This is a genomic window from Inquilinus sp. Marseille-Q2685 (assembly GCF_916619195.1).
Taxonomy (GTDB): domain Bacteria; phylum Pseudomonadota; class Alphaproteobacteria; order DSM-16000; family Inquilinaceae; genus Inquilinus.
In genome coordinates this window covers 112,499-223,236 of record NZ_CAKAKL010000003.1, presented here as the reverse complement: position 1 = coordinate 223,236, position 110,738 = coordinate 112,499, and the positions used below count along the sequence as shown (strand labels likewise).

At 68.5% G+C, this 110,738-nt stretch carries 111 protein-coding genes, 3 tRNA genes and 1 pseudogene (2 of these 115 running past the window's edge); 54 read left to right on the top strand and 61 right to left on the bottom strand.

Annotation, left to right across the window (positions count from 1 at the left end; all coding sequences use genetic code 11):
* The 13 genes from pstA to LG391_RS18785 all read left to right on the top strand — a co-directional run.
* A protein-coding gene (pstA, locus tag LG391_RS18845; RefSeq protein WP_225769573.1) for a phosphate ABC transporter permease PstA crosses the window boundary here: on the top strand, window positions 1-747 show its 3' portion. It extends 186 nt beyond the left edge of the window; the window shows 747 of its 933 coding nt (coding positions 187-933); the start codon falls outside the window, past its left edge; the stop codon is at window positions 745-747.
* 8 nt (window positions 748-755) lie between these two features.
* On the top strand, window positions 756-1,583 hold the full coding sequence (gene pstB / locus LG391_RS18840; RefSeq protein ID WP_374200754.1) for a phosphate ABC transporter ATP-binding protein PstB: 828 nt from the start codon (window positions 756-758) through the stop codon (window positions 1,581-1,583).
* Between the two features lie 32 nt (window positions 1,584-1,615).
* The gene (gene phoU, locus LG391_RS18835; protein ID WP_225769572.1) at window positions 1,616-2,347 is read left to right on the top strand and encodes a phosphate signaling complex protein PhoU; all 732 of its coding nucleotides are present in this window, start codon (window positions 1,616-1,618) and stop codon (window positions 2,345-2,347) included.
* Window positions 2,344-3,078 carry a phosphate regulon transcriptional regulator PhoB gene (phoB, locus tag LG391_RS18830; RefSeq protein WP_225769571.1) on the top strand — a complete coding sequence of 245 codons (735 nt, stop codon included), beginning with the start codon at window positions 2,344-2,346 and terminating at the stop codon, window positions 3,076-3,078. Before phoU ends, phoB begins: the two co-directional genes overlap by 4 nt.
* A 98-nt stretch (window positions 3,079-3,176) precedes the next feature.
* Complete coding sequence (locus LG391_RS18825; RefSeq protein ID WP_225769570.1) at window positions 3,177-4,007, top strand: winged helix-turn-helix domain-containing protein; 831 nt, start codon at window positions 3,177-3,179, stop codon at window positions 4,005-4,007.
* Window positions 4,008-4,272: 265 nt separating this feature from the next.
* A complete protein-coding gene (locus LG391_RS18820; protein ID WP_225769569.1) occupies window positions 4,273-5,175 on the top strand; it encodes an ArdC family protein in 903 nt (300 codons plus the stop codon).
* A complete protein-coding gene (locus tag LG391_RS18815) occupies window positions 5,166-5,561 on the top strand; it encodes a DUF2958 domain-containing protein (protein ID WP_225769568.1) in 396 nt (131 codons plus the stop codon). The genes LG391_RS18820 and LG391_RS18815 overlap by 10 nt, the downstream gene beginning before the upstream one ends.
* Before the next feature lie 98 nt (window positions 5,562-5,659).
* Window positions 5,660-6,907: a ParB/RepB/Spo0J family partition protein gene (locus LG391_RS18810; RefSeq protein WP_225769567.1), complete on the top strand. Its 1,248-nt coding sequence runs from the start codon at window positions 5,660-5,662 to the stop codon at window positions 6,905-6,907.
* Window positions 6,908-6,997: 90 nt separating this feature from the next.
* A complete protein-coding gene (gene istA / locus LG391_RS18805; RefSeq protein ID WP_308013056.1) occupies window positions 6,998-8,293 on the top strand; it encodes an IS21 family transposase in 1,296 nt (431 codons plus the stop codon).
* Window positions 8,290-9,099 (top strand): IS21-like element helper ATPase IstB, encoded by an 810-nt coding sequence (gene istB, locus LG391_RS18800; protein WP_225769566.1) that lies wholly within the window; start codon window positions 8,290-8,292, stop codon window positions 9,097-9,099. Before istA ends, istB begins: the two co-directional genes overlap by 4 nt.
* A gap of 98 nt (window positions 9,100-9,197) precedes the next feature.
* A complete protein-coding gene (locus tag LG391_RS18795) occupies window positions 9,198-9,653 on the top strand; it encodes a hypothetical protein (protein WP_225769565.1) in 456 nt (151 codons plus the stop codon).
* 395 nt (window positions 9,654-10,048) lie between these two features.
* Entirely contained in the window at window positions 10,049-10,372 is a 324-nt protein-coding gene (locus LG391_RS18790; RefSeq protein WP_225769564.1) for a DUF736 family protein, read from the top strand.
* 300 nt (window positions 10,373-10,672) lie between these two features.
* The gene (locus tag LG391_RS18785) at window positions 10,673-11,032 is read left to right on the top strand and encodes a hypothetical protein (RefSeq protein WP_225769563.1); all 360 of its coding nucleotides are present in this window, start codon (window positions 10,673-10,675) and stop codon (window positions 11,030-11,032) included.
* A gap of 272 nt (window positions 11,033-11,304) precedes the next feature.
* Here LG391_RS18785 and LG391_RS18780 read toward each other — a convergent pair whose 3' ends face one another.
* Entirely contained in the window at window positions 11,305-12,999 is a 1,695-nt protein-coding gene (locus LG391_RS18780) for a Na/Pi cotransporter family protein (RefSeq protein WP_225769562.1), read from the bottom strand.
* A gap of 738 nt (window positions 13,000-13,737) precedes the next feature.
* Here LG391_RS18780 and LG391_RS18775 point away from each other — a divergent pair.
* On the top strand, window positions 13,738-15,585 hold the full coding sequence (locus tag LG391_RS18775) for an ATP-dependent endonuclease (protein WP_225769561.1): 1,848 nt from the start codon (window positions 13,738-13,740) through the stop codon (window positions 15,583-15,585).
* The gene (locus LG391_RS18770) at window positions 15,582-17,288 is read left to right on the top strand and encodes an ATP-dependent helicase (protein ID WP_225769560.1); all 1,707 of its coding nucleotides are present in this window, start codon (window positions 15,582-15,584) and stop codon (window positions 17,286-17,288) included. Before LG391_RS18775 ends, LG391_RS18770 begins: the two co-directional genes overlap by 4 nt.
* Window positions 17,289-17,385: 97 nt before the next feature.
* Here the strand turns inward: LG391_RS18770 and LG391_RS18765 are convergent, their stop codons facing one another.
* Window positions 17,386-18,438, bottom strand: coding sequence for a nucleotidyl transferase AbiEii/AbiGii toxin family protein (locus LG391_RS18765; RefSeq protein WP_225769559.1), 1,053 nt, complete (start codon window positions 18,436-18,438; stop codon window positions 17,386-17,388).
* Window positions 18,435-19,223, bottom strand: coding sequence for a DUF6088 family protein (locus LG391_RS18760; protein ID WP_225769558.1), 789 nt, complete (start codon window positions 19,221-19,223; stop codon window positions 18,435-18,437). The genes LG391_RS18765 and LG391_RS18760 overlap by 4 nt, the downstream gene beginning before the upstream one ends.
* A 231-nt stretch (window positions 19,224-19,454) precedes the next feature.
* Between LG391_RS18760 and LG391_RS18755 the strand changes: the two genes are divergently transcribed.
* Window positions 19,455-20,909 carry a cyclic GMP-AMP synthase DncV-like nucleotidyltransferase gene (locus LG391_RS18755; protein ID WP_225769557.1) on the top strand — a complete coding sequence of 485 codons (1,455 nt, stop codon included), beginning with the start codon at window positions 19,455-19,457 and terminating at the stop codon, window positions 20,907-20,909.
* A 10-nt stretch (window positions 20,910-20,919) separates the two neighbouring features.
* Entirely contained in the window at window positions 20,920-21,849 is a 930-nt protein-coding gene (locus tag LG391_RS18750; protein ID WP_225769556.1) for an S-4TM family putative pore-forming effector, read from the top strand.
* A gap of 139 nt (window positions 21,850-21,988) precedes the next feature.
* On the opposite strand, the gene LG391_RS18745 is transcribed toward LG391_RS18750, so the two are convergent.
* The gene (locus LG391_RS18745) at window positions 21,989-22,486 is read right to left on the bottom strand and encodes a MucR family transcriptional regulator (protein WP_225769555.1); all 498 of its coding nucleotides are present in this window, start codon (window positions 22,484-22,486) and stop codon (window positions 21,989-21,991) included.
* Between the two features lie 137 nt (window positions 22,487-22,623).
* On the bottom strand, window positions 22,624-23,268 hold the full coding sequence (locus LG391_RS18740; RefSeq protein ID WP_225769554.1) for a hypothetical protein: 645 nt from the start codon (window positions 23,266-23,268) through the stop codon (window positions 22,624-22,626).
* 143 nt (window positions 23,269-23,411) lie between these two features.
* Here LG391_RS18740 and LG391_RS18735 point away from each other — a divergent pair, with 143 nt between their 5' ends.
* The 3 genes and pseudogenes from LG391_RS18735 to LG391_RS35045 all read left to right on the top strand — a co-directional run.
* Window positions 23,412-23,669 (top strand): helix-turn-helix domain-containing protein, encoded by a 258-nt coding sequence (locus LG391_RS18735; RefSeq protein ID WP_225769553.1) that lies wholly within the window; start codon window positions 23,412-23,414, stop codon window positions 23,667-23,669.
* A 192-nt stretch (window positions 23,670-23,861) separates the two neighbouring features.
* Complete coding sequence (locus tag LG391_RS18730; RefSeq protein WP_225769552.1) at window positions 23,862-24,113, top strand: AlpA family transcriptional regulator; 252 nt, start codon at window positions 23,862-23,864, stop codon at window positions 24,111-24,113.
* Window positions 24,110-25,093 (top strand): annotated as a pseudogene (locus LG391_RS35045) (tyrosine-type recombinase/integrase); the annotation flags it as partial. The gene LG391_RS18730 and the pseudogene LG391_RS35045, both read left to right, overlap by 4 nt.
* A gap of 134 nt (window positions 25,094-25,227) precedes the next feature.
* Here the strand turns inward: LG391_RS35045 and LG391_RS18720 are convergent.
* From LG391_RS18720 to LG391_RS18705, 4 genes are all read right to left on the bottom strand, one after another.
* A tRNA-Lys gene (locus LG391_RS18720) sits at window positions 25,228-25,303 on the bottom strand.
* A gap of 92 nt (window positions 25,304-25,395) precedes the next feature.
* Complete coding sequence (coaD, locus tag LG391_RS18715; RefSeq protein WP_225769551.1) at window positions 25,396-25,914, bottom strand: pantetheine-phosphate adenylyltransferase; 519 nt, start codon at window positions 25,912-25,914, stop codon at window positions 25,396-25,398.
* Between the two features lie 14 nt (window positions 25,915-25,928).
* Window positions 25,929-28,724 carry a DNA gyrase subunit A gene (gene gyrA, locus LG391_RS18710; RefSeq protein ID WP_225769550.1) on the bottom strand — a complete coding sequence of 932 codons (2,796 nt, stop codon included), beginning with the start codon at window positions 28,722-28,724 and terminating at the stop codon, window positions 25,929-25,931.
* A gap of 84 nt (window positions 28,725-28,808) precedes the next feature.
* A complete protein-coding gene (locus LG391_RS18705) occupies window positions 28,809-30,203 on the bottom strand; it encodes an MATE family efflux transporter (protein WP_225769549.1) in 1,395 nt (464 codons plus the stop codon).
* A gap of 161 nt (window positions 30,204-30,364) precedes the next feature.
* Between LG391_RS18705 and LG391_RS18700 the strand changes: the two genes are divergently transcribed.
* Window positions 30,365-30,970 (top strand): LysE family translocator, encoded by a 606-nt coding sequence (locus LG391_RS18700; protein ID WP_225769548.1) that lies wholly within the window; start codon window positions 30,365-30,367, stop codon window positions 30,968-30,970.
* Window positions 30,971-30,972: 2 nt separating this feature from the next.
* Here the strand turns inward: LG391_RS18700 and LG391_RS18695 are convergent, their stop codons facing one another.
* A complete protein-coding gene (locus LG391_RS18695) occupies window positions 30,973-31,917 on the bottom strand; it encodes a LysR family transcriptional regulator (protein ID WP_225769547.1) in 945 nt (314 codons plus the stop codon).
* Between the two features lie 219 nt (window positions 31,918-32,136).
* Between LG391_RS18695 and LG391_RS18690 the strand changes: the two genes are divergently transcribed.
* Window positions 32,137-32,322, top strand: a complete 186-nt coding sequence (locus tag LG391_RS18690; protein ID WP_225769546.1) for a hypothetical protein — start codon at window positions 32,137-32,139, stop codon at window positions 32,320-32,322.
* Window positions 32,319-32,555: a hypothetical protein gene (locus LG391_RS18685; RefSeq protein WP_225769545.1), complete on the top strand. Its 237-nt coding sequence runs from the start codon at window positions 32,319-32,321 to the stop codon at window positions 32,553-32,555. Before LG391_RS18690 ends, LG391_RS18685 begins: the two co-directional genes overlap by 4 nt.
* Before the next feature lie 12 nt (window positions 32,556-32,567).
* Here LG391_RS18685 and LG391_RS18680 read toward each other — a convergent pair whose 3' ends face one another.
* From LG391_RS18680 to cpaB, 13 genes are all read right to left on the bottom strand, one after another.
* Window positions 32,568-33,590, bottom strand: coding sequence for an NADP-dependent oxidoreductase (locus LG391_RS18680; RefSeq protein WP_225769544.1), 1,023 nt, complete (start codon window positions 33,588-33,590; stop codon window positions 32,568-32,570).
* 104 nt (window positions 33,591-33,694) lie between these two features.
* Complete coding sequence (locus LG391_RS18675) at window positions 33,695-34,168, bottom strand: A24 family peptidase (protein ID WP_051248762.1); 474 nt, start codon at window positions 34,166-34,168, stop codon at window positions 33,695-33,697.
* Window positions 34,168-34,656, bottom strand: coding sequence for a TadE/TadG family type IV pilus assembly protein (locus LG391_RS18670; RefSeq protein WP_225769543.1), 489 nt, complete (start codon window positions 34,654-34,656; stop codon window positions 34,168-34,170). Before LG391_RS18670 ends, LG391_RS18675 begins: the two co-directional genes overlap by 1 nt.
* A gap of 50 nt (window positions 34,657-34,706) precedes the next feature.
* Window positions 34,707-34,892 (bottom strand): Flp family type IVb pilin, encoded by a 186-nt coding sequence (locus tag LG391_RS18665; protein WP_225769542.1) that lies wholly within the window; start codon window positions 34,890-34,892, stop codon window positions 34,707-34,709.
* A gap of 72 nt (window positions 34,893-34,964) precedes the next feature.
* Window positions 34,965-36,809: a pilus assembly protein TadG-related protein gene (locus tag LG391_RS18660; RefSeq protein ID WP_225769541.1), complete on the bottom strand. Its 1,845-nt coding sequence runs from the start codon at window positions 36,807-36,809 to the stop codon at window positions 34,965-34,967.
* Window positions 36,806-37,156, bottom strand: a complete 351-nt coding sequence (locus LG391_RS18655) for a hypothetical protein (RefSeq protein WP_225769540.1) — start codon at window positions 37,154-37,156, stop codon at window positions 36,806-36,808. The genes LG391_RS18660 and LG391_RS18655 overlap by 4 nt, the downstream gene beginning before the upstream one ends.
* Window positions 37,153-37,920: a lipopolysaccharide assembly protein LapB gene (locus LG391_RS18650; RefSeq protein ID WP_225769539.1), complete on the bottom strand. Its 768-nt coding sequence runs from the start codon at window positions 37,918-37,920 to the stop codon at window positions 37,153-37,155. The genes LG391_RS18655 and LG391_RS18650 overlap by 4 nt, the downstream gene beginning before the upstream one ends.
* A 5-nt stretch (window positions 37,921-37,925) precedes the next feature.
* Window positions 37,926-38,837, bottom strand: coding sequence for a type II secretion system F family protein (locus LG391_RS18645; RefSeq protein WP_225769538.1), 912 nt, complete (start codon window positions 38,835-38,837; stop codon window positions 37,926-37,928).
* 3 nt (window positions 38,838-38,840) lie between these two features.
* The gene (locus LG391_RS18640) at window positions 38,841-39,767 is read right to left on the bottom strand and encodes a type II secretion system F family protein (protein ID WP_225769537.1); all 927 of its coding nucleotides are present in this window, start codon (window positions 39,765-39,767) and stop codon (window positions 38,841-38,843) included.
* Window positions 39,764-41,095, bottom strand: coding sequence for a CpaF family protein (locus LG391_RS18635; RefSeq protein WP_225769536.1), 1,332 nt, complete (start codon window positions 41,093-41,095; stop codon window positions 39,764-39,766). The genes LG391_RS18640 and LG391_RS18635 overlap by 4 nt, the downstream gene beginning before the upstream one ends.
* A gap of 11 nt (window positions 41,096-41,106) precedes the next feature.
* Window positions 41,107-42,288: a CpaE family protein gene (locus LG391_RS18630; protein ID WP_225769535.1), complete on the bottom strand. Its 1,182-nt coding sequence runs from the start codon at window positions 42,286-42,288 to the stop codon at window positions 41,107-41,109.
* A 9-nt stretch (window positions 42,289-42,297) separates the two neighbouring features.
* Window positions 42,298-43,659, bottom strand: a complete 1,362-nt coding sequence (locus LG391_RS18625) for a type II and III secretion system protein family protein (protein ID WP_225769534.1) — start codon at window positions 43,657-43,659, stop codon at window positions 42,298-42,300.
* A complete protein-coding gene (gene cpaB, locus LG391_RS18620; protein ID WP_225769533.1) occupies window positions 43,656-44,573 on the bottom strand; it encodes a Flp pilus assembly protein CpaB in 918 nt (305 codons plus the stop codon). Before cpaB ends, LG391_RS18625 begins: the two co-directional genes overlap by 4 nt.
* A 675-nt stretch (window positions 44,574-45,248) precedes the next feature.
* Between cpaB and LG391_RS18615 the strand changes: the two genes are divergently transcribed.
* From LG391_RS18615 to LG391_RS18580, 8 genes are all read left to right on the top strand, one after another.
* Window positions 45,249-46,526 carry an ABC transporter substrate-binding protein gene (locus tag LG391_RS18615; RefSeq protein WP_225769532.1) on the top strand — a complete coding sequence of 426 codons (1,278 nt, stop codon included), beginning with the start codon at window positions 45,249-45,251 and terminating at the stop codon, window positions 46,524-46,526.
* Window positions 46,527-46,559: 33 nt separating this feature from the next.
* Complete coding sequence (locus tag LG391_RS18610) at window positions 46,560-47,594, top strand: Gfo/Idh/MocA family protein (protein ID WP_225769531.1); 1,035 nt, start codon at window positions 46,560-46,562, stop codon at window positions 47,592-47,594.
* Between the two features lie 25 nt (window positions 47,595-47,619).
* The gene (locus LG391_RS18605) at window positions 47,620-48,369 is read left to right on the top strand and encodes a ThuA domain-containing protein (RefSeq protein WP_225769530.1); all 750 of its coding nucleotides are present in this window, start codon (window positions 47,620-47,622) and stop codon (window positions 48,367-48,369) included.
* A 139-nt stretch (window positions 48,370-48,508) separates the two neighbouring features.
* A complete protein-coding gene (locus LG391_RS18600) occupies window positions 48,509-50,116 on the top strand; it encodes an ABC transporter substrate-binding protein (protein WP_225769529.1) in 1,608 nt (535 codons plus the stop codon).
* A gap of 19 nt (window positions 50,117-50,135) precedes the next feature.
* Window positions 50,136-51,089, top strand: a complete 954-nt coding sequence (locus LG391_RS18595) for an ABC transporter permease (protein ID WP_225769528.1) — start codon at window positions 50,136-50,138, stop codon at window positions 51,087-51,089.
* 24 nt (window positions 51,090-51,113) lie between these two features.
* On the top strand, window positions 51,114-51,971 hold the full coding sequence (locus LG391_RS18590) for an ABC transporter permease (RefSeq protein WP_225769527.1): 858 nt from the start codon (window positions 51,114-51,116) through the stop codon (window positions 51,969-51,971).
* Window positions 51,968-52,999, top strand: a complete 1,032-nt coding sequence (locus LG391_RS18585) for an ABC transporter ATP-binding protein (protein ID WP_225769526.1) — start codon at window positions 51,968-51,970, stop codon at window positions 52,997-52,999. The genes LG391_RS18590 and LG391_RS18585 overlap by 4 nt, the downstream gene beginning before the upstream one ends.
* Window positions 52,996-53,967: an ABC transporter ATP-binding protein gene (locus LG391_RS18580; protein ID WP_225769525.1), complete on the top strand. Its 972-nt coding sequence runs from the start codon at window positions 52,996-52,998 to the stop codon at window positions 53,965-53,967. The genes LG391_RS18585 and LG391_RS18580 overlap by 4 nt, the downstream gene beginning before the upstream one ends.
* A 9-nt stretch (window positions 53,968-53,976) precedes the next feature.
* On the opposite strand, the gene LG391_RS18575 is transcribed toward LG391_RS18580, so the two are convergent.
* From LG391_RS18575 to LG391_RS18555, 5 genes are all read right to left on the bottom strand, one after another.
* The gene (locus LG391_RS18575) at window positions 53,977-54,636 is read right to left on the bottom strand and encodes an aspartate/glutamate racemase family protein (protein WP_225769524.1); all 660 of its coding nucleotides are present in this window, start codon (window positions 54,634-54,636) and stop codon (window positions 53,977-53,979) included.
* 133 nt (window positions 54,637-54,769) lie between these two features.
* On the bottom strand, window positions 54,770-56,008 hold the full coding sequence (gene ltrA, locus LG391_RS18570) for a group II intron reverse transcriptase/maturase (protein ID WP_225769523.1): 1,239 nt from the start codon (window positions 56,006-56,008) through the stop codon (window positions 54,770-54,772).
* A gap of 688 nt (window positions 56,009-56,696) precedes the next feature.
* Window positions 56,697-57,248 (bottom strand): single-stranded DNA-binding protein, encoded by a 552-nt coding sequence (gene ssb / locus LG391_RS18565; RefSeq protein WP_304608514.1) that lies wholly within the window; start codon window positions 57,246-57,248, stop codon window positions 56,697-56,699.
* Window positions 57,249-57,336: 88 nt separating this feature from the next.
* Window positions 57,337-57,696 (bottom strand): hypothetical protein, encoded by a 360-nt coding sequence (locus tag LG391_RS18560; protein WP_225769522.1) that lies wholly within the window; start codon window positions 57,694-57,696, stop codon window positions 57,337-57,339.
* A 9-nt stretch (window positions 57,697-57,705) separates the two neighbouring features.
* Complete coding sequence (locus tag LG391_RS18555; protein WP_225769521.1) at window positions 57,706-58,242, bottom strand: EndoU domain-containing protein; 537 nt, start codon at window positions 58,240-58,242, stop codon at window positions 57,706-57,708.
* A gap of 308 nt (window positions 58,243-58,550) precedes the next feature.
* Here LG391_RS18555 and uvrA point away from each other — a divergent pair, with 308 nt between their 5' ends.
* The 3 genes from uvrA to LG391_RS18540 all read left to right on the top strand — a co-directional run bounded on the left by uvrA (window position 58,551) and on the right by LG391_RS18540 (window position 63,443).
* A complete protein-coding gene (gene uvrA / locus LG391_RS18550; RefSeq protein ID WP_225769520.1) occupies window positions 58,551-61,400 on the top strand; it encodes an excinuclease ABC subunit UvrA in 2,850 nt (949 codons plus the stop codon).
* Between the two features lie 358 nt (window positions 61,401-61,758).
* Window positions 61,759-61,917, top strand: a complete 159-nt coding sequence (locus LG391_RS18545) for a hypothetical protein (protein ID WP_225769519.1) — start codon at window positions 61,759-61,761, stop codon at window positions 61,915-61,917.
* Between the two features lie 488 nt (window positions 61,918-62,405).
* Window positions 62,406-63,443 (top strand): linear amide C-N hydrolase, encoded by a 1,038-nt coding sequence (locus tag LG391_RS18540; RefSeq protein WP_225769518.1) that lies wholly within the window; start codon window positions 62,406-62,408, stop codon window positions 63,441-63,443.
* A gap of 29 nt (window positions 63,444-63,472) precedes the next feature.
* Here LG391_RS18540 and LG391_RS18535 read toward each other — a convergent pair whose 3' ends face one another.
* On the bottom strand, window positions 63,473-64,213 hold the full coding sequence (locus LG391_RS18535) for a substrate-binding domain-containing protein (RefSeq protein WP_225769517.1): 741 nt from the start codon (window positions 64,211-64,213) through the stop codon (window positions 63,473-63,475).
* 102 nt (window positions 64,214-64,315) lie between these two features.
* Between LG391_RS18535 and LG391_RS18530 the strand changes: the two genes are divergently transcribed.
* Window positions 64,316-65,542, top strand: coding sequence for an MFS transporter (locus LG391_RS18530; protein ID WP_225769516.1), 1,227 nt, complete (start codon window positions 64,316-64,318; stop codon window positions 65,540-65,542).
* Between the two features lie 5 nt (window positions 65,543-65,547).
* On the opposite strand, the gene LG391_RS18525 is transcribed toward LG391_RS18530, so the two are convergent.
* The gene (locus LG391_RS18525) at window positions 65,548-66,768 is read right to left on the bottom strand and encodes an MFS transporter (RefSeq protein WP_225769515.1); all 1,221 of its coding nucleotides are present in this window, start codon (window positions 66,766-66,768) and stop codon (window positions 65,548-65,550) included.
* A 230-nt stretch (window positions 66,769-66,998) separates the two neighbouring features.
* Between LG391_RS18525 and ada the strand changes: the two genes are divergently transcribed.
* Both ada and LG391_RS18515 read left to right on the top strand, forming a co-directional pair.
* A complete protein-coding gene (ada, locus tag LG391_RS18520) occupies window positions 66,999-68,093 on the top strand; it encodes a bifunctional DNA-binding transcriptional regulator/O6-methylguanine-DNA methyltransferase Ada (RefSeq protein WP_225769514.1) in 1,095 nt (364 codons plus the stop codon).
* An 86-nt stretch (window positions 68,094-68,179) separates the two neighbouring features.
* Window positions 68,180-68,644, top strand: a complete 465-nt coding sequence (locus tag LG391_RS18515) for a YbhB/YbcL family Raf kinase inhibitor-like protein (protein WP_225769513.1) — start codon at window positions 68,180-68,182, stop codon at window positions 68,642-68,644.
* Between the two features lie 84 nt (window positions 68,645-68,728).
* On the opposite strand, the gene LG391_RS18510 is transcribed toward LG391_RS18515, so the two are convergent.
* Complete coding sequence (locus LG391_RS18510) at window positions 68,729-69,121, bottom strand: helix-turn-helix domain-containing protein (RefSeq protein ID WP_225769512.1); 393 nt, start codon at window positions 69,119-69,121, stop codon at window positions 68,729-68,731.
* A 91-nt stretch (window positions 69,122-69,212) separates the two neighbouring features.
* Here LG391_RS18510 and LG391_RS18505 point away from each other — a divergent pair, with 91 nt between their 5' ends.
* A complete protein-coding gene (locus tag LG391_RS18505; protein WP_225769511.1) occupies window positions 69,213-69,935 on the top strand; it encodes an SDR family NAD(P)-dependent oxidoreductase in 723 nt (240 codons plus the stop codon).
* Between the two features lie 24 nt (window positions 69,936-69,959).
* On the opposite strand, the gene LG391_RS18500 is transcribed toward LG391_RS18505, so the two are convergent.
* The 10 genes from LG391_RS18500 to LG391_RS18455 all read right to left on the bottom strand — a co-directional run bounded on the left by LG391_RS18500 (window position 69,960) and on the right by LG391_RS18455 (window position 79,133).
* A complete protein-coding gene (locus tag LG391_RS18500) occupies window positions 69,960-70,778 on the bottom strand; it encodes an SRPBCC domain-containing protein (protein ID WP_225769510.1) in 819 nt (272 codons plus the stop codon).
* Between the two features lie 2 nt (window positions 70,779-70,780).
* Entirely contained in the window at window positions 70,781-71,590 is an 810-nt protein-coding gene (locus LG391_RS18495; RefSeq protein ID WP_225769509.1) for an SRPBCC domain-containing protein, read from the bottom strand.
* A complete protein-coding gene (locus LG391_RS18490; protein ID WP_225769508.1) occupies window positions 71,581-72,189 on the bottom strand; it encodes a helix-turn-helix domain-containing protein in 609 nt (202 codons plus the stop codon). Before LG391_RS18490 ends, LG391_RS18495 begins: the two co-directional genes overlap by 10 nt.
* Window positions 72,190-72,250: 61 nt before the next feature.
* Window positions 72,251-72,688 carry a DUF2267 domain-containing protein gene (locus tag LG391_RS18485; RefSeq protein ID WP_225769507.1) on the bottom strand — a complete coding sequence of 146 codons (438 nt, stop codon included), beginning with the start codon at window positions 72,686-72,688 and terminating at the stop codon, window positions 72,251-72,253.
* On the bottom strand, window positions 72,685-73,125 hold the full coding sequence (locus LG391_RS18480) for a CBS domain-containing protein (RefSeq protein WP_225769506.1): 441 nt from the start codon (window positions 73,123-73,125) through the stop codon (window positions 72,685-72,687). Before LG391_RS18480 ends, LG391_RS18485 begins: the two co-directional genes overlap by 4 nt.
* A gap of 215 nt (window positions 73,126-73,340) precedes the next feature.
* On the bottom strand, window positions 73,341-75,986 hold the full coding sequence (locus LG391_RS18475; protein ID WP_225769505.1) for a valine--tRNA ligase: 2,646 nt from the start codon (window positions 75,984-75,986) through the stop codon (window positions 73,341-73,343).
* A gap of 59 nt (window positions 75,987-76,045) precedes the next feature.
* Complete coding sequence (locus LG391_RS18470; protein WP_225769504.1) at window positions 76,046-76,516, bottom strand: DUF2497 domain-containing protein; 471 nt, start codon at window positions 76,514-76,516, stop codon at window positions 76,046-76,048.
* 144 nt (window positions 76,517-76,660) lie between these two features.
* Window positions 76,661-78,130, bottom strand: coding sequence for a TolC family outer membrane protein (locus LG391_RS18465; protein WP_225769503.1), 1,470 nt, complete (start codon window positions 78,128-78,130; stop codon window positions 76,661-76,663).
* 2 nt (window positions 78,131-78,132) lie between these two features.
* Window positions 78,133-78,456: a rhodanese-like domain-containing protein gene (locus LG391_RS18460; protein WP_225769502.1), complete on the bottom strand. Its 324-nt coding sequence runs from the start codon at window positions 78,454-78,456 to the stop codon at window positions 78,133-78,135.
* 20 nt (window positions 78,457-78,476) lie between these two features.
* Complete coding sequence (locus LG391_RS18455; protein WP_225769501.1) at window positions 78,477-79,133, bottom strand: protein-L-isoaspartate O-methyltransferase; 657 nt, start codon at window positions 79,131-79,133, stop codon at window positions 78,477-78,479.
* A 205-nt stretch (window positions 79,134-79,338) separates the two neighbouring features.
* Here LG391_RS18455 and LG391_RS18450 point away from each other — a divergent pair.
* The 3 genes from LG391_RS18450 to LG391_RS18440 all read left to right on the top strand — a co-directional run bounded on the left by LG391_RS18450 (window position 79,339) and on the right by LG391_RS18440 (window position 80,559).
* Window positions 79,339-79,412 (top strand) — tRNA-Cys (locus LG391_RS18450).
* A 135-nt stretch (window positions 79,413-79,547) separates the two neighbouring features.
* A tRNA-Asn gene (locus LG391_RS18445) sits at window positions 79,548-79,623 on the top strand.
* A 126-nt stretch (window positions 79,624-79,749) separates the two neighbouring features.
* Complete coding sequence (locus tag LG391_RS18440; protein ID WP_225769500.1) at window positions 79,750-80,559, top strand: endonuclease/exonuclease/phosphatase family protein; 810 nt, start codon at window positions 79,750-79,752, stop codon at window positions 80,557-80,559.
* A gap of 12 nt (window positions 80,560-80,571) precedes the next feature.
* On the opposite strand, the gene LG391_RS18435 is transcribed toward LG391_RS18440, so the two are convergent.
* Window positions 80,572-80,895 (bottom strand): hypothetical protein, encoded by a 324-nt coding sequence (locus LG391_RS18435; RefSeq protein ID WP_225769499.1) that lies wholly within the window; start codon window positions 80,893-80,895, stop codon window positions 80,572-80,574.
* Window positions 80,896-81,152: 257 nt separating this feature from the next.
* On the opposite strand from LG391_RS18435, the gene LG391_RS18430 reads away from it, so the two are divergent.
* A complete protein-coding gene (locus tag LG391_RS18430; RefSeq protein ID WP_225769498.1) occupies window positions 81,153-82,004 on the top strand; it encodes a universal stress protein in 852 nt (283 codons plus the stop codon).
* Window positions 82,005-82,008: 4 nt separating this feature from the next.
* Here the strand turns inward: LG391_RS18430 and LG391_RS18425 are convergent, their stop codons facing one another.
* Window positions 82,009-83,295 (bottom strand): MFS transporter, encoded by a 1,287-nt coding sequence (locus LG391_RS18425; protein WP_225769497.1) that lies wholly within the window; start codon window positions 83,293-83,295, stop codon window positions 82,009-82,011.
* Between the two features lie 17 nt (window positions 83,296-83,312).
* Here LG391_RS18425 and LG391_RS18420 point away from each other — a divergent pair, with 17 nt between their 5' ends.
* On the top strand, window positions 83,313-83,666 hold the full coding sequence (locus LG391_RS18420) for a thiamine pyrophosphate-binding protein (RefSeq protein WP_225769496.1): 354 nt from the start codon (window positions 83,313-83,315) through the stop codon (window positions 83,664-83,666).
* A gap of 46 nt (window positions 83,667-83,712) precedes the next feature.
* On the opposite strand, the gene LG391_RS18415 is transcribed toward LG391_RS18420, so the two are convergent.
* The 9 genes from LG391_RS18415 to phnG all read right to left on the bottom strand — a co-directional run bounded on the left by LG391_RS18415 (window position 83,713) and on the right by phnG (window position 90,793).
* A complete protein-coding gene (locus LG391_RS18415; RefSeq protein WP_225769495.1) occupies window positions 83,713-84,255 on the bottom strand; it encodes an MOSC domain-containing protein in 543 nt (180 codons plus the stop codon).
* A complete protein-coding gene (locus LG391_RS18410) occupies window positions 84,252-84,956 on the bottom strand; it encodes a DUF1045 domain-containing protein (protein ID WP_225769494.1) in 705 nt (234 codons plus the stop codon). The genes LG391_RS18415 and LG391_RS18410 overlap by 4 nt, the downstream gene beginning before the upstream one ends.
* 92 nt (window positions 84,957-85,048) lie before the next feature.
* Complete coding sequence (locus LG391_RS18405) at window positions 85,049-86,182, bottom strand: alpha-D-ribose 1-methylphosphonate 5-triphosphate diphosphatase (RefSeq protein ID WP_225769493.1); 1,134 nt, start codon at window positions 86,180-86,182, stop codon at window positions 85,049-85,051.
* Window positions 86,179-86,886 carry a phosphonate C-P lyase system protein PhnL gene (phnL, locus tag LG391_RS18400; RefSeq protein WP_225769492.1) on the bottom strand — a complete coding sequence of 236 codons (708 nt, stop codon included), beginning with the start codon at window positions 86,884-86,886 and terminating at the stop codon, window positions 86,179-86,181. Before phnL ends, LG391_RS18405 begins: the two co-directional genes overlap by 4 nt.
* A 3-nt stretch (window positions 86,887-86,889) precedes the next feature.
* Entirely contained in the window at window positions 86,890-87,669 is a 780-nt protein-coding gene (phnK, locus tag LG391_RS18395; protein WP_225769491.1) for a phosphonate C-P lyase system protein PhnK, read from the bottom strand.
* Window positions 87,666-88,616 carry an alpha-D-ribose 1-methylphosphonate 5-phosphate C-P-lyase PhnJ gene (locus LG391_RS18390; protein WP_225769490.1) on the bottom strand — a complete coding sequence of 317 codons (951 nt, stop codon included), beginning with the start codon at window positions 88,614-88,616 and terminating at the stop codon, window positions 87,666-87,668. The genes phnK and LG391_RS18390 overlap by 4 nt, the downstream gene beginning before the upstream one ends.
* Window positions 88,613-89,731 carry a carbon-phosphorus lyase complex subunit PhnI gene (locus tag LG391_RS18385; RefSeq protein WP_225769489.1) on the bottom strand — a complete coding sequence of 373 codons (1,119 nt, stop codon included), beginning with the start codon at window positions 89,729-89,731 and terminating at the stop codon, window positions 88,613-88,615. Before LG391_RS18385 ends, LG391_RS18390 begins: the two co-directional genes overlap by 4 nt.
* A gap of 4 nt (window positions 89,732-89,735) precedes the next feature.
* Window positions 89,736-90,341 (bottom strand): phosphonate C-P lyase system protein PhnH, encoded by a 606-nt coding sequence (gene phnH / locus LG391_RS18380; protein WP_225769488.1) that lies wholly within the window; start codon window positions 90,339-90,341, stop codon window positions 89,736-89,738.
* Window positions 90,338-90,793 (bottom strand): phosphonate C-P lyase system protein PhnG, encoded by a 456-nt coding sequence (gene phnG / locus LG391_RS18375; protein WP_225769487.1) that lies wholly within the window; start codon window positions 90,791-90,793, stop codon window positions 90,338-90,340. The genes phnH and phnG overlap by 4 nt, the downstream gene beginning before the upstream one ends.
* A gap of 112 nt (window positions 90,794-90,905) precedes the next feature.
* Between phnG and phnF the strand changes: the two genes are divergently transcribed.
* The gene (gene phnF, locus LG391_RS18370; RefSeq protein WP_225769486.1) at window positions 90,906-91,640 is read left to right on the top strand and encodes a phosphonate metabolism transcriptional regulator PhnF; all 735 of its coding nucleotides are present in this window, start codon (window positions 90,906-90,908) and stop codon (window positions 91,638-91,640) included.
* A 154-nt stretch (window positions 91,641-91,794) separates the two neighbouring features.
* On the opposite strand, the gene oxlT is transcribed toward phnF, so the two are convergent.
* From oxlT to LG391_RS18355, 3 genes are all read right to left on the bottom strand, one after another.
* Window positions 91,795-93,129 (bottom strand): oxalate/formate MFS antiporter, encoded by a 1,335-nt coding sequence (gene oxlT / locus LG391_RS18365; protein ID WP_225769485.1) that lies wholly within the window; start codon window positions 93,127-93,129, stop codon window positions 91,795-91,797.
* A 425-nt stretch (window positions 93,130-93,554) separates the two neighbouring features.
* Entirely contained in the window at window positions 93,555-95,336 is a 1,782-nt protein-coding gene (locus LG391_RS18360; protein ID WP_225769484.1) for a cation:proton antiporter, read from the bottom strand.
* Window positions 95,337-95,494: 158 nt separating this feature from the next.
* Entirely contained in the window at window positions 95,495-96,877 is a 1,383-nt protein-coding gene (locus LG391_RS18355; protein ID WP_225769483.1) for a dipeptidase, read from the bottom strand.
* Window positions 96,878-97,081: 204 nt separating this feature from the next.
* Here LG391_RS18355 and LG391_RS18350 point away from each other — a divergent pair, with 204 nt between their 5' ends.
* Window positions 97,082-97,501, top strand: a complete 420-nt coding sequence (locus tag LG391_RS18350; RefSeq protein WP_225769482.1) for a VOC family protein — start codon at window positions 97,082-97,084, stop codon at window positions 97,499-97,501.
* Window positions 97,502-97,518: 17 nt separating this feature from the next.
* On the top strand, window positions 97,519-98,265 hold the full coding sequence (locus LG391_RS18345) for a C13 family peptidase (protein WP_225769481.1): 747 nt from the start codon (window positions 97,519-97,521) through the stop codon (window positions 98,263-98,265).
* Between the two features lie 2 nt (window positions 98,266-98,267).
* Here the strand turns inward: LG391_RS18345 and LG391_RS18340 are convergent, their stop codons facing one another.
* Both LG391_RS18340 and LG391_RS18335 read right to left on the bottom strand, forming a co-directional pair.
* Window positions 98,268-98,798, bottom strand: a complete 531-nt coding sequence (locus LG391_RS18340) for a GNAT family N-acetyltransferase (RefSeq protein WP_225769480.1) — start codon at window positions 98,796-98,798, stop codon at window positions 98,268-98,270.
* Window positions 98,795-99,733 (bottom strand): GntR family transcriptional regulator, encoded by a 939-nt coding sequence (locus LG391_RS18335; RefSeq protein WP_225769479.1) that lies wholly within the window; start codon window positions 99,731-99,733, stop codon window positions 98,795-98,797. Before LG391_RS18335 ends, LG391_RS18340 begins: the two co-directional genes overlap by 4 nt.
* 174 nt (window positions 99,734-99,907) lie before the next feature.
* On the opposite strand from LG391_RS18335, the gene LG391_RS18330 reads away from it, so the two are divergent.
* From LG391_RS18330 to LG391_RS18310, 5 genes are read left to right on the top strand one after another with little or no spacing between them, the layout of a single operon-like run.
* Window positions 99,908-101,032, top strand: a complete 1,125-nt coding sequence (locus LG391_RS18330) for a C45 family peptidase (RefSeq protein WP_225769478.1) — start codon at window positions 99,908-99,910, stop codon at window positions 101,030-101,032.
* Between the two features lie 43 nt (window positions 101,033-101,075).
* A complete protein-coding gene (locus LG391_RS18325; protein WP_225769477.1) occupies window positions 101,076-102,632 on the top strand; it encodes an ABC transporter substrate-binding protein in 1,557 nt (518 codons plus the stop codon).
* 25 nt (window positions 102,633-102,657) lie between these two features.
* Entirely contained in the window at window positions 102,658-103,599 is a 942-nt protein-coding gene (locus LG391_RS18320; protein ID WP_225769476.1) for an ABC transporter permease, read from the top strand.
* Window positions 103,596-104,450, top strand: a complete 855-nt coding sequence (locus LG391_RS18315; protein ID WP_225769475.1) for an ABC transporter permease — start codon at window positions 103,596-103,598, stop codon at window positions 104,448-104,450. Before LG391_RS18320 ends, LG391_RS18315 begins: the two co-directional genes overlap by 4 nt.
* Window positions 104,447-106,090 carry an ABC transporter ATP-binding protein gene (locus LG391_RS18310; protein WP_225769474.1) on the top strand — a complete coding sequence of 548 codons (1,644 nt, stop codon included), beginning with the start codon at window positions 104,447-104,449 and terminating at the stop codon, window positions 106,088-106,090. Before LG391_RS18315 ends, LG391_RS18310 begins: the two co-directional genes overlap by 4 nt.
* Window positions 106,091-106,357: 267 nt before the next feature.
* Here LG391_RS18310 and LG391_RS18305 read toward each other — a convergent pair whose 3' ends face one another.
* On the bottom strand, window positions 106,358-106,993 hold the full coding sequence (locus tag LG391_RS18305) for a hypothetical protein (RefSeq protein WP_225769473.1): 636 nt from the start codon (window positions 106,991-106,993) through the stop codon (window positions 106,358-106,360).
* A 187-nt stretch (window positions 106,994-107,180) separates the two neighbouring features.
* Here LG391_RS18305 and LG391_RS18300 point away from each other — a divergent pair, with 187 nt between their 5' ends.
* Together LG391_RS18300 and LG391_RS18295 are read left to right on the top strand one after the other, a co-directional pair.
* The gene (locus LG391_RS18300) at window positions 107,181-107,645 is read left to right on the top strand and encodes an Rrf2 family transcriptional regulator (protein WP_225769472.1); all 465 of its coding nucleotides are present in this window, start codon (window positions 107,181-107,183) and stop codon (window positions 107,643-107,645) included.
* On the top strand, window positions 107,635-108,528 hold the full coding sequence (locus LG391_RS18295; RefSeq protein WP_225769471.1) for an NAD(P)/FAD-dependent oxidoreductase: 894 nt from the start codon (window positions 107,635-107,637) through the stop codon (window positions 108,526-108,528). The genes LG391_RS18300 and LG391_RS18295 overlap by 11 nt, the downstream gene beginning before the upstream one ends.
* Before the next feature lie 42 nt (window positions 108,529-108,570).
* Here the strand turns inward: LG391_RS18295 and LG391_RS18290 are convergent, their stop codons facing one another.
* Together LG391_RS18290 and LG391_RS18285 are read right to left on the bottom strand one after the other, a co-directional pair.
* Window positions 108,571-108,981, bottom strand: coding sequence for a hypothetical protein (locus tag LG391_RS18290; RefSeq protein ID WP_225769470.1), 411 nt, complete (start codon window positions 108,979-108,981; stop codon window positions 108,571-108,573).
* Window positions 108,982-109,089: 108 nt separating this feature from the next.
* Window positions 109,090-109,755 (bottom strand): O-methyltransferase, encoded by a 666-nt coding sequence (locus LG391_RS18285; protein WP_225769469.1) that lies wholly within the window; start codon window positions 109,753-109,755, stop codon window positions 109,090-109,092.
* Between the two features lie 93 nt (window positions 109,756-109,848).
* Here LG391_RS18285 and LG391_RS18280 point away from each other — a divergent pair, with 93 nt between their 5' ends.
* Window positions 109,849-110,481 (top strand): TetR family transcriptional regulator, encoded by a 633-nt coding sequence (locus LG391_RS18280; protein ID WP_225769468.1) that lies wholly within the window; start codon window positions 109,849-109,851, stop codon window positions 110,479-110,481.
* An 80-nt stretch (window positions 110,482-110,561) separates the two neighbouring features.
* On the opposite strand, the gene LG391_RS18275 is transcribed toward LG391_RS18280, so the two are convergent.
* Window positions 110,562-110,738, bottom strand: partial view of a L,D-transpeptidase family protein gene (locus LG391_RS18275; RefSeq protein WP_225769467.1) — the end only. 1,020 nt of this gene lie beyond the right edge of the window; only the last 177 of its 1,197 coding nucleotides appear in the window; its start codon lies off the right edge, out of view; its stop codon occupies window positions 110,562-110,564.

Below are 110,738 nucleotides of genomic sequence, written 5' to 3'. Positions count from 1 at the left end.
AGCTTCCCGTCCCGGCGAGCCAGCAGCGCCGGCATCCTGTCGGCCTGGGTCGGCACGATCCTGATCATGCTGGTCACGGCGGTCATCGGCGTGATCGTCGGCGTCGCAGCCGGCGTCTACCTCGAGGAGTACGCCCCGAAGCGCTGGTGGACCGATATCATCGAGATCAACGTCACCAATCTCGCCGGCGTCCCGTCGATCGTATATGGCCTGCTCGCTCTCGGGCTGTTCGTCTATCAGCTCGGATTGGGGCGCAGCATCCTGACAGCCGGCCTGACGCTCGCCCTTTTGATCCTGCCGATCATCATCGTCGCGACGCGGGAGTCGATCCGCGCGATCCCGAATTCGGTGCGGGAAGCTGCGTATGCCTGCGGCGCAACGCGGTGGCGGGTCACGGCGGATCACGTCGTTCCCTATGCGACGCCGGGCATCATGACGGGCGTGATCATCGGGCTGGCCCGGGCGATCGGCGAGACCGCGCCACTGATCACCATCGGCGCCCTGACCTTCATCGCATTCCTGCCGCCGCCGCCGATCACGGCCGAGTTCCCGTTCATCTCGTTCGAGTGGCTGAGCGCCGGCTTCACGGTGATGCCGATCCAGATGTTCAACTGGGTCTCGCGTCCCGGCGCCGCCTTCCAGGAAAACGCCGCGGCCGCCGGCCTGGTCCTGCTGGTCATGACACTGCTCATGAACGCGGGCGCCATCTACCTGCGCTTCCGCATCCGGAGAAACATCAAATGGTGACCATGGATATGACGGCCGGGTCCACGGTGCTGGCGGCGGCGAACGCCGATGCCTCGCAGGCCGAAGCCGCCCGAGGCGAGATCAAGGCCAGCGTCCGAAACGTCGATTTCTACTACGGGCAGTCACACGCGCTGAAGGGTGTCACGATGGACATCCGGGCGAACTCCGTGACTGCCCTGATCGGCCCGTCGGGCTGCGGCAAGTCGACCCTGCTGCGCTGCTTCAATCGCATGCACGATCTGACGGTCGGCACGCGCTACAGCGGCGAGATCGTCCTCCATCCCGACCGGATCAACATCATCGGCCGCGACGTCGACGCGATCGAGATGCGGATGCGGATCGGCATGGTCTTCCAGAAGCCGAACCCGTTCCCAAAGTCGATCTACGAGAACGTCGCCTACGGCCTGCGCGTCCGGGGCATCAGGTCGCGCAGCTTCATTGACGACAAGGTCGAGGCGGCCCTTCGCGGCGCGGCCCTCTGGACCGAGGTGAAGGACCGGCTGTCGAGCCCGGGCAGTGCCCTTTCGGGCGGGCAGCAGCAGCGGCTCTGCATCGCCCGAGCGCTGGCGACGGATCCGGAGATCATCCTGTTCGACGAGCCGACCTCCGCGCTCGATCCGATCGCGACCGCCAGCATCGAGGAGCTGATCGGGGAGCTCGATGGCAAGGTCACGATCCTGATCGTGACTCACAACATGCAGCAGGCCAGCCGTGTCTCCAAATTCACGGCTTTCATGTATCTCGGATCGCTGATCGAGTTCGCTCCGACATCGGATCTGTTCCTGGCCCCGAAGGAAAAGCGTACCCAGGACTACATCACCGGCCGCTACGGCTGATACCCAAGCTTCCTCTCGCCAGGATGATGCCCATGTCCAGCGAACACATCGTCAAGTCCTTCGACCAGGAGCTCGAATTCCTGCGTCGAACGGTCGTCCAGATGGGCGGCCTAGCCGAGAGCCAGCTCGAGCTCGCCATCCAGGCGGTGGTGCGGCGCGACGCCGACCTCGCCGGCCGGGTCATGCGCAGCGACGAGCAGATGGACGCCTATGAGCAATCCGTCGATGCCGCCGTCGTCCAGGTGCTGGCCCTGCGCCAGCCTCTCGCGGCCGATCTCCGCGAGACAATCTCGGCGCTCCGCATCGCCGCGGACCTGGAGCGGATCGGCGACTACGCCGCCAACATCGCCAAGCGGTCGCTGGCCCTGGCCCAGGTGCCGGTGGTCCGCCCGGTGGCGACGCTGCCGCGCATGGGCCGGATGGTGCAGCAGATCATCAAGGACGTGCTCGACGCCTACACCGAGCGCGACCTGGACAAGGCGCTGTCGGCCTGGCGCCAGGACGAATCGGTCGACGACCTCTACACCAGCCTGTTCCGCGAGACCCTCACCTACATGATGGAGGATCCGCGCAACATCACCCCCTGCACCCATCTCCTGTTCATCGCCAAGAACATCGAGCGGATCGGCGACCACGCGACCAACATCGCCGAGCTGATCCACTTCCTGCTGACGGGCAAGCCCGTGACGGCTGCGCGGCCCAAGGGCGACGAGTCTCCCTATGCCGTGGTCACCCCATCAACAGCAACGGAGACCCATCAGTGAGAGACAACGACCAACCGCTGGTTCTTGTCGTCGACGATGAGGTCGATCTCGTCACTCTCCTGACCTACAACCTGGAACGCGAAGGATATCGCGTCCTCGCTGCCTATGACGGCGAGGAGGCCTTGCTGCTGGCCAGCGAGCAGCGTCCGGATCTCGTGCTGCTGGACTGGATGCTGCCGCACGTCTCGGGGCTCGACGTGTGCCGGCAGCTGCGCCGGGGTTCCCGAAAGATCCACGATATCCCGGTGATCATGCTGACCGCGCGGGGTGAGGAGGGGGACCGGATCCGCGGCCTCAATTCCGGTGCCGACGACTATGTCGCCAAGCCGTTCTCAACGCCGGAGCTGATGGCCCGGATCAAGGCGGTGCTGCGCCGGGCGCTGCCGCCGCACGCCGACGAGATCCTGATGTATTCGGACCTGATCATGGATCTCAGCGCGCACAAGGTTCGCCGCGGCAACCGCGATGTGCATCTCGGCCCGACCGAGTTCCGCCTGCTGCGCCACTTCATGCAGCATCCCGGCCGGGTGTTCAGCCGCGAGCAGCTGCTCGACATCGTCTGGGGCCACGACGTCTATGTCGAGCTGAGAACGGTCGACGTCCATATCCGCCGGCTGCGCAAGGCGCTCAACGAGCACGTCGTCGGCGACAGCAAACTGGTCGAGCCGGTCGATCTGATCCGCACGATCCGATCGGCGGGATATGCCTTGGACCGGGAGGCTCAGGCCTGACGCGCCGCGGCGCCGAGCGCTGGCTTCGGGGAGGAGTGAATGCACTGGAGCGGCCGGCGGGTCTCGTTGTCCTGGTCCCGATCGCGCGGAGGCGTCGGATGAGCCTGTCGGAGACGGTTGGAAGCCCGCTTGGCCTTCGAAGGGTCGATCGCCGTCAAGCCTCACCGGTCGGCGTGGAAGCGATCAGCCGTCGGCTCATGACGCGCGAATATGCGGCCTGCTGTGTCGATGGACGCAAGAGCGCACTGCTCATTGGCGCCCCGCAAGCGGTCGCCGACCGGGTCGGGGCGCTGCTCCGGCTCTGCCTCGGCGAGATGGCGGCGATCCCGGATGAGAGAGCGTCTGAAGTCACTGCGTGTGACTCCGCATTCCTGTTCATCGACAGCCTGGCCGATGCGCAACGGCTGACCCGAACCGACATCGACCGGATCCGTGTGCGGTACGGCGTCCGGCACGTCTGCGGCACCATTCTGCAGGCGGAGAACCGCGGCAAGACCAGGGTACGGCTGTTCGGGGCCGACAGCTACGTCGTCGCGCCGGTCACGGCGGCCGACATCGCCTGGACCTTCCTGTCGTCCCTAGGTTGCGAGCGCCTGACCCTGCGCATCACGGGCTGCGACGTGCCCGTCGAGATCGACCTCGCCGCCATGTCGGTGCGCGTCGGCGAGCGGCCCGTACATCTGCCGATCGCCGAGTTCAAGCTGCTGCTCGTGCTGACGGTGCTCGAGAAGGCGGTCCTCTCCAGGGAGGAGCTGCGCGACTTTCTCTGGCCCGCCGACACGTCGATCGACGTCCGTTCCGTCGATGTGCTGGTCACCCGGCTGCGGCACAACCTGCAGTCGGCCCGCGTCCCCCTCACCGTGATGTCCGTGCGAAGCGCGGGCTATCGGATGGGCCGGGTGCGTGACGGAGACTGCTGCGTCGGTTGACCGCCGAGCGAAGTCTCCTCTCGCAGACCGGCGACCCGTCCAAGACCACTGAGCCCCCATGACCTGACCGTCCCCGGCCGCGGGGTGGGCGCCGCGCCCTTGTAGGCCCGCCCGGGCCGGGCGCAACCCTCCGCTTCGCTGCGGGCCCTCCACTGCGTTCCGGCCTTCGGTGCGCCCGGCCCTTGCCGCGGGCCTCCCGGCCGCTCTTCGCCGCCCACCCCGCTTGGCCGGGGACGGGCGAGGTGGAGAGCCAAGGGAGAGGCCCATGCCCGCTGTCAACCGCCGCCCTGAACCCGACCGGCCGTCCCTCTATGCCGAGATCACCGGCCGCATCATTGCCGAGCTGGAGCAAGGCCGGGTGCCCTGGGTCCAGCCCTGGGGCCGGAGCCCCTGCCCCCTCGGCCTGCCCCGCAACGCTGCCACCGGACGCCGCTACTCCGGCATCAACATCCTGATCCTGTGGGACGCCGCCATTGCGGCCGGCTTCCCCTCGCAGGACTGGCTGACCTACCGGCAGGCGCTGGAATTGGGCGGCCATATCCGCAAGGGCGAGCGCGGAACCACGGTCGTCTATGCCGACCGCTTCGTGCCGCGGGCCGAACGCGAACGCGCCGATGCCGAGGACGACGAGCCCGCGGGCGTGCCGTTCCTCAAGCGCTTCACCGTCTTCAACGCCACCCAGTGCGAGGGCCTGCCGGAGCGGGTCGGCGGCGCCGTGCCGATGGTGCCGGACGACGCCATCGTGCCCGAAGCCGATGCCGTGATCGAGGCCACCGGCGCCGACATCCGCATCGGCGGCGACCGCGCCCTCTATGTGCCGAGCCTGGATTTCCTGCAGGTGCCGTCGCGCGCGTCCTTCTTCGTGCCGATCAACTGGTATCGCACCTGTTTCCACGAGCTCGGCCACTGGACCGGCCATCCCTCGCGGCTGGCGCGGGACTTCTCCGGCGTCTACGGCTCGGTCGCCTATGGCCGCGAGGAACTCGTCGCCGAGATGGCGAGCGCCTTCGTCTGCGCCTCGCTCGGCATCGTCCCGACCGTCCGCCATGCCGACTATCTCGGCGCTTGGCTCGCGCTCATGCGCGAGGACACGCGCGCGATCTTCCGCGCCGGCAGCCACGCCAGCCGGGCCGCCGACCTGCTCTTGGAGGCCGCGCCATGCTCCTGATCCCCGATCCCCTGCGCGAGCGTCTGGTCGCCAATTTCCGGGCCGGTCCCGAACACGATCCCGTGCCGGTGGTGAAGCTCTATGCCCCTTGGGGCGTTGCCGTCTGGCTCCTGACCGAGCTGATGGAGGACGGCGACACCCTCTTCGGACTCTGCGATCTCGGCTTCGGCTGTCCCGAGCTGGGCTATGTCAGCTGGGCCGAGCTGGAGGCGCTGCGCGGCCCCTTGGGCCTCGGCATCCGGCGCGACGAGCGCTTCGCGCCGACCCGGCCGCTGTCGGTCTATGCCGGGGCGGCCCGGCTCTGGGGCCGCATCGTCGAGGACGAGGCGATGCTCGCCGACGCCGCCCGCCATCTCTCCCCGCTTCCGCCCGATCCGGGCGGTTGAGCCTGCGCCATCCGGCGCAGCCCGGCCCCGCCCGCGATCGTGCCTGATGGACGGACGGGGCCGGTTCACCCCTCGTGTGATGAGAAGGATGAGCCATCATGGAACTCCTCCATATCCCCCTCGACAAGCTCTATCCCTCGCCGCTGAACATGCGGCACGGCAAGGCCGAGCCCGACGTCTCCGACCTGCTGCCCTCGGTCCGGGCACGCGGCATCCTGATCCCGCTCCTGGTCCGGCCGGACGGCGAGCGCTACGAGGTCATTGCCGGAAAGCGGCGCTACTTCGCGGCCCGGACGGTCGAAGAGGAGGCCGGCGAGATCGAGCCCCCGCCCTGCGGCGTGCTGGCGCCGGGCGACGACGCCGCGGCCATCGAGGCCTCGATGATCGAGAACATGGCGCGCCTTGATCCCGACGAAATGTCCCAGCACGAGGCCATGGTCCGGCTGATCCGGGCGGGCCGCAGCGTCGCCCAGATCGCCGCCACCTTCGGCCTCACCGAGGCGATGGTGAAGCGGCGGCTCGCGCTCGGCAACCTGCTGCCGCGGCTGCGCGATCTCACCCGCCGCCAGGAGGTCGACGCCGAGACCATCCGCCACCTGACCATGGCGTCGAAGGGCAAGCAACGCGAGTGGCTGGCCCTCTACGACGACCCGAAGCAGTGGGCGCCGACCGGCATCCAGGCCAAGCGCTGGATCCTCGGCGGGCAGGCGATCCCGGTCTCGGCGGCGCTGTTCCCGCTCGACGAGTACCCGGGCCGGGTCGTCTCCGACCTCTTCCGGGAGGAGCGCTACTTCGCCGATCCGGAAGCCTTCTGGCCGCTCCAGAATGCGGCCGTCGCCGCCAAGCGCAACGCGCTCCTCGCCGCGGGCTGGGCCGGGGTCGAGGTGCTGGAGGCGGGCAAGCATTTCGCCGAATGGGAGCATGAGCGCGTGCCGAAGGCGAAGGGCGGCAAGGTCTTCGTCACCGTCTCGCACCAGGGTGAGGTCGAGCTGCACGAGGGCTGGCTCACCCGCAAGGAAGCCCGCAAGCTCCGGCCGAAGGAGGACAAGGACAAGCCCGAGCCTGCCGCGCGGCCGGAGGTGAGCCGGGCGCTCCGGCGCTATCTCGACCTGCACCGGCATGCCGCCGTCCGCGCGGCGCTGCTCGGCCATCCGCGCACGGCGCTGCGGCTGCTGCTGGCCCATGTGATCGCGCCCTCGGGCCACTGGCAGGTGGAATGGGAGGCCCAGGAGGCGCCGAACGAGGCGGTGGCGAAGAGCCTTGCCGGCAGCGTCTCGGAAGCCGCGTTCGACGCCGAGCGCTGCATGCTGCTCGACCGCCTCGGCCGTTGTCGGAGGACGGTCTAAACCGGGCGTTAGGGGACACGAAGATTCCCGCAGGCGGGATGATGCGAGAGCCTGTCGAGCTTCGGAGGGAAGCCGACAGGAGGGACGGCCGTGGGGAGGCTGGGACCGGAGGCGATCGTGTGCGCACGGGTTCTGCAGGAGCGCGGGAGGAGCGTGCGGAGCATCGCCGCGGATCTCGGCGTGGACGAGAGCACGGTGCGCTATCGGCTGCTGCGGCTTCGTGCCCAGAGCCCGGATGGCCGGCGAGGCAAAGCCGAGGCGTGCCACGCTCACGACGCCGTGATCGAGCTGTGGATGCGGCAGCAGGCGGCAGCGCCTGGCCGGCCGGAAGGTGTACGGGTCCTGTATGACCTGCTGGTCTGCGAGCACGGCTTCACGGGGACCTACAAGTCGGTGCTGCGCTACGTCCGGCGCCGGATGCCGGCGCCGCCAATGCGCCCGGTTCGCCGCGTGGAGACCCGTCCCGGCGTGCAGGCGCAGGTCGATTGGGTGCAGAGCCGGCCGCTGATCATCGAGGAGCTGAGCGACCGTCCGATGCGGCTGCAGGCGTTCGTGATGACGCTGAGCCATAGCCGGATGTGGGCGGTGGTCTGGAGCATCCGGCAGGACCTGCTGGCTTGGCTGGAGTGTCACAACCGGGCGCTGACATGGCTCGGCGGCGTGCCGGCCTCGATCCGGATCGACAACCTGAAGACGGGCGTGGCGCAGGGCGCGGGCGCCTGGGCGGTGCTGCATCCCGGGTACGCGTCCTATGCCCGGCAGCTCGGCTTCATCATCGATCCGTGCCGGGTTCGGATGCCGCAGGACAAGGGCAAAGTCGAGCGCCGCGGACACGATGTGAAGCATCTGCTGGTGCGGGAAGGCGAGCGCTTTGCCAGCGTCGCGGCGCTGCAGACCGCGAGCGGTCAGCGGATCGACGAGCACGCCCATCGGCTGATCTGCCCGGTCACGGGCAGCACGATCCATGCGGCTTGGCAGGCGGAGCAAGCGGTGCTGGCGCCGTTGCCGATGACCTTGCCGCAGCCCTTCGACGTGCAGGTCCATCGCCGCGTCGGACGCGACAGCCTGGTCGCCTTCGAGGGGCGTCAATACAGCGTCCCCTATGGCCATGCCGGCGGCTTCGTCGAGGTGCGAGGCTGCGCCGGGACGGTCGAGATCTACCGCCGCGGAGACCGGATCGCGTGCTTCCCACGGCACACGGCCTGCCGGCTGCTGGTCGACCAGAGCCACTATGACGGCGTGTCCGACGGACCCGTCATTGCGCCGGCACCGCTCGGCCGGCTGGCGCGCCGGCTCGTGTTGCCGCGCAGCTGGGAGCTGCCGCAGATCACGGCTCCGGCCGTGGGCCTGGAGCGCTATCAGCGCGCCGTGGAGGCTCTGTCATGAGCCGGCCGCGGGCCGCGACGGGGCTGGACCGCAGCCGCGCTCTGCTTGAGCGGCTGGGCTGGGGCTTCACGTCCGAACGCCTCGCCGAGCTTGTCGAACAGGGTGTCCGAGAGGAGCTGACGCTCGCCGCCTTCCTCGAGCTCCTGGCGGAATCGGAGACCGCGTTCCGCGAGGAGAAGCGGATCCGGAGCTGGCTCAAGCAGAGCCGCTTGCCGGTCGGCCGGACGGTGGAGAGCTTCGACTTCCTGTTCAACCACAGCATCGAGCGATCGAAGATCGAGATGCTGGCGACCTGTGAGTTCGTCCGCCGCAAGGAGACGGTGCTGCTGCTTGGGCCGCCGGGGACCGGCAAGACCCATCTGGCCGCGGCGCTCGGCGTCAAGGCGGTGCAGAACGGCTTCTCGACGCTGTTCATCGAGGCTGATGACCTGATCGAGGACATGCGCCGGGTCAAGGAGCCGATCGCCAGCAGCGCGCGCCGTCCACGCTATCTGGGCGTGCAGGTCCTGGTCATCGACGAGCTCGGATTCCAGGCACTCGACCGGCGCGATGCCCACCGGCTGTTCCAGGTCGTGAACCACCGCTACGAGCGGTCGAGCACGATCATCACCTCGAACAAGAGCATCACCGACTGGCCGGCCATGCTAGCGGGCGACGAGGCCCTGGCCGCGGCCATCCTGGACCGGCTGCTGCATCATTGCCATGTGGTCCAGACCGACGGCGCCAGCTACCGGCTGCGCCACATCGAGCAGCAGCTCAAGCTCACCACGCCCTCCGCCAGGCCCAACGGGGCCACCGCGGATTAGGCCATTCCGCTCCCGGCTACGCCGCGAGCGGAATGGCCTAATCCAGCATCAGCGACCCAGTGCGGGAAGGTTCGTGTCCCCTAACTGCGGGAAAGTTCGTGTCCATTGACAGCCGTTCCGGCCACGCCGGGATCGTCGCCGGCCGGTTCGCCGGTGAGGACGCCACCGCCGCCGCCTTCGAGGCCCTGATGGCGCTCCCGGACGAGGAGGTGATGCGCGTCCTCGCCGTCGCCATGGGCGAGACGCTGATGGCGGGCGCTCCCGTCGTCGAGGCGGTCGGGACGGAACTCGGCGTGCGCATGGCGGAGGTCTGGCAGGCGGATGACGCCTTCTTCGATCTCGTCCGCGACCGCGCGGTGGTGGACGCGATGCTGGCCGAGGTCGCCGGCCGGGCCATCGCCGATGCGAATGTCTCGGCGACGCTCAAGGCTCGCCGCGGCATCGTCCGCGACTGCCTCGCCGGCGCCAACGGACGGGCCAGGGTCGAGGGCTGGACCCCGGCCTGGATGGCCTTCCCGGCCCGGTCCTACACCGATCGCGGCGCCCTGGCCTGAGGGCGCGGCAGCAGGGGCGGCACGCCGTCCCTGCCCTTCCTGGAGCCGCTCCCGCCCCGCGCGGGAGCGGTCTTTTTTTGCTGGCCGCCGCCATCTCGGCGAGGCTGCCGTGGCCGCGCCGGCATGGTGTCTCTCCGGTGTCCGGCCGGGGCCTGTCCCGCCGCGCGTGGCTTGAGACCTGCGGGCGGCGCCGGCCGGCCCGAAACCCGCCCGGACCGGTTTTCTCCCCGCCGCCTCCGGCGGCTCCTCGCGCCCGCTGCGCTCCAGAAAACCGGTCCGTCCGGGTCCTCCGCTGCCGCTTCGGCCCTGACGGGTTCGGGGCCGCCCGGTCTCGCCCGCAACGGTCCGCCATCGCGGCGGGACAGGCCCCCGCGACATTCAGAAGGAGACACGCCATGTCTGCGATCGGTCACGTCACCAAGCTCGCCACCGGCGGCTACAAGGGCCAGGTCAAGACCCTCTCCATCCGCGCCGAGATCGACATCGTCCCCAACACCGGCAAGTCCGGCGACACCCAGCCCGACTTCCGCGTCCTGACCCAGGGCGTCGAGATCGGCGCCGGCTGGATCCGCACCGGCGAGACCTCCGGCAAGCCCTATGTCAGCCTGTCGCTGGCCGCGCCCGAGTTCGGCCCCCGCAAGCTCTACGCCAATCTCGGCCGCGCCGCCGGACAGGACGATCCCGATGTCTTCGCCTTGATCTGGAACCCGGCCGACTGATCCTCGGCCAGCCGCCCTCGCCACGCGTGGGGGCGGCTCCCCCTCGGCCGCAGTGGCTCCGGCCGAGAGAGCCGCGGCCCCACCGGCAGATCCTGTGACAGGGCTTCGTCTCGGCCTTCTCATCCTACCAGCCGGAGGCGAAGGCCCCGTCAAGGATGCGCGGTCCCCCCGAATTGCTGGCGCAATCCGGCTCCCCCGCGCCCCGCTCCGCGGCGCCTTCGGCGTCCCTGACGGAGCCTCCGCCGGCTGCTCCCGAGAGATGTCCTCGACGAGGAGGACGGCTCAACGATGGAGAATCCGATGCTCCCCTTCGACCATCCGCACGCGTCGTTCGACCGCTTCCCGCAGCTCGTCCGCGACCTCGAAATCGAGTTCGGACCCGATGGACTCGACGCCGTGGTCGAGCGGTTCGTCGAGGCCGAGCTGGGCGAGTTCGTCTGGGACGGCCGCATCGCCGAGAGGCATCTTGGGGTCTATGAAGACGTTGGTGACGACGACTTCGAAGGCTCGGATCGGGTGCGCATCCTGAGCATTTTCCGCGGCCGATATCGGGTCGCGACCTGCGTTGTCGATCGCTCGCGGCGGCTTCAGATGATGCTCGTCATGGTTCACTTCGACGACCTGCCGAGCGCCGAAAGCGCGTTCCTGAACGGCGTCTGAGAGGCTGGTTCTGGGCCTCGGAGAGCGGTCGATCGGCCCGGCCGCTCTCCATTCTCGGGAGCCTGGAGATCGATAGATTGGATTTGAGGGATCGCAGACGGGCGGGCTCGGGGTGGCGGCGGACGGGAGAGGTCGCGGTAGGGCAAGATGAAAGCTCCGGCACACGCCGGCGCCTAAGTCTTTGTCTGCACATCCTTTCCCGTGTCCCACGGCCGTTCGGCCGTGGGACATTCTGGCGCCATGCGCTCCGCGGCCTGCCGGCGGCCGGCGCACTACCCGCCGGTGTCGAGCGCTGGCTCGACCCAGCCGGACGCCCCCTCTCGCAGCAGCCTGGGGCGGGCGGCGTTGGCGGCATCGAGTGCCGGGTATCCGGCGGCAGCGATGTGGGAGTTGATGCGCCTGGTGTCGCGCAGGATGTCGAGATGCAGCGCGCTGGTCTCGATGCTTTCGAGGCGGCCCTCGCGCAGCCGGCCGAAATGCGTCTCGGTGGCATGGCGCTCGAGCTCGCGGAACACCTCCTTCTCGGCGATCAGCCTGGCAGCCGCGTGGGCATCGCCGGTCATGAACACGGCGATGGCAAGCTTCAGGTTTGCCAGCAGGCGCTCGCACATGGCGCGGATCTCTTCCATGCCCTCGTCCGAGAAGGCCAAGCGGAAGCGAACCCTCTTGGCCGCCAGTTCCATCACGTTCTTGTCGATGATGTCGCCGATGTGCTCGAGGTTGATGGCGAAGCTGAGCACGTCCGAATAGCGGCGGCCGGCCTCGTCATCGAAGCCGTCGCGGCTGATCCTCGTCAGGTGCAGCTTGATCGCGCGGTGCAGGCTGTCGACGCCGTCGTCCATGCGACTGATCTCGGCGACGCGCCTGCGGTCGTCGGCCTGGAAGGCCTCGATCACGCCGCGCAGCATGGCCTCGACGATGTCGGCCATGCGCAGGGTCTCCCGGGCAGCGTTGGCCAAGGCGAGATGCGGATCGGACAGAGCACTGTCGTCGAGGTGCAGCGGAGTGCCTGGATCCTGAAGGTTCTCCGACCGGTCGGGCAGCAGCCATTCCAGCAGCCTTGCTGTCGCCGGCAGGATGATGAAGAAGGGGATGGCGAGCACGAGATTGAAGGCGGTGTGGAAATTCGCGGCCAGACGCACCGGGTCAGGGTCGAGCGGGAGCAGCAGGTCGACGATCGGGGCGGCGAGCGGCAGGGCGACGGCGACGCCGACGGTGCGGGTCAGCAGGTTGCCGATCGGCAGCCGGCGATGCGCAGGGTTGCCACTGCCGGCACCCTCCAGCACCGGGTTGATCCCGCTGCCGAGATTGGCGCCGGTGACGAGCGCGACCACTGCCGCCGGCTGGATCACGCCGGCTCCGGCGAGCGACATGATCAGGAGCACGACGGCAACGGAGGAATGGGCCGCCCATGCGAACACGGCCGCAATCAGCACACCAAGCGCCGGGGCCGAGGCGACGAGGCCGAACACCGCGCGCAACGCCGGCACCTGGGCCGCCGGTTCGATCGCCACAACCAGCAGGTGCAGAGCCAGAAGAATCAGCCCAAGACCGATCCAGACCCGGCCAAGGTCGCGGGTCCGGGTGCGGCCGCCGCGCTTGAAGGCGATGACGCCGACCAGGATCAGGATCGGCGCGACCAGCGAGACGTCGAAGGACAGGACCTGCACGATCAGGGTGGTGCCGACATTGGCGCCGAGTATCACCGCGAGCGCCGGGGCAAGACCGATCACGCCGGAGGCGACGAAGGAGGTCGCCATCAGCCCGGTGGCGGTGCTGCTCTGCAGTGCAGCGGTGACACCGAGCCCGATCAGGAAGGCGTTGAGGCGGTGGCGCAAGCTCCGACCCAGCACCCGGCGCAGGTCCGAGCCGAAGGCCCGCATCACTCCGGTCGAGACCATGTGCACGCCCCACAGCAGGAGCGCGACATAACCGGCTAGGTTCAGCAGTGTCAGCGTGCCGGTCATATCGCTGTCCGGGCCAAGACGGATCTCCAATGAACTGAGGTTTCGAAGACCGGACTTTAGGTATCGAAGGTCACCGGCATCCGCTCGCTGCCGTCATGTCGATGGCGAATTTGAGACAACTCACTTGCGCACCTACACGCGGCAGCTGCCACCTTTAGCCGTCTCCTTCGTTGACAGGGCAAGCTTGCTGCTTCGATTGGAGTCTCTGCTCGCGACCCTTGTCTGATCGCCCCGCTCCGCCAGCCTCGCCTGGACAAAGGCCGAGGTGGCGTGCTCGGACAGTGACAGCTCCGTGTTGGCATAAAGATGGCCTCACCGAAGGTGCATGACGCCGCGGTGGCCGCCCGCATAGCGGCACGCCGGAGATGGCCCGGCGCGGCATGACCACCATGACCGGGAGTCGCGATTCGGCGTGCCTCCCGGTCAAGGCGATTGCATGTCAGCCGGAGTGCGGTGCCGTCTCCAACCAGGAATGCCGGTCGCCAGACTGGACCGCGCCATACCGGCCGTCGCAGTCGGCTGCCGGAAGCGGACCTAACCGCATCCGGCCCATCTCGGCCAATCTGGCCGTGCTGGACCGCACAATTGGTGGCCGTCCGCGGCCACAGCCTTTCGGGGACCATTACATGCGCTCAGACGAGCACGGATGCAGTTTCCTCGCGCACGATCACAAAAATCTGGCAGAATTGCCCGATATTCCAGCTTGTCAAATTCAGTGGGAAAATTGGGTGGATTGCAATGCGCGTCCGGAGATTGCGAATCTCGAATTTTCGAGGTGTGTCACACGGAAAGGTAGATTTCGTCGGACATACCCTGCTGGTCGGCGGTAATAATATAGGCAAATCGACTGTCTGCGAGGCGCTCGACCTCGTGCTCGGCCCAGAACGTCTCTATCGCCGACCCGTCGTCGATGAACATGACTTCCATTGTGGACGGTATCTGAGCGACGAGGGAGCCCCAATCGAAATTCGCATTGAAGCGATTTTGGTCGATTTGTCGGACGAGGCGAGAAGGCGATTTGGCGGTCATCTGCGGCGTTGGGACGACCAGGCCGGCGTGTTTCTGGATGACGTGCAAGACGGCCTCGATCAGGCGGATGGCCCCACGGCGGTCTGGGTTCTGCCCCTGGTGTTTGTCGGTCGGTATGATCGCGAGGAAGACGATTTCATTGGCAACACCTTCTTCGATCATCCCACCAAGGAGGTGGGCGCGCTGGACGAGGACACCGAGATCAAGCTGGGCCAAGGTCGTGTCCCCTTTACGCGTGCGCATAAACGGCTTTGCGGCTTTGTGTTTCTGCGGACGCTGCGGACGGGCTCGCGCGCACTCAGCCTGCAGCGCGGCTCGCTCCTGGACTCGGTGCTCAAACTAGGCGGCGCCGGCGCGGTGGAGATGTGGCAGGACACCCTCGGACGATTGCAGGCGCTCGACCCCGCCATCGGCGAAATCGAGCAGTTGAAGCACATCCGATCCGAGGTTCGTTCGCGCATGGGCCGCTTCGTCAATCTGGCGCTCGGCGATGACTCGACAGCCTTCTTCGCCTCGGATCTGACGCGTGAGCATCTGCGCGAGGTCGTGCGTCTGTTCATCGCCGCCCAACCGGGCCAACACCTCGTACCCTTCGGCCGGCTCGGCACCGGCTCGATCAATCTGCTGGTGTTCGCACTGCTAACGTTCATCGCGGAGTTGAAGGACAAGCAGTCTGTGATCTTCGCGATGGAAGAGCCGGAGATCGCCCTGCCTCCGCACACGCAGCGGCGGGTGACAAAGTTCGTGCTCGGCGAAATGGGACAGTCGATCGTCACATCCCACTCGCCCTATGTGATTGAGCAGTTCGACCCGGAGCAGATCGTTATCCTGAATCGCGACGACGCAGGCGCGCTGACGGGGCAACCGATCAGTGCCGAGGCGGTGAAGCCAAAAATGTTCCGCACCGACCGGCGACAGTTCGCCGAAGCCATCCTGAGCCGTGCTGTGTTGGTCGTGGAGGGTTCGACCGAGGCGTCGTTGTTTCCCGTCGCCTCGTCGATCATGGAGGCGAGCCTAGGGGCCGACGCTTACACGCACTTAGATCTCGCCGGTGTCAGCATTTTCAATGCCGACGGTGAAGGGGCCGTGCCGCGGCATGGGCCGGTATTCTCGGCACTCGGCAAACTGTCGTTCGGCTTTCACGACAAACCCAACGCCGCCCTGACCCAAGAAGCGCTCGCCAAGCTGAAGGGCTATACGCATGTCTGGGAGTCGCCCGAAAAGGGCATCGAGAATCTCCTGATCAAGCAGGTGCCTATCGCCGTCGTGCATCGCTTTCTCAACGAAGTGAAGGATCGGTCGGATTATCCGGCGGTCGGCGCCTACGATCCGGCCGCTAAAGACCCCGATGTCGCCGCATTGGCCGCTAAGGTGCTGAAAGCCCGCAAGGGGGACGCACACGGTTATGCGGCGATGCTGGTCTCACACTGCGAAAGTGCGGCAGATCTGCCGGCCACCATTCGGGAGATATTGGAGACAATCCACAAGGCGCTCAGCGCGCTGCCCGAGGACATCGCGACGCCGCCGGTGGATGATCTTGCGGACCTGCTGGGATGAAGCTGGAGCTGTGCGACAAACGCAAGGCGATCATCGCACGAGACGGGCACCTGCTTGTGCTCGGGGGACCAGGCTCGGGCAAAACCACGATCGCGCTGCTCAAAGCGCAGCAGCGGTGCTCCACTTTGAAACCGGGGCAGGAAGTACTCTTCCTGAGCTTTTCGCGAGCCGCGATCCGACAAGTCTTGCTGCGCTGCAAGGAAATCCTGACGCCGGGCGAACGGCGGGCAGTGACCGTCCAGACATATCACGCCTTCTGTATGGAGATGCTGGAGGCGCACGGCCGACTGCTGCATGGGCGGCCGATCCGCTTCCTCTATCCCAGCGAGGAACGCTTGCGGAAAGCGTCGTTCGACGGCGACTGGGATGCCGAACGCCAACGCCAGGCCGTCGAACAGGGGCTCTATTGCTTCGATCAGTTCGCGGCCGGCACCGCTGAGTTGCTCGAGCGCTGCGGGGCCCTGCGTGCGCTGGTGGCCGATCACTTTCCGATGATCATCGTCGATGAGTTTCAGGACACCGATAATGACCAGTGGCGGATAGTGCGGACACTGGCCGAGATGACGGACATGTTCTGCCTTGCCGATCCCGAGCAGCGCATCTTCGACTATCGGGAGGACATCGATCCGCGGCGTCTCGATATCCTCCGCGAGACGATGAAGATCGCCGAATTCGATTTGGGCGGCGAGAACCACAGGAGCCCAAATGCAGGAATCCTGAAGTTCGCGGATGCCGTACTGCGCAACCAAGGTCCGCTGCCTGTGACGTCCGACGTGAAACAGGCGAGCTATTGGCCCAACGCCTTCGCGGCAACGGTCCATGCGGGTGTTATCTGGACGTTCAGCGCGCTGCGCAAGAAGGGGGTCGAGCACCCGAGCGTCGCGGTGCTCTCGCGGAGCAATTCGCTGATTTCCGACCTATCGGCGATTCTCTCGGAACCACATAGCTACAATAACCAGGCGCTGGCGATCGTCGAACATGACGTGGTCTGGGACGCGGAGCTTTCAGCGGCGGCCGCTATTGTCGTCGCCTCGATTCTAGAATGGCCGACAGGTCTCGCGGAGGAGACACTTGCACGTACGCTGCGGCTGCTGGCGGGGTTCTACAAGCTGAAGAATGCAGAGGAGCCGACTAAGAAGGCGGCGGACAACGCGCGCAAGTATGACGAAGCGGCCGTCAAGGTGTCCAAGGGTGAAGGACCGCGCATCGATGCGGCGAAGGCGCTTGTAGTGGCGCACGCGGCGGGCATCACGATGACCGGGGATCCAGTTCCGGATTGGAAGGCCGCGCGCCGGCTGCTCCAGGATATTCCCGCTCTCAACGAACTGTTTCGCGAGGTCCGGCTCGTCCGACTGTTTCGGGCGACCGACGCGTTGGCCGCCGGACTCGGCGACCGCTGGCTGGCCTCCGGCAGCTACGTGGGGGCGAGCGAACTCGTGAAGCGTATCCTCGAGCAGGAACGTCTCATCGCGGCCGAACGCGACCCGCAGGGCTGCGTCCTGATGAACATCCACAAATCGAAGGGCAAGGAGTTCGACGGCGTCGTGCTTGTGGAAGGCGCTTATAAATCGAGCTTCTTCGACGAGCGGACCGAAAGCGCGCCGTTCGAGCGCAGCCGTCGCCTGCTTCGGGTCGGCCTGACGAGGGCGCGTGCCCTTGTAACGATCGTCAGGCCACAGGGAGCGATGCCCCTCGTGGACTAAGATTGATCAGTTTGAAGCACGTAGTGCCGAACGCGCAGTAAATCCTTCGGATCGAAGGCGCCGCTATCCCAGCAGGCCCTCTCGAGCAGCCCCACGGTCAACGCTCATTCACCGTTCGCTCCAGATCGGCGACACTCGCCATCACCTCGTCGAAGGCCGGGATGTCGCCGAAGATCATCGTCGCCATCGCAGCATAGTCACGCCGCAACTCCGCCACCATGCCATCGTGCGGCGCCAGCGCGAACGTCCCGCGTGCCGCAGAGGCCAGATCGAGACCCGGCCGATTGAAGAACATGCGCGCGTGGCTCACGCAGTCCCCGGCCATGTCGAGATCGGTGACGGCGGCGAGCCCGACTTCGGACCGGAGGAGACGGTAGACGTCGTAGTAGTGCCGCGACACGCGCTGTCCGCCGCCGCGCAACTCGCCGCGACGCTCGTACCAGCGACGCAGCCCGTGGAGGATGACGACCTTGTCCCAGAAGGTGCGCGCGGGATCCACCGTTGTCACTGCCCTAACAGTCAACGCGCCCGGTGTTCTTAGGTCATCATCGACGTATGGTCTGATATCGACCGGTCGGTGCGGGTCGAGGGCCGACTTCGCTCCGGACTCGATCTTCACCGCTGGCCGCACATAGCTCCCGGGCGACGTCGCGACGCTCGGATACCAGAGCAGCAGGCTCTGCCCGTCCGGATCGCTCTCGTCCAGCGTTACGCGAAGGCCGACGCTGCCGGTCTCGCGCATCGTCCGGCCCACGATCGCCGTCAATGCCACCAGAAGCGTTTCCCGAATATAGGTCTGGCACGCCGTCTTGATCGCCTCGAGCCGGGCCGCGCGCTTCTTGCCGCTCAGGGCTTCCAGCTCTGCCATGGTGGCGGGCTCGCCAATGTCCTCCCGAAACACTGTTATGTCGATGTCCTCGGAAAACCGATCGATCAGGCCATAACCCTTCGATAGCGAGGTACCGCCCTTGAACAATAGGCGAGGTCCATTTAGCGCCAACCCGTTGAACAACGCGTCGAGCGTCCAGCAGACCCAGAAGTCCTTCTCGACGTTCTGCACGGTCGTGCCGAGCCGGTTGGCGGCAGAGAGATAGAGCCCTTCCCTAGCCTGGCTGCTGGCCCCAATGACATCGAAGAACCCCGGCGTCATCGATCGGCCTCCCGGCGGGGCCGGACTGAACGAATGAAGGTGTCGGAATCGCCACGATGCGGCTCGTGATCCAAGCGGAGATCCGCTTCAGGGCGATCCTGCAGTTCTCCGGCCGACCGCTTCAACAGGTCACGAAGGAAGGCCTGCATCCAGGCCGGAAGCGTCGGCAAACCATCCTCCAGATCCGCGCGAAGGCCAGGACCATGGGCCGGATCCGAGAGGATCGCGAGGAGACGCGCTGTGATCCGATCCCGGTCGTCCGGCTTTGCCAGTGCCTCGCGTAGCCAATGCAGCGCTTGGACGACGCGCATCGCCGGACGCCCAGCCCAGAACAGCTTGCTCGGTGCTGTCGGCCGGAATGTGATCGTCAGATTGTCCAACCGGATGGGACGGAGCCGTGCATCCGTATGGACCACAACCCGGCCCGGAACGGCATCCGAAAGACCGAGATCGTTGGCAGCCGTCATGCCGTCGACCAGCATCCGCGTCTGGTCGCGCCGGGAGATTGCCTCGATGACCGCGCGATAATCTGGCGCGGCTGGCTTGCCGGTCAGTGGATTGAGCCGTGGTTGGTCGTAGAGTCCGCGATCGATGCGGCGCAGGCTTCCGCTGTGCGCCAGACGCTGCAGCGCCTTGTCCACTGCATCGCGCGGGCCGATATTGAGAAAGTCGGTCGGCGTCCACACGCGGGCAGGAGAATGCATCGCCACCTGGCCGGCGATTTGGGACTTGAGATCGAGACTGGAGCCACGCATGTCCGGAGAGTGTATACGTGTTTCGGACAAAGGCAATCTCGATTTGTCCGAAATTTGTATTTACATTTCGGACATCCATTGACACACTAAGTGCCTCACGCTGAGCCATCGAAAACCGCCGATACCCGCCGGAGCTTGCAAAAGCTTCTTTACACGTCCTCGGCCCAGCATTTAATTTGTAATTAATGACCAGGGGTTATAATTAATCCAACATCGTCAGACCTGATATGATTGAACATTTGAACCGAAGAAAGATGAAAAATGAAACTAACAGATCACTTCAACACTTTCATGTCCGATATAGTGAACTTAAATGCCACACGAGTCACACTGCTTGAGGACAGCGTCGAAACCCTGAAGAGTGTGGTGCGCGAATCCGATTGGATGCCAAAAGTCAAGTCCTTCATTCCACAAGGATCGTGGGCACACAAAACCATTATCAAGCCTGTCGAGGACAAGGCCTTCGACGCAGATCTTCTCGTATTTGCTGAGCCAGTTAATGGCTGGACGGCCAAGGACTATCTCTCAACACTCCGTGCTGTTTTTTCCAATCACCCCACCTACAAAGATAAGGTCCGACGTTATTCACACTGCGTCACGATCGAATACGTCGGCGACCGCAAGATCGACATCGCGCCATGCATCGTCGACAGAGGTGGCGTAACGCGACTGGAGGTCTGTAACTTCAACACCGATGCATTCGAACTTTCTGAGCCTAAGAGATATACGGAGTGGCTGATTGAACGAAACGGGTGGACTGGCAACAATGGCTTTCGGAAGGTGACAAGACTTCTGAAATATCTTCGCGATATTAAGGGCACCTTTTCCTGCCCCTCGGTCCTGTTCACGACGCTGCTCGGCAATCGAATCATCTGGACGGACAGCCTCAATTCGAACGACTTTGCAGACCTACCCACAGCGCTGAAGACTATTGTCGGACGCTTGGATGATTGGCTGCAGTCAAATCCCTATAGACCGATCGTTGCCAATCCGGTTCTTTCGTCTGAGGTATTAAGCGATCTATGGAACGATGACCGCTACACCAATTTTCGAGAGAAAATTCACACTTATCGAACCTGGATCGATGACGCCTACGCAGAAAGCGATCGAGACGAGAGCATCGGTAAATGGCGCCGAGTATTTGGCGACGATTTCGCAAGAAGCGCAGTCATCGAGAAAGCGGCGCACGTATCGGATGAGGCGCGTGCGCTGGCTGAGGCCGCATCATTCGGGGTGCGCGGGGTTGTTGGTGACTTGGTGGAACTGTTCATCCGATTCGGGCGCCGGGCGTTGCCAGCCAATTTCGACCGTTTGCCCCACAAGCGACGCCCGAGGTGGACGCGTCTCTCATCGCCCCTATTCCAAGTCAGCATCATCGCAACCCGCCATCCGAGCCGCAACGGACCGATGATCGATACACACGTACCCGGCTCCGCCCCACTGCCAAAGCACAACTGGCTCAAGTTCCAGATCCGCACCGGGGTTGGGACCCCGGTCAGCAGCGACTATGAAGTTCATTGGCGGGTTACCAATACCGACCAGGAGGCAATGCGTGCGAACTCACTGCGGGGTGACTTCGTGCCTTCCGACGAAGGCACATCCCGCTGGGAACAACTCGCGTATCGTGGAGTCCATTCCGTCGAGGCCTTTGTCATTCGAAAACGGGATCAGAAGCTCGTTTCACAAAGCGATCCCTTCTATGTGGTGATCGAATAAGGAGGGGGACGTGAATGAGATTCCCGTCATCCAAAATGATGAGCGGCAACTCAAGCTTCTGCGAGCACGAAAGCAAACATATGCGAACGCGACTCTCCTCATGGTCGTGCAGCTCGGACTTGCACTTGGCATCCCGATCATTGGCGGTATTCTGGCGACGCTTCGACCAGAGCTCAAGGCCTATGTCGCAGCGGCATCGCTTGCAGTTGTCGCACTAGACGTCCTCATCTTGGATCGATCCCAGAAGAAGCTGATCAGACAAGCCGCAAGGATCGGAGAGCAGTTCGACTGCGCCGTCTTTGACCTGCCATGGGACCAGTTTAGCATCGGAGAAAGGGTTGAAGCAGAAGATATACATGCGGCCGCAAAGGCCTTTGCGAGGCGCGCGGATGACGCCAAGTTGAGGAATTGGTATCCAGAGGCTGTAGGCAACTTGCCCCTGCATCTTGCGAGGATCATCTGTCAGCGGACAAATCTTCACTACGACGCTCGACTTCGTCGCAGCTACAGCTCGATTCTGAAGGCGATCTCGATCTGTCTGATCGGTGCTCTCGCCATCTCGGGTCTGATACAGAACGTGTCAATGACGGCTTGGGTGCTTACAATGGCTCCGGCAATGCCTTTCCTTTCCTGGGCCGCCCGCGAGTATTACCGGCAAGTCGATACAGCTGACTCTCTGGAAATGCTTATGAAGGAAGCTCGAAACTTCTGGAAGAGCGCGGTCGACGGTGAATGTGGAGTTGACGTCTGCCGTGCTAGATCGCGCGAATTTCAGAACGCAATCTACAGCCGTCGGGCAACCAGCCCATTGGTTCTGCCATTCCTTTATAAATTCAAACGTCTTGCTCTTGAGGATGAGATGAATGAAGGCGCCGCGGATCTCGTTCACGAGTACGAGAGATCGCTCTCCAGGAATCAGCGAGGCGGGGCGGCGCCGTAGACATAGAAGATAAAGAGGGGCCCTCGCCAAAATCGGCAAGGCCTTCGCCCCATCTCTGGCATGAGACGTCTGATCCAAGGATTTGGACGCAAGCGCCAGCGCTCACCCAGTGATGTGGGCGAGCGCTGGATCCGGTTTATCAGCCCGCTTTGCGGCTGCGGCGAGCCTTCGGAACAGCGAATTCGGACTGCGGCACCGGAGCCGGCGGAGTGGCAGCACGACGCGTCCCGAGCCCGATCGTCTTCGCCAGAGCGCTGCGCTGGTTGGCGTAGTTCGGCGCGACCATCGGGTAGTCGGCCGGCAGGCCCCAGCGCTCGCGGTACTCGTCCGGCGTCATGTTGTAGGCGGTCTTCAGATGCCGTTTCAGCATCTTCAGCTTCCTGCCGTCCTCGAGGCAGACGATGTAGTCGGGCATGACCGACCTCTTGATCGGCACCGCCGGCTGGGGCCGCTCCTTCACCGGTTCGACAGGCTTCCCGAGGCCATTGAGGGCTGCGTAGACCTGATCGATCAGCGCCGGCAGGTCATTCGTCGCAACATTATTGTGAGCCACATGCGCGGCAACGATCTGCACGGTCAGCTTTCGTGTCTCGTCCGCCACCCCCTGTTGCAATCCGACGGTTGCGTCTCCCGCCATTTCTATTCTCCTTTGGGAATCGATGAGCGACTGTTGTCGCAGCCGCTCAGCAAGTCCAGAATTTTCAGAAGCTCTTACGGGTTATTCACACCTGGGCAGATTCTCTCGCGAACAACGGCTTCGATAACGTGGATCTTTTATCGAGAGGTCGACACCGCACTGTCAGGCAGCTTCCCGAGGCGCTGGAGGTCGGCCAGGACGGAGCGCAACGGCGGCCACGGGAACTCCTCGTCGTCACAGCGGGACTGGCCGGCGGAGAGCACCATGGCGAGCTTGGCGGCGATGCCGGCCAAACTGCCGGCGGGCGTTTGCCAGATGGTCTCGGTGAGGGCATCCCACCGATCCCAGGCGTGATTGACGTGCTCCTCCACTGGCCCGAGACCGATCGCGGCCGCGGCGATCTCCCAGCGCCGCCGGTGCGCCTCGAACTCGTGGTGCAGCCTTTGGCGAAGTTCGTCCGTCCCTGGCACGTCTTCGAGCAGCTCATCGATTTCGGCAAGCTCACAGGCGGAAACGGGCTCAGCCTCGCCCGGCACCGGCACGAGCACGCGCGGGATGCCGACCGTGCGGAGCAGGACGCCCTCCTTCTTCTGCCAATCGTCCTGCCAGGCATCCAGCTCGGCATCGAGAACCCGCCATTCCTGGAAGAGGTCAAGGACGGGATCGGAGCTGGCGCCGCGGCGCCGGGCATCGGCCGCGCCGATCGGCAGGACGGTGGCGCCGCCGAGCAGGTCCCGGCGGCTGAGCGCGGGCAAAGTCGTGATATGGTCCGAATCAGCCATAGTCCGGCTCCCCAGTAGTCGGATTGTGGTCAGGTCGGGCGAGGTGTGCCACCACCTCGTCCGGCCGCTCTGCGGTCAACGATGCTACAGTATTGATGATCTTAGCCGATCATAATGCCTAACATCAATCAAAAAGACGTGCTATGATTCCCGACGACGAGATATCTGTTGAGCAGTGCCGGGGCGCTCGCGCCATGCTCGGATGGAGCCAGACCAAACTCGCTGAAGAAGCACGCGTTGCTCGCCAGACGATCGTCGACTTCGAGCGGGGTGCACGCACTCCGTTCCCCAACAACAAGGCCGCAATCCGATCAGCCCTGGAGGCAGCGGGCATCGAGTTCATCCCGGAGAACGGAGGCGGCCCAGGTGTCCGGCTGAAGAAGCCGAGATCCCGGGGCTAGGGACGTTTCCACCGCCGGAGGCTAGCCCATCCCACCCCAGCCGGCGTCGGCGGATTGATTCGCCCGCCTTCCGGGCGCAGCTCTGTTGCCGAGGACTCACTGGCATGGGTAGAGCGATGCCGGAGGTGATGAATCGCCGTCGAGATGATGTTGTGACGGTCACTGACCGCCGCGGACCGTCGCGAGGGCCGCATGAGTGAACGTCGTATCGAGATAGCAGCAAGGTTGCCCCTGGTATTCGGGTTGCCGGGTCCAGAGGCGGCGGCCGCGGTCGGCATCAGCGCGTCGAAATTCAAGGAGATGGTTCTCGACAAGCGCATGCCGCGCCCGCGCAGGATCGACGGCAGGCTCGTTTGGGACGTCGATGAGCTGCGCGACGCGTTCAAGGCCCTGCCGCATGACGGCGGCGACGATGAAGAGGACACCTGGGCCGACTTCCGATGACCACGGTGCGGTTGCGCTACATCAACCGGTTCAAGGACCGGCACGGCAAGGAGCGGCACTACTTCCGGCCGCCCGGCGGCGTCGCGGTTCCGCTGCCCGGGAGGCCCGGATCGCCGGAATATATTGCCGCCTACTACGAGGCGGCCAAGCACTTCGCTCCCAGGGAACCGGGCAAGAAGACGCGGGGCAAACCAGGCACGTTCGAGCGGCTGGCATTCGAGTACTACAACACGACCGCGTTCAAGATGCAGAAGCCCGATACCCGGCGCGCCGTTCGTGGGATCATCGAGGCTTTCGTCAAGGAGCATGGCCACCGGCTCGTGGCGCAGATGCGCTACGAAGACGCCGAGAAGATCATCTCGGGGAAATCCGAAACGCCGGCCGCCGCGAACAATCTGCTGAAGCGTCTCCGCGCCCTGATGAAGCTGGCGATCCGATTGAAGTGGCGGACAGACGATCCGACGCGGGAGATCGCGTTCTTCCCGTCCGGCACCTTCCACACCTGGACCGAGGAGGAGCTGGCGGTCTATGAACGGCGGTGGCCGGTCGGGACGATGGAGCGGACCGCCTTCGCCCTCGCGCTCTACACCGGCCAGCGCAAGAGCGACATCGTGAAGATGCGCTGGAGCGACTACAACGAAGCGGCCGGCACGATCACTCTTGCACAGAAGAAGACGGACCAGGAGGCCAAGGACGAGAGCATCGTCATCCCGGTCCATCCCCATCTCCGGGAAGCGCTTCGGTCCACACCGCGCCGCCACGCAGTGATTCTCACGACGCAGTACGGACAGCCGTTCACATCAAACGGGTTCGGCAACTGGATGGCCGACAAGATCGGCGCCTCCGGCGTGCCGGATCGCTGCGTCCTGCACGGCCTCCGGAAGGCGGCCGCGCGCCGGCTCGCCGAAGCCGGATGCAGCACGATTGAGATCATGTCGATCACCGGACACAAGTCGATCAAGGAGGTCGAGCGCTACGTGGCCGCAGCCCGGCAGAAGCTCCTCGCGAAGGCCGCCGTGATCAAAATGACCGAGCATCTGGCGGGCAAGGAGTTACAAACCTCATTGGCCAAATCTACAAACCCTCTTTTAAATCAATCGCTTAGCACGGGGAATGGTGAGCCGGGTGGGACTCGAACCCACGACCAGGGGCTTAAAAGGCCTCTGCTCTACCGACTGAGCTACCGGCTCACACTGCCGGCCCGAAGCGTGTCCGGGCGGGCGCGGCGCACATTAGGGAGGCACCGTCCGACGGTCAACACTCGCGAGGCACGAGAACCACCCTAATCCGACACCAGACCTTTGCGGGCGAACTGCTCGTTCAGGCGCTTGGCCACCAGCGGGCTGACGAAAGGAGCGATGTCGCCGCCGAGCCGGCCGATCTCCTTGACGAAGCGGGAGGAGATGAACTGGTAGCGGTCCGACGCCATCAGGAACACCGTCTCGATCACCGGATTGATCTTGGCGTTCATGCCGGCCATCTGGAACTCGTATTCGAAGTCCGAGACGGCACGCAGGCCGCGCACCACCGTGGTGGCACCGACCGAGGCGGCGAAGTGCATCAGCAGAACGTCGAAGGAGCGGACCTCGATCGAGATCCCCTGGGCCACCAGGGGCGCGACGTCGGCCCGCACCAGCTCCACCCGCTCGTCGGTCGAGAACAGCGGGCCCTTGCCGTCGTTGCGGGCCACGGCGACGACCAGATGGTCGACGATCCGCGTCGCCCGCTGGATGATGTCCATATGCCCTTTGGTGATCGGATCGAAGGTGCCGGGATAGACCCCGATGCGCGGCTTGGACATCCGTGCGGCCTTCCTTATGCGCCGTCGCCGCCCGACGCGGCGCCGTCCTGTTGCCCCTCAGCATCGTCCCCGGGCGCGGCCTCGCCGGACGTCTCGTCCTCCGCCGCCTCGTCGCCCTCGCCATTGGTGCCGTTCTCCTCCGGCACCGCGGCGACGGAGACGACATGCTCGCCCTCGGCGACGTTGAACAGCCGCACGCCCATGGTCTTGCGGGCGGCGATCCGGACGTCCGAGACCGGGCAGCGGATCAACTGACCGCCGTCGGTGACCAGGATGATCTCCTGGCTCGGCAGGATCGGGAAGCTGGCGGCCACGGCGGTGTTCTTCTCGCCCATCGCCATGGTCCAGATGCCCTTCCCGCCCCGGCCGGTGATCCGGTACCCATAGGCGGAGCTGAGCTTGCCGAAGCCTTCCTCGCTGACCGTCAGGATGAACTCCTCGCCGGCCTCGAGCTCGGCGAAGCGGGCCGGGTCGAGGTCATGCTCCTCCACCGCCTGGCTGTCCTCGCCGTCGGTCTCCTCGCCCTCGGCCCGGCGCAGCGCATTGGCCATGCGCAGGTAATTGGCGCGCTCGTCCGGCGTCGCGTCGAGATGGTGCAGGATCGAGATCGAGATCACGGTATCGCCGTCGGCCAGCCGGATACCGCGCACGCCGGTCGAATCGCGGCCCTTGAAGACGCGGACGTCGGTAACCGGGAAGCGGATGCACATGCCGATGTGGGTGGCCAGCAGCACGTCCTGGTCGTCGCGGCAGACCTTGACGCCGATCAGGCTGTCGCCCTCGTCCAGCTTCATCGCGATCTTGCCGTTGCGATTGATGCTGGTGAAATCGGCCAGGCTGTTGCGGCGGACATTGCCGCTGGCCGTGGCGAACATGACGTAGAGCTGGTCCCAGGTGCTCTCGTCCTCCGGCAGCGGCATGACGGTGGAGATGGTCTCGCCCTGCTGCAGCGGCAGCATGTTGACCATCGCCTTGCCGCGCGACTGCGGCGTGCCGATCGGCAGGCGGTAGACCTTCAGCTTGTAGACGATGCCGCGGCTGGAGAAGAACAGCATCGGCGTGTGGGTGTTGGCGACGAACAGGTCGGAGACGAAATCCTCCTCCTTCGTCGCCATGCCGCTGCGGCCCTTGCCGCCGCGGCGCTGCGCCCGGTAGGTCGACAGCGGCACGCGCTTGATGTAGCCGCCGTTGGAGACGGTGACCACCATGTCCTCGCGCTGGATCAGGTCCTCGATGTCGGCCTCGAATTCGAGGTCGAGAATCTCGGTCTTGCGCGGGGTGGCGAACTGCTCCTTCATCTCGGCCAGCTCGCCGCGCATGATCTCCAGCAGCTTCTCGCGGCTCGACAGGATCGCGAGGTATTCCTGGATCTCGGCGACGATGGCGCGCAGGTCGTCGCCGATCTTGTCGCGCTCGAGGCCGGTCAGGCGGTGCAGGCGCAGGTCGAGGATGGCGCGGGCCTGGACCTCGGACAGGCGGTAGGTGCCGTCCTCGGCCAGCGGATGGCCGGGCTCGTCGACCAGCGCGATCAGCGGCGCGATCTCGCCGGCCGGCCAGGCCCTGGCCATCAGCTCCTCGCGCGCGGTCTGCGGGTCCGGCGCGCGGCGGATCAGCTCGATCACCTCGTCGATATTGACGACGGCGGTGGCCAGGCCGACCAGGACATGGGCCCGTTCGCGGGCGCGGCCCAGCAGGTAGCGGGTGCGCCGGGTGATCACCTCCTCGCGGAAGGCGACGAAGGCGTCGATGATCTGCTTCAGGTTCAGCAGCTCGGGCCGGCCGCCGTGCAGCGCCAGCATGTTGACGCCGAAGGAGGTCTGCAGCGGAGTCGAGCGGTACAGCTGGTTCAGCACCACATCGGCGCTGGCGTCACGCTTCAGCTCGACGACGATGCGCACGCCGTCGCGGTCGCTCTCGTCACGCAGCTCGGCGATGCCCTCGACCGTCTTGTCGTTGACGACCTCGGCGATGCGCTCCATCAGCCGCGACTTGTTCACCTGATACGGGATCTCGGTGAAGATGATCGCTTCGCGGTCCTTGCGGATCTCCTCGATGTTCGACCGGGCCCGCATCACCACGCTGCCGCGGCCGGTGGCGACGGCCGAGCGGATGCCGGAGCGGCCGAGGATCAGGGCGCCGGTCGGGAAGTCCGGCCCCGGCACGATCTGGTTCAGCTCCTCGATCGTGATCCCGGGGTTCTCGATGGTGGCGAGGCAGGCGTCGATCACCTCGCCCAGATTGTGCGGCGGGATGTTGGTGGCCATGCCGACGGCGATGCCGCCGGCGCCGTTGACCAGGAGATTCGGGAAGCGCGACGGCAGCACCGTCGGCTCGGACTGGGTCTCGTCGTAGTTGGGCTGGAACTCGACCGTGTCCTTGTCGATGTCGTCCAGCATCGCCTCGGCGGCCTTGGCCAGGCGCGCCTCGGTGTAGCGCATCGCCGCGGGCGGGTCGCCGTCCATCGAGCCGAAATTGCCCTGCCCCTGGATCAGCGGCAGCCGCATCGAGAAGTCCTGCGCCATGCGCACCATGGCGTCGTAGATCGCGGTGTCGCCATGGGGGTGGTACTTACCCATGACGTCGCCGACGACGCGGGCCGACTTCTTGAACGGCTTGGTCGAATCGTAGCCGCCCTCCTTCATCGCGAAGAGGATGCGGCGGTGCACCGGCTTGAGGCCGTCGCGCACATCCGGCAGGGCGCGGGAGACGATCACGCTCATGGCGTAATCGAGGTAAGAGCGCCGCATCTCCTCCTCGATCGTCACCGGGGTGATGTCGAAGTGGGGCGGCGTGGGCGAACGTTCGGTCAAAGCGCTGTCCGGGCTGGCAAAAGGACGTGCCCGGGCAGCCTGCCGGGCGCGGCGACGCTAGCACGTTTCCGCACCTGCGAACAATCAGGCGGCGGCACCCGCCGTCGCGGCGCGGGCGTCGCTGCGCGCCAGCAGGTGGAAACGGCCGGCCAGGAGGCCGACCGAGACCACGCTGGCGATCAGGATCGCCTCGAACAGCCCGACCGCGCCGCGGCCGAGATGGACGCCGAGGAGCCAGCCCAGCGGCGTCATCACCAGGACGTAGGAGATGGTGTGCAGCAGCGTCGGCACCACCACGTCGCCGCGGCCGCGCAGCGCGTTGGCCACCACCACCTGGCCGCCATCGACCAGCAGGATGAAGGTCGAGACCAGGACCACCGGCACCACCAGCGGGATCAGCGCCGGATCGCTGGTGTAGGCCTCGGCGATCGGCCGGGCGAACAGCCACAGCACGGCCCCGAGCAGCACCATGACCACGCTGTTGACGCCGAGCCCGACCCAGCCGGCCAGCACCATGTCCTTGAGGTCGTGCCGGCCATGGGCGATGCCAACCCGGACCGCCGTGGCGGAGGCGAGGCCGAGCGCCACCATGAAGATCAGGGCGATCAGGTTGAGGCCGATCGAATAGGCGGCGAGCGGCAGGGTGCCGAGCAGCCCGGCGAAGAAGGTCAGCGCGGTGAAGGCGCCCGATTCGATGAAGATGCTGAGGCCGCCGCCGTAGCCGAGCTGGCGCTGCTTCGACCAGTCGCGCCAGCGCCAGCCCCGCCAGCGGCGGATGCCGTAGGCGTCGCGGTCGCGCATCCACCAGACATAGGCGACCAGGCTGGCCGCCAGGAACACGCGCGAGGCGGTGCTGGCCCAGGCCGCGCCCAGCGCCCCGAGCTCCGGCAGACCGGCGACGCCGAACACCAGGAGCCAGTTGACCAGCGCGTTCAGGATGTTGGCGGCGATCATCGCGATCATGCCCGGCACCGGCCGCTTCAGCCCTTCCAGGAAGAAGGCGGTGACGGTGTAGACCACCGCCGCCGGCATGCCCCAGCCCAGCACGATGGCGATGTCCGCGCCGGCCTTCGACAGCTCCGGCGTCTGGCCGGACAGGATCAGCAGCGGTTCGATGAAATGGCACAGCACGGCCAGCACCAGGCCGATGGCGCCGCCATAGATCAGCGCCCGATGCCAGACCGCGCCGCATTCGCCGGGCCGGCCGCGGCCGAGGGCGTTGGCGGTCATCACCAGCGTGCCGATGACGAGGCCGGTGGAGGTGCCGATCATGGCGCCGATCGGCGCGTTGGCGATCGACAGATGGGCCAGGTCGGCGCTGCCGTAGCGGCCGACGAACAGGGTGTCGACCAGCGCCATCAGGATCAGCCCGGCGCGGGCGACGATCACCGGCAGCGCCAGCCGCAGCAGCTCATGGACATGTCGCCGGACCCGGGCGCGCATCCAGCTTTCGCCCGGCCGGATCGGAACCTGGTACATCGCGGCGCCTCTCCTCCCTCGGAGCGGCAGCCTAGCAGAGCGCGACGGCGGAAGCGGGCCGTGCGAACGCCGGCCAGCCATGCAGCCGGGCGATGCCGCGCTCCCCCGGCGGTGCCGGCCGCGCTATGTTGAATCGTCCACTCCATCGGCAGGCCGCCACCATGATCACCCCCGCAGCGCTCGCCCTCTTCGCCGTGCCCGTCGCCCTCGCCGCCCTGGTCCCCGGGCCGGCCCAGACGGCGCTGGTGGCCCGGGTGCTGTCGCGCGGCGCCGGCGAGGCCCTGCCCTTCGTCCTCGGCATGGTCGCGGGCAACGCGCTGTGGCTTGCCGCCGCGGTGTTCGGCCTGTCGGCGCTGGCCCTGGCCTATGAACCGGTCTTCGTCGCCGTGAAATGGGCCGGCATCGCCTATCTGATCGTCCTGGCATGGAAGCTGTGGCGCGCGCCGGCGGTCGAGCCCGACGCGGCGCCGCGCCGGGCGGGCGGGATCCTGGGCGGGGCGGCGCTGACCCTCGGCAACCCCAAGGCGGTGGTGTTCTTTGGCGCGGTGCTGCCGCAGGTGCTGGACCTGACGACGCTGGACGCGGCCGGCATCGCCGCGGTGTTCGCGGTGCAGGTCGGCATCGACATGCTGGTGCAGTCGGCCTATGTGCTGGGCGCCGCGCGCGCCCGCCGCTTCTTCCGCTCGCCGCGCCGGCTGCGCCTGGCCAACCGCTCCGCCGCCGCGATGATGGCGGGGTCGGCCGCGCTGATCGCCAGCCGCGGCTGAGATCAGGCCGGGACCGGCGCGCCGGTCCGGTCCGCCGCCCCCGCCTCGCCTTCCAGCAGCCGGCGCTCGGCCGCGAACAGGGCGGCGATCGCCTCCTTGGCCCGGGCGATTCGGGGCGAGCGGCCGACATCCTGGTGCACGATCAGGCGGTAGCGGTGCTCCATCGCCGGCACCGGCGGCGACACCCGCACCAGGTCCGGATGCGCGTCGCCGACGAAGCAGGGGATCAGCGCCAGCCCGGCGCCGGACAGCAGCGCCGACAGCATCAGGTCGGTGGTGGTCAGGCGCAGGATCCCGGTGTTTCCGGCCGATGCGAGCTGCCGGTCGAGCGGATAGCCGTCGACGTCGCTGCCGACCCGCACCCGCTCGTTGTCGTAGATCACCCAGTCGCAGGCGGCGAAGCGCGCCTCGGACCAGGCCTCCGGATGCCGGTCGACATAGGCCCGCGCGCCGTAGATGGCGTAGGCGGACCGGGCGACCAGACGGGACCGCAGGCCCGGCAGCTCCGGCACGGAGGCATAGACGCCGAGATGCACCGAATCATCACCCAGATTCGGCAGCTGCCGTTCGAAATCCACGGCGAGGTCGATGCCGGGCAGCGCCTCGCGCAGCCGGGACAGCCTTTCGGCCAGGAAGCGGCTGGCCCAGCCGCCGGCGGCGACCCGCACCAGCCCGGTGCCGGGATCGGCCTGGATCCGCGCCTCGCGCTCCAGCGCCGCCGCCGATTCCGCCATGGCCCGCAGATACGGCAGCAGCGCCTCCCCCGCCGCGGTCGGGCGGTAGCCATCGGCGCTGCGCTCGAACAGGATCAATCCCAGCCGCTCCTCCAGCGCCTGGACCCGGCGGCCGATGGTCGGCTGGCTGAGGCCGAGGCGCCGCGCCGCCGCCGACAGGCTGCCGGTCTCGGCCACCGCGTGGATCACCCGCAGATCGTCCCAGTCGGTCATAGCCGGCCTTCCTGCATCCTGAACGGAAACGTACAGCCCCTCCTCGATATTGTCGAATGGTGTACGCCGGCGTTCAGCCTCATCTTCCACTTCGCGACCGCCTCGCGATCACCCGGAATGCATCGGTCCGCGCATCTCTCCTGACAGGATGATGTCAGGAGGGGTGGCGTAGTCTTCCACCATCGCCTCGGACCGCCGAGGCCGGAGATGGAGGATCCGATGGCCGTGCTGACGGAGGTGGTGATGTACCGGGCCCGGCCCGGCGCCGCGGCCGAGACCGTGGTCACGGTGTCCGACGCCACCGGCCCGGTGATCATCGGCCGCTACGGCATCGACACGGCCCCGCCGCCGGTGCCGAAGGCGGCCGCCTGTCCGATTGCGATGGCTTCAAGGAGATCGTCATGAGCACCCATGCCCTGCGCCTGCCGCTGCGTCAGCGCCCCGCCAGCCTCCTGGAGCGGATCTGGCGCCGCGTCGCCGGCGGACCGGCACGACCGGCCGCGCGGCAGACCCGGCTGCGGATGGAGACGCTGAGCGACTCCGCCCGCAGCGACCTCGGCCTGCCGCTGGAGACGGATTTCGAGGCCGCCACCACGCGCATCGGCCTCATGGCCATGGCCGGGCGGATGCTCCTGTGACCCCGCCGGCGGCTACTCCGCCACCTTGACCAGGAGCTTGCCGAAATTCTCGCCCCGGAACAGCCGCAGGAAGGTCCGGGGCGCGTTCTCCAGCCCCTCCGCCACATCCTCGCGGTAGCGGAGCTTCCCCTCGCGGATCCAGCCGGAGACGTCGCGCAGGAAGGCGGCGTGCTGGTCGGCGAAGTCGCTGACGATGAAGCCGCGCAGGGTCAGCCGCTTCGACAGCACGTCGCGCATCACCGCCGGCACCAGGTTCGGCCCCGGCGGCAGGCCGGTGGCGTTGTACTGGGCGATCAGGCCGCAGACCGGAACCCGGGCGAAGGGATTCAGCAGCGGCCACACCGTTTCCCACACCGCTCCGCCGACATTCTCGAAATAGACGTCGATCCCGTCCGGCACGGCCGCGCGCAGCTGCTCGGCAAAATCCGGCGCCCGGTGGTCGACCGCGGCGTCGAAGCCGAGCTCGCCGGTCAGATAGGCGCCCTTCTCCGCCCCGCCGGCGATGCCCACGACGCGGGCGCCCTTGATCTTCGCGATCTGCCCGACCACCGCGCCGACCGCCCCCGAGGCGGCCGAGACCACGACGGTCTCGCCCGGCTTCGGCTGCCCGATGGTGAGGAGGCCGGTATAGGCCGTCATCCCGGGCATGCCGAGCACGCCGACCGCGGTCGAGATCGGCCCCAGCGACGGATCGACCTTGCGCAGGCCGGTGCCGTCGGACAGCGCGTAATCTTGCCAGCCGGTGCGGCCTTCGACGATGTCGCCCGGGACGAAGCCGGGGTGGTTCGAGGCGACGATCCGGCCGACCGCGCCGCCGACCATGACCTGGCCGATCTCGACCGGCGCCGCATAGGACTTCGCGTCGCTCATCCGGCCGCGCATATAGGGGTCGAGCGACAGCCACAGCGTGCGGATCAGAAGCTGGCCCGGGCCGGGCGCCGGCACCGCCTCCTCGACCAGGCGGAAGTCGCTGTCCTTCGGCTCCCCCACCGGCCGCGCGGCCAGCAGGATGCGGCGATTCACATCGGTGCTCATGATGGACTCCCATCTACGGATGGCAGCAGCTAAGCACCATTGTCGCGTAAGATGAAGGGGTTCGGTTTAATTAACAAAATTCTTCTGCTAAAATCAACAAAGACTCACGCCCCGCGGATGAAGACCGTGACAGTGACGGCGAGCAGGCCGACCGCGAGCGCCGGGCCGAAGGGCCGCATCTCGCGCCAGCGGACGCCGCGCCAGGGGGCCATGGCCAGGGTGGCCAGCAGCGCCACCAGGCTGGCGACGATCAGCACGATCAGGCTGCCCTGCAGCCCGACCCAGAGGCTGGCGGCGGTCAGGAACTTCAGGTCGCCCCAGCCGATGCGGGCATGCCGGTCGATTTTCTGCATCAGCCAGGCGGTGCCGGCGAGGAGCAGGAAGGTGAGCACGGCGACGCCGAGCGACAGGCCGAGCGTCTGCAGCGTCGGGCTGCGGACCAGGGCCTGGGCCAACCCGCCCGCGGCCAGCGCCAGGTTGCAGACATTGGGGATCCGGCTCTCGCGCAGATCGATCAGCACGATCGGCAGCAGCAGCAGGACCAGAAGGCCGAGGAAGATGAAATCGAGACCGGCCATCAATATCCGCCATTGGCGACGGTCGCGGTGGCCGTCGGATTGGAGAGCGGCAGCACGATCAAGGAGTCATCGTCCCCGCTGTCGCCCTGAAGGCCAGAGGCCGCGTTGCGCGCAGCCTGGTCGTAAGTCACCGTCACCTCGAACAGGCGCGGGTCGGAGTCCGAGGCCTTGGCATCGACCGTCCAGCCGGTGTCGCCCAGGATCGGCCCATAGGCGGCGAGAACGGCCTCGGCGGTGCTGGTCGCGAGCTCCCGGCGCTCATCCAGATCCATGCCGGCGACGGAGGCGCGGGCGCCCTCTGCTGCGGCCTGATTGACGGCGAGCCAGGTGCCGAAATGGATGCCGAAGATGACGATGCCGAAGAGCAGCATGATGAAGACCGGGGCGACCAGGGCGAATTCGACCGCGGCCAGCCCGCTCTCGTCGGAGAAGGCGACGGGCCGTTGCCGGCCCGCCACTCGAGTTGCACGTCGTGCAGAAAAGATCATGGCTATATCCATGAACTCGTTGGAAAATTCGCTTCGCGATGCGATGCCCGTCAAGGGGTACCACTAATGGCAGAGGCGATTCTGGCGAATGCCGCAGTAAACGCGGCGAGCAGACTGGGAACAGCGGCAACCAGCCCGACGGCAACCAGAGCGCCAAGGACGGCGTACTCGACGGCCGTAATGCCCTGATCGTCCTGAGCGACCTTGCGAGCCTTGTTGAAAAACTTCCGCAACATGATGTGACCTCCTGAAATAGCCGGGATCAACTCCACCCCATCGACGGCCCCGGCGCCGCCGGCGGTGTCCCGTCATCGGATCAGCACGGGCACGCCGCAGCGCACGCCGGTGACGACGACATCCATGACGCCCAGGCGGATGCCCAGGGCGGCGAGCAGGTTGTCGACCAACGGATCGAGGAGCCCATTGATCACAGGATTGAGAAGCTGATGCAGTGCGCCGACCGTCTTGCCGAGCGCCTCGGGGGCGACCGGGATCAGGCAGAGGCCGCCGAGGCTGACGACGCAGGCGCTCAGCTGCAGGTTGGCCTTTCCGGTGGACGGATCGACGCCGCCCAGGCTGGCGAGAAGATTGTCGACCATGCCGGCGCTGGCGACCGACTGCGCCACGTGGTTGTCGATGTCCTCCCGGTCGAAGACAAGATCCTGATATGAACCGCTCCCGAGCTCGACCTTCGCCCGGCCGTTGATCCGCACAAGACCGATGATTCCCAGCACGCTGACATCGACCAGCGGCGCTGGCTGGATGTCGTTGACCGAGACCTCATGGTCGAAATTCTTCATCAGACCGGGCGGCAGCGTGCCGATATAGGCCTTGGCCACGCCGCTCTTGGCGGCGACGGTGACGGTGGCGTCCTTGGCCGGTTCGATCCCGCAGGAGATGTCCTTCAGCACGGCATCGCCTTCGCCGGCTTCGACGTAGAGCGGCAGTTGGACGCCCTGGCCGAGAAGGCCGAACAGGTCCAGCAGTTGCAGCTTGAGCTGCAGCCGTACCTGTGCTGTGTGGACCCGCATGCCTTCCGGCCCGAAAGCGAAGGGCGGCGACTGCGGCGGCTCGATCACCGTCGCCGTGATCTGCAGCGAGGCAATCCCAGGCAGCCCTACATTGATCGCCGGGATGTAGACGGCGTTGTGCTTGTTGGCCACCTGGACGGCCAACGTGACGAGCTGGAAGACGTTCAGGTCGGCGGCCAGCGCCGTCGGTGTCGTCGATCCGCCGATCGGGAGGTTCTTCCAGACTCCGAGATCGATCAGGTCGCCGATCTTGAGGTCGGGGTTGCCGACGAGCTGCCCCTGCAGCACCACCAAGCCTTCAATGGCTTGAAGGCCGATGCCGGCGATGTTGCCGGCCTTGTTCAAGGCATCGATCGCCGCCTGCAGCAGCACGCCGACGCCGACATCCGTGTCCAGCAGCCCGTCATAGGTGCCTGCTGAGATATCGGCGCGGACCGCGAGCGCATCGAGGAAGGTCAGCGCGTCGATATTGGTGTTCAGGAGTCCCTGGTAGTGGACTGCCGTAAGCTGGATCTGAGTGCCGAGTACATTGCCCAGCACTGCGTTGAGCAGCGCGCTTCTCTGCGTATCGACCTCGACCAAGCCGGTCCCGGCCTGGAATCCGGCTTCGTCGATGCGCGCGGCGGTGGCCTGGACGCTGACCCGGTGGAGATTCGGATCATCCGAGCCCGGCGTGCCGCCGATCTGCCCACCGCCGTCGTCCTGCAGCAGGGCGCGGGACAGAAAGCCCGGCACGGTCGTCTTGGCCGATACCATGACCGCGTTCGCCGCCGGCGGGTTGGTCCCGTCCGGACAGGTAGCGAGGCCCGGCACAAATCGGACGGAGGGAGCAATGGCGACGTCCGGGCAGTAGGTGCCGAGAGTTGTGGACTCCAGCGCCTCAGTGTCGAAACCGTTGCGCTGCAGCAGGTCGCCAGCGATGGCCGAGGCCTCGGCCGGGTTCTGCACGGCCGACAGCGCCGCCATGTCGGCGGCCGCCTGCAAGTGCCGGCGCTGGGCGTACCAGAGGCCGACATCCGTCGCCAGAGCTGTCGCGCCGATCAGCGGCATCAGCATGAGGGCGGCGAACGGCGCGATCGCGCCCCGGTCGCCGAGGGACGATCGCAGGACGCTGGGCCTCATGGCCTTCCCCCGGATGACTCGTTCATGCCCGATCCGAAGCCGAGATCAGACCCGCCATAAGATCGACCGGTCCCGCTCGGAAGCGGCTTGCCGATCTGCTGCATGTAGTTGTGATAGATCTGCTCCGCCTCGCCGGCCGCAAGGCCGCCCTGGCCGGCCGGGCGAAGCCCCTGCTGCTGCTGCGCCCGGAGAACCTGAAGGGTGCGGTTGGATTCGAACCAGTCGGGCTGCGCAGCCGGCCGGGCCGGCACCAGCGCCTGCTGCGCCCCCGCCGTGGCAGCCGGAAGCAGCAGGAGGGCAGCGCACAGCGCCGACAGGCGGGCTCTCGTCGGGGCCGATCGGATCATGGCTGGGTCTCCGAAGCCTGCGCCAGGCGCCGCGGCGCGGCCGCGGGGTTGGTGCCGGCGGTGGTCGGCGCCCGGATCTGGGCGCGGGCGGCCTTGACCATCTGCTCGACCGCACGCCGTTCCTTGGCGTCGGCGATCCTGGCGATCATGGATTTCGCGGTATCGCCCTGGCCGGCGACATCGAGGCAGAGGATCAGGTTGTTGCGGACCTGGGCGTTGTCTGGCGCCAGCTCATTGGCCTGGCGCAGCGTGAACAGCGCCTCGTTGTAGGAAGCAACGCGCATCTCGGCAAAGCCGAGATCGTTCAGGTATTTGACATTGATGGGTTCGCGCCGCACCGCCTCGTGGAACTGCGCCCTGGCCTTGGCCCAGTCGCCGCGCCCGGCGGCGACACGGCCGAGGCCGTCATAGGCCGCCGCCGCCTGGTCGCCGGTCAACAGTTCGCGATAGATCGCCTCGGCCCGGTCAAAGTCCTGGATGTCGAGAAAGGCGTCGGCTCGCAGCACCTGCGCCCGGAGGTCACCCGGATGTCGGTTGTCGTAATCGTCGAGATAGGCCAGCGCGGCGCGCGACTTGCCCCCCTGCCGCAGCTTGTCGACGATGCCGAGATAGAGGTCGCGCGAATTCTCGGCGTTCAGCGGTTGCGCCTGCGGCAACTGGTCGGCCGGCGACGGTTCGCGGCGCTGCGCGCTGTCGCTGCCGAACAGGCCGGAGCAGGCCGACAGCCACGGCAGCATCGCCAGCATCGAGAGACGAAGTGCCATCCGCGTCATCGGCCCACCTCGGTCAAGGTCTTGATGAAAGAAACGACCGCCGGCGCCGTCAGCACGATGAACAGGGCCGGCATCAAGAACACGATCATGACCATCGTCATTTGCGTGGTCTTGCGGCCGATGCTCTCGCGGGCGGTGGAGACCCGCCGGTCGGAGAATTCGCGCACGAAGTCCTTGAGCGCCGGCCCGAGCTCGGTGCCGTAAAGCAGGGTCTGCTTGAACAGCGAAGCCATCTCGCGGATGCCAGTCACGGCCAACCGGTCGGCCCAGCGGTCCAGCGCTTGGTCGTAGCTCATGCCGCGCTGCAGGTCGTCGACCAGGATCCGTACCGACCGGTGAATGTGCGGCATGGCGCCCCCGTCCGACTGGGCCAGGGACCGGAAGCACTGGTCGAGGCTGACGCCGCTCTCCAACATCAACAGCAGGACGTCGAAGACGAAAGGAAGCTCGGCGCCGACCCGGCGCTGTCTTCTGGAGGCCAGTGATCGCAGCACGAATTTGGCGCCGACATAAACGACGCCGCCGGCGGCCAACGGATAGAACTGCGCCACGCCGGACCAGCGGCCCGTCAGCCATACTGCTAGTGCGACGGCAATGATGGTGGCGATTGCCGCCGCGAAGCGCAATGCGGCGAAGACGATCAGGCTGCGTAGGTCGTAGTAACCAGCGGCTCGCAGGAACTGCAGGATCTCCTCACGATCCTTGCCGCCGCCGACCAGGATACGTTCGAACGGCTTCAACCAGCCGACGGCACCGCCATCGTCGCTGCCAGACTGGCTGGAGATCCCGGTCAGCCGGCGCCGCAGTTTCGCCTCGCCCACCGTACCGCGCAGGCCGAGCCCAAGCAGAAGCAGGGTCGAGGCTGCAGTAAGGACGAGAATGGCGGGTTCGAGGCTGGAGATCGGCATGGCCTAGAACTCCAGCCGCATGATGCGACGCATGATCAGCATGCCGATCAGTTGCAGGCCAACCGCGATCGCTGCCAGCCGGGGGCCCTGCTCGGCCTCGACGAAGAACAACATGTAGCTTGGCTTCACCAGCCAGATCATCACCCCGGCGATGATCGGCATCAGGCCGAGGACGATCGCACTGAAACGGATCTCCGCCGTCGCCGCCTTGAGCTCGCGTCCCACCCGCGCCCGGTCGCGCAGAATCTGCACCAGATTGGCCAGCACCGCCGACAGCCGGCCGCCGAAGCGGAAATTGGTCTCGATCGCCGTCGCCAGCATGTACAGCTCGGGCACCCCCAGCCGGGCCGCGAGCCAGGACACCGCCTCCGGGATCGGCGCGCCGTTGTTGATGCGGCGGATCATCGGCTGCAGGTAGCGCTGCAGCGCCGGTGACGCGTTCTCTGCCGCCTTCAGCAGTGCCTGTTGCGTCGAGTTGCCGACCATCAGCAGCTGGCGCGTGGCATCCAGGAACAGCGGCAAGGCGGTGATGAAGGCGTTGAGGCGCCGGCTGGCGAGAAACCAGAGGGCATAGAGAGCTCCCGCCGGAACCGCTACCGCGACGGCGGCGGCCGGAATCGGGCCGAACAGCCACGCCAACCCGGCGGCGCCGCCCGCCGTCAGCAGGCCCGCAGTGACGATCAGGCGGGGCGACGGGGTCACATCGGCTCGATCCAGCCAAAGCCGCAGCACACGAGGCATTCGGGCCGGATCAGCAATGGTGCGGTGGGCCACCGTCGTTCCGCCGTCCGGCAACACGCTGCGAAGCGACTGCAGCCGCTCCTGCACCTGCTGCTGCCGGCGGCGTTGCGCCCGCCCGGCCAGAAGGCTGACTCCGGCCATCACCAGCAGAGCAAGGACGCCGAGCAGGAGAAAGCCGAAGCCGGTCATGGCGATGCCCCCACGGCAGCCCGCAGGTCGGGCGCCCCGACCAGGCGATGAGCGTAGAACGGGCGCGCCGAATGGACCCGGAACTCGCCCAGCCCGCTCAGCGGCGGCTGCTCCTCGAAAGTGAAGAGCTGATTCAGGCTGTAGCTCTCCCCCTCCAGCCCCGTCAGCTCGGACACCGAGGTGATCCGGCGCTTGCCGTTCGCCATGCGGTTGACCTGGACGATGATCTGGATGCTGTTGGCGATGTAGCGCCGCAGGGTCTTCGGATCGCCGCTCAGCCCGCCGAAGCCGAGCAGCATCTCCAGCCGGCCGAAGGCGTCGCGGCTGGAATTGGCGTGCATCGTCGCCATCGACCCGTCATGGCCGGTGCTCATCGCCTGCAGCATCTCGACCGCCTCGGCACCGCGCACCTCGCCCAGGATGATGCGGTCGGGCCGCATCCGCAGCGCGTTCCGCACCAGGTCCCGGGCGGTGACCTCCCGGCTGCCATCAAGGTTCGGCGGCCGCGTCTCCAGCCGCACCACATGGCTCTGCCGCAGCTGCAGCTCCGCCGCGTCCTCGATCGTGATCAGCCGCTCCTTCTCGTCGATATAGCCGCTGAGCATGTTCAGCAGCGTGGTCTTGCCCGAGCCGGTGCCGCCGCAGATCAGGATGTTGAGGCGCGAGCGCACGGCCGCGGCCAGGAAGCCCATCATCTCCTGGCTTATCGAGCCGAGCCGGACATAGTCCTGCGCGCCCATGGCCTGGACCCGGAACTTGCGGATCGACACCATCGGCCCGTCCAGCGCGATCGGCGGGATCACGATGTTGACCCGCGACCCGTCCGGCAGCCGGGCGTCGACATAGGGCGTCGCCTCGTCCACCCGGCGGCCGATCGGGCTGACGATGCGCTGGATGATGTTCATCAGATGCGCATTGTCGCGGAACCGGACCGGCACCGCCGAAAGCTGGCCGCCGCGCTCGACATAGATCCTGTAGGGGCCGTTGACGATCACGTCGTCGATCGACGGGTCCTTCAGCAGCGGCTCGAGCGGGCCGAGGCCGACCACCTCGTTCTGCACCTCGGCGGCCAGCAGCGCCCGTTCGGCCGCGTTCAAGGCCAGTCCTTCCTTGGCGGCGAAGCGGGTGATGGCCTGCTCGATGCCGTCGCGGACCATCGCCGGGCTGGCGGTCTCAGCGGTGATGCCGAGCGCCTCGAGCTGCTCCAACACCAGGTTGAAGATGGCGAATTTGGTGCGCTGATAGCCATCGGTTACGCGCAGCTGGGCGGCGGCCGATTCCGGATCCGCCGCAACCTTCACGCCGACACCGTTGATCAGCCCCGCCATCGCCTGTCCCCTCACGACGTCCGCAGCCGGCCGAACAGGCCGATGCCGCGCGGCGCCGGCCGCGGGGCGGCCGCGACCGGCGCCGCCACGCCTTCGGCCAGCTTCGCCATCGCCTTGCTGTAGGGCGCCCGCGGCTGCTCCAGCACCAGCGGGTGGCCGGCATTGAGCGCATTAACCAGCTCGACCCTGGCAGCCGGCAGGCGCACCGAGCGCTTTAGGCCGAGCGCCTCGCGCATCTGCTCCTCGGTCAGGCCGATCCCCGGCATGTGGTCCTCGACCACCAGGGTGACGCGGTCGAGCACTTGGGGGCTCGAGCCGATCCGGACCAGGAGGTCGCGGCAGGCCTTGACCGCGGTGAACTTCTGCGGCGCGACCAGGTAGATGCGGCTGGCCGCGCGCACGAATTCGTCGAGCAGGCCGGGATGGCGGATGCCGCCGGCATTCAGCACGACCTCGCCGAACAGCGCCCGCAGCACCAGCAGCATCGAGACGATGGCGTCGGGCGCGATGTCGTGCACCTCCTCCCCCGCCACAGCCAGGGGCAGGACATGCAGCCCAGACGCGACGTGATGGCCGAGCGCCGAGGACAGCAGCGTCCGGTCCAGCCGCGACAGGTCCTGGACCGCGTCGCGGATGGTGTAGTTGAGCGGCACGTTGAGCGCGGCGCCGGCCTCGCTCGACGGCAGCGCCCCGTCGACCAGCAGCGCCCCGCCCGCCGCCTTGGCCCGCAGCACCGCGAGATTGACCGCGAACAGGCCTTCGCCACCCGGCTGGCCGCTGAGCACCAGGGTCAGAGCGCCGCTGCCGCCGGCATCGCCGCGCGGCGTGCCGGCGAGATGCCGGCCGAGCTGCCCGCGCAGCGCCTCGCCGTCGCCGGCCCGGTCCACCACATCCGCGGCCCCGGCGCGGATCACCCGCAGCACGGACCGCGCGTCGGCCTCGTCCCCGAGCACGATGACGGGCGCTTCCGGATCGGCGCCGGCCACCGTCCGTACCGCCTCGGTGAGAACGGTGCCGAAGCCGTCGACCGGATCGGCATCGAGCAGGATCAGATCCGGCTTCGCTTTGCCGCACAACTCCGCCAGCGATGCCGTGTCCGGGGCCGAGCGGATGATGGCGGCCGTCCCTTCCAGGGCGGCGATCAGGCCGGCGGCGAGGGTGGTGTCGGCGGTGGCGGCGACGATCCGGAACATCGGCGGGCCTCAGCGCATCAGCCCGTAGGGGGCGAGATGATCCTGCACCTGGTCCACGTTCAGGATCATGTCGCCGACCGTCGGGTTGTATTTGCGGGTGTCCACCCCGGGCAGCGGCGGGATCTGCCCGGGCGACAGCGGCGTGACCAGCCGCGGCGTTGCGACGATGATCAGTTCCTGCCGCTCCTGCTGGTTGTTGGTGCTCTTGAACAGGGCGCCGAGGATCGGGATGTCGCCGAGCCAGGGGAACTTGCTCTCGTTGATCTGGCTGTTGCTGTACATCAGCCCGGCCAGGACGAAGCTCTGGCCGTTGCCCAGCTCGACCGTGGTCGAGGTCGACCGGCGGCGGAAGGCCGGCACGCTGAAGCCCTGGAACTCGAGCGCGTTGGCGAAGTCCAGCTCGCTGACCTCCGGCGCGACCTTGAGCACGATGCGCTTGTCCGACATCACCACCGGCGCGATCTCCAGCTTCACGCCGTATTCGTGGTATTCGATCGTCACCGTGCCGATCGAGGCGCCGCCCTGGGGCACCGGGATCGGCACCTCGCCGCCAGCCAGGAACTCGGCCTGGTCGCCGGAGCGCACCAGCAGCGTCGGCTGGGCCAGGAGTTGGGTCAGCCCGGCCTGAGACAGGGCGCTGAGGATGCCGAGAATGCCGTTGCGCGGATCGCCGAGGAAGAGATTGAAGGCGCTGGCCAGCGGCGCCGAGGCCTCGAGCGACAGCCCGGCGCCGTTGAACTCGAAGCTCTGCAGCGAGTTCGGCCCGACGATCGCGCCCTGGAAATCGCTGCCGCCGAGTGCCGCGAAGTTGAAGCCGAGGGCGCGCAACGTGGTCGCCGACACCGCCGCGAACTGGATGTCGACGGCCACCATCTGGTTGCCGGTGACCCGGGTCAGGTCGACGACGTTGCCACCGCCATAGGCGCGGGCGATGCTCGACGCCCGGGCATGGGCGTCGAGATCCGGCACGGTGCCGGACATCACCAGCGTGTCGCCGTCGCGGCTCACCCGCACCCCCTGCAGCCCGGGCTGGCCGCGGATCTGCCGCGCCGGATCGCCGCGGTCGGGGATGGTCGGCAGGGCGACCGCCGCGCCGCCGACCGTGACGTCGTAGGAGACCCCCTGGTCCGACTGGGCGGTGAAGATGCTGAGGGTGGTCTTGCCGGATTGCAGCCCGGTGATCTGCAGCTGGTCCTCGTTCAGCGCGGTCGCGTCGATGATGCCGCCCTGGCCGACGACGATGCGGGTGATCGGCGCCGGCAGGTTGAGCACGCGCTGGGCCCCGACGCCGAGCCGCAGCTCCTCCGCCCCGGCGATCTGGGCGACCAGGACGAGAACTGCGACGCACAGCATACGGACCACAAACCTCATCGCGGCTCTCCGGACGTCTTGGGATAGATCAGCTGGGTCTTGTCGCCGACGATCAGCTCGATCGGCTTCTTCTGCGGCGGCGCCGGGGCGGCCGGTGGCGGGGCTGGGCCGCGGATGTCGGAGAGTTTGGCGGTGTTGTCCCCGATCAGCTGCAGGTCTTCGGGGCTGCGCAGGGACAGGTAGAAGGAGCCCAGGCTGCGGGCCAGGGCGAACTGAGCGATCTGGTTCGGGGTCATGGCCAGGCTGATGGTCCGCGACGGCTCGCTCCGGCGCCCGGCCGTGTTCGCCGCCTGCTCGGCGGCGGCCTGGGCCAGGCTCGGATCGCCCAGGGTTGAGCCGACGGTGAGCACGAGCACGTCCTGCAGCACCGTGCGCGCCTCGCTCAGATCGCTGTCCGGCCGCTCCAGCCCGTTCTGCTTGTTCAGGACGCCGTCGGGCAGCACCAGCTGGATGTCGACCTTGTCCCCGGGCCGGACGAACTGGCTGACCGCGATCTCGTCATTGGTCAGGATGCTGATCGCGCGGTAGCCGGCCGGAACCAGCGCGGCGAGGCCCGCCCGGGCCGGATCCGCGGAGATCGTGGAATCGAGCAGCAGCTGCTGCGGCATGATGTCAGCCGTCGCCACCTTGCCGACCACGTCGCCGATCGCCGTCCGGGCCCCCGACGGCACCGCCCCGGCGATCGAGGTGGTGGCCACATCCTCCCGGGCGATCACCTGCCCCCGGGCGATGAACCGGGCGGCCGTCATGACGCCGAAGACCTTCATGTCGACAGGTGCAGGCTGCACGACCGGCGCCGATGCGGGCACCGTGTTCGCCGGCACCGAACTCTTATAGACGCCATAAGCAATCAGCGACACCGCCCCCAGCCCGCCGAGGACCAGATAAGCTCGTGTCAGCGCATTCGTGTTCATCGGCGATAGGGCTTCAATGGAGATATCAAAACTACGGCCCATCCGGACGAGGACGGCATTTTTCGAACCTACCCGCCTACCGCCTCAGAACTCCAGAATATTTGTTCATTTCCTCCATTCCTTAAAAGATTAGCTAAACTAGCTTTAATAGCCTATTATGTAACACAGATCGAGCCATGACACAAGCTTTATTTGGTTTTAACAAAATAACGACGAATCTTACTAGAAATCAGGAAACAGAGAAACCTGCATAATATATTATGCATGGGAAAGGATCTTCGATATCTCGGAGTGAATTCCTAGACGGCCGACCATGAGTTGCAAACTATATCGAAATATATGGAATGTTTATTTATGTCCATTTTTTTATCTAACCTCACTTCAAGAAAACCTCTGGCCGTGTCATGTCGGCCACGACCATTGGTTGCAGACCTCGGGCGATCCCTGCCTTCATGCGAGTCCTTAAATACTCCTTAGACCCCTCCGCTCCAGCCCTGCCGTCCCTTTTCGTCCCTCATCAGCCACCGGCCCGCCTTCGCGTGCCCAGCCGGCGACGGTCCCGGCGAATGCCGGCCGGCGACGTCGATTGCCGGTTGCCAAACGCCCTCGCGCCACTAATCTGCAAACGATTGCAGCGGACAACAGAAGCCGTTCGTCGAGACCACAGGAGGAACCATGTCCGGGAGACACCTGACCGCTCTCGCCGCCCTTGCCCTCACCGCGGCGGCATCTTCGGCCGCCTTCGGCGCCGAGATCACCTTCGCCTGCGGCTCCACCGGCATCCAGTCCAGGCTGTGCGACGAGGCCGCCAAGGCCTGGTCGGCCAAGACCGGCAACATGGTCAAGGTCGTCGCCGCCCCGCAATCGACATCGGAGCAGCTGGCACTCTACCAGCAGTTCCTCACCGGCAAGTCGAGCGACATCGACGTGTTCCAGGTCGACGTGATCTGGCCCGGCATCCTGGGCAGCCACTTCGTCGACCTGAAGCAGTATGTCGACCAGGCCACCATCGACCAGCACTTCCCGAACATCGTCCAGGGCCTGACCCGCAACGGCCAGCTGCTGGCCCTGCCCTGGTATACGGATGCCGGGCTGCTGTACTACCGCCAGGACCTGCTGGACAAATACAAGCTCGAGGTGCCCGAAACCTGGGGTCAGCTGACCGAAGCGGCCAAGACCATCCAGGAGGGCGAACGCAAGGCCGGCAACGACCGCTTCTTCGGCTTCGTGTTCCAGGGGCGCGCCTATGAGGGGCTGACCTGCGACGCGCTGGAATGGATCGTCAGCTTCGGCGGCGGCACCGTCGTCGGCCCTGACGGCAAGATCACCGTCGACAACCCCCAGGCGGCCAAGGCGCTGGACCTCGCCGCCTCCTGGGTCGGCACCATCGCCCCCGACGGCGTGCTGAACTATATCGAGGAGGACGCCCGCGGCGTGTTCCAGTCCGGCAACGCCGCTTTCATGCGCAACTGGCCCTATGCCGCCAGCCTGGCGGAATCGGCCGACAGCCCGGTCAAGGGCAAGGTCGGCTATGCGCCGCTGCCGAAGGGCGACGGCGAGGGCGCGCGCCACGCGGCGACGCTCGGCGGCTGGCAGATCGCGGTTTCGAAATACTCCGAGAACCCCAAGGAGGCGGCAGCCTTCGCCCTCTACCTGACCTCCAGGGACGAGCAGAAGCGCCGGGCGATGGAAGGCGGCTACCAGCCGACCATTCCGGCGCTGTACGAGGATGCCGAGCTGCTGGAGAAGCGGCCCTTCTTCAAGACGACGCGGCAGATCCTGGAAAGCGCCGTGGCCCGGCCGTCCGCAGTGACGGGCGAGCGCTACAGCGAAGTCTCGTCGCTGTTCTGGAACGCCGTGCACAACACCCTGTCGAAGCAGGGCGACGGCGCCGCCAACCTGGCCCAGCTGCAGAAGGACCTGAACCGGCTCAGCCGCGGCGGCCGCTGGTAAGCATCACCCGATACGAGAAGGACGAGGAACGGAATGTCGGTCAAGGTCATCCAGGTCGGCCTCGGCGGCTGGGGCATGAACTGGGCCCACACCATCCTGCCGCAGGTCAAGGCGGTCGATGTGGTCGGCTTCGTTGACGCCAGCCCGGAGGCGCTGAAACGGGCCGAGGAGACGCTCGGCCTGGCCGAGGACAGGTGCTTCCCCAGCCTCGACGCCGCCATCGCCGCGGTCGAGGCCGAGGCGGTGCTGGCGGTGCTGCCGACCGCGGGGCACAAGAGCGTCAGCGAGGCCGCGCTGAAGGCCGGCAAGCATGTGCTGGTCGAGAAGCCCTTCACCTCGACGCTGGAGGAGGCGCAGGAGCTGATCGACCTGGCCAGGCGGGTCGACCGGATCCTGATGGTCAGCCAGAACTACCGCTACATGTCGGCGGTGCAGACCGTGGCCGACCTGGTCCGCGACGGCACCTATGGCCGGCCGCTGTCGGCGCTGATCGATTTCCGGCAGAACTGGAAGGTGACCGGGCATCGCTACCACGACATCCCCGGCCCGCTGCTGCTGGACATGGCGATCCACCATTTCGACCTGATGCGCATGATCTTCGGGGAGAACGTGCAGCGGGTCGCCTGCCGCAGCTGGAACACGCCGGACAGCCCGTTCAAGGACCATGCGGCGGCGCATGCGCTGCTGGCGCTCGAGAGCGGGCTGATGGTGTCCTACAACGGCTCCTGGGTGTCGCGCGGCACGCCGACCACCTGGACCGGCGAATGGGCGATCGAGTGCGAGGACGGGCAGCTGGTGTGGCAGGCCCGCGGCATGGGCGGCGAGATCGCCGACAAGCTGGCGCTGCGCAAGCCGGACGGTTCGGTCCGGGACCTGCCGATGAAACCGCTGGCGCTGATCGACCGGGCCGGCACACTGAACGCCTTCGCCGCGGCTGTCCGCGGCAAGCCGCCGCGCTACTTCACCTCGGGCGAGGACAACATCCATTCCCTCGCCACCAGCTTCGCCTGCATGCGGTCGGGCGCCCAGGACGGCACATGGGTGTCGCTGTCCGAGATCCTGCCCTGACCGCGCAATCCCGGAGACAAGCGACATGGCCCTTCCCCGCCTGCTGGTCTGGAACGAGTACCGGCACGAGCTGCAGAATCCCGAGGTCTCGGCCATCTACCCCGACGGCATCCACGAGGCGATCGCCGACCCGCTGCGCCAGCGCGGCTTCCCGGTCGCCACCGCGACGCTGGACCAGCCCGAGCACGGGCTGACCGACGAGGTGCTGAACGGCGCCGACGTACTGCTGTGGTGGGGCCACAAGGCGCATGAGGAGGTGTCGGACGCCGTGGTCGAGCGGGTGCGCCGCCACGTCATGGGCGGGCTCGGCCTGATCGTGCTGCATTCCGGCCACTACTCGAAGATCTTCCGCCGGCTGATGGGCACCAGTTGCAGCGTCAACTGGCGGGTGCACGGCAAGGATGGCGAGACCGAGCGGATCTGGGTCACCGCCCCCGCCCATCCGATCGCCGCCGGGCTCGACCGCTACATCGAGATCCCGCAGGAGGAGATGTATGGCGAGTTCTTCGACGTGCCGGAGCCGGACGAGCTGGTCTTCGTCAGCTGGTTCAAGGGCGGCGAGGTGTTCCGCAGCGGCCTGACCTATCGCCGCGGCTACGGCCGGATCTTCTATTTCCGCCCGGGACACGAGACCTTCCCGAGCTACCACAACGCCGAGGTGCAGACGGTGATCGCCAACGCCGCGTCATGGGCGGCCCAGCCCGGGGTCCGCCGCACGCCGCCGGACAACGCCCGGCGGGACCCGATCGAGGCGATCGGGTCGCCGGCCGCATAAAATGTATCCAATCCGACCCGGAAATTGCATCCAATCCGGGCAGACCGGACCGGGATCGCCGGTACCGGCAGCCCGCTGCTGATCCTGGCCCGCCGCTTGCTTGTGCGCTGCCCGACGACAACCGGGAGCCGGCAGCGACATGCGACACTTCATCCTCAAGGCGGCCGTGGCGGCCATGCTCGCCGTCACGGCCTGCGGCGGCGCCCAGGCGCAGGGCACCCTGCGCATCGGCATGACCGCGTCCGACATCCCGCTGACCACCGGGCAGACGGACAATGGCGGCGAGGGCATGCGCTTCATGGGCTATACGGTCTATGACGCGCTGATCAACTGGGACCTGTCGAGCGCGACCGGACCGTCGGAGCTGATCCCCGGCCTCGCCACCTCCTGGGGCCTGGAGCCCGGCGATCCGACCAGGACCAAGTGGCTGTTCAAGCTGCGCCAGGGCGTCAAGTTCCATGACGGCTCTGACTTCACCGCCGAAGCGGTGGTGTGGAACCTCGACAAGCTGCTGAAGACCGACAGCCCGCAATACGACCAGCGCCAGGCGGCGCAGGGCAAGTCGCGCATCCCGTCGGTCGCGTCGTACCGAGCGGTCGATCCCCTGACGGTCGAGATCGTCACCAAGGCGCCGGACGCCACCCTGCCCTATCAGCTGGCCTGGATCATGATGTCCTCGCCCGCCCAGTGGGAGAAGGTCGGGCGCAGCTGGGAAGCCTTCGCCAAGACCCCGTCCGGCACCGGCCCGTGGAAGCTCACCGCCTTCATGCCGCGCGAGCGGGCCGAGCTGGTGCCAAATCCGGACTATTGGGACGAGGCCCGGGTGCCGAAGCTCGACAAGCTGGTGCTGCTGCCCCTGCCCGAGGCCAATGCCCGGGTCGCCGCCCTGCGCTCCGGCCAGGTCGACTGGATCGAGGCGCCGGCGCCGGACGCGGTCGGCTCGCTGAAGGCCGCAGGCTTCCAGATCGTCACCAACGCCTATCCGCACAACTGGACCTGGCATCTGTCGCGGGTCGAGGGCTCGCCCTGGAACGACATCCGCATCCGCAAGGCGGCCAATCTGGCGATCGACCGGAACGGGATGGCGGAGATGCTGTCCGGCCTGATGATCCCGGCCCAGGGCTTCCTGCCGCCGGGCCATCCCTGGTTCGGCCATCCCGGCTTCGAGCTGAAATACGACCCCGAGGCGGCCAAGGCGCTGATGGCCGAGGCCGGCTACGGCCCGGACCATCCGCTCAAGACCAAGATCCTGATCTCCTCCTCCGGCTCCGGCCAGATGCAGCCGCTGCCGATGAACGAGTTCATCCAGCAGAACCTCGCGGAGATCGGCATCCAGGTCGAGTTCGAGGTGGTGGAGTGGAACCAGCTGATCAACATCTGGCGGGCGGGCGCCAAGGACACCAGCGCCCGCGGCGCCACCGGCATGAACTACTCCTACTTCATCCAGGATCCGTTCACCGGCTTCATCCGGCACCTGCAGTGCAACCTGGCGGCGCCGGCCGGCACCAACTGGGGCGCCTATTGCGATCCGGAGATGGACACGCTGTTCGACCAGGTGCGCCAGACCTTCGACCCGGCGGAGCAGGCCAAGGTGCTGCAGAAGATTCACGAGAAATACGTGAACGACGCCCTGTTCCTGATGGTGGCGCATGACGTCAACGCCCGGGCCATGAGCGGCAAGGTGAAGGGTTTCGTCCAGGCGCAGAACTGGTTCCAGGACTTCTCGCCGATCACCGTGGAACCCTGACGCCAGCGGGAACCGAGCGATGCTCCTCACCATCCTGCGACGGCTGCTGTACGTCCTGCCGGTGGCGCTCGGCGTCAGCCTGGTCTGCTTCCTGCTGGTCCATCTGGCGCCGGGCGATCCCCTGACCGCGGTGATGCCGATCGACGCGACGGCCGAGCAGCAGGCCGAGATGCGGGCCGCCTACGGCTTCGACCGGCCGCTGCCGGTGCAGTTCGGGCTGTGGCTGTGGAAGGTGGCGCAGGGCGATCTCGGCCGGTCGATCGCGACCGGCCGCCCGGTCGCGTCGGAGGTCGGGCGGGCGGTGGGGAACTCCCTGATCCTCGCCGCCGCCGCTACCCTGATCGGCTTCACCTTCGGCACCTTCTTCGGCTTCGTCGCCGGCACTTTCCGCGGCAGCCCGCTGGACAAGGCGGCCTCCGCCCTCTCCGTCTTCGGGGTCAGCGTGCCGCATTACTGGCTCGGCATCGTGCTGGTGATCGTGTTCTCGGCCACGCTCGGCTGGCTGCCCCCGACCGGGGCCGGGCCGGACGGCTCCGGCAATTGGCGGCCGGACCTCGACCATCTCCGCTACCTGATCCTGCCCGCCGTCACCATGTCGGTGATCCCGATGGGCATCATCGCCCGCACGGTGCGGGCGATGGTCGGCGACATCCTGAACCAGGACTTCGTCCAGGCGCTGCGCGCCAAGGGCCTGGGCGAGCGCAGCGTGCTGGCCCATGTCGTCCGCAACGCCGCGCCGACCGCCCTGGCGGTGATGGGGCTGCAGCTCGGCTACCTGCTCGGCGGCTCGATCCTGATCGAGACGGTGTTCGCCTGGCCGGGCACCGGCTTCCTGCTCAACGCCGCGATCTTCCAGCGCGACCTGCCGCTGCTGCAGGGCACCATCCTGGTGCTGGCCCTGATCTTCGTGTTCCTCAACCTCCTGGTCGATGTGCTGCAGACGGCGCTCGACCCGCGCATCCAGCGGGGCTGACTGATGACGGCACTCGCCGAAACCATGCCCCGGAGCCCCGCGCGGCGCGGCTATTGGACGAATGTCGGGCGGCGCCTGCTGCGCGATCCGGTCGCCATGATCGCGCTGGCCGTGATCGTCGCGATCGTCCTGGCGGCGGTGCTGGCGCCCTGGATCGCCCCGGGCGATCCGGTCAAGGGCGCCATGGCGCGGCGGCTGAAGCCGGTGGGCTTCCCCGGCTATCCGCTGGGGTCGGACGAGCTCGGCCGCGACATGCTGACCCGGCTGATCTATGGCGGCCGGCTGTCGCTGTTCCTCGGGGTGACGCCGGTGCTGCTCGCCTTCGTCCTGGGCTCCGGCATCGGCATCGCCGCCGGCTATGCCGGCGGCCGGATCAACACGCTCGTGATGCGCGCCATCGACGTGTTCTTCGCCTTCCCGTCGGTGCTGCTGGCGATCGCGCTGTCCGGCGCGCTCGGCGCCGGCATCCTGAACGCGATCGTGTCGCTGACCGTGGTGTTCGTGCCGCAGATCGCCCGCGTGGCGGAAAGCGTCACCACCCAGATCCGCAGCCGGGATTATGTCGAGGCCGCCCGCCTGTCCGGCGCCGGCCCGGTCACCATCATCCGGGTCCATGTGCTCGGCAACGTGCTGGGCCCGATCTTCATCTACGCCACCAGCCTGATCAGCGTGTCGATGATCCTGTCCTCGGGGCTGTCCTTCCTCGGCCTCGGGGTCAAGCCGCCGGAGCCGGAATGGGGCCTGATGCTGAACACCCTGCGCACCGCGATCTATTCCCAGCCGCTGGTCGCGGCGCTGCCCGGCGCCATGATCTTTCTCACCTCCATCTCCTTCAACCTGTTCTCCGACGGGCTGCGCACGGCCATGGAGGTGAAGTCGTGAGCGCGCCGGATCCACGCGACCGCGGCGGGCCGGGGACGCCGCTGCTGTCCGTCCGCGGCCTGGTCAAGCATTTCGGCCGGAAGGCGGGCTTCCTGGGCAAGGGCGGTCCCGTGGTGCGCGCGGTCGACGGGGTCGATTTCGACATCGCCAAGGGCGAGACGCTGGGCGTCGTCGGGGAGTCGGGCTGCGGCAAGTCGACCACGGCGCGGCTGATCATGCGGATCATCCGGCCCGACGCCGGCGCCATCCTGTTCGACGGCGAGGAGGTCGGGTCGGCGGCGCTGGGCGTCGCCGCCTTCCGCCGGCAGGCGCAGATGGTGTTCCAGGACAGCTATGCCTCGCTCAACCCGCGGCTGACGGCGCTCGACACCATCGCCTTCGGCCCGCGCATCCAGGGCCTGGGCGCCCGCGCGGCCCGCGCCCGGGCCCAGGACCTGCTGCACCGCGTCGGCATCGACCCGGTCCGCTTCGCCGGGCGCTACCCGCATGAGCTGTCCGGCGGCCAGCGGCAGCGCGTCAACATCGCCCGGGCGCTGGCGTTGAACCCCCGCCTGCTGATCCTCGACGAGGCGGTGTCGGCGCTCGACAAATCGGTCGAGGCGCAGGTGCTGAACCTGCTGCTCGACCTAAAGGACGAGTTCGGCCTGACCTACATGTTCATCTCGCACGACCTGCACACGGTCCGCCTGATCTGCGACCGGGTAATGGTGATGTATCTCGGCAAAGTCGCCGAGGTCGGCGCGGCGGCGTCGATCTTCGACACCCCACGCCATCCCTACACCGAAGCGCTGCTGGCCTCGATGCCGTCGATGGACCCGGACCGGCGCACGGAGGAGGCGCCGCTGTCCGGTGATCCGCCGAACCCGATCGACCCGCCGCCCGGCTGCCGCTTCCATCCCCGCTGCCGAGCCGCTGCCGCTCCCTGCTCCCGGATCGAGCCGCCATTGCACGGCGTCGGCGGCACGCATCGGGCGGCCTGCCACCTCGCCGACCCGGCCTCCGGCCATCCGCAAAGCGCCGCCGCATGACCGCAGCCCCTATCGTCGACGTGAAGAACCTGACCGTGGATTTCGCCGCCGGCGGCGGACGGGTGCGGGCGGTCGCCGGGGTCGACCTCAGCCTCGCCCCGGGCGAGACCGTCGCCCTGCTCGGCGAATCCGGCTCGGGCAAGAGCGTCACCCTGCGGACGCTGTTGCGCCTGCATCCGAAGACTGCGCGCATCGGCGGCACCGTCGCCGTGGACGGGCGCGACGTCCTTGCCCTGTCGTCGGCCGAGCTGTCCGCCCATCGCGGCCGCATCGCTTCGATGGTGTTCCAGGATCCGGGCCTGGCCTTCGACCCGGTGTACCGGATCGGCGACCAGATCGCCGAGGCGGTGGTCCGGCACGAGCGCGTCTCCCGCGCCGAGGGCCGCCGCCGGGCGCTGGAGCTGTTCGAGCGCGTGCGCATCCCCTCGCCCGAGCAGCGGCTGGACAACTATCCGCACGAGATGTCGGGCGGCATGCGCCAACGCGCCATGATCGCCTTGGCCCTCGCCTGCCGGCCCAAGGTGCTGCTGGCGGACGAGCCGACCACCGCGCTTGACGCCACGGTGCAGATCCAGGTGCTGCTGCTGCTGCGGGAGCTGCAGCGCGAATTCGGCCTCGCCATCATCTTCGTCACGCATGACATCGGCGTGGCGGTCGAGGTCGCCGACCGGATCGCGGTGATGTATGCCGGGCGCATCGTCGAGACCGGCCCCTGCGCCGCGGTGATCCGCGAGGCGGCGCATCCTTACACCCGAGGGCTGCTGGCCACCCGCACCAGCCATGCCCTGGCGAAGGGCGGGCGGCTGGACGCGATCCCGGGCGCGCCGCCAGACCTCAGCGCGCCGCCGCCCGGCTGCGCCTTCGGGCCGCGCTGCCAGCGCTTCGCCGCCAGCTGCACCGCCGCCGAGCCCACGCCGGTCGACCTGGCGCCGGGACATTGGGCCCGCTGCGTGCGGCTGACCGCCTGAGCATCGGCGTCACTTCTCCAGCAGCAGGGCCATGCGACGGATGGCAGCGGGAACCGGACCGATGACCGGGACCGCAAAACGCCGCTCCAAGGTGCTGGCGGCGCGGCCGAGCGGGCCGCCGCCGATCACCACCGCCTGTGCCCCGTCCCGCCCGACCGCCAGGGCGACCGCATCGGCCAGGACCTGTTCCAGCCGCTCCGGATCGCCGACCAGAGCGGCCGGGTCGCCGGGTGTCAGGCGGATGCCGGTGTAAAGCGGGCCCAGCCCCAGGGTCCGGGCCTTGGCATCGATTGCGCCGGCGAGCGCCGGAGTCGTGGTGGCGACGCCGAAGCGTCGCCCGCCGGATGAGGCCTCGAGCATCCCGGCCTCACAGAGGCCGACGACCGGCACCGCCAAGCTGCCGCGCAGCATCTCCAGCCCGGGATCGCCGAACGCACCGACGATGATCCCGGCCATCCCCGCGGCTCCGGCGCCGATCGCGACGACCTGCTCCGCCGAGGCGGCGAGCGCGGCCTCGTCGAGGATCATCGGCACGCCGGATGCGGCGGTCGCGCCCTCGACCGCCATCCGGTCGCCGGCCTCGGCCCGGGCGATCGCCACCATCATCTCGGTGGTGGCGCGGTTGGTGTTGGGGTTGATCAGCAGGATGCGCGGCGTCGGGCCTCGCATCCCGCAGCCATCCGTCGCCGCTGGTGTCGTAGAGTAGGCCCCTGATTTGAAGTGATCTCCACAGTGGCCTCTCATCAAACCGTGCGTGCAGTTTTCCCGCACACGGCTTTCCGACTGCCTTCATCCGGCAGCATTACGGCGCGACAAGACGGCCATACCGGCTGGTTTCCTCTCCCGTGACCGATAAGCTCGGAAGCTTGAACAGGCCATGATAGTCGTAGAACCATGACGGCGGGTGGTCCCTCCACCCCTTCGACCGCTTCTTGTGCTTCTTCCTCAGCATGATGCAGAGCGTCCACATCGTGTAGTTGGCGATGCTTTTGAGGTGGAGCCTCGAATTGCCGGTCTTGAAGTAGTTTCCCCATCCTCGCAGGATCGGATTGACCTGCTCCTTGATGAGGACGGGTAGGTCACGGTGCTGTCCCGTTCGGACAACTTCCCTGATCTTCTTCTTGACCGCCGCCATCGCCTTGGGAGCCGGATAGTAGTATGTGCGCATCTTCCCGTCGCGTTTCGACGGCTGCACCGCGAAGCGATGGCCGAGAAAGTCGAACGGCTCGCTGCGGACATCCACGATCCGTGTTTTCTGCGCATTCAGAGTGAGACCCAGCCGGTCGAGTACCTTGCGGGCCTCGTCCAGATAGGCTTCCGGCTCCTTGCTGCACAGAATGACGAAGTCGTCGGCATACCGCACAATATGTGCATCGTGCGGACGCTTGCCGAACGCCTTCTTCTCCCAAAAACGGTCCAGCCAGTTGAGGTACAGATTGGCCAGGAGCGGCGAGATAACACCGCCCTGTGGCGTGCCGGTCGTCTCCTTCCGGACCTGCATTTCCTCCATGACTCCGGCTGTGAGCCACATCCCGATCAATTTCACAATTGAACGGTCTATGACCCGCGACCTTACGGAGAGCAGCAGCTTGTCGTGCGGGATCGTATCGAAATACGATTTGAGGTCCGCATCGACAACATGGACGCAACCGAAGTTGATCCATTTGTAGATTTCCCGCAGGGCGTGATGGGCGCTCTTGCGAGGCCGGAACCCATAGGAGAAATCCTTGAAGTCGGCCTCGAACAGCGGTTCGATGACCAGCTTCACTGCTGCCTGTACTACACGATCTTCTATGACAGGAATGCCAAGCGGACGCTTCGATCCGTCGGCCTTCGGGATATAGACCCGTCGGACCGGCTGGGGACGATAGCGTTTTGCCAGAAGTTTTCCCTGAAGCTCGCCGAGAAAGCGGTCAACACCAATCCGGCCTTCGATATGTGCGAAGGTCTGATGGTCGATGCCAGCGGCACCGCCATTGGCCTTGACCTGTCCGTAGGCGAGCGCAAGGACATCTTCCCGGCACACCTTGTCATAGAGCACCCCGAATTTCCGCGTCGGATTCACCTTGGCTGCTCGGTATAGGGACCGCTGAAGTACTCGCACCCTTTCAAACGGTGTGTTTTGAGCTTTCGCAATCACACAGTGCCTCCTGCATCGATACCCATGGCAGAAGCAGAGGTCCTTCCCTCCGAACAGGTTTTGTTGTCCTGCCCATCGTCAGTACTATGACCTCCTCCGACTCCTTGTCCCCGCATCCCTCCGGATTTCGGTGGTTGCCTTATACCGTCAGTTACGCGGCGGGTTATTCCGCGACGGGGCAAGGTCTCGTTCGTTCCGTTCAGTCCTGTGCATGCATCCCATCCTCTATACCCCGGGTTCCGATGCCGGCTTCACGTGGTCAGTTCATCCACCGGCATCCACTGGTCTTCGCCCCCATTCTAAAGGCTCGACGAAACCATCCTACACCGCACTCTCCCAGCATCACCGTACGGCTGACATTTACGAGGCTTATGAAGGTTCACTTGCATTACGGGCTGCATGCTTGCGGGCACCCACTGTCTGGGTCGGGGGCCACCTTTTTCCGGCGTCGCTCCCGCGCTTCGGTCACCCTCCACGCGTACGCCATAGCTACACAGTCAACTAACCTCCTACTGTGGCAGGACTCTCACCTGCGAGGATCTGAACAGCTTGGTGACGCCCCTTGCGGGGCGCCACCGATTCGAACCACTCAGAACGGGATCTCGTCGTCGAGGTCGTCCGCCATCGGGCCGCGTCCGCCGCCACCACCGGAGGAGCCGCCGCCCGACGACCCGCCGCCATAACCACCGCCGCCGGAAGACCGACCACCGCCGCCATAGCCGCCACCGCCGTAGCCGCCGCCCGAGCCGCCCTCGTCCTCGAAGCCGCCGCCGCCACCACCGCCGCCTTCACGGCCGTCGAGCATGGTCAGCTCGCCCCGGAACGGGCGCAGCACCACCTCGGTGGTGTAGCGCTCGGCGCCGCTCTGGTCGGTGTATTTCCGGGTCTCGAGCTGGCCCTCGATGTAGATCTTCGAGCCCTTCTTCAGGAACCGCTCGACCACCCCGACCAGCGCGTCGTTGAACACCACGACGCGGTGCCACTCGGTGCGCTCCTTGCGCTCGCCGGTGTTGCGGTCCTTCCAGTTCTCCGACGTCGCGACCGAGAGATTCGCCACGCGGCCACCGTTCTGGAAGGACCGGATCTCCGGATCGCGGCCGAGATTGCCGACCAGAATGACCTTGTTAACGCTGCCAGCCATGATCCAGACCTCACTCACTGCTCAAATCCGGGGCGGACCCTAGACGGAAGGTCCACCGATTCCAATCACGTTCGAGCCCCCGCCAGGCTCATTTCTTGCGACGCGGCGGCGCCGCATGTCCGGGCCTGCGCAGCGCCGCCAGCCAGGCACCGACCGCCGCAGCCAGATCCCGGGTCGGCAGCACGAGCGCCGGCACCTTGGCGTCGTGGATGTTGCGCAGCACCGACTGGGCGCCGCGGATCTCCAGCGCATAGAGATTGCCGGTGATCGGCTCTCCCCCCTCCCCGGCCTCGCCCAGGCGCTCGGCCACCCGGGCCGCCCAGGCGGCGTCGCCGCGCAGGTCGGTCTCGAGGAAATCAGCCAGGATCGGCGCCGCGGTGCCGGGCACGACCCGGGGCCGGCCCTGGGCGTCGCGGGTGACCTCGATGGTGCTGTGCTTTCCCTTCATCCCGGCCTCTCAGTTCGGGAACGCGGTGTTGACCGCGTCCTGGCCGCGGCGCTGGACCGTGCCGATGCGGATCTCGAAGGGCCGGCCGCGGTCGTCGCGGCAATAGCCATCCCCCCGGCTCCCCCCGTCCGGTGCAGACGGGCCGAGCACACCCCACGCCGGATGCTCACCGGTCTGGTTGCGCCAGGCATAGAGGACCGAGCGCAGAATCGCCTCGGCCGAGCAGTCGTCGGGATAGAAGGTCGACCGCTTGCGCCGGCCGTTGCTGAAGATCACGGTCGCGTCATAGACCTCGCCATCACGATGCGCGGTCTCCTCCACCCGGTCGACCGCGCCGGTCGGCAGCCCGGCGGCGCGTGAGTGGAACCCCTTGGGGTCGCCGTTGCGGCCGATCTCTCCGCAGAAGATGTGGCTGAGATTGACCTGGGGGTCGCTGCGGCTCCACAGCCGCTTGCCGGCGTCGCTGCAGTCGAGCGCCGCAGCCATCGAATGGCCGGCCCCCGACAGCAGCAGCAGAAGCGCGACCAGGCCGACCCGACGGATCATGGACTCTCCGGCGCGGCGGATCCGATCGCTCCGCACCCTGCCGCATCGCCTGCGAAGCACCGAAGCCTCGGGGATTCATGCCCCTGGAAGGCTCTGGACAGGCATCCTATCTTGCTTTCCGCTTGACCGCAACGTTCCCGATATGTTCGAGTCCTGCCATCGGACTCGCTGCGGGGCGGAGCGCGGCCGCAGCCCTTGCAGCGATCCGGCAGCCGGGCCGGAGTCGCTTTCGGGCTTCACCCGCCCCATATTGCACATCGGCGTGCCCGGAGCCCGGGGACGCCCTTCCCGCATGAGTGATCCTGGCGATGCACAAGTCCATCAGCGTCCGCGGCGCGCGCGAGCACAACCTGAAGAACGTCGATGTCGATCTGCCGCGCGACCAGCTGATCGTGATCACCGGCCTCAGCGGCTCCGGCAAATCCTCTCTCGCCTTCGACACCATCTACGCCGAGGGCCAGCGTCGTTATGTCGAGAGCCTGTCGGCCTACGCCCGCCAGTTCCTCGAGCTGATGCAGAAGCCGGACGTCGATTCGATCGAGGGCCTGTCGCCGGCGATCTCGATCGAGCAGAAGACCACCAGCCGCAACCCGCGGTCGACCGTCGGCACGGTGACCGAGATCTACGACTACATGCGGCTGCTGTTCGCCCGCATCGGCATCCCCTATTCCCCCGCCACCGGCCTGCCGATCGAGAGCCAGACGGTCAGCCAGATGGTCGACCGGGTGATGGCGATGGGCGATGGCACCCGCCTGTACCTGCTGGCCCCGATCGTCCGCGGCCGCAAGGGCGAGTACAGGAAGGAGCTGCAGGAGCTGCGGGCCCGCGGCTTCCAGCGCGTCAAGGTCGACGGCACCCTCTACGAGATCGAGGACGTGCCGGCGCTGAACAAGAAGCTGAAGCACGACATCGAGGTGGTGGTCGACCGGCTGGTGGTGCGCGACGACCTGGGCAACCGCCTGGCCGATTCGATCGAGACCGCGCTGGGCCTGGCCGAGGGCCTGGCCATCGCCGAGAACGCCGACAGCGGCGACCGCACCCTGTTCTCCTCGAAATTCGCCTGCCCGGTCTCCGGCTTCACCATCCCGGAGATCGAGCCGCGGCTGTTCTCCTTCAACAGCCCGCACGGCGCCTGCCCGGCCTGCGACGGGCTGGGCGCCAAGCTGGTGTTCGATCCGGAGCTGATCGTGCCGGACGAGGGCCGGACCCTGGCTAAGGGCGCGGTGGCGCCGTGGGAAGGCTCGTCCTCGAAATACTATCACCAGACGCTGGAGGCGATCGCCGCCCATTACGGCGTCAGCACCACCACGCCCTGGCGCGACCTGCCGGAAGAGGTCCGCAACACGCTTCTGTACGGCTCGGGCAAGGATTCGATCGTCTTCCGTTACGATGACGGGCTGCGCACCTACAAGACCGAGAAGCCGTTCGAGGGATTGATCCCGAACATGGAGCGGCGCTTCCGCGAGACCGACAGCGCCTGGACGCGGGAGGAGCTGGCCAAGTACCAGGGCACCCGGCCCTGCGACACCTGCGACGGCGCCCGACTGAAGCCCGAGGCTCTGGCGGTGAAGATCGGCGGGCTGCACATCAGCCAGGTGGCGGAGAAGTCGATCGCCGAGGCCGGGCAGTGGTTCGCGGCGCTGAACGACACGCTGTCGGCCAAGGACCAGGAGATCGCCTACCGCATCCTGAAGGAGATCAACGAGCGGCTGACCTTCCTCAGCGCCGTCGGCCTGACCTATCTGACCCTCTCGCGCGGCTCCGGCTCGCTGTCCGGCGGCGAGAGCCAGCGCATCCGCCTGGCGTCGCAGATCGGCTCCGGCCTGACCGGCGTGCTGTACGTGCTGGACGAGCCGTCGATCGGTCTGCACCAGCGCGACAACGACCGGCTGCTCGGCACCCTCAAGCGGCTGCGCGACCTCGGCAACACCGTGCTGGTGGTCGAGCATGATGAGGACGCCATCCGCAGCGCCGACTACCTGGTCGACATGGGCCCGGGCGCCGGCGTTCACGGCGGCGAGGTAGTGGCGCACGGCACGCCCGAGGAGGTGATGCGCAGCGCCGACAGCATCACCGCCCAGTACCTGACCGGCGCCAAGCGGATCGAGGTGCCGTCGAGCCGCCGCCCCGGCCACAAGGGCCAGGTGCTGAAGGTGGTCGGCGCCCGCGGCAACAACCTCAAGAACGTCACCATGGAGGTGCCGCTGGGCACCTTCACCTGCGTCACCGGCGTGTCCGGCGGCGGCAAGTCGACCCTGGTGATCGAGACCCTGTACAAGGCGCTGGCCCGGCAGCTGATGGGGGCGCATGAGCACCCGGCGCCGCACGATGCGATCGAGGGCGTCCAGTTCCTCGACAAGATCATCGACATCGACCAGTCGCCGATCGGCCGCACGCCGCGGTCGAACCCGGCGACCTATACCGGCGCCTTCACCCCGATCCGCGACTGGTTCGCCGGGCTGCCGGAGGCGAAGGCCCGCGGCTACGGCCCCGGCCGTTTCTCCTTCAACGTCAAGGGCGGCCGCTGCGAGGCCTGCCAGGGCGACGGCGTCATCAAGATCGAGATGCACTTCCTGCCCGACGTCTACGTCCAGTGCGACGTCTGCAAGGGCCATCGCTACAACCGCGAGACGCTGGAGGTGCTGTACCGCGACAAGTCGATCGCCGAGGTGCTGGAGATGACGGTCGAGGAAGGGGCGGAGTTCTTCCGCGCCGTGCCCTCGATCCGCGACAAGATGGAGACGCTGCACCGGGTCGGTCTCGACTACGTCAAGATCGGCCAGGCGGCGACCACCCTGTCGGGCGGCGAGGCGCAGCGGGTGAAGCTGGCCAAGGAGCTGTCGCGCCGGGCCACCGGCAAGACCGTCTACATCCTGGACGAGCCGACCACCGGCCTGCATTTCGACGACGTGCGCAAGCTGTTGGAGGTGCTGCACGAGCTGGTCGACCAGGGCAACACGGTGATCGTGATCGAGCACAATCTCGAGGTGATCAAGACCGCCGACTGGATCGTCGACCTCGGCCCCGAGGGCGGCGACGGCGGCGGCGAGATCATCGCCGCGGGCACGCCGGAGGACGTGGTCCGCGCCAAGCGCAGCTACACCGGCCAGTACCTGGCGCCCTATCTGCAGCAGGCCCGGCAGAAGCAGCGGGCGTGAGCCCGGATTCGCGGCCGTCCGGGCAGGGCGACAAACTCGTGTTACAGGCGACCTATATGTGCTCCTGAGCGGCAATGGCGTGAAAGAAAACTGTCATCCTCGGGCTTGACCCGAGGATCCAGGGGCCGCCGGAGCGGCTCTCGGTGGTCCCTGGATTGCCCGTTCAAGCCGGGCAATGACAGAAAAGGGGAGCAACGTTCTGGTCTCTGAAACTTGGATGCGGAGCCCTGGCCGTCCGGGCCGACGGCTTTCCAGATCCGGTCCAAACAGGTACGATGAGCCCGATCGATCCCTCATGTCATCGCGTTGCGGCCCGGATCCCCGATCCGGCGCTCCGGCGCAGGAACGGGAGGCCGATATGAAGCTCATCGCATTTGCCGTCGCAGCGCTACTGGTCGCGTCACCAGCCCTCGCCTGCCCCTACAGCGCCCAGGCCGAGGCGAAAGGCGAACAGAGCCAGATCCAGTCCAGCCAGACGCCGATCCCGCAGACCCAAGCGCCCGACAAGAAGGGCTAGGCACGGAGCCGATCGCCGATCCCGATCGGTCGGCGATCCTGGCGACGGACGGCCGGCCGGACATCGTCCGGCATCCTGGCCGGTTGTCGCGACCCAATGGTGCCTCCCGTGAAGGATGACCCCACCGAGAAGAGGGTCTCGGCGTGGCTCGTCCAACTGGAGACGAAGAAAGCCGGCCGTGTGCGTCACGGGCGAAGGGGCAGCATATGTACGGCAATAGGCACCATATCCACCTGATATCAGACTAAAATCATAGTATTGGATTTTACAGATCTGGATCCAACGATAGCAGTCATCTGGACCTACCGGCTCGGGCGGACAGATGCCATCCTGGCCTCGGCTCGGACGGCAATGGGCGATTGGCCCGAAGACATCGCCGCCGCGCTCCTTTGAACCTGACGTCACCCGGGTCCCGTCCTGGCACGGAGACTTGCCGGCCGGCCGATTTCGCCGGTTCCGGGCGGGATCCCTCACCCGAGGAGGCAGTTATGTGCACCGATTTTCTGCTGGTGGCGCGCGATGCCAGCGTCGTCAACGGGCGCAGCGTGGAGTTCGGAACGGACCTCCAATCCCAAATCCTGGTCGGCGGCAGAGGCACCCTGAAGCAAAGCCCGGCGCCCGAGGGCAGGCAGGGCTACAGCTGGAACGCCAAGTACGGCTATGTCGGCACCAGCGCCTACAACAGGAACATCATCTCCGACGGCATGAACGAGAGGGGGCTGAGCATCGGCGCCCTGTGGCTGCCCACCACGCGCTACAAGCACGACGTGCCTCACGACAAGGCCGTGATCGCCGAGCTCTTCGCCAGCTGGGTGCTCGGCACCTGCGCCACCGTCGACGAGGTCAAGCACAGGCTGCACAACCATGAGATCGAGGTCTGGGGGGATCTGGTGCTGGATGAAAAGTCGCCGCTGCATTTCCCGATCCATGACGAGGCTGGCCGGAGCATCGTCGTCGAGTTCACCGACCGCGAGACCCATATCTACGACAACCCGGTCGGCGTGGTGACCAACGACCCGCCCTTCCCCTGGCAGATCACCAACATCCAGAACTATGTCGGCCTGTCCAACGTCGACGCCGAGCCGATCGAGATCGGCCTGAAGCGCTTCGCGCAGGCGGGGCACGGCAGCGGCATGCGGGGGGTGCCGGGGGATTCGACCCCGCCGTCCCGCTTCATCCGCACCGTCTTCAACAAGCACTTCGCGGAGCATGCCCAGCGGCCGAAGAACAGCGAAGAGGCCTGCAACCTGGCGCTGCACCTGCTCAACACCGTCGACATCCCGAAAGGCACCAGCGCCTCGAGGACGCAGGAGGGCGGGACGCCGGAGTACGACTACCCCCAGGTGGTCGTGGTCAAGGAGCTGACGGAGAAGATCTTCAACTTCCGCACCTACGACAACCCGACGGTCATGCGGATCGACCTCAAGAAGCTGAACCTGTCGGATCCCGTCGAGACTCGTTATCCGCTGCCGACGCAGCCGGTCTCGATCGACATCACCCCGACGGTCAATCGAGCGGCACAGTAGCGGGCTCGTCGTCGGGCCGTTCCGCGCCGTCAGGCCAGGAACGGCCCGGGCAGCGCCAGGGCCTGGGCCAGCCCGTCGCGGAACGCCGCGATAGGCTGGGCCAGGCGGCCCGCCGGCGGCCGGTGCAGCATCCAGGCCCGAACCCGCGGCTGGAAGTCCACGGCCTCGACCACCTCCACCGCGTCCCGCCAGCGGCTGTCGGCGAAGGCGGACGGGGTGAGGATGCCGATGCCGAGGCCCCGGGCGACCAGCGACATCCGCAGATCGGCGCTCAGCGCCTCGATCGCCACCTGGAACGGCAGGCGCTCGGCCTCGAAGCGCTGCCGCAGATAGGCGCGGAAGCCGCAGCCGCTCTCGTTCATGATCCAGGGAAAGCGCGACAGCTCCGCCAGGCTCGCCGGCTTCGGCACGCCGAGGGACGGCGCCGCCACCAGCAGCACGCGCTGGGTGCCGAGATCCTCGCCGACCAGATCCTCCGGCGGGCTGATGCCATCCGGAAGGCACAGCGCGGCGGCGTCCAATTCGCTGCGCGTCACCTGGTCGACCAGCCGCACCGACCAGCCCGAGGTGACGCGGAGCGTGAGCTGCGGAAATTCGGCGCGCAGCCGGTCGAGCGGCACCGACAGCGCCGCCTCCGACAGATACGGCATAACGCCCAGCCGGAACTCACCGCGTACCTCGCCGTCGGGCAGGTTCAGCCGGGCCGAGGCGCCGACGATCGACCCGGTCTCCACCACCGCGACGAAGGCTTCCAGATCCGGGATATTCATACCAAGTCCGCATAATCTTTATAGGAAGAATTGAATTGTATCATCTTGCGAGCGACGAATAAAGCTTACGGCTGATATTCCCTTTCATCATTCAAGCGGATCATGTCAGTCACCAGCGACTCTGCGGCCCAGGCCCCGGCGCAGCCCGAAGCCTCCCTCACCCGTCCGCTGATCCTGCTGTTCGGCACCTCGGTCGGCATCATCGTCACCAACCTGTTCGCGCCGCAGACCCTGGCCGGGCTGATCGGCCCGTCGCTGGGTCTGTCCGCCGCCGCGGCCGGGCTGATGGCGATGGCGACGCTGCTCGGCTATGCCGCCGGCCTGTTCCTGCTGGTGCCGCTGGCCGACCTGGCCGAGAATCGGCGGCTGATCCTGCGGATGCTCGCCTCCGCCGCCGTCTGTGCCGGGCTGGCCGCCGTGGCGCCGACCGCCGCCACGCTGCTGCCGGCACTGATGCTGCTGGGGGCCGCCTGCTCCGCCATCCAGATCCTGGTGCCGATCGCCGCCGCCATGGCGCCGCCGGAACGGCGCGGCCGCGTCATCGGCGACGTCATGGGCGGGCTCATGGTCGGCATACTGCTGTCCCGCCCGCTGGCCAGCGCCATCGCCGGCATCGCCGGCTGGCGCGGCTTCTCCCTGGCCAGCGCCGCCGCCATGGCGCTGCTGACCCTGGTGCTGGCCGCCCGCCTGCCGCGGCGGCAGCCGGCCGCTGGGACGACCTATCCCGCACTGATCGCCTCGCTGTGGCGCCTGCTGCGCGAGGAGCCGGTGCTGCGCGCCCGGGCGCTGACGGCAAGCCTGGTAATGGCGGGTTTCAGCCTGTTCTGGACCGCGGTGGCGCTGCGCCTGGCGATGCCGCCCTTCGGCCTGGGCCAAGGCGGCATCGCGCTGTTCGCCCTGGTCGGCGCCGGCGGTGCCGCGGTGACGCCGCTGGCCGGCCGGGCCGGCGACCGCGGCTGGACCCGACCGGCGACCCTGGTCTCGCATCTTGCCGTGATCGGCGCCTTCGCCCTGGCCGCCTGGGCCGGCGCGGCGCCGCCGGGCGGTATGCTGCTGCCGCTGGTGGTCCTGGGGCTCGCCGCCGTGGTGCTGGACATCGGAGTCACCGGCGACCAGACGCTGGGCCGCCGCGCCGTCAACCTGCTGCGGCCGGAGGCGCGCGGCCGGCTGAACGGGCTGTTCGTCGGCCTGTTCTTCCTGGGCGGCGCGGTCGGCTCGGCCGCCGCCGGCGCCGCCTGGGCGGCGGGCGGCTGGCCGCTGATTTGCCTGATCGGCGCCGGCTTCGGGACGGTGGCCCTGGTGGCGGGGCGGCGCGACCGGTCGCGCTGATGCCCCTACCCTGTCGGCAGAGCGGCGAGGCGCGGCACCGGCGAGCCGGCGATCACCAGGGCCTGGACGACGAATCCGATCGCGGCAATGGCCAGGCAGGCGGCGGCGCCGTGGCTGTCGCCGACCAGCCCGCCGATGGCGGCGCCGAGCGGGCGGGCGCCGAAGGTGGCCATGGTGATGATCGCCGAGACCCGGCCCAGCATCGCCGGCGGGGTCACCGCCTGGCGCAGGGTGGTCGAGGCGATCACCCACAGCACCGGCCCGGCGCCGAACAGGAAGAAGGCCAGGCCTGCGATCGGGGCGAAGGGCAGCCAGACGGTCAGCAGCATCAGCAGCGCCCCGGCAAGGCCGGAGAACGGGCCGACCAGCAGCAGCGGCCCGAACGGCATGCGCCGGGCGATCCGCGGCGCCGCCAGCGCGGCCAGCACCATGCCGACGCCATAGACCGCCAGCGTGGCGCCGACTGCAGAGGCGCCGAGGCAAAGATGGCCGACCGCATAGGGCACATAGATCGCCTGCAGCACGAACCAGCCGATGTTGAAGAACACCGCGGTCAGCAGCACCGGCCGCAGCAGCGGATGGGTCAGGACAAAGGAGGCGCCCTCGCGCAGGTCCTGCAGGGCGTGGCGGCGCGGCATCGCCGGCCGTTGCGGCTCGCGGATGCCGGCCAGCAGGATCGCGGCCAGGACCGACAGGGCCGCGGCCATGGCGAACGCTGGGCCGGCGCCGGTCCAGGCCACCAGCGCGCCGGCCACGGCCGGACCGGCGGCGAAGGCGGCGCTGCGCGCCAGCTCGATCCGTCCGTTCGCGGCCGGGAGATCCGCCCGCGGCACCAGGTCCGGCACCAGGGACGGCGCCGCCACGCTGTAGGCCACGGTGCCGGCGGCGCCGAGGAAGCCGAGCGCCGCCAGCAGGCCGAGGCTGAGGCCGCCAGTCGAGAGGAGCAGCAGCACGGCCAGCAGCGACAGTGCCCGCAGCGCCTCCGCCGCCGCCATCATCCGGCGGCGCGACGACCGGTCGGCCAGGAGCCCGGCCGGCAGGGACAGCAGCAGGAACGGCAAGGTCTGCACGGTCTGCAGCAGGCCGGTGCCGCCGGCCCCGGCGCCGAGGGCGAGCACGGCGACGATCGGCGCGGCGGCCAGGCCGATCTGCTCCGCCGACTGCGCGGCCAGGTTGGACCAGGCCAAGCGGCGGAACGGCGCGGGAAGCGGGGCGGTGGCGGACATCAAGTGCTCGCGGATGGAGACGGGAGCGCGAGCATCCTCGCGCAGGCTCCGCCCCGCGCTCCGCTTGTTGCCGCCGAATTCGATCGCAAGAACCGGGTCGCAGCCGGACCTCGAATTTGAGAGCAAGGGCCGGAGTGTCGGCGGACGCGCGGCCCGCCATCTTCGAGGGGACGATCGGCATCCCCATATCAGCGGGACCTGTCGATCCCACCGTCGAACAGGAGCGACCCATGGGCTTCATTCCCCCGCCTCCCGTCCCCGCCCCGGCCTTCGCCAATGACGAGGTCCGCTGGGCCGCGGTGCTGCGCCGCGACCGCGCCGCCGACGGCGTCTTCGTCTTCGCCGTCCGCACCACCGGGATCTATTGCCGGCCGAGTTGCGCCTCGCGCCATCCGCGGCGCGAGAATGCCAGCTTCCATGCCGACCCCGCTGCGGCCGAGCGCGCCGGCTTCCGTCCCTGCCGGCGCTGCAAGCCGAACGAGATGTCGCTGGCCGAACGCCAGACCGCCCTGGTGGTCGCGGCCTGCCGCAAGATCGAGACGGCCGAGGAGATGCCGAGCCTGGACGAGCTGGCCGAGGCCGCCGGGCTGAGCCGCTTCCACTTCCACCGCATGTTCAAGTCGGTCGCCGGCGTCACCCCCAAGGCCTATGCCGACGCCCATCGCGCCGACCGCATGCGCGACGAGCTGGAGCAGACCGGGACCGTCACCGAGGCGATCTACGGCGCCGGCTTCAACTCCAACGGCCGATTCTACGCCGCGGCGCCGCAACGGCTGGGCATGACCCCGACCGCCTTCCGCGACGGCGGCACCGGGGCGGAGATCCGCTTCGCCATCGGGCAATGTCATCTCGGCGCCATCCTGGTGGCGGCGACCGGGAAGGGCATCGTCGCCATCCAGTTCGGCGACGACCCGCAGGCGCTGCTGGAGGAGCTGCAGGATCGTTTCCCCAAGGCCCGGCTGGTCGGCGGCGACGCGGAGTTCGAGCAGCTGGTGGCCCGGGTGGTCGGCTTCGTCGAGGCGCCGTCGGCCGCCAATGGGGAGGTGATGCTGGATCTTCCGCTCGACATCCGCGGCACCGCCTTCCAGCAGAAGGTATGGCAGGCGTTGCGTGCCATCCCGGCCGGGAGCACCGCCAGCTACGCCGAGATCGCCAAGCGCATCGGCCGGCCCAAGGCGGTGCGCGCGGTGGCCCAGGCCTGCGCCGCCAACGACTTGGCAGTCGCCATCCCCTGCCACCGCGTGGTCCGCTCCGACGGCGACCTGTCCGGCTACCGCTGGGGCGTCGATCGCAAGCGCGCCCTGCTGGAGCGCGAGGCCAGCTGAGGCGCGCGGACTGAGGCGCCCTGGCCGCGGAACCGTGCTCGCCCCCGTCGGGTTGCCAAGTGAGGCCCCGAAGAACGGAGACGAGCATGGCCTTCATCCTCAACAGCCCGGCCTTCGGCGACGGTGATCCGATCCCGCCCAAATATTCCCGGGACGGCGACAACGTCTCGCCGCCGCTCGAATGGCAGGATCCGCCACCCACCACGCAGAGCTATGTCCTGGTGGTGGACGATCCGGACGCGCCCTCCGGCACCTTCCGCCACTGGGCCGTCTACAACATCATGGGCAGCCGCGACCGCCTGCCGGAAGGCACCACGGCGGGAGCCAAGACCGAAAGCCTCGGCCATGGCGTCAACGACTTCGGCAACGCCCATTGGGACGGGCCGCAGCCGCCGCGGGGCCATGGCCGGCACCACTATCACTTCCGGCTGGCCGCGCTGGACGTGCCGAGGCTGGACCTGCCGCCCAAGGCGACGGTCGAGCAGATCTGGCGCGCCGCCCGGCCGCATGTCGTCGGCGAGGCCGAGCTGGTCGGCACCTTCGAGCGCTGAACCGACCAGTGTTGTGGCGGAAAACGCCCGAAGGCCGCCATTACGCCAAAGGCCGACGCCCCGTCAGCCATCATTCAACGAAGCTCAATTCCTCGCACTCGCGCGCTCGCTGGCGACCCGAGCTTCCTCGATCGCGTCACCATATTGCAGTGCCCAAGCACACAGAGCCTCGAACGGTTCGCGCAGCGAGTGCCCCAGCGGAGTTATGGCATATTCGACACCGATCGGCGCTGTCGGCAGCACGGTCCGCGTAACCAGACCGTTGCGCTCCAAGCGCTTCAGGGCATCGGCGAGCGCCTTGTGCGTGATCCCGTCCAGCCGCCGCTTGATCTCGTTGAAGCGCGACGGCTTGGGACAGATCACCGTCAGGATCATGATCGTCCACTTGTCGGCGATCTTGTCGAGCACCGGGCGTATGCGCGCCATATCGGAGAGCACCCGATCTGACAGGAGCGCGAGGTCGGTATCGTCCACCATATCTAGGCTACTCAAGGTGCGTTCTTGATATCAGATATACACCGTATATATGGGACGTCATCACTCATTTGAAGGACTTGTGATGGCTCGGATGATGGACAAGGTGGCGCTCGTGGTTGGCGGCGCAAAGGGGATCGGCTTTGCTATTGCCGAGCGGCTGTCGGAGGAGGGAGCGACCGTCTTTCTCACCGGTCGAGTCGCCGGTGAGGTTGAGGCCGCAGCCTCCAAGATCGGTGGCGGCGCGCGCGGTCTTGTTGCGGATGCAAGCGCGCCGGAGGATCTGACGCGAGTCGTGGCATCCGTGAAGGAAGCTTGCGGCCGCATCGACGCGCTGGTGCTGAATGCCGGCATGGCCGAGCCGGCGCTCCTGGCCGCCGAGACGACGGACCATTTCGACCGTCTTTTCGCGGTCAATGTCCGTGGTCCGGTTTTCGGGCTGAAAGCGGCGCTCGACGCCTTGGCCGATGGCAGCTCGGTCGTCCTCGTCGGGTCGATCGCAGGGGCGGCCGGCTTTCCCTCCTATGGCACCTACGGCGCGACCAAGGCCGCGCTGCGCTCCTATGCCCGAACCTGGACGGCCGAGCTCGCACCGCGCGGCATCCGCGTGAATGTCGTCGCTCCAGGGCCGACGGACACCGAGATGATGGCAAGAACTCCTGATGAGATGCGCGCGGCGGTGATCGCATCGATTCCACTTGGCCGTATGGCGCAGCCTGCTGAGGTGGCGGCGGCGACGCTCTTCCTGCTGAGCACCGAGGCGAGCTTCATCGCCGGCGTCGAGCTTTGCGTCGACGGTGGCATGCGACAGGTCTGAGGCTTCGCTGCATCGGCAATTCATCTAGCCCGGCTGGGCCGGCATCGGGAAGTGGCGGGCCATCCAGGCCTGCCACGCCGGCCCCTCCCGCGCGGCGACGGCCGCCGGCTGGTTGCCGAACAGATAGAGCCGCACCGGCAGAAAGACCTGGCCGGCCATCGGCAAGGCGAAGAGATGGGCGATGCCGGGCGCCGGCGCGTCGAGCCGCAGCAGCAGCTCCGGATGCTCGTCCGGGCCAATGCTCTCGACCTGCCCGGCCAAAGCCGGTGCGCCGGCCGCCGATTGCACCCGCCGGCCCGGCCCGGCCCCGGCAATGCCGAGCCGCCCGGTCAGGGCAACCCAAGCTTCCGAGGCGGTCGGTTCCGATCCCACGCCCATCAGCTGAAGGTTCGCGCCGTGCTGACCACGGAAGTGGGCGAGATACAGGCGCAGGATGCGGAAGAACGACCGCCACCCGTGCTCGTGCCCCTCGAACTGGGCGTCCCAGTCGTCGCCGTCGGCGAACCAGGCGTGGACCACCCGGACGATGCAGGTGCCGCCGGCCTTGGCCTCCACGCTCCATTCGGTGGCGATGGTCGGGCCGCCCGGGCCCATGCCGTCGCGGCTGTCGGCGGCGAAGCGGTGCGGCGGATCCCATGCCGTGATGGTGGCCAGCGAATCCATCCCCGGCCCGAAATTGGCGGTCACGGCGCCCCCCACCCGCTCCTCCACCTCGGTCGGCACGAACCAGGAGGTGATGCCGGGCCCGGTGGCGATCGCCTGCCACACCTCCTCCGGCGTGCCGGGCACCTCGACCTCGGCCTCGACATAACGGCGACCGGTCTCGTCCTTCTTCACGGGCATGGCTAACCCTCTTCCTTGTCCGGATAGGTTTCGCGGGTCCAACGGCGCAGCTCGGCCTCGAACCGGGCGGCGGTGTCGGCGGCGCGGTCGCCGTAGAAGAAGACGCTCGCCGCCACCCGGGCCCGGCCCTGCCAGCCATGGACCCCGATCAACGCGATGCCGGGCGCCGGCTGGTCCAGCGCCACGGTCACCTCGCGCGACTTGGCGTCCTGTTGCACCCGCTCCACCGTCCCGGCCAGCGCCGGGACACCGGCCGGCGTGGCCCATCGTTCGCCGACATTCGCGCCGGCGAAGCCGAGCCGGCCGGCCAGGTCGGTCCAGGCGGCGAGGTCGGGGCCCGGATGCATGGCCATGGCCCGGGCCGGCGCCGCCGGCAGGCCGGCGAACCGCTTCAGATACAGCTGCAGGATGACGAAGAAGCCCGGCCAGCCGGATTCAAAGCCCTCCAGCTCGTCGTCCCAGCGGCCGTCGGTGGTGAACAGGGTGTGGACCAGCCGCAGCACGCAGGTGTCGCCGGACCGGCTGGTGATGACGCATTCCGTCGCCACCGGCGGAGCCTCGCCGTTCCAGCCCGTCTCCTCATAGGCGAAACGGAACGGCGGCTCCCAGGCCGTGACGGTGCCGGCGGAAGCCATGCCCTCGCCGAACTCGAAGCGGATGGCTCCGCCGACCCGCTCCTCGACCTGGGTGGCGGTGAACCAGGCGCTGAGGCCGGGGCCGGTGGCGATCGCCTGCCACACCTGTTCCGGCGTCCCCGGCAGCAGCACGTCGAGCTCGACCCAGCGCCGCGTCGCGTCGCTCTTCAATGGCATGCCTGCTCCCCTTTCGATAAGTCGGCGGGCTTGGGATAGGCCATCAGGACCAGGCGGTGGTCCCGCCCGCCCGGCACCGACGCGTTGTGGTAGCGCGCCGCCAGGGCGGCGATCGACGCCGTCAGCTCCTGGGTGAAGGCGGCCCGGTCGGCCGGCGACGCGAAGCGGATCTCGGTGTCGATCGACAGGGTGGCCAGCCGCTTCTCGGCGCGGCGGGCGGCGCGCCACAGGCCGCCGACCTCGCGCACGATGCGGGCGGCCAGCGCGATCAGGTAGCTGGCCGACAGCCGGTCGGAGGTGCGCCCGGGATCGGCGGCGACCGGTCCCAGCGCCTGCGGCGAGACGAGATAGGAGGTGGCGGTGGCAACATAGAGCCGCTCGGTCAGGCCGCCCCAGCGCCGCGTCTCCGCCTCGCGGACCAGCCGGTGCGCCTCCAGCGCCCGCAGATGGTAGTTCACCTTCTGCCGCGGGATCCCGAGCCGGGTCGCCAGCCCGGCGGCCGACGCCGGCTCGGCCAGCTCCGCCAGCAGGCGGCTGCGGACCGGCTCGAGCGCGGCCGCTGCGGCCGCCGGGTCATCGATGACATCCACGTCCAGCATGCCCCATTCCAACCTTGACAACTTTTTTTGTCAAGGTTGAATCGCGGGCGCCGAAGCGCGGTCAGTGCGCGGGTTGCTGCGGGAACAGCCGCCGGATCTCGTCCGGCAGAGTGTCGGTCACGTGGCGCACCGTGCCTTCGGGCATGTGATGGGCCAGGACAGCGAACACGGCTCGGGCCGCATCGCCGGAATCGATCGCCCGGCCGCTGTCCAGCCGCGCCGAGACCCGCTGCAGGAACTCGTCCTGGCTGCGCACCGTCTCGGGGGTGCCGCTCGGGTGGTAGCCGTCATAGAAGATGCCGCGCACCAGCATCGGCAGTTGGGCCGAGAGATGGGCGGCCGATTCGACGCTCAGCCGGTCCCGCAGCGTCTGCAGGACGGCGCGCAGCGCGTGGTAGCAGCGCTGCCGGTCGGGCCCCAGCGTCTCGCCGATCTCGTTCAGCCAGATGTTGGTGGTCTGCAGCGTCTTGTCGAAGACTTCCAGGCCGGTCGCGCTCATGTCTCTCTCCCGCTTCGATCGGGGACGGAGGGAGTCGATACCTCCTCCAGCGTTTCCGCCGCGCCCGGTGCGTGCTTGGTCGACAAGTCGCCGAGCGAGACCATGCCGACCAGCTGCTTGTCGGCATTGATCACGGGGACGCGGCGGACCTGGGCCTCGCCCATCAGCTCCGACACCTCCTCGACGTCGTCATCCGCCCAGCACCAGCGCACATCCTGGGACATGGCGTCCGAGACCGCCGTATTTTCCGGGTCCAGCCCTGCGGCGGTCACGCGGACGGTGATGTCGCGGTCGGTGATCATGCCGACCAGACGCTTGCCGTCGCACACCGGCAGCGACCCGATGTTCAGGTCGTCCATCCGCTGCGCCGCATGGCGAATGCTGTCCCGCGGCCGCACCACCGCGACATCGCTGGTCATCACCTCGGCTATTCTCATGACGCTCTCCCTCGGCCCATGGCCGTCCGGTTGCAGGCAGGCGGCGGGTCGGGCGATGCCCCGCGGGGCGTCTCCGCGCGACCCGCTCATCAGGTCAACGAGCCGCCATCCGCGGCCGGTTCCCTGCTTCCGACTGGAGAGCACACAACAATGCGGCCGCCCGGGATCGCTCCCGGGCGGCCGATGAGATATCGGTCCGCGGCGACGGCCGGCCGCTAGCCGGCGACCCGGGCCAGGGCGTCGCGCAGCCGCTCGATCGCGGCCTGGGCCTCGGCGCGGCGCTCGCGCTGCTCCTCGACCACCTCGTCCGGCGCCTTCTCCAGGAACTGGGCGTTGCCGAGCTTGCGGTCGATCTTCTCGACCTCGGAGGCGTTCTTCTCGATCTCCTTGGTCAGCCGCGCCCGCTCCTTGTCGAGATCGATGATCCCGGCCAGCGGCAGCACCAGCGTCGCCTCGTCAACCACCGCCTGGGCGGAGCCCTTCGCCGGCTCCGCCTCCGAGGCCTCGATCGAGGCCAGCCGGGCCAGGCGGCGGATCAGCGCGCCATGGGTCTCGAGCCGGCCCTTGGTCTCCGGCGAGGCGCCGCGCAGCGTCGCCGCCAGCTCGGCCGAGGGCGGCACGTTCATCTCCGACCGGATGGTGCGGACCGCCGAGATCAGGCGGATCACCCAGTCCATCTCCGCCGCCGCCTGCGGGTCGACCAGGCCGGCCGGATAGTCCGGCCAGGGCTGGGTCACCAGCGTGGCGTCGCCGCGGTCGGCGAGATGCCGCCACAGCTCCTCGGTCTCGAACGGCATGATCGGGTTCAAGAGGTGCAGGATCTGCTCCAGCGCCCAGGCCGCGGTGGCCCGGGTCTCGGCCTTGGCCGCCGCGTCCTCGCCCGAGAAGACCGGCTTGGCGAATTCGAGATACCAGTCGCAGAAGCCGGCCCAGGTGAACTGGTACAGCGCCTGCGCCGCCTCGCTGAAGCGGAAGCCTTCCAGCGCCGCGGCCGCCTTCTCCGCCGTCTTCACCACCTCGCCGACGATCCAGCGGTTCAGCGTCAGTTTGTTCGCCGCCGGGTCGTAGCCGGGCACCGGCCGGCACTCGTTCATCTCGCAGAAACGTGCCGCGTTCCACAGCTTGGTGGCGAAGTTGCGATAGCCCTCGACCTGCTGCGGCCCCAGCTTGATGTCGCGGCCGGCGGCCAGCGACACCAGGGTCATGCGCAGCGCGTCCGCGCCGTAGCGGTCGACCAGGTCTAGCGGGTCGATGACGTTGCCCTTGGACTTCGACATCTTCTGGCCCTTCTCGTCGCGGACCAGGGAGTGGAAGTACACGGTGCGGAACGGCACCTCGCCCATGAAATGGATGCCCATCATCATCATCCGGGCGACCCAGAAGAAGATGATGTCGAAGCCGGTGACCAGCACGTCGCCGGGATAGTAGCGCTGGAGCTCCGGCGTCCGGTCCGGCCAGCCGAGCGTCGAGAACGGCCACAGGGCGGAGGAGAACCAGGTGTCGAGCACGTCGGTCTCGCGCCGCAGCTCGACCGGCTCGCCGTAGTGGTTCTCGGCGGCGGCCTTGGCCTCGGCCTCGCTCTCCTCAACGAAGATCGTGCCATCCGGCCCGTACCAGGCCGGGATCTGGTGGCCCCACCACAGCTGCCGGCTGATGCACCAGGGCTGGATGTTGCGCATCCACTCGAAGAAGATGCTCTCCGCCATCTTCGGCAGCAGCACGGTGCGGCCCTGCTCGACCGATTCGATCGCCGGCTTCGCCAGCACCTCGGCCTTCAGATACCACTGCTCGGTCAGGAACGGCTCGATCGGCACGCCGCCGCGGTCGCCATGCGGCACCGCATGGACATGGTCCTCGATCTTCTCGACCAGCCCCAGCGCCTCAAGGTCGGCGACCACGCGCTTGCGCGCTTCGTACCGGTCGAGGCCGCGATAAGCCTCCGGCACCTGGTCGTTCAGCCGCGCCTCCTCGTCGAGGATGTTGATCAGCGGCAGGTCGTGGCGGCGGCCGACCTCGAAATCGTTGAAGTCGTGCGCCGGGGTGATCTTCACCGCGCCCGAGCCCTTCTCTGGGTCGGAGTATTCGTCGGCCACGATCGGGATGCGGCGGCCGACCAGCGGCAGGATCGCGTGCTTGCCGACCAGGTCCTTGTAGCGCTCGTCATCCGGATGCACGGCGACGGCGGCGTCGCCCAGCATCGTCTCCGGCCGGGTCGTGGCCACGACGATATACTGGCCCTCCTGCCCCTCGATCGGGTAGCGGAAGTGCCAGAGATGGCCCTTGGTCTCCTTCTGCTCGACCTCGAGATCGGAGACCGAGGTGCGCAGCTTCGGATCCCAGTTCACCAGCCGCTTGTCGCGGTAGATCAGGCCCTCGCGATGCAGCTGCACGAACACCTTGACCACGGCGCGGGACAGGCCCTCGTCCATGGTGAAGCGCTCGCGCGTCCAGTTCGGGGTGGCGCCGAGGCGGCGCAACTGGCTGGTGATGGCCCCGCCGGACTGCGCCTTCCACTCCCAGACCTTCTCCAGGAAGCCCTCGCGGCCGAGATCCTGGCGCTTGACGCCCTGCTTCGCCAACTCGCGCTCGACCACCATCTGGGTGGCGATGCCGGCATGGTCGGTGCCGGGCTGCCACAGCGCGTCGCGACCGCGCCGCCGGTTGAAGCGCGTCAGCACGTCCTGCAGGGTCATGTTGAAGGCATGGCCCATATGCAGGCTGCCGGTCACGTTCGGCGGCGGCATCATGATGGTGAAGGGCGCCGCGTTCGACTGGACGTTGTTGGCGAAGGCGCCGCTGTCTTCCCATTCGGGATAGAGCTTGGCTTCGACCTCGCGCGGCCCGTAAGTCTTGTCCAGCATGGCTGAACCTTCCGTATTCTCGAAATCTTGACGATGGAGCGGTGAAGCGGAGGGGCGGGTCAGCGCCGGACGGCGCCGCGGGCGATGCGGGATACCTCCCGCTCGACCGCCTGCTCGACCAGCCGCGGCAGGTTGGCGTCGAGCCATTCCTTCAGCATGGGCCGCAGCAATTCGCGCACCAGATCGTCCACCGTCTGGCTCTTGTGCACCGTCGCCGCCGGCGGGGCCGCGGCGCTCAGCCGGGCCAGGGCGGCCAGCGCGGCGCTGGCGCTGGCCGGGGAGACCACGGAATCGTCCTCCGCGGCTGCAGCCGGCGGTGGCGCGGCCGGTTGCGGCTCGTCCAGCGCCTCGGTCAGCTCCAGCACGTCGTCATCGGCCGGAGAGGACGAGGCGGACGGCGTCGGCTGGGCTCGCGCAGAGTCGGCCGGGACGGCCCGGCCGCGCGCCGGATCGTCCTCGGTGATCATGCGCCGGATGGAGGCCAGGATCTCCTCCATCGACGGCTCCTGCTGTGCCCGCGTCTCGCTCATCCTCTCGATCGTCTTTCACTTCCATCAAATTGTCATGCCCGGGCTTGGCCCGGGCATCCGGAGATTGTCGACACCCCCGGATTGCCGGGTCAAGCCCGGCAACGACGGAAACCTATCTCACCCGCCGCGCGGAAGGCACGGTCGTCACTCGTCGACGGAGGTGCCGAACCAGCGGGCGCGGGTCTTCTGGTAGTCGGGCTCCGGGTCGTAGACCTTGACCGGCAGGCCCATGTCCTGCGCCGTCAGGGTGCCGATCGCGTTGCGCAGCTGATAGCCCGCGACCACCTCGTTGCGCCGGGCCTGCACCAGGCTGAGCTGGGCCTCGAGCAGGTTCTGCTGCTCGGTCAGCACGTCGAGCACGGTGCGCGACCCGACCTGGGCCTCCTGCTGCAGGCCTTCCACCGCCAGCTGCTCGGCCTTGACCGCGGCCTGGAACGACTTGATCGCCGCCCGCGCCGTCACCAGCGCCTGCCAGGCCTGCACCGCCCCTTGGATCGCCGTGCGGCGCTGCGATTCGATCTGGATCCGCCGCTGGCCATGGGTGTAGCGGGCCTGGCGCACCAGCGATTCCTGGTTGCCCTGGGAATACAGCGGGATGGTCAGCTGCGCCACGATCGCCGCGGAATCGATGCGGTTCTGCGCCCCGCTGCTGCTCTTCGGATGCGAGACCGTCGAATATTGCCGCTGGATCCGCGCCTGCAGGCTCAGCTGCGGCAGCAGCGCGCCGAACTGCAGGTCGATGTTGTCGGCCGCAGCGCGCTCGGTGAACACCGCCGCGACGATGCCCGGATAGTTCGCCTGGGCCTTCGGGATCGCGTCCTGCATCGAGGTCGGCAGCCCGGCCGGCACCGCCGGCGTCTCCAGCGTCCCCGGCGGCTGGCCGATGAAGCGCTCGAAGGTGGCCCGGCTGGCGCGCAAGGTGCCCTCGGCCTCGATCCGCCCGGCGGTGGCGCTGGCCAGGCTGGCCTCGGCCTGGCTGACGTCGGTGCGCGTCACCTCGCCGACATTGAACCGGTCCTGGGTCGCCTGCAGCTGCCGCCGCAGCACCGCCTCGTTGTTGCGCTGCACGTCCAGCGCCGCCTGGGCCTGGACCACGTCGGCATAGGCGGTGGCGGCGTCCAGCAGCACCGTCTGCTCGGTGGTCTGGACCACGGCGCGGGTCGCCATGACCGTGTTCTCGGCCTGGTTGACCGCGGCCTCGGTCTGCCCGCCATTGTAGACGTTCTGCGTGACCGTGATGCCGAGCGTGGCCGGGTTGACCTCGTGCCAGTAGCCCTCGCGGCCGCCGCCGTTCAGAGGATCGCCTCTCTGGCCACTGGGCTGCAGCTGATCGATGATGCCGCCCGAGGTCGGGACGTTGTCGCTGGTGGTGTTGGTGAACTGGCTTGAGATGCTGGCGCTGGCGCTCACATTCGGCCGGTAGCCGGACAGCGCCTGGGCGACGCCTTCATTGACCGCCTTCAAATTGGCGATGTCGGCGGCGAGGTCCGGATTGGTGGCATAGGCCGACGCCAGCGCCTCGGTCATCGACTGGGCCGAGGCCGGGCCGGCCCCCAGCACCAGCACGGCGGACAACACCGCGGTGGAGAGCCCGAACCGTCCATATCGTGTCATCGTCAATACCGTCCCATGGTTGGGTCGATCTCGCGCGCCCAGGCGTCGATGCCCCCGCGCAGATTGACCACGTTGTCCATGCCCCTCGCCGAAAGCCACCGCACCACCTGCGCGCTGCGCCCCCCGTGGTGACACATGACGACCACCGGGCGATCGCCCGGAATCTCTTCCACCCGGCCCGGGATCTCGCCCATCGGGATGTCGAGCGAGCCCTCGATCCGGCACACCGCCAGCTCCTGCGGCTCGCGCACGTCGACCAGCACATGCCCCGTGCCGTCGCGCCGCCAATCCGCCAGGGTCGCCACGTCGATCTCGAACTGCTGCACCCGATGCCCCGTTGCCACGCTCAGAACTGGAAGGCCGGCTTGCGCTCGAAGCCCGGCAGGATCGCCGTCGTCGCGTCGAACAGCGGGCGCTGCGACGCGACTCCATCGACCGCGCTGACCAGCATAGCACGGCCGACGCCGTTGCCGTCATCCACCACAGTGAGCAGGCGGCCGCCGGGCGCCATCTGCGCGATCAGGGCCTCGGGCACCTCGGCGACGGCGCCGTCGATCAGGATGACGTCGTAGGGTCCCTCGGCCGGCCAGCCCTCGGCCAGCCGTCCTTCGGCCAGGGTCACGCCTTGCACGCCGAGCTCCGACAGGGTTCCGCGCGCCGTGGCGAGAAGCGCCTTGTCCTCCTCCAGCGCCACCACCTTGCCGGCGAACCGGGCGACGACGGCAGCGCTGTAGCCGGTGCCGGCACCGACGATCAGCACGCGGCTGTCGGGCTTGATCCGGGCGTCGTTCAGCAGACGCCCGAGGACCCGCGGCTCCATCAGCACCCGGCCGCCGCCGATCGCCACATCCTCGTCGACATAAGCGACGCCCCGCCGGTCGGCCGGCACGAAGCGCTCACGCGGGACGGCCATCATGGCGTCGATCAGGGCCTGGTCGATGACCTTGTTGGGCTTGATCTGCCCTTCGACCATGTTCAGGCGGGCGGCTGCGTAGTCGACCATGGGATTCCGCATCTGAGGACGGCGAGGCGCAGCGACCGGGCGGCCGCCGCGCTCTCAAACGCAGCGGTTATATCGGCCTTCGCGCTCGCAACACAATCGGTCTGATGCCGGCCGGAGGCGTCGAGCCCGGCAACATTGCCGAAATCCGGCGCGTTCGTCTCTTGACCCCGCTTCTCGGCGGACGATATACGGGGGCCGCCGTCGGGGCGCGATGGCTGAGTGGTCAAGCAGCGGACTGCAAATCCGTGCACGCCGGTTCGATTCCGGCTCGCGCCTCCAAACGGCCTGCCGAAAATGCCGGTCGGGACAGCATCTCCAAAAAGTGACAAGGGGGTGCACGTCAGGCTTGGCAGGGCGGGGCGAGGTTGCTATAAGCCGCGCCACCAACAGCCCGGAGCGATCCGGCGCCCATGTTCCCTGGTAGCTCAGTTGGTAGAGCAGCTGACTGTTAATCAGCGGGTCACTGGTTCGAGTCCAGTCCAGGGAGCCATTTTTCCCCATCCCTTCGATCATACGGCCGGTACATTCGGTCGCGGTGTCTTGGCACCGCCGGGCGATTATATTACATCCGAGTGGTCTCCGGGCGTTGTCTGACGGTCCCGGCTTCGGAACCCAGATGGCCCTGTACGACGCACCCTGCCGCACCGGCATCCTGCCCGAGACTCCGATCCAGACGGCCTCCGCCCGTCCGATCGTCGTCGGCTCGTACAACGTCCACAAATGTGTCGGACTGGACCGGCGCTTCGATCCGCTGCGCATCGCCGCCGTGGTCGCGGAGCTCGATGCCGACGTGGTCGCGCTGCAGGAGGTGGACCGCCGGTTCGGCCGCCGCTCCGGCCTGCTCGATGCCGAGACGCTGCGCCGCGACAGCGGCCTGCATCTGGTGCATGTCTCCGATCTCCCCGACGGTCATGGCTGGCACGGCAACGCCCTGCTGGTGCGCGAGGGCGAGGTTACCCGCCTGCGTCGCCTCAACCTGCCGGGGGCGGAGCCGCGCGGCGCCATCGTCACCGAGCTGGCCCTGCCCGCCGGCCGCCTGCGGGTGGTCGCGGCCCATTTCGGCCTGCTGCGCCGCTGCCGGATGCGCCAGTCCGCCATGATCCTCGACGAGATCGCCGCGGGCGAGAGCATGCCGACGCTCCTGGTCGGCGACCTCAACGAATGGCGCCCGGGGCGGCGCTCCTCGCTACGGCCGCTCGGCGCCCTGTTCGGGCCGCTGCAGGCGAGCCCGCCCAGCTTCCCCGCGCCGCTGCCCCTGGTCTCGCTCGACCGCATCCTGGGCTGGCCGCAGGGCGTTCTTCGCCAGGTCGAGGTCCATCGCAGCCCGTTGTCGCGGATCGCGTCGGACCACCTGCCGCTGCGGGCCGTGATCGACCTGGCCATCCCCCTGCCCGCCTCCTCGGCGCCGCTGTCGGAAGCCGCCTGACGCGCAGCATCCTCAGCGCGATGCGTCGACGCCGAGCTCCTTCGCCATCGATTCGAACTCGTCGCGGATGTCGTTGACCGTCGGCAGGCCCAGCGCCTTCAGCTCCGCATGCACCTTGCGCGCCGGCTCCGAATCCAGGTCCCGCTTGAAGTTCACCACGACCTCCTTCGCCGAGCCGTAGCCGCGATAGCGCTCGATCTCGGTCCGGGTCGCCTCCTGGGCGTGCTCCAGCTTGCGCTTCTCGGCCTCCGACCTCCCCTCGGCCTGGGCCTTGAGGACCGGGTCGAAGGCCCGTCTGGTGACGAAATCGACCAGCTTTTCCCTGGCGTCGGGCATGGTGTCCTCCTGCCGGTCATGTCGTGGATCGTTTCCGGGTGTACAGGCCGGAGCGATCCGCGGTTCCCCTCCCCTTTGGCTGATCGCATCGGCCGGCATCGGCTCCAACGAGGCCGCGCGCCGGGAGGCCGGACTGCGTTCCCATCTTGGAACGCAGCGAACCCGCCCCAGATTGTTGAGTCGGTATCGGCATTGAGTCAGTCTTCCATCGTCGCCGATCGGCCCCGAGCGGGCGCGGCCAACATGGAGTCGATGGCATGGCCAAGGTGCTCGCCTGTATCGACGGCTCGATCTACTCCCACAGCGTCTGCGATCTTTCCGCCTGGGCCGCCTCGCGGCTGAACCAGCCGGTCGAGCTGCTGCACGTTCTGGGCCGCCGCGAGGTGTCGACCATCCCGGTCGACATCAGCGGCACGCTGGTGGCCTATTCCCAGGACATCCTGGCCGAGCTGGCGGCGATGGACGAGCAGCGGGCCGGCCTGTCGCAGAAGCGCGGCCGGCTGATCCTCGACGAAGGCCGCGCCCGGCTGAAGGAGGCCGGCGTCGCCGATGTCGACACCCATCTCTACAACGGCGATCTGGTCGAGACGGTCGGCGAGTTCGAGCCCGACGCCAGCGTCATCGTCATCGGCAAGCGCGGCGAGGCGGCGGATTTCGCCAAGCTGCATCCCGGCTCGAATCTCGAACGGGTGGCGCGCGCCGCCAAGAAGCCGGTGCTGGTCGCCGCCCGCGCCTTCAAGCCGATCCGGCGCTTCCTGATCGCCTTCGACGGCGGCCCGAGCGTGACCAAGGCGGTCGAGCTGATCGCCAGCGGCCAGCTGCTGCGCGGGCTGGAGGGTCATCTGCTGATGGCCGGCAGCCCGGACGAGGAGGCCGAGGCCAGGCTGGATGCCGCCGAGGCCAGGCTGCGCGACGCCGGCTGGGACATCCGGGCCCGGATCCTGCCCGGCGAGCCGGAGGCGGTGATCGCGGCCGAGGTGGCCGAGGCGTCGATCGACCTGCTGGTGATGGGCGCCTACGGCCATTCCCGCATCCGCAACCTGATCATCGGCAGCACCACCACCGCGATGGTGCGGTCCTGCCTGATCCCGGTGTTGATGCTGCGCTGAAGCTTCAGGCCTCCCGCCGCATCAGCCACAGGCCGATGGCGCAGCCGAGAAGGCAGAGCGCCAGCATGTAGTAGAGATGCGCCAGCGGGTTCAGCGCCAGCAGCGCCGGGATCGCCAGCGGCGTCAGCCCGCCGAACACGGCGTAAGAGACGTTGTAGGAGAAGGACAGGCCGCTGAAGCGGACCGCCGCAGGAAAGGCGCGGACCATGACGAAGGGCACGCCGCCGACGACTCCGACCAGAAGACCGGTCGCGGCATAGCTGGGCAGCAGCAGGCCGGGGTCGGCCGCGCCCCGGGTGTAGAACAGCCAGATGCCGAGGCCGAGCAGCAGGCTGCCGATCGTGAAGAAGCGGCCGGCGCCGACCCGGTCGATGATCGCGCCGGCGGCGATGCAGCCGATCAGCAGGCACAGCGTGGCGAGCGTGTTCGCCTCCAGCGCCAGCGGCAGCGGCACGCCGTTCAACTTCGCCAGCAGCGCCGGCGTCATCAGGATCACCACCACGATCGAGGCCGCCAGCACCCAGGTCAGCAGCATCGATACGACCACGGCGCCGATATGGTCCCGCACCACCACCTTCAGCGGCAGCTCCGCCGCCAGCGACTTGCGGGCCTGCATCTCCTGGAAGACCGGGGTTTCGTGCAGCAGCCGGCGCAGATGGACCGAAAGCAGCCCGAAGGCGCCACCGAGCAGGAACGGCAGCCGCCAGGCCCAGTCGGAGATCTCGGCCGGGCTGAAGCTGCCGTTGACCACCGTCGCCACCACCGATCCCAGCAGGATGCCGGCGGTCAGCCCGGCGGTCAGCGTGCCGCAGGCATAGCCGATGCGGTCGGCCGGCACGTGCTCGGCCACGAACACCCAGGCGCCCGGGACCTCGCCGCCGATCGCGGCACCCTGCAGGATGCGCAGCAGCAGCAGGGCCACCGGCGCCCAGACGCCGATCTGGCCATAAGTGGGCAGCAGCCCCATGCCGAGCGTGGCCGCCGCCATCAGCAGGATGCTGAGCGTGAACATCTGCTTTCGGCCCAGTCGGTCGCCGAAATGCGCCATGACGATCCCGCCCAGCGGCCGCACCAGATAGCCGGCGGCGAAGATTCCGAAAGTCTGGAACTGGCGCAGCCAGTCCGGAATCTCCGCCGGGAAGAACAGCTGCCCGACCGCGGCCGCAAAGTAGATGAAGACCACGAAATCGTAGAATTCCAGCGCGCCGCCGAGCGCGGCCAGGCCGAGGGTCCTGTAGTCACCGGCGTTGAGGCGCCTCGACGGAAGGTCGGCGGCGATGGCATGGGTCATGTCGGCTCTGCCGTTCGATGATCGATTTGTCTTACCAAAGGGTGCAAGATCGGGACCCTAGAGCAGTGCGGTCCGGCCGGGCAGCGCTACGCCCGCATGCCGGGGTCCACGAAACCTGTTGCAGCCGCCATCGAATCGTTCTGGCTTCGGACAGTGCCTCTTCCGGCTATCATGCCGCCCAACCCGATTGCAGGAGGACCGGCAAGAGAACGGTTGCCGATCTGATCGCCGACATGCTGGCCGATGCCGGGATCCAGCGGATCTACGGCATCGTTGGCAATTCCCTGAACGGGCTGACCGACAGCCTTTGGCGGAAGAAGACGATCGACTGGATCCACGTGCGGCACGAGGAGGTCGCGGCAGCGAGCTGATCGAGCTGCCGAAGACCAATCTGCGGCGGTGGTCGCGGAGCGCGGGCTACACCCGTTCCAGCGGGCGGTGCGGCTCCGGCGGCAGCTCGATCGCGATCGGGTCGCCGGGGCGGACCACGCCGCCGGCCAGGACGATGCCCATCACCCCGGCCTTGCGCACTAGGTTGCCGGCCTCGTCGCGGCCGACGACCAGCTTCAGCAGCCCCTGCTGGAAACCATCGATCTGGCTGCAGGGGTTGCGCAGGCCGGTGATTTCGACCACCGCCTCGGCGCCGAGGCGCAGCCTGGCGCCGGTCGGCAGGCCCAGCAGGTCGATGCCCCGGGTGGTGACGTTCTCGCCCAGGTCGCCGGGCCGCACGGTGAAGCCGGCCGCCGCCAGCTCGTCATGCAGCTCGCCCTGGATCAGATGCACCTGGCGCAGATTCGGCTGGGTCGGGTCGACCCTCACCCGCGACCGGTGCTTCACCGTCTTCCCCATATGGGCGTCGCCCTCGACGCCGAGCCCGGTGAGCAGGCGGATCGCGTCCAGCACCGGCTTGCTGAAGTCGTGGGTGGGGCTGAGGCCGACCGCCGTCACCACGGCGGTCATGCCGGCGCCCCCGTCAGCTTGTAGCGGCCGGTGATGCGGAACGGGGACTGCCGGTCGTCCTGCTCATACACCGCGATGGCGTCGATCCGCAGCGGATCGACGCAGACGGGCGCGGTCCGCTCCACCAACGCGGCGTGGACCCGCTCGTGCTCGGCCTTGTCGGTCAGGCGGGCGGTCAGGGTCATGTGGAAGCGGAACTCGTCGAACACATAGGGATAACCCCAGCGTTCGAGATGCCGGTCCTGCGCCGGCGTCAGCGGCGACCGGCGCCGCCGTTCCAGCTCCGCGGCCGTGAGCGGGGCGCGGAACCGGTCGAACGTCTCGACGCAGGCATCGGCCAGGGCATGGACCTCGGGCGCCGCCGCCGAGGGCACCAGGGCCAGGAAGCCGCCGATCGAGGCGAGCGCCAGCGCCGGCCCCGCCGCGGGGGCACGGCCGGCGGCGAAGGCTTCGGCCGCCGCGTGCAGCGCCTCGCCGGTCACGCCCTCGGCAAGCGCGAACGGCGCCTTCAGCGTGGCGTGGAAGCCGTAATGGCGAGGGTCCTCGGTGATCGCGTGGAACCGGTCGGGGTCGATGCCGTCGAGCCGCGGCTGCGGCCGGGCTTCTCCCGTTTCCGGATCGCGGCCGAGCAGATCGGCGCCGACCTCCGCCAGAGCCGAACCCGTGGGCGGGGCGTAGTAGATGGCATAGCGTCGGGTCATGTCGTCTCAGGCGTTCATGGGGCTATCGACGTCCGGCGAAAGTACCGAGTCCCTCCCTCCCGCAGAGGGAGGGGGGACTCAAGAAGACCAGCTCAGGCGACCCGCTGGCCGGCGCGCCAGACGCCGCGGATGTGCGGCACGCCATCGATCAGGCGGAAGCGGACCAGGTCGGCCCGCAGCCCGGGCGCGATACGGCCGCGGTCGTCCAGCCCCGCAGCCTTGGCCGGATTGGCGCTGACCAGCGCCACCGCCCCCGGCAGGCCGAGCCCGACCGGCGCCTCGGCCAGCAGGCAGACGGCATGCAGCATGCTGATCGGCACATAGTCCGAGGCGAGGATGTCGAGCAGCCCGGCCGCCGACAGATCCGCCGCCCCGACATTGCCGCTGTGCGAGCCGCCGCGGACCACGTTCGGGGCGCCCATCAGGATCGACAGGCCATGGCTGCGCGCCGCCTCCGCCGCGCTCGCGGTGGTCGGGAACTCAGAGATCGAGACGCCGAGCGACACCGCCTCGTCGACATGGGCCGGAGTCTCGTCGTCATGGCTGGCCAGCGCCACGCCGCGGCGGGCGGCGAGCTCGGCGATGGCGAGGCGGTGCCGGTGGGCATGCGCCTCCTGCGCCGCCTGGCGCTCCTTCATCAGCACGTCCAGCTCCGCCTCGCTGTAGCGATGGCGATTGGCCTGGCGCCACTTCTCGACCTGGGCGTACTGCCGCTGGCCCGGCGTGTGATCCATGATCGAGAGCAGCCGCACCGCCGGGTCCTCGACCAGAACCGACAGGTAGTCCAGCACATGCGGGTCGGCGACCTCGCAGCGCAGATGCAGGAAGTGGTCGGCCCGCAGCATGTCCTGGCGCCGCGCCGCCTCCAGCCCGTCGACCATCGGCCGCAGCAGGGTGCCGCGCGGCACGCCCTTGTGCTCGCTCATCAGCGACAGGCTGTCGAACACCGTGGTGATGCCCGCGGTGGCGACCTGGGCGTCATGCGCCAGCGCCGCCGAGACGCTGTTCCACATCACGCCGGGCCGCGGCGCAATGTGCCGCTCCAGGTGATCGGTGTGCAGGTCGATCAGGCCCGGGATCAGGTAGTCGCCGTCGGCGTCGTCGCCGGCGCGGGACGCCCCCTGCTCCACCCCGGTGATGCGGCCGTCCTCGACCCGCAGCGTTCCGGTGACGACGGCCTCGGGGGTGACGATCCGGGCATTGGAGAAGATCAGTTCCGTGCTCATGCGGCCGCCTTGTAGAGCGTGACGTCGAAGATCCGGGTCGCCACCCGGTCGCGCACCGCCGTGTCGTGGAAGATCCCGACGATGGCGGCGCCGCGTGCCTTGGCCTCCTCGATCAGCTCGATGACCACGCGCCGGTTGTCGGCGTCGAGCGAGGCCGTCGGCTCGTCGAGGAGGAGGATGGGATACTCCATCGCGAAGCCGTGCGCGAGATTGACCCGCTGCTGCTCGCCGCCCGAGAAGGTGGCGGGCGGCAGCGACCACAGGCTTTCCGGCAGGTTCAGCCGGGCCAGGAGCGTGCGGGCGCGGCGGTCGGCCTGCGCCTCGGCGACACCGGAGGCCAGCATCGGCTCCTTGACGATCTCCAGCGTCGGCACGCGCGGGATCACCCGCAGGAACTGGCTGACATAGCCGAGCGTCCGGCGCCGGACTTCGAGGATCCGGCGCGGCGTCGCGGCGGTGATGTCGACGGGCGCGCCCTCGTGCCGGATCAGCACCCGCCCGGCCGAGGCCAGGTAGTTGCCGTAGAGGGTGCGCATGAAGGTGCTCTTGCCCGCGCCGGACGCGCCGCCCAGCACGACACATTCGCCCGCGGCCACGGCGAAGTCGACGCCGGCGAACACCGGCAGCCGCACTCCGCCCTGATTGTGCAGCACGAAGGTCTTGGACAGGCCGGAGACCTCGATCATCGGAGTCGCGTTCGGCATGGCTCAGACCTGCAGGACGGAGGAGACGAGAAGCTGGGTATAGGGGTGCTGCGGGTCGTCCAGCACCTGGTCGGTCAGGCCGGTCTCCACCACCTTTCCGTGCCGCATCACCATGAGGCGGTCGGCCAGCAGGCGGGCGACGGCGAGGTCGTGGGTGACCAGCACCACGGCGATGCCGAGCCGGCGCACCAGCCCGCGCAGCAGATCGAGCAGCCGGGCCTGGACCGAGACGTCGAGGCCGCCGGTCGGCTCGTCCATGAACACCAGGCGCGGGTTGGTGACCAGGTTGCGGGCGATCTGCAGCCGCTGCTGCATGCCGCCGGAATAGGTCGCCGGCCGGTCGTCGATGCGGCCGAGGTCGAGCTCGACCTTCGCCATCCAGTCCTGCGCCTGGCCGCGGATGCGGCCGTAGTGCCGGGCGCCGACCGCCATCAGCCGCTCGCCGACATTGGCGCCGGCGCTGACGTCCATGCGCAGCCCGTCGCGCGGGTTCTGGTGCACGAAACCCCAGTCGGTGCGGGCCAGCATGCGCCGCTCCGGCTCCGACAGCGCGTAGATGTGGGTCAGGCCGCGCACGCGGGTATCGAAGGCGACCGTTCCGGAACTGGGCGGCAGCCGGCCGGAGATGCAGTTGAGCAGCGTGGTCTTGCCCGAGCCGCTCTCGCCGACGATGCCCAGCACCTCGCCGGGCGACATCTCGAAGGACACGTCGCGGCAGCCGGTGACGGTGTCGCCGTACAGCTTGGTCAGGCCCTCGACCCGCAGCAGGATGTCGCCGCTCATGCTTCGGCTCCCTTGGGGTCGTGCGCCTGATCGACCGCACGGTCATAGGCGGCCAGGGCCTCGCCGCTCAGGGCGCCGTGATGGCCAGCCTCGCGCCGGGTGCGGCAGTGATGGCTGTCGGAGCAGACGAACATGTGGCCGCCGGCGTCGTCGAGCACGACCTCGTCGAGATAGCTGTCCTCGGCCCCGCACAGGGCGCAGGGCTGGTCCCAATGCTGGATGGTGAAGGGGTGGTCCTCGAAATCCAAGCTGACCACCTGGGTGTAGGGCGGAATGGCGTAGATCCGCTTCTCGCGCCCCGCCCCGAACAGCTGCAGCGCCGGATTCATGTGCATCTTCGGATTGTCGAATTTCGGGATCGGCGAAGGCGCCATCAGATATCGGCCATGCACCATCACCGGATAGTCGTAGGTGGTGGCGATGTGGCCGTAGCGGGCGATGTCCTCGTACAGACGGACATGCATCAGCCCGTAATCGGCATAGCCGTGCATCATCCGGGCCTCGGTCTCGCGCGGCTCCAGCCGCCGCAGCGGCTCCGGCTGCGGCACCTGGTAGACCAGGATCTGGTCTTCGGACAGCGGCTGCTCCGGGATGCGGTGGCGGGTCTGGATCACCGTGGCTTCGGAGGTCGCCTCGGTGGTCGCCACCCCGGCGACGCGGGCGAAGAAGCGGCGGATGTTGACGGCGTTGGTGGTGTCGTCGGCGCCCTGGTCGATCACCTTCAGCACGTCGTCCGGGCCGATGATGCTGGCGGTCACCTGGATGCCGCCGGTGCCCCAGCCATAGGGCACTGGCATCTCGCGGCCGCCGAACGGCACCTGATAGCCGGGGATCGCCACCGCCTTCAGCAGCGCCCGGCGGATCATCCGCTTGGTCTGCTCGTCGAGATAGGCGAAGTTGTAGCCGGGGTCGCGGCCGACGCCCGTCGTAACAGTCTGGGCGCTCATTCCGCCGCCTCCTTCCGGGTCGCCGCCTCGTCCCCTTCGCGGGCGCGGCGCTCATGCTCCGCCCGCAGCCGGCGGATCAGCTCCAGCTCGGCCTGGAAGTCGACGTAATGCGGCAGCTTGAGATGCTGCACGAAGCCCGAGGCCTCGACATTGTCGCTGTGCGCCAGCACGAACTCCTCGTCCTGGGCCGGGTACCGCGCGGCCTCGCCCAGGTCGCGGGCCCTGAGCGCCCGGTCGACCAGCGACATCGCCATGGCCTTGCGCTCGCAATGGCCGAAGGCCAGGCCATAGCCGCGGGTGAATTGCGGCGGCGCCGTCTTCGATCCGGCGAACTGGTTCACCATCTGGCATTCGGTGACGGTGACCTCGCCGATCTCGATCGGGAAGCCCAGCTCCTCCGGCACGATCTCGACCGCCACCTCGCCCAGCCGGATCTCGCCGGCGAAGGGGTGGTTGCCGCCATAGCCGCGCTGCACCGAATAGCCGAGGGCCAGCAGGAAGCCCTCGTCGCCGCGCGCAAGGTTCTGCAGCCGCTGGTCGCGATCGGCCGGCAGGGTCAGCGGGTCGCGGGTCAGGTCGACCGGCTCGTGCCCCTCCGGCGCCTCGGCCTCGCGCTCGATCAGCCCCTCGCGGTTGAGGATGTCGACCACGCGCGGCACCGGCCCGTCCGGCCCGGCCTCGCCCTCCGCGGCCGCCGGCGGCCGCCCCTCCGCCGCCAGGGCGAAGTCGATCAGGCGATGGGTGTAGTCGTAGGTCGGACCCAGGATCTGTCCGCCCGGGATGTCCTTGTAGGTGGCGGAGATGCGGCGCCGCACTGTCATCGTCGCGGTGTCGATCGGCTCCGACACCGCGAAGCGCGGCAAGGTGGTGCGATAGGCACGCAGCAGGAAGATGGCCTCGACCAGGTCACCCTGCGCCTGCTTGATCGCCAACGCGGCGAGGTCGCGGTCGTAGAGCGAGCCCTCGGCCATCACCCGGTCGACGGCCAGGCCCAGCTGCTCGCGGATCTGGTCCGGGGCGATCTCGGGCACCGCCGGGTCGCCGCGGCGGGTCTCTGCCAGCAGCCTCTGGGCGTTCTCGATCGCGCGCTCGCCCCCTTTGACGGCGACATACATCGGATCAGCCCTCCCAGCGGGTGGTGCGCGGCAGGCCCAGCATCCGGTCGCCGCAGGTCAGCAGAAGGTCGACGCCCAGCGGATAGGCGGCGCCGTTGGCCGCCCAGTCCTCGCGGAACCAGGCCGGCAGGCCGGCGATGCGGGCGGGCTCGGCCGTGGCGATGCCGGGGCCTTTGAAGCGGCCCGCCTCCGGCCCGTCCAGCGCCGGCACCTCGACCACCAGCGTCGCCGAGCGGTCGGGGTAGCGGTCCTCGCCCAGAGCCAGGCCGCCGAGGCGCGGCAGGGACGCGGCGTCGGCGACGAGCAGGAAGGCGGCCCCGGCCGGGTCGGCGGCCAGCGGCGCACCGGTGTGGAAGCGCAGGAAGCTTTGCACCGCCGGAGTCGACAGGGCGGGATCGAGCCAGACCGGCGTGTCGAAATCGACCAAAGTCAGCGCCGCCGCCGCCATGGCGCGGCCGAGCGGGGCCGGCGCGGTGAGCGGTTCCGGGCAGGCGACCGGCCGTCCCGGCCGGGACATGGCGTCGAGCACGGCGCGGAACACCGACTGGCTGCCGAGAACCGGGTCGGCGAAGCCGGGCAGCAGCGCCGCGGCGTCCAGGATGGCGGTCATCGCGGATTCTCCCCCCGCACCATGGTGAAGAAGTCGACGCGGGTCGCCGCCGCCTTGCGCCGGGCCGCTGCCCGGGCTTCGGCCTGCGCTGCGCGCAGCGGCGCGATCAGCGCGGTCTCGACGGCCTCGCGCCGGTCGGTCTGCAGCAGGGCGTCGGCCCGCGCCGCGATCTCGGCATGGCGGCGGCCGCGGCCGGCGACATAGGCGGAGCCCAGCACCTCGCTGCCGTCCAACCGCACCGTGCAGCGCGTCACCGTCATCTCGCCGAGCGCGAAGGCCATGCCGTCGCCGCCGGCGCGGCCGCGCACCATCACCATGCCGGTCTCGGCCGGCCGCAGCGTGGTGAAGCCGGCCTCGTCCCCGAGATCGGACCACAGGCGCTGCAGCGTCGCCGGATCGGCCTTGGCCAGCACGGCCATCCAGTCCCGGCGCTGTTCATTTTTGTTGATCATAGGCTGATAGACCTATTGCCTATTCATCTAGTCATCCGTATGGTTAGATCATGGACGGGATTCGACGACGATCGCAAGTCGGGAAGGATGAAATTTGCGTGACGGGAATGGCATGACTGCGCATCCCTCGCTCAGCCGCGGTGCCGGCGTCGCGCTGTGGCGCCAGATCAGCGAGACGCTGGAACGGGAGATCCGCGCCGGCGTGCCCCCCGCCGGAGCCCGGCTGCCGACGGAGGCGGAGCTGTCGGAGCGGTTTGGCGTTAACCGCCACACGGTGCGGCGGGCGATGGCGGAGCTGGAGGAGCAAGGGCTGGTCGACGTCACCCAGGGGCGCGGCACCTTCGTCCATCTCGGAGCCATCGCCTATCTGATCGGCCGGCGCACCCGCTTCCACGAGAACATGAAGCGGGAGAACCGTGCCGCCCGGCTGGAGCTGCTGGAGGCGGCGACCGAGGCGGCCTCCGCCCAGATCGCGCGGGAGCTGGAGGTGCCGGCCGGGACGCCGGTGATCCGGCTGGACACCCGATCGCATGCCGACGGGCTGCCGCTGAGCTTGGCCAGCCACTACTTCCCCGCCGCGCGCTTCCCGGGGATCGTCGAGATCTTCCGCGAGACCGGCTCGGTGACCGCCAGCTTCGCCCGCCTCGGCGTCGCCGACTATACCCGCCGGCGCACCCGGGTCTCTGCCCGGCTGCCGGATGCGCGGGAGCAGCGGCTGCTCGAGATCACGCGGACCCGGCCGGTGATGGCGACCGAGGCGATCAATGTCGACGCCGAAGGCACGGTGGTCGAATTCGGCCTGTCCAGCTTCGCCAGCGACCGCATCCAGCTCGTCTTCGAGGGCTGACGAAAACGGAAAACCGGGCGGGAGGCTGCCCTCCCGGCCCGGCTCTTCCATCCCGCGGGGCGGTCGCTCCGAAAATCCCCGGCCGCCTTTGGGACGGACATGTGCGGCCGGGTCAGGTCCTGCAGGGCCGGCGAAGCGCCGGCCCGATGAGAGCCTAGTTCGCGCGGGCCAGCCGGCCGCTATGGCTGGTGGCCCGCTGCGGCTCGGCCGTCGCCAGGGCCGAGGCGTTGCGCGCATGGTGCCGCTGCAGCATCGGCCGCAGGATCAGCACCGCCGAGAAGGCCGCGATCAGATCCATCGCCGCGACGGTGTACAGCACCGTCGACCAGGTGCCGGTCGCCTCCATCAGCAGGTTGCCGAACGGCACCAGGAGGGCGGCGACGCCCTTGGCGCAGTACAGCACGCCGTAGATCTTGCCGAGATGCTTGGTGCCGAAGGTGTCGCCCGCGGTGGCGCTGAACAGCGAGTAGACCTCGCCCCACGCCAGGAACACCACGCCCGAGAGGATCAGGAACGCCCACGGGTTGTGGCCGAAGGTGCCGAGCGCGACGATGCCGAGCCCTTCCATGGCGAAGGCGATGAACATCGTCTTCTCGCGCCCGATATGGTCGGACACCCAGCCGAAGAACGGCCGGGAGATGCCGTTCATGATGCGGTCCAGCATCAGGGCGAAGGGCAGCGCCGCCATGGTGAAGAAGAACAGGTTCACCGGCATGTCCTTGACGCCCAGGTCCTGGGCGATGACGCCGAGCTGCGCGACCGCCATCAGACCGCCGGTGACGGTGCAGATGAACATGCCGAGCATGACGTAGAACACCGGGGTCTGCAGCGCCTCGCCCAGCGTGTAGTCACGCCGCACCTGGGCGACCTTGGTCGAATGCGTCACCTCCTCCTTGGCCGGCGCCCGCAGGAACCAGGCGGCACCGAAGATGATGGCGCCCTGGATCAGGCCGAACCAGAAGAAGGCCGCCTGGTACCCCGAGCCGGCGATGACGTTGGCGATCGGGATGATGGTCAAGGCCGAGCCGGCGCCGTAGCCGCCAGCGGTCAGGCCGACCGCCAGGCCGCGACGGTCCGGGAACCATTTCAGCGCGGCGTTGACGCAGGTGGCGTAGACGCAGCCGACGCCGATGCCGCCGATCGCGGCGCCGACATAGAAGCCGGTCAACGAGGTGGCGTAGGAGTTCACGATCCAGGACAGGCCGGTCATCACGCCGCCGACCAGCACCAGGGCCCGGGGGCCATACTTGTCGATGAAGTAGCCTTCGATCGGGGTCAGCCAGGTCTGGACGATGACGAAGATGGTGAAGGCGGTCTGGATCGCGGCGCGGCTCCAGCCATAGGTCTCCTGGATCTCCGGCACGAACAGGGTCCAGGCGTACTGGATGTTCGCGGCGGCGACCATGCAGACGATGCCGGCGATCAGCTGAATCCAGCGATTCGTCGGAGCCCTTCCCGTCCCCGCGCTCGCGTTGGAAATCGCACTCATGGCGATGGCTCTCCCAGTGTCTCGTTGCACTCGTTCGGCCGGTCGTTGATTGCCGGCGGTTCTTTGGCCTCCCGTGCCCTACCTCGGCGGCGGCTGCGGCATCGGGCCGGTCCTCCGGGGCCTCCGGAGAACCGGCCCTGCCTGATCCCGAGCCGTCGGGCAGGGCCTGCAAAGGCGTAGGGCGCTGAGCGCCAATCGAGTCATGGAGGAAATCCGGCGCTGAGCGCCGCTTGGGCATCGAAGCCGGGCCGACATGCCGCGTCGCCCGGATGCGCGATCGGCGACGGTGCGGGCCGACACTCTCTTCTTCGTCGGCGGGTCCGCCCACGACCAGTCATGATCGGCAGGATTCCAACTGGTATACAAAATGTAATATGTCTGAACCCGCCCGGTCATGCAACAGATTTGCAGCCGGGTCGAGAGGATCACGCCGTCTGCGTGATTTCGGGTGACCTCGCCTCGCCTGTCGTCAGGGCTTCCGCCATGCCGCGGGCGATCTCGCGCTCGCCCATGATCACGGCATCGGCGCCGAGCGTGCGCAGGTGCTCGACCTCGGCGTCGGAATGCGCCCGGGCGATGATGGCCATGCCGGGATTGGCGGCCCGGGCCTGGGCGACGATCTGGCCGGCCTCGAAGGCATTCGGGACGGCGACGGCCAACTGCCGGGCGCCCGGCAGGTTGGCCAGCGCCAGCACCTCCGGCACGGCGGCGTTGCCGATGATGGTCTCGATCCCGGCCTCGCGCAGCCGCGCGACCGGCTGGTCGGCATCCTCGATCACCAGGAAGGGCCGGCCGGCCGCCTGCAACGCCGCGCCGATCAGGCTGCCGACGCGGCCATAGCCGACCAGGACGACGTGATCCGCGAGCGCGGTCGGCACCGCCGGCTCGGCCAGCGTCGCTGCCTCGGCCGGGGGCGGCGCGTCGGGCGCTGCCGCGACCTCGGCCGGCGGCACCTCTTCGGACGGGGCGGCCGGGGCCGGCGCCGCACGCTCGAGCAGCGGCCGCAGCTTGCCGAAGGCAGTGAACACGACGGGGTTGAGCAGGATCGACAGGATCGCGCCGCCCAGGATCAGGTCTCGCCCTGCCTCCGGCAGCAGGCCGAGCTTCACGCCGAGCTCGGCGAGGATGAAGGAGAACTCGCCGATCTGCGCCAGGCTGGCGGAGATCAGGAGCGCCGTCGTCACCGGATGGCCGAACAGGCGGACGATGACGAAGGCGGCGACCGACTTGCCGATGACGATGATGAACACCACGGCCAGCATCGGCAGCGGATCACGCCACAGGCTGGTCGGATCGAACAGCATGCCGACCGAGACGAAGAACAGCACCGCGAAGGCGTCGCGCAGCGGCAGCGTCTCCTGCGCCGCGGCGTGGCTCAGCTCGGATTCGCTCAGCACCATGCCGGCGAAGAAGGCGCCGAGCGCCAGCGACACGCCGAACAGCTTGGCGGAGCCGAAGGCGACGCCCAGCGCGATCGCCAGCACCGCCAGGCGGAACAGCTCCCGCGATCCGGTGTGGGCGACGTAATGCAGCACCCAGGGGATCACCCGGCGGCCGACGACCAGCATGAGGGCGACGAAGGCGGCGACCTTCACCAGGGTCAGCACCAGGATGCCGCCGACGCCGAGGTCGAGGCCGAGGGAGACGGCGAGGGGGTCGGAACCGACATCCATGCCGCCATTGACCAGCCCGGCCAGGGCCGGCAGCAGGACCAGCGCCAGCACCATCGCCAGGTCCTCGACGATCAGCCAGCCGACGGCGATGCGGCCGCGCTCGGTCTCCACCAGCCGTCGTTCCTGCAGCGCCCGAAGCAGCACGACGGTCGAGGCGACCGACAGGGCGAGGCCGAAGACCAGGCCGCCGGCGACGGTCCAGCCGAGCATGAGGGCGAGGCCGAGGCCGAGCGCCGTGGCGAAGCCGATCTGGACCACGGCGCCGGGCACCGCGATCGCCCGCACCGACAGCAGGTCCTTCAGCGAGAAGTGCAGCCCGACGCCGAACATCAGCAGGATGACGCCGATCTCCGCCAGCTCCGGCGCCAGGGCCTGGTCGGCGACGAAACCCGGCGTGTGCGGCCCGACCAGGATGCCGGCCAGCAGATAGCCGACCAGCGGCGGCGCCTTCAGCCGGTTGGCGATGGCGCCGAACACGAAGGCGAGGCCGAGGCCGGCGACGATGGTGGCGATCAGGGGGGTGTCGTGCGGCATGGATGCGCCTCGGCCTCCGGAAGCAGAGATGGTCGGGGATGCATCGGCCGGGCCGACACGGTGCCTATCATTTATGAACGAAGGGGCCGATCACAACCTTTGATATGTGGCGTTACGAAATTTTCTCCGCCCACATGCCGGGCCGGCGCCGCCGGCCGTCAGCCCGGGCTGTGCCCGGCCAGGCGCGGCAGCAGCCGGGCCCAGCCGACCATGCCGTCGCGGAACCGCTCCAGCCGGAAGAACTCGTTCGGCGAGTGGTAGTCCTCATCCGCGGTCGAGAAGCTGAAGAACACCGTCTCGATCCCCAGGATACGCCGGAACACGGCGCCGATCGGGATGGTCGCGCCCATCGCCACCCGCAGCGGCGGCTGGCCGAACAGCTCGCCCAGCACCGCCTCGGTCAGCGCCAGCACCGGCTGGTCCGCCGGCAGGGAGAAGGCCGGCGAGCCCGGGCCGTGGCGGCGGATCTCCAGGCGATAGCCGGCCGGGGCGTGCCGCCGCAGATGCGCCTCGATCGCGGCGAACACCCGCTCCGGGTCCTGGCCGGCGACCAGGCGGCAGGAGATCTTGGCGCCGGCCCCGGCCGGGATCACCGTCTTGGTGCCGGGCCCGCCATAGCCGCCGGTAACGCCGTTCAGCTCCAGCGTCGGCTTCAGCCACTGCCGGACCAGCAGATCCTCGGCCGAGGGCAGCGGCTGGGGCACCGGCGCCCCGATCGCCTCGAAATAGCCCTGGGGATCGAAGCCGGAGGCGCGGATGGCGTCGATCAGCTTCGGGTCCGGCGGGGTGATGCCGTCATAGAAGCCCTCGACCGCGACTTCCCCGGCCTCGTCGTGCAGCGTCGACAGCAGCCGGGCCAGGGCCGGCAGCGGGTTGGGGGCGCTGCCGCCGTGCCGGCCGGAATGCAGGTCCTTGCCGGCGCCGTGCAGTTCCAGCTCCAGCGCCAGCATGCCGCGGCTGGCGACGGTGACGGTCGGCAGGTCGGGCCGCCACATCGCTCCGTCGGCCGACAGCACCACATTGGCGGCCAGCCGTTCGGCCTGCGCCTCGACCAGCGCCTCGAGATGGGCGCTGCCGCATTCCTCCTCGCCCTCGTAGAGGAACTTCAGGTTCACCGGCAGCCGGCCCTCGCGCTCCAGGAAGGCCTCGGCCACCAGGATCGGGATCAGCGACGGCCCCTTGTCGTCCGAGGCGCCGCGGGCATAGAGGCGGCCGTCGCGGATCTCGGGGTCGAAGGGCGGCGAGGTCCAGAGCCCGACCGGGTCGGGCGGCTGCACGTCGTAATGGCCGTAGACCAGAACGGTCGGGGCGCCCGGCGCATGGCACCATTCCGCCGTCACTGCCGGATGGCCGTCGGTCGGCAGCATCTCGACCCGCTCCAGCCCGGCCCGCGCCATGCGGTCGGCGACGAAGCGGGCCGCCCGCTGCACCTCCGGCGCATAGGCGGGATCGGTGCTGACGCTCGGGATCGAGCAGTACTGCTTCAGCTCCTCGACATGCCGCTCGAACCGGTCCAGCAGCAGGGTTTCAACCGCGCTCATCGTCTCCGTCCACGCATCGCCGCCGGCCGGCCGGCCGACTCGAAGCGAAGCACAGCACGGCGCGGCGATGCCGTCGACCCTGGCCGGACAGGCTTGCCAGAGCGCCCCCGGGCGACGATGGTAGCCCGGTCCCGAATCCCCTAGCCGATCGTCGATCCGACACACGCCGTCATCGCGACGGCCGCGCCCTTTCGGAGGATGGAGATGAAATACCTGCACACCATGGTCCGCGTCACCGACCTGGAGCAGTCGCTGCACTTCTACCGCGACCTGCTGGGCCTGAAGGAGACCCGCCGCAGCGAGAACGAGAAGGGCCGCTACACGCTGGTCTTCCTGGCCCCGCCCGGGCAGGAGGACGCGCCGATCGAGCTGACCTACAACTGGGACCCCGAGGTCTATACCGGCGGCCGCAATTTCGGCCACCTGGCCTACGAGGTCGACGACATCTACGACTTCTGCGACCGGCTGCAGAAGGCGGGCGTGACCATCAACCGGCCGCCGCGTGACGGCCGCATGGCCTTCGTTCGCTCGCCCGACAACATCTCGATCGAGATCCTGCAGAAGGGCGAGGCGAAGCCGCCGGCCGAGCCCTGGCTGTCGATGCCGAACACCGGCGCCTGGTAGTCCGGACGAGGGAACGAATGAAATCGGCGCCGTCGCTTCGCATCGCCGTCCTCGCGGCGCTGCTGTCGGGTTGCGCCGGCCAGGCCGTTCCCTCCCCCTCCGTCGCCGCGGCGGAGACGCCGCTGCGCTGGAAGGCGCTGCTGGTCGCCGCCGACGACGCCGAGCCGGTGTTCGACAACGGCGTCGACGCGCTGCGGCGCAGCCTTCAATCCTTCGGCATGGCGCCGGCCGATATCGTCGTGCTCAAGGCCGATGCCCGGCAGCCGGACGCGGTCGCGACCAAGGCGAATTTCGCCCGCGCCATGGCCGGTCTGGCCGGCACCGCCGGGACGGGCTGCTTCGCCTATCTCACCTCGCACGGCATCGAGGGCCGCGGGCTGTTCGCCGCCGCCGAGAATGCGGTGATCCCGCCGGCCTACCTGGCCCGCGCCCTGGACGGCGCCTGCGCCGGCCGTCCGACCGTCCTGGTCACCTCCGGCTGCTATTCCGGGATCTACAGCGACACGCCGGCGCTGACGACGCCGAACCGCATCGTGCTGACGGCCGCCCGGGCCGACCGGCCGTCCTTCGGCTGCGGCAGCGGCGACCGCTACACCTATTACGACCAGTGCTTCCTCGCCTCGCTGAAGGGGGGCGCCGCCTGGACCGCGATCGCGGCCGAGGTCTCCGGCTGCGTCGCCCGGCGCGAGCGGGCGAAGGACTTCCCGCCCTCGCAGCCGCAATCCGCCTTCGGCCGCGACGTCGCCGGGCTGACGGCCTTCTGAGGTCAGCCCCTCACCGGCCGCCGCATGAACAGGCGCGGGATGATGTCGATGCCCTTGGCGGCGATCATGTCGCGGATCGCGGCGAGGCCGGGGCCAAGCGCCTCGTCGGGCATCGGCAGGAAGCCGAGCCGGGCGTAATAGGGCGCGTTCCAGGGCACGTCGAGGAAGGTCGACAGGGTCAGCTCCGGCAGCCCGCGGTCGCGGGCGACGGCGTCGAGCCGCTCGATCAGGGCCGCCCCCAGGCCGCGGCGGGCATGGTCCGGATGGACGTCCAGCTCCTCGATATGCAGCGTGCCGTCGATCTCGCTGAAGAGGGCGAAGCCGACCGGCCGGTCGGCGGCGTCGGCCATGACCAAGAGCCGCCCTTTCTGCGCCCGCAGCAGCACCTCCTGCCGCTCCGCCGGGTCGAGCGCCGCGATCTGCGGGAGGCCGATGCCGCGGAACTGCGACGCTGCCGCGACCTCGATGGCGCGGACGGTCTCGACCTCCTCCGGGCGGCCCGGGCGGATGTGGTAGGACGCCGACGCCGTCATGCGCTGAGCTCGGCGCGCGGCCTGCCCTCCGCCGCGGCCTCGCCGGCGTAGGTGCCGGCGGCCAGCGCCAGATGGCGGTGCAGCAGCGCCGCCGCCCATTCGACCTCGCCGGCCTCCAGCGCGTCGAGGATCGCCAGGTGCTCGCGGCAGGACTGCTCGACCCGGCCCTGCGGCAGCTGCACGAAATCGGCGTATTCCTGCATCCGGCGCAGGGCGTTCTGCTGCCGCACTGCTTGCAGGAAGAAGCGGTTGCCGGACGAGGCCGCCAGCATCTCGTGGAAGGCGGTGTTGACCCGGAACCATTCGTCGGTGCCCACGCCCCCCGCGGCCCGGGCCAGGATGTCCTCATGCGCCCGGCGCAGCTGCTGCAGCCGGTCGCGGTCGACGCGGAAGCCGGGCTGCCGCAGCGCCGCGCATTCCACCACCATGCGGAACTGGTAGCTCTCGTTCACCGCCTCGTCGGTCTCCAGGCTGTCGACGAAGCGCCAGCCATGGCCGCGCTGGCGCTGCACCAGCCCTTCGGCGGCGAAGCGCATCAGCACCTTGCGGATCACGCCGCGCGACGCGCCGTAGCGCGGGATCAGCTCCGCCTCCGACACCTCCTGCGGCAGGCGGCCATTCGCCCGGTCGGTCATGATCGCGGCATAGACCGCCTCGCCCTCCGAGCGCGGGATCAGCCGGGCGATCTCGTCGCCCTCGGGCCGGCGCAGCACCACGAAGCCGCGGCCGGACGCCGCCTCCAGCACGCCCTGCGCCACCAGCAGGTCGAGCGCGCCGCGGATCGGCGAGCGCGACACGCCGAGCGTGCGGGCCAGAGCCTGCTCCGACACCCGCATGCCGGGCCCCCAGGCCTCGTCGCGCATCCGCTCGACGATCTGCCGGGCCAGTTCCAATTGCAGCGGGCTCGCCCGCTCCGCCGCTTCCGCCGCTGACACGCTGTGCTCCACGCTGTCCCTGCCCTCTCATGATAGCGATCGCGCGACGCGGGAAAAGGGCGTGCGGCGAGCGTGTAAAAATCTTTCGACTTCACAGCATGCCGCAGAAATGTGTTTTTCATATCCATAAAGCGCATTACGGTGTGACCATCCGATGACAACGGGTCCCCGATCATGACGCCCTTCCCCTTCGTCGACATCCACGGCACGCCGCGCGAGCGCGGCCGGCAATACGGCGCCGCCGCGGCCGACCGCACCCGCAAGAGCGTCGAGGTCTATGCCCGGCAGCTGCGCGATCTCGGCTACGACTGGGCGCAGATCCGCGGCTTCGTCGCCGACTTCCTGCCGAAGATGGACGACTTCGCGCCCGAGCTGATCGAGGAGATGCGCGGCATCGCCGAAGGCGCGGAGCTGGAGTTCGAGGCGGTGGCGCTGATCAACTGCCGCACCGAGGTGATGCAGCTGGCGCACCGGCGGAAGGGCCTGGTCGAGGACGATCCGGACGGCTGCACCGGCGCCGTGATCATGGGGTCGGCCAGCGCCGACGGCCAGCTGATCCACGGCCAGAACTGGGACTGGCGGGCGGAATGCGCCGAGACCGCGATCGTGCTGCGGGTGCGGCGCGAGGACGGGCCGGACGTGCTGACCTTCACCGAGGCCGGCGGCCTGGCCCGCAACGGGCTGAACGCGGTCGGCACCGCCATCACGGCCAATTATCTGGAATCCGACCGCGACTACAAGCTGGGGGTCGGCGTGCCGCTGCCGCTGATCCGGCGCAAGGCGCTGGAGCAGGAGCATTTCGCCCTGTCGATGCGGATCGTGGCGACGACGGCGAAATCGGCCTCGAACAACATGATCCTGAGCAATGCCGGCGGCTTCGCCATCGACTTCGAATGCGCGCCGGACGAGACCTTCCCGCTGTATCCGGAGGACGGCCTCCTGGTGCACGCCAACCACTGGCGCAGCCCGGTGGCTCTGTCGAAGCTGAAGGAGGCCGGGATCCCGAGCTCGCCCGAGAGCTACTACCGCGACTGGCGGGTGCAGCAGCATCTCCAGGCCAAGCGCGGCCAGCTGACCGCCGAGGACATGAAGGCCGCCTTCTTCGACGATTTCGGCGCGCCCTATGCCGTGTGCCGGCCACCGCGGCCGTCGATGCGGAACAACCTGTCGGCCACCGTCGCCATGGTGATCATGCGCCCGGCCGAAGGGATCATGGAGGTGGCGCCGCTGCCCGCCCTGAACCGGACCTTCACCACCTACTCGCTCGACCTGTCCCGCCGGACGAAGAACGCGGCCTAACGCGGTCCGGCTGCCCGTATCGCCTCAACACAGGGAGGCCCTGATGACCCGACTCTCGTTCCTTGTGCTCACGGCGGCGCTCGCCTCGACCGTCCCGGCCTGGGCGGCGCCGCCGTCCGACACCATCCGCGTGGCGCTGAACGGCGACCTGCGCTCGACCGACCCCGGCACCAAGCGCGACGACAACACCGATGCGGTGATCCTGCACGTCGTCGAAGGCCTGGTCGCCTATCGCGAGGACGCCACCGTCGGGCCGATGCTGGCCGACAGCGTCGCCGTCTCCGACGATGGCAAGACCTACACCTTCACGCTGCGCGACGGGGTGAAGTTCCACAACGGCGCGCCGATGACCTCGGCCGAGGTGGTGTGGAGCTGGAAGCGCTGGCTCGACCCCAAGACCGAGTGGCGCTGCCTGCCGGAGTTCGACGGCCGCGGCCGGATGAAGATCGAGGCGGTCGAGGCGCCGGACCCGAAGACCGTGGTGTTCAGGCTGAACGCGCCGAGCGCCCTGTTCCTGACCACCATGGCCCGGACCGACTGCGCCGAGGGCGCCGTGATCCATCCGGATTCGGTAGGCCCCGACGGCAAGTGGATCGCCCCGATCGGCACCGGCCCGTACAAGCTGGAGAAGTGGGAACCCGCACAGTACGTGCTGCTGAAGCGCTTCGCCGATTATGCCTCGCGCGGCGGCGAGCGCGACGGCTATACCGGCGGCAAGCAGGCGCTGGCCGAAACCGTGCGCTTCAACATCATCGCCGACCCGGCGGCGGCGAAGACGGCGCTGCTGTCCGGCGACATCGACCTGGTGCCCGACGTCAGCATCGCCGACAAGCAGGAGATCGACGGCCAGAAGGGCGTGCGCACGGAGCTGGCGCAGACCCTGTCGATGAGCGCGATCCTGATCCAGACGCGCGATCCGCTGCTGAAGGACGTGCGCATCCGCAAGGCTCTGGCGCTGGCGATCGACAACACGCAGATCGCCCAGGCGGTGACCCAGGGCACGTCGCCGCCCAACCCTTCCGTCATCCCGAGCGCCAGCCCGTACCACACCGCGGTGGAGGAGCAGGGCTACACGCCGAATGTCGAGGAGGCGAAGAAGCTCCTCGCCGAGGCCGGCTACACCGGCCAGCCGATCAAGATGCTGGTCAACCGCAAGTACCAGAGCGTCTACGACACCGCGATCCTGGCCCAGGCCCTGGCGCAGCAGGCCGGCATCAACATCGAGCTGGAGGTGCTGGACTGGGGCGCCCAGCTGGACCGCTACACCAGCGGCCAGTACCAGACCATGTCGTTCAGCTACTCCGCCCGCATGGACCCGGCGCTGAGCTACGAGATGGTCTCGGGCCCCAAGGACACGCAGCCGCGCAAGGTCTGGGAGAACCCGGAGGCGCTGAAGCTGATCCAGGACGCGATGGTGACCAGCGATCCGAAGCAGCGCCAGGCGATCTTCGACAAGCTGCACCAGATGCAGATCGCGGACGTGCCGCTGATCGTGACCTATAACGGGGCCGAGATCGCCGCCGTCTCCGACCGGCTCGAGGGCTACAAGCCCTGGGCGGCGTCGAAGCCGCGGCTGTGGAACGTGGCGATCAAGAACTGAACCGGCCCTGCCGGGGGAGGCCGCGATGCTTCGCTTCCTGCTGCAACGCCTGGGCATGGCGGTGCCGACGCTGCTGATCGTCGCCGTCACCGTCTTCGCCCTGATCCGCCTGATCCCGGGCGATCCGGTGACGCTGATGCTGGGCGACATGGCGGACCCGTCCGCCGTCGCCGACCTGCGCCGGTCGCTCGGCCTCGACCAGCCGATCCCGGTGCAGTTCCTGTACTGGCTCGGCCATGTCCTGTCGGGCGATTTCGGCACGTCGATCAGCACCGGCCAGGCGGTGCTGCCGCTGATCCTGGACCGGTTCTCGGTCAGCGCCAGCATCGTGCTGGTGGCGGTGGCCCTGGCCAGCCTGGTCGCGGTGCCGGCCGGCATGGTCGCCGCCTGGCGCCAGGACAGCCCGCTGGACCTCGCCGTGATCTCCGGCGCCACGCTGCTGCTGTCGATCCCGAGCTTCTGGCTGGGCCTGATCCTGCTGCTGCTGTTCGGCCTCAAGCTCGGCTGGCTGCCGGTGATCGGCTATGTCCCCTTCGCCGAGAATGCCGGGGCGGCCCTGGTCTACATGATCATGCCGGTGGCGACGCTGGTGCTGGTCGAGACCGGGGTGATCATCCGCATGGCCCGGGCCAGCACGATCGAGGTGATGCGGCTGGAGTACATCACCCACGCCCGGGCCAAGGGCCTGTCGGAGGGCGCGGTGCTGTGGCGGCACGCCTTCCGCACCGCCTTCGCCCCGACCTGGACGCTGATCGGGCTGATGCTGGGCAACCTGCTGGGCGGCATCGCCGTGGTCGAGACCGTGTTCACCATCCCCGGCCTCGGCCGGCTGCTGGTCGATTCGATCTACGCCCGCGACTATCCGGTGGTGCAGGGCTGCCTGCTGTTCGTCGCCGGCATCTATGTCGTGGTCAACCTGTTCGTCGACCTCCTCTATCCCCTGTTCGACCCGCGGGTGACGGCATGAGCGTGCAGGCCCATTCCCCCTCCTCCGTCGCCGGGCCGCGGCGGCGGATCCGCGCCAATGCGGTGATCGGCGGGCTGATCATCGGCGTGCTGGTCGCGACCGCCCTGGTCAGCGCGGTGTGGACGCCCTACGACCCGCTGAAGATCGACATCCTGTCGCGCTTCAAGCCGCCCTCGGCCGCGCATTGGCTGGGCACCGACGAGTTCGGCCGCGACGTGCTGAGCCGGGCGATGAGCGGCGCCGCCACCAGCAGCTGGATCAGCCTCCTGACGGTCGCCACCGCGGTGACGGGCGGCACCCTGATCGGCGTGCTGACGGGGTATCTGCGCGGCTGGGTCGACCGCGTCATCATGATGTTCAACGACGCCCTGCTGGCCTTCCCCGGCATCCTCCTGGCGCTGGGCATCATGGCGGTGCTGGGCGCGAACAAGTACGGCATCATCCTGGCCCTGGGCCTCGCCTACATGCCCTCGGTCGTCCGCGTGGTGCGCGGCACGGTGCTGTCGATCCGCGGCCGCGAATTCGTCGAGGCGTCGCAGGTGATGGGCAATTCCGAGCTGTTCACCATGGCCCGGCACGTGCTGCCGAACTGCATCGCGCCGCTGACCGTGCTGGCCACCAGCATGTTCGGCTGGGTGCTGCTGTCGGAGAGCGCGCTGAGCTTCCTCGGCCTCGGCGTGCCGCCGCCGGCCGCGACCTGGGGCAACATGCTGGCCGCCAGCCGGCCCTATATCGGCACCTCGCCCTGGCTCGGCATCTTCCCCGGCCTGTGCATCTCCCTCACCCTGCTCGGCATCAACCTGTTCGGCGACGCGATCCGCGACCGCCTCGACCCCAGGATGCAGCGATGAGCCCCCTCCTCTCGGTCGAGCACCTGAGCATCCGCGCCGGCGATGGCGGCCCGGTGGTGGTCGACGACCTCAGCTTCGCCCTCCCGGCCGGCGAGATGCTGGCGCTGGTCGGCGAATCCGGCAGCGGCAAGACCATGGCGGCGCGCGCCGTGCTGGATCTGCTGCCGTCGCCGATGCAGCGGATCGGCGGGTCGGTCCGCTTCGACGGCCAGGATCTTGCGGCGCTGACGCCCAAGGCCCTGCGGAAGATCCGCGGCGCCCGCATCGGCATGGTGTTCCAGGAGCCGATGGTGTCGCTGAACCCGGCGATGACCATCGGCCGGCAGATGGCCGAGGCGCTGAAGCTGCATCTGCGCCTCCCCGACGCCGAGATCCGGCGCCGCAGCCTGGCGATGCTGGAGCGGATCCGCATCGCCGACCCGGAGCGGTGCCTGTCGGCCTATCCGCACGAGTTCTCCGGCGGCATGCGGCAGCGGATCATGCTGGCCTCGGTGATGCTGACCAAGCCGGCCCTCTTGATCGCCGACGAGCCGACCACGGCGCTGGACACGCTGGTGGCGCGCGAGGTGCTGGACCTGATGGTCGAGCTGACGCGAGAGAACGGCACCGCGGTGCTGATGATCAGCCACGACCTGGCGATGGTGGCCCGCTACGCCCGCCACGTGGTGGTGCTGCAGCGCGGCCGCGCCGTCGACGGCGGGCCGACGGAACAGGTGCTGCTGAGCCCGCGCGACGACTACACCCGCAAGCTGCTGGACGCCCTGCCGAAGCGCGGACCCGCGCGGCCGCCGGTGGACCAGAGCGCGCCGCTGATCGCGGTCGAGGAGGTCACCATCGACCATGCCGGCCGGCAACGCCTGTTCTCGCGCACCCCGCCGAAGCGGGCGGTGGACGGGGTCAGCCTGGCGATCCATCCCGGCGAGACGGTGGCGCTGGTCGGCGGCAGCGGCAGCGGCAAGACCACGCGGGGTCGCGCCATCGTCGGCCTGCTGAAGCCGACGGCCGGCCGCATCCTGTTCCGCGGCCGGGACGTCCATGCGGACCGGCACGATGCGGCGGCGCGGGACCATCGGCTGAACTGCCAGATGATCTTCCAGGACCCCTACTCCTCGCTCGACCCGCGGATGAAGATCGGCGCCATCGTGTCCGAGCCGCTGCGGCTGGCGCCGGAGATGAACGCTGCGCAGAAGGCGGACCGGCTGGCCGAGACCCTGGCCGATTGCGGGCTGTCGCCGGACCACGCCCGGCGCTATCCGCACCAGCTGTCGGGCGGCCAGCGCCAGCGCGGGGCGATCGCCCGGGCGATCATCCGCCGCCCGGCCTTCGTCATCGCCGACGAGCCGGTCTCGGCGCTGGACATGACGGTGCAGAAGCAGATCCTGGAGCTGTTCCGGGCGCTGCAGGACCGCTACGGCTTCGCCTGCCTGTTCGTGTCGCACGATCTGGGCGCAGTCGAGCAGGTGGCGGACCGGGTGGCGGTGATGCAGGCGGGGAAGATCGTCGAGGCCGGGCCGCGCGACACGGTGTTCGACCACCCGCAGCACGACTACACCCGCGAGCTGCTGGCCGCGGCCCCGGCCCTGCACCGGCTGGACGGCGGCGGCTTCGAGCTGAAGGGCCGGCGCATCGCGGCAGCTTGAGAGACCGCCTGTAAATGCGCTGGCGCGGCCGTCTGATGGCGGTTTCTGCGCTCCAGTTCTCGAAACCACCACCAGCCGACTCACACCAGCGCATTTCCAGACGGTCTCTGCGGGCTCGCGCAGCGAGACTGGGTGAGGGCGGGTCCCGGCCTCGACAAAGCCCCCTCACCCGGAGGCGCAAGCGCCTCCGACCTCTCCCGCCAGGCGGGAGAGGCAAAACACTCGGTTCTCTGACATCAAAGGCATCTCGCGCGACGAACCGCACACTCATCCCGTGTCCGGCGGTTTCGGCTTGCGGCGGCCGGCGCCGACCGGGCGGGGCTCGGGCGGATCCGCAGGCGGGGCGTCCTCGCCGTCCTGCGGCGGCAGGAAGCCGAGCTCCTCCATCGCCTCGTCGGCCATCTCCAGCCACTGCTCCACCCGCACCGGGTAGCCCCAGCGCCGGCACAACGCCGCCACCGCCACCTCCGGCCGGCTGGCCTCGATCAGCTCCACCACCTCCGGCCGCTCCAGCCGCTCATGCATCTCGGCTTCACGGCGGTCGGCCTCCTCGCCGTCCTCGGACACCTCATAGGCCGCCGCCATCATCGCCAGCTGCACCCGCAGCCCGTGCCAGTCCTCCTGCGCCGCCTCACGCTGCGCCGCCGCCTTGCGCTTCTCCTCCGCCTGCCGCGACAGCTTGTCCTTCAGCAGCAGGGTCAGGCGCACGGCGCGGGCGGCGACAGCGAATCTCTGGCAGTAGTCGACGCCGGGCTGCGGCGCCTCCACCGCTTCGGTGCGGGTGGCTTCGGCGATCTCCATGCCCATCTCGACCAGCCGGTCGAGCACGCGCAGATCCGCCGCCCGCTCCCCTTCGGGAGCGGCCGCCCGGTCCAGGTCCTGGTCGGTCTGCGTCGCGTCCATGGAACATAGCATGAACACGATGCGAAACTAAAGCTAGTGTACATCTTGTTCACCCCGGACCGCCGTGGCGCCGGCTCTCCGGTGAGGCTGGACAGGACCCACATCGCCCGCTTGCCGACCCGCCCCCGGGCAGGATCCGTGGCACCGGCCCCTTGACTCCACCGCATCATGCAACATGTATAGTTACATGAAACGCGACAGCCGATTGTCGGGCGTGCTCCATGTCCTGCTGCACATGGCGGAGCTGGATCGCCCCGTGACCTCCGAGGTCTTGGCCAAGGCCATGACCACCAACCCGGTGGTGATCCGGCGGATCATGGCCGGGCTGCGGGACCAGGGCTATGTCCGGTCGGACAAGGGGCATGGCGGCGGCTGGAGCCTGGCCTGCGACCTGTCGCGGGTGACGCTGCGCGACGTCTACGATGCGCTCGGCCGCCCGTCCCTGCTGGCCCTCGGCAACCGCACGGAGTCGCCCGGCTGCCTGGTCGAGCAGGCGGTCAATGCGGCCCTCGGACAGGCCTTCGACGAGGCCGAGACGCTGCTGCTCTCGCGCCTCGGCGACGTGACGCTGGCGATGCTGAGCGCCGATTTCCACGCCCGCCTCGTCGCCCGCGGCGGATCCCACGACCTGGAGACTGTTCATGCGACATGACGCCATCGTCATCGGCGGCAGCTTCGCCGGCCTTACCGCGGCGCTGTATATCGCCCGGGCCAGGCGCTCGGTCCGCGTCATCGACGCCGGGGCGCCCCGCAACCGCTTCGCCGCGCATTCGCACGGGGTCTTCACCCAGGACGGCAGCGACCCGCGCGCGATGATCGCCACCGCGCGGTCGCAGGTCGCGGCCTATCCCACCGCCGCCGTGATCGAGGGAAAGGCCGTCGAGGCGGCGCGGGAGGCGGACGGCTTCTCGGTCCGGCTGGAGACGGGCGAGGTGCTGGAAGGCGCCCGGCTGGTGCTGGCCTTCGGCCTGTCGGACGAGTTGCCCGCCATTCCCGGGCTGGCCGAGCGCTGGGGCGTCTCGGTGCTGCACTGCCCCTATTGCCACGGCTTCGAGTTCGGCGGCCGGCCGCTCGGGGTGCTCAGCACCTCGCCGATGTCGGCGCACCAGGCCATGCTGATCGCCGAATGGGGGCCGACGACGCTCTATCTCGACGGCGGCCCCGAGCCCGACGAGGAGTCGGCGGCCGAGCTGCGGCGGCGCGGCGTCGCCGTCGAGCCGGCGCCGGTGCGGGCCCTGCACGGCGACGGCGCCGGCCTGTCCGCGGTGGAGCTCGGCGACGGCAGGACGGCGGCGGCGGATGCGCTGTATCTCGCCCCGCGCACACGGCTGAACAGCGGCATCGCGCAGCAGCTGGGCTGCGAGCTGGAGGACGCCCCCACCGGCCCGATCATCCGCACCGATCCGCAGAAGGCGACCACGGTGCCGGGCGTCTTCGCCGCCGGCGACATCACCCGCGGCGCCCACAACGCGACCTGGGCGATCAGCGACGGCGTCATGGCCGGAACCGCCCTGCACCGCTCGCTGGTGTTCTGAGCGCCGATGAAGGGCGGCGCCGGCCGCGGCGGCAAAAAAAGACTAGAAGAAGGTGTCGAGAAACGCCGCCGCCCCGTCCGAGAGGCCGATGATCTTGTTCGTGGCCTGGCGGTACAGCTTGAAGTTGAGCTCGGTCCCCGGCCGGCCGTCATACCAGTCGGTGAGAGGCCTCAGCTCGCGTCGCCCCAGCGGCCGCCCGGCCAGCGCGGTGCGTCGGATGGAGACGGTCACCCGCGGCGTCTGCCGGGCAACGCCGGGGACCCCGGCGACCGCCTCGGCAGCGGTGACGACGCCGCGCGCGACCAGGCCCTGCCCGCCCTCGGTCTCGCTGGCGAACAGGAAGATCGTGTCGCCCGCGGCGACGTGCCTGCCGCGATACATGGTCTTCTGCGCGGCGAAGGCGAATGTCTCCGCCCGCGGATCGCGGATCGCGGCCTTGATCGCGTAGGCCATGCTTCCCCTCGCCCTCAGGGGTCGAAGATCGCGCCGGGTGGCGATCGTCGCCGAGCCGCCGCGGCGCGAGGGTATCGCCACCCGCCCCGATCCGGCAACCGGCCGGCTTCAGCCGAGCCGCATCGACAGCTCGACATCCTCGGCGAAGGGCGTGGACAGGTAGCCGCCGGCGGGCGAGCGGACACGCGCCAGGTAGTCGGGGCTGTCGTCGGCATTGTCGGCGACGACGAAGGCCCCCGGCCTGAGGCGGCCCTCGACCAGGTCCAGGATCTCGGGATAGAGCGCCTTGGCGCCGTCGAGCAGCAGCAGGTCGATCGTGTCTGGGAGGTCGGTGCGCAAGGTCTGCAGGGCGTCCCCCTCCCGGATCTCCACCAGGTCGAGGAGCTCGCCGGCCGTCAGGTTGGCCCGGGCCCGCGCCGCCTTGGACGGCTCGAACTCGGTGGTGATCAGGCGGCCGCCGCCATTGTCCCGCAGGGCCGCGGCGAGATGCAGGGTCGAGATGCCGAACGAGGTCCCGAACTCGACGATCATCCGCGCGCCGCAGCCCCGCGCCAGCATGTAGAGCAGCGCGCCGGTCTCCCGCGAGACGGCGAGAGGGAAGTCCTTCAGGCGCCCGTACAAGTCGAGATAGCCGGTCCTGCTCCGCATCAGGCGCTCCCGCTCCTCGGCGGAGAGGTCGGCCATCGCGGGGCTCGCCGCCGGCGACGCCGCATCGTCCTCCGCGAAGAGGCGGTCCAGCAGCGGCGCGAGCGGGGTGGTGGTCAGGGTGGTCATGCCGGTCTCCGGTCCATAGGGGTGCGTTCCTTGTGCCGGACGAGGAATACGACTAATTCGTCAGGTTCCCTATTCGCGTTGCCGCGCCCCCTGATGACCGACCGCCGAAGCGTCCGGATCTCCTCGCGAAAGCAGCCCCAGCAGGCCCGTTCGGCCGAGCTGGTCGCCGCGATCCTGGAGGCCGCGGTTCAGGTTTTGGCGAAGGAAGGCGCCCCACGCTTCACCACGGCGCGGGTGGCGGAGAGGGCCGGCGTCAGCGTCGGGTCGGTGTATCAGTACTTCCCGAACAAGGCGGCGATCCTGTTCCGGCTGCAGAGCGACGAGTGGCGGCAGACGACGGAGCTGCTGCGCGGCATCCTCGAGGACGTCGGCAGGCCGCCGCCCGAACGCCTGCGGGCCCTGGTCCACGCCTTCATCCGCTCGGAATGCGAGGAGGCCGGGATCCGCCTGGCGCTCAGCGACGCCGCCCCGCTCTACCGCGACGCGCCCGAGGCGCGGGAGGCGAGAGCGTCGGGGGACGGCATCGTCCAGGCCTTCATGCGGGAGGCGCTGCCCGACGCCCCGGTGGCGACGCGCGAACTGGCCGGCGACCTGATCACGACGACGCTGAACCAGGTGGGAAAGCGCTTCTCGGAGACGCCTCGGACCCCCGCGGAGATCGCAGCCTATGCCGACGTCATGGCCGACATGTTCTGCGCCTATCTCGCAGGCCTCGCGCACGCCTGAGGTGGGAGCGCGGCACCGCCTGATGACGGTCCTGGCCGTCCGGGGAGTCCAGTCGGCACCATGCCGCCGAGATCTACGCCCTACCCGCCCTGGGCCAGGGTGTAGACGTCCTCGCCGTAGCGGATGCCGCCGGTGGTGTCGGGATAGGCCAGGTAATAGGTCATCCGCACCGGGATCCGGCTGGGCACCCGGGCGAAATGGGTCTTGCCGGTGGCGATCGCGGCCTCCACCGCCGGGATGTCGGTGCCCAGCACCCA

Excerpts from the sequence above, each read along its gene's own strand:
- LG391_RS18485 (WP_225769507.1), bottom strand. The coding sequence starts at position 72,688 with ATGAGCGCGACCGGCCTGGAAGTCTTCGACAAGACGCTGCAGACCACC.
- LG391_RS18745 (WP_225769555.1), bottom strand. The coding sequence starts at position 22,486 with ATGGCGGGAGACGCAACCGTCGGATTGCAACAGGGGGTGGCGGACGAG.
- LG391_RS18290 (WP_225769470.1), bottom strand. The coding sequence starts at position 108,981 with ATGGCCTACGCGATCAAGGCCGCGATCCGCGATCCGCGGGCGGAGACA.
- LG391_RS18545 (WP_225769519.1), top strand. The coding sequence starts at position 61,759 with ATGAAGCTCATCGCATTTGCCGTCGCAGCGCTACTGGTCGCGTCACCA.
- LG391_RS18600 (WP_225769529.1), top strand. The coding sequence starts at position 48,509 with ATGCGACACTTCATCCTCAAGGCGGCCGTGGCGGCCATGCTCGCCGTC.
- LG391_RS18420 (WP_225769496.1), top strand. The coding sequence starts at position 83,313 with ATGATCGATTTGTCTTACCAAAGGGTGCAAGATCGGGACCCTAGAGCA.
- LG391_RS18660 (WP_225769541.1), bottom strand. The coding sequence starts at position 36,809 with ATGAGGCCCAGCGTCCTGCGATCGTCCCTCGGCGACCGGGGCGCGATC.
- LG391_RS18560 (WP_225769522.1), bottom strand. The coding sequence starts at position 57,696 with ATGAAGGGAAAGCACAGCACCATCGAGGTCACCCGCGACGCCCAGGGC.
- LG391_RS18440 (WP_225769500.1), top strand. The coding sequence starts at position 79,750 with ATGGCCCTGTACGACGCACCCTGCCGCACCGGCATCCTGCCCGAGACT.
- LG391_RS18580 (WP_225769525.1), top strand. The coding sequence starts at position 52,996 with ATGACCGCAGCCCCTATCGTCGACGTGAAGAACCTGACCGTGGATTTC.
- istB (WP_225769566.1), top strand. The coding sequence starts at position 8,290 with ATGAGCCGGCCGCGGGCCGCGACGGGGCTGGACCGCAGCCGCGCTCTG.
- LG391_RS18300 (WP_225769472.1), top strand. The coding sequence starts at position 107,181 with ATGAAACGCGACAGCCGATTGTCGGGCGTGCTCCATGTCCTGCTGCAC.
- LG391_RS18785 (WP_225769563.1), top strand. The coding sequence starts at position 10,673 with ATGCTCCCCTTCGACCATCCGCACGCGTCGTTCGACCGCTTCCCGCAG.
- LG391_RS18325 (WP_225769477.1), top strand. The coding sequence starts at position 101,076 with ATGACCCGACTCTCGTTCCTTGTGCTCACGGCGGCGCTCGCCTCGACC.
- LG391_RS18495 (WP_225769509.1), bottom strand. The coding sequence starts at position 71,590 with ATGCCATTGAAGAGCGACGCGACGCGGCGCTGGGTCGAGCTCGACGTG.
- LG391_RS18635 (WP_225769536.1), bottom strand. The coding sequence starts at position 41,095 with ATGGCGGGGCTGATCAACGGTGTCGGCGTGAAGGTTGCGGCGGATCCG.
- LG391_RS18385 (WP_225769489.1), bottom strand. The coding sequence starts at position 89,731 with ATGTATGTCGCCGTCAAAGGGGGCGAGCGCGCGATCGAGAACGCCCAG.
- cpaB (WP_225769533.1), bottom strand. The coding sequence starts at position 44,573 with ATGAACACGAATGCGCTGACACGAGCTTATCTGGTCCTCGGCGGGCTG.
- LG391_RS18780 (WP_225769562.1), bottom strand. The coding sequence starts at position 12,999 with ATGACCGGCACGCTGACACTGCTGAACCTAGCCGGTTATGTCGCGCTC.
- LG391_RS18770 (WP_225769560.1), top strand. The coding sequence starts at position 15,582 with ATGAAGCTGGAGCTGTGCGACAAACGCAAGGCGATCATCGCACGAGAC.
- LG391_RS18535 (WP_225769517.1), bottom strand. The coding sequence starts at position 64,213 with ATGAATATCCCGGATCTGGAAGCCTTCGTCGCGGTGGTGGAGACCGGG.
- LG391_RS18390 (WP_225769490.1), bottom strand. The coding sequence starts at position 88,616 with ATGAGCGCCCAGACTGTTACGACGGGCGTCGGCCGCGACCCCGGCTAC.
- LG391_RS18330 (WP_225769478.1), top strand. The coding sequence starts at position 99,908 with ATGACGCCCTTCCCCTTCGTCGACATCCACGGCACGCCGCGCGAGCGC.
- LG391_RS18605 (WP_225769530.1), top strand. The coding sequence starts at position 47,620 with ATGGCCCTTCCCCGCCTGCTGGTCTGGAACGAGTACCGGCACGAGCTG.
- ssb (WP_304608514.1), bottom strand. The coding sequence starts at position 57,248 with ATGGCTGGCAGCGTTAACAAGGTCATTCTGGTCGGCAATCTCGGCCGC.
- LG391_RS18695 (WP_225769547.1), bottom strand. The coding sequence starts at position 31,917 with ATGACCGACTGGGACGATCTGCGGGTGATCCACGCGGTGGCCGAGACC.
- pstB (WP_374200754.1), top strand. The coding sequence starts at position 756 with ATGACGGCCGGGTCCACGGTGCTGGCGGCGGCGAACGCCGATGCCTCG.
- phnK (WP_225769491.1), bottom strand. The coding sequence starts at position 87,669 with ATGAGCGGCGACATCCTGCTGCGGGTCGAGGGCCTGACCAAGCTGTAC.
- LG391_RS18310 (WP_225769474.1), top strand. The coding sequence starts at position 104,447 with ATGAGCCCCCTCCTCTCGGTCGAGCACCTGAGCATCCGCGCCGGCGAT.
- LG391_RS18735 (WP_225769553.1), top strand. The coding sequence starts at position 23,412 with ATGATTCCCGACGACGAGATATCTGTTGAGCAGTGCCGGGGCGCTCGC.
- LG391_RS18410 (WP_225769494.1), bottom strand. The coding sequence starts at position 84,956 with ATGACCCGACGCTATGCCATCTACTACGCCCCGCCCACGGGTTCGGCT.
- LG391_RS18500 (WP_225769510.1), bottom strand. The coding sequence starts at position 70,778 with ATGCCCGTGAAGAAGGACGAGACCGGTCGCCGTTATGTCGAGGCCGAG.
- LG391_RS18540 (WP_225769518.1), top strand. The coding sequence starts at position 62,406 with ATGTGCACCGATTTTCTGCTGGTGGCGCGCGATGCCAGCGTCGTCAAC.
- phnL (WP_225769492.1), bottom strand. The coding sequence starts at position 86,886 with ATGCCGAACGCGACTCCGATGATCGAGGTCTCCGGCCTGTCCAAGACC.
- LG391_RS18555 (WP_225769521.1), bottom strand. The coding sequence starts at position 58,242 with ATGATCCGTCGGGTCGGCCTGGTCGCGCTTCTGCTGCTGCTGTCGGGG.
- LG391_RS18755 (WP_225769557.1), top strand. The coding sequence starts at position 19,455 with ATGAAACTAACAGATCACTTCAACACTTTCATGTCCGATATAGTGAAC.
- LG391_RS18295 (WP_225769471.1), top strand. The coding sequence starts at position 107,635 with ATGCGACATGACGCCATCGTCATCGGCGGCAGCTTCGCCGGCCTTACC.
- LG391_RS18700 (WP_225769548.1), top strand. The coding sequence starts at position 30,365 with ATGATCACCCCCGCAGCGCTCGCCCTCTTCGCCGTGCCCGTCGCCCTC.
- LG391_RS18350 (WP_225769482.1), top strand. The coding sequence starts at position 97,082 with ATGAAATACCTGCACACCATGGTCCGCGTCACCGACCTGGAGCAGTCG.
- LG391_RS18675 (WP_051248762.1), bottom strand. The coding sequence starts at position 34,168 with ATGGCCGGTCTCGATTTCATCTTCCTCGGCCTTCTGGTCCTGCTGCTG.
- LG391_RS18610 (WP_225769531.1), top strand. The coding sequence starts at position 46,560 with ATGTCGGTCAAGGTCATCCAGGTCGGCCTCGGCGGCTGGGGCATGAAC.
- phnG (WP_225769487.1), bottom strand. The coding sequence starts at position 90,793 with ATGATCAACAAAAATGAACAGCGCCGGGACTGGATGGCCGTGCTGGCC.
- LG391_RS18680 (WP_225769544.1), bottom strand. The coding sequence starts at position 33,590 with ATGAGCACCGATGTGAATCGCCGCATCCTGCTGGCCGCGCGGCCGGTG.
- LG391_RS18740 (WP_225769554.1), bottom strand. The coding sequence starts at position 23,268 with ATGGCTGATTCGGACCATATCACGACTTTGCCCGCGCTCAGCCGCCGG.
- LG391_RS18510 (WP_225769512.1), bottom strand. The coding sequence starts at position 69,121 with ATGGTGGACGATACCGACCTCGCGCTCCTGTCAGATCGGGTGCTCTCC.
- LG391_RS18470 (WP_225769504.1), bottom strand. The coding sequence starts at position 76,516 with ATGAGCGAGACGCGGGCACAGCAGGAGCCGTCGATGGAGGAGATCCTG.
- LG391_RS18765 (WP_225769559.1), bottom strand. The coding sequence starts at position 18,438 with ATGACGCCGGGGTTCTTCGATGTCATTGGGGCCAGCAGCCAGGCTAGG.
- LG391_RS18475 (WP_225769505.1), bottom strand. The coding sequence starts at position 75,986 with ATGCTGGACAAGACTTACGGGCCGCGCGAGGTCGAAGCCAAGCTCTAT.
- LG391_RS18315 (WP_225769475.1), top strand. The coding sequence starts at position 103,596 with ATGAGCGTGCAGGCCCATTCCCCCTCCTCCGTCGCCGGGCCGCGGCGG.
- LG391_RS18630 (WP_225769535.1), bottom strand. The coding sequence starts at position 42,288 with ATGTTCCGGATCGTCGCCGCCACCGCCGACACCACCCTCGCCGCCGGC.
- LG391_RS18525 (WP_225769515.1), bottom strand. The coding sequence starts at position 66,768 with ATGTCCGCCACCGCCCCGCTTCCCGCGCCGTTCCGCCGCTTGGCCTGG.
- LG391_RS18825 (WP_225769570.1), top strand. The coding sequence starts at position 3,177 with ATGAGCCTGTCGGAGACGGTTGGAAGCCCGCTTGGCCTTCGAAGGGTC.
- LG391_RS18810 (WP_225769567.1), top strand. The coding sequence starts at position 5,660 with ATGGAACTCCTCCATATCCCCCTCGACAAGCTCTATCCCTCGCCGCTG.
- LG391_RS18355 (WP_225769483.1), bottom strand. The coding sequence starts at position 96,877 with ATGAGCGCGGTTGAAACCCTGCTGCTGGACCGGTTCGAGCGGCATGTC.
- LG391_RS18455 (WP_225769501.1), bottom strand. The coding sequence starts at position 79,133 with ATGGTCGACTACGCAGCCGCCCGCCTGAACATGGTCGAAGGGCAGATC.
- LG391_RS18435 (WP_225769499.1), bottom strand. The coding sequence starts at position 80,895 with ATGCCCGACGCCAGGGAAAAGCTGGTCGATTTCGTCACCAGACGGGCC.
- LG391_RS18465 (WP_225769503.1), bottom strand. The coding sequence starts at position 78,130 with ATGACACGATATGGACGGTTCGGGCTCTCCACCGCGGTGTTGTCCGCC.
- LG391_RS18730 (WP_225769552.1), top strand. The coding sequence starts at position 23,862 with ATGAGTGAACGTCGTATCGAGATAGCAGCAAGGTTGCCCCTGGTATTC.
- LG391_RS18505 (WP_225769511.1), top strand. The coding sequence starts at position 69,213 with ATGATGGACAAGGTGGCGCTCGTGGTTGGCGGCGCAAAGGGGATCGGC.
- LG391_RS18530 (WP_225769516.1), top strand. The coding sequence starts at position 64,316 with ATGTCAGTCACCAGCGACTCTGCGGCCCAGGCCCCGGCGCAGCCCGAA.
- LG391_RS18405 (WP_225769493.1), bottom strand. The coding sequence starts at position 86,182 with ATGAGCACGGAACTGATCTTCTCCAATGCCCGGATCGTCACCCCCGAG.
- LG391_RS18280 (WP_225769468.1), top strand. The coding sequence starts at position 109,849 with ATGACCGACCGCCGAAGCGTCCGGATCTCCTCGCGAAAGCAGCCCCAG.
- LG391_RS18425 (WP_225769497.1), bottom strand. The coding sequence starts at position 83,295 with ATGACCCATGCCATCGCCGCCGACCTTCCGTCGAGGCGCCTCAACGCC.
- phnF (WP_225769486.1), top strand. The coding sequence starts at position 90,906 with ATGACTGCGCATCCCTCGCTCAGCCGCGGTGCCGGCGTCGCGCTGTGG.
- LG391_RS18665 (WP_225769542.1), bottom strand. The coding sequence starts at position 34,892 with ATGTTGCGGAAGTTTTTCAACAAGGCTCGCAAGGTCGCTCAGGACGAT.
- LG391_RS18285 (WP_225769469.1), bottom strand. The coding sequence starts at position 109,755 with ATGACCACCCTGACCACCACCCCGCTCGCGCCGCTGCTGGACCGCCTC.
- LG391_RS18625 (WP_225769534.1), bottom strand. The coding sequence starts at position 43,659 with ATGAGGTTTGTGGTCCGTATGCTGTGCGTCGCAGTTCTCGTCCTGGTC.
- LG391_RS18820 (WP_225769569.1), top strand. The coding sequence starts at position 4,273 with ATGCCCGCTGTCAACCGCCGCCCTGAACCCGACCGGCCGTCCCTCTAT.
- LG391_RS18305 (WP_225769473.1), bottom strand. The coding sequence starts at position 106,993 with ATGGACGCGACGCAGACCGACCAGGACCTGGACCGGGCGGCCGCTCCC.
- ada (WP_225769514.1), top strand. The coding sequence starts at position 66,999 with ATGGGCTTCATTCCCCCGCCTCCCGTCCCCGCCCCGGCCTTCGCCAAT.
- coaD (WP_225769551.1), bottom strand. The coding sequence starts at position 25,914 with ATGTCCAAGCCGCGCATCGGGGTCTATCCCGGCACCTTCGATCCGATC.
- LG391_RS18590 (WP_225769527.1), top strand. The coding sequence starts at position 51,114 with ATGCCCCGGAGCCCCGCGCGGCGCGGCTATTGGACGAATGTCGGGCGG.
- LG391_RS18790 (WP_225769564.1), top strand. The coding sequence starts at position 10,049 with ATGTCTGCGATCGGTCACGTCACCAAGCTCGCCACCGGCGGCTACAAG.
- LG391_RS18320 (WP_225769476.1), top strand. The coding sequence starts at position 102,658 with ATGCTTCGCTTCCTGCTGCAACGCCTGGGCATGGCGGTGCCGACGCTG.
- LG391_RS18650 (WP_225769539.1), bottom strand. The coding sequence starts at position 37,920 with ATGGCACTTCGTCTCTCGATGCTGGCGATGCTGCCGTGGCTGTCGGCC.
- LG391_RS18430 (WP_225769498.1), top strand. The coding sequence starts at position 81,153 with ATGGCCAAGGTGCTCGCCTGTATCGACGGCTCGATCTACTCCCACAGC.
- LG391_RS18345 (WP_225769481.1), top strand. The coding sequence starts at position 97,519 with ATGAAATCGGCGCCGTCGCTTCGCATCGCCGTCCTCGCGGCGCTGCTG.
- phoU (WP_225769572.1), top strand. The coding sequence starts at position 1,616 with ATGTCCAGCGAACACATCGTCAAGTCCTTCGACCAGGAGCTCGAATTC.
- LG391_RS18655 (WP_225769540.1), bottom strand. The coding sequence starts at position 37,156 with ATGATCCGATCGGCCCCGACGAGAGCCCGCCTGTCGGCGCTGTGCGCT.
- uvrA (WP_225769520.1), top strand. The coding sequence starts at position 58,551 with ATGCACAAGTCCATCAGCGTCCGCGGCGCGCGCGAGCACAACCTGAAG.
- LG391_RS18340 (WP_225769480.1), bottom strand. The coding sequence starts at position 98,798 with ATGACGGCGTCGGCGTCCTACCACATCCGCCCGGGCCGCCCGGAGGAG.
- LG391_RS18775 (WP_225769561.1), top strand. The coding sequence starts at position 13,738 with ATGCGCGTCCGGAGATTGCGAATCTCGAATTTTCGAGGTGTGTCACAC.
- LG391_RS18640 (WP_225769537.1), bottom strand. The coding sequence starts at position 39,767 with ATGACCGGCTTCGGCTTTCTCCTGCTCGGCGTCCTTGCTCTGCTGGTG.
- LG391_RS18690 (WP_225769546.1), top strand. The coding sequence starts at position 32,137 with ATGGCCGTGCTGACGGAGGTGGTGATGTACCGGGCCCGGCCCGGCGCC.
- LG391_RS18685 (WP_225769545.1), top strand. The coding sequence starts at position 32,319 with ATGAGCACCCATGCCCTGCGCCTGCCGCTGCGTCAGCGCCCCGCCAGC.
- LG391_RS18515 (WP_225769513.1), top strand. The coding sequence starts at position 68,180 with ATGGCCTTCATCCTCAACAGCCCGGCCTTCGGCGACGGTGATCCGATC.
- LG391_RS18490 (WP_225769508.1), bottom strand. The coding sequence starts at position 72,189 with ATGCTGGACGTGGATGTCATCGATGACCCGGCGGCCGCAGCGGCCGCG.
- LG391_RS18645 (WP_225769538.1), bottom strand. The coding sequence starts at position 38,837 with ATGCCGATCTCCAGCCTCGAACCCGCCATTCTCGTCCTTACTGCAGCC.
- LG391_RS18670 (WP_225769543.1), bottom strand. The coding sequence starts at position 34,656 with ATGATCTTTTCTGCACGACGTGCAACTCGAGTGGCGGGCCGGCAACGG.
- LG391_RS18480 (WP_225769506.1), bottom strand. The coding sequence starts at position 73,125 with ATGAGAATAGCCGAGGTGATGACCAGCGATGTCGCGGTGGTGCGGCCG.
- phnH (WP_225769488.1), bottom strand. The coding sequence starts at position 90,341 with ATGACCGCCATCCTGGACGCCGCGGCGCTGCTGCCCGGCTTCGCCGAC.
- oxlT (WP_225769485.1), bottom strand. The coding sequence starts at position 93,129 with ATGAGTGCGATTTCCAACGCGAGCGCGGGGACGGGAAGGGCTCCGACG.
- LG391_RS18815 (WP_225769568.1), top strand. The coding sequence starts at position 5,166 with ATGCTCCTGATCCCCGATCCCCTGCGCGAGCGTCTGGTCGCCAATTTC.
- LG391_RS18615 (WP_225769532.1), top strand. The coding sequence starts at position 45,249 with ATGTCCGGGAGACACCTGACCGCTCTCGCCGCCCTTGCCCTCACCGCG.
- LG391_RS18415 (WP_225769495.1), bottom strand. The coding sequence starts at position 84,255 with ATGACCGCCGTGGTGACGGCGGTCGGCCTCAGCCCCACCCACGACTTC.
- LG391_RS18575 (WP_225769524.1), bottom strand. The coding sequence starts at position 54,636 with ATGCGAGGCCCGACGCCGCGCATCCTGCTGATCAACCCCAACACCAAC.
- LG391_RS18705 (WP_225769549.1), bottom strand. The coding sequence starts at position 30,203 with ATGTACCAGGTTCCGATCCGGCCGGGCGAAAGCTGGATGCGCGCCCGG.
- LG391_RS18360 (WP_225769484.1), bottom strand. The coding sequence starts at position 95,336 with ATGCCGCACGACACCCCCCTGATCGCCACCATCGTCGCCGGCCTCGGC.
- LG391_RS18595 (WP_225769528.1), top strand. The coding sequence starts at position 50,136 with ATGCTCCTCACCATCCTGCGACGGCTGCTGTACGTCCTGCCGGTGGCG.